Origin of the sequence: Chitinophaga filiformis, assembly GCF_900102545.1 — a bacterium.
Classification (GTDB): domain Bacteria; phylum Bacteroidota; class Bacteroidia; order Chitinophagales; family Chitinophagaceae; genus Chitinophaga; species Chitinophaga filiformis.
Map to the genome: position 1 here is coordinate 115,344 of NZ_FNBN01000006.1, position 115,343 is coordinate 230,686.

Genomic DNA, 115,343 nt, shown 5'->3' on the forward strand with positions numbered 1-115,343 from the left:
TACCCCTTCCGGCAGATCAATCTGTCTTGAAACGAGCAGCTGATGACGGAGTTTGCTCCAGAATATATCAGGTTGCTTTACATGCTCTGTGAGCTCCACATTTACTACCACCACGCCATCTTTTGTAGTAGAATATGTTTTCGATTTATCGACCTCTTCATACTGAAAGAGATACTGTTCGAGCTTCCTGGTAACCTGGTCCTCCACCTGCACAGAATTTGCCCCCGGGAAGTATGCAATGACCAGTCCCTGCCGTATAGTGATCTTTGGATCCTCCCTGCGCGGCATATAGAACAGGGAGTTGACACCTATCGCAAAAAGCAATAACAATACAGACAAGGTTACATGCTTATACTTCAGTGATGATTTTATAATGTTCATTTCCAGTAATTATTTGGTAATAGTAATCAGGGAACCATCAGACAATCTTTTCTGGCCGCCGGTAACTACGAGCTCTTTCTCAGAAAGCCCTGATACAATTTCGATCTTGTTGTCTACCATATTGCCCAGGCTTACCCTGCGCCGGAATGCTTTATTCTGTGCTTTGTCTACCACAAAAACGAAACTCTGATTGGCCTGGTCCTGCTGAATACTTTCGGCGGGCAACAGGATCACCTGTTTATTACTATTGGTAGCGATGCGGGCTTCTGCAATCATCCCCGGACGAATGACCAATCCCGGGTTCTCTATCCCGATTTTTATCGTAAAAGCCCTGGAGGTAGCATCAGCAGTAGAACCAACCTCTATCACTTTACCGGTAAAGGTTCTGCCAAGAGATGAAATACTGATGTTTGCTGTCTGATCTATCCTGATCTCATGCAGCTCTCCTTCCGGAACATAGGCCAGTACTTTTACTTTACTGATATCAGATACGATGAACAATGGTGAACCCACACTTACGATCTCACCTACTTCTGCCTGCCTTTTCAGCAATACGCCGCTGATAGTGGAATACAAGCGGGTATCAGACAGGTTTTTCTGCTGTAGTTGTTGCTGCAGCTTTGCCTGTTGCAGGTTGAAACCTATTTTGGAAAAGTCGCTTTCACTGAGGCTTCCCCGTTCATGCAATATTTTCAGGCGGTCAAATTCATCGCTTGCCGTACTTACCTGGACGTCTGCCTGCCTTTTAGCGATGGAATAATTGGTGGGATCAAGGCTGGCAATCAATTGCCCTTTGGAGATATTGTCTCCTTCATTGTTGGAGATATAGTTGATCTTACCGCCTACCATAAAGCCTAACTTTACGGTAGTATTGCCGTCTATATTTCCACTTACTGAAACTTCACCGGAGATGGTGGTGGGGTGAACTTCTTCCGCTTTAACAGCTAAAGGCTGAGAAGCATTTTCGGATGTCTGTGTTTCTTTATGCCTGCAACTTGAGAAAATCAAGATGGCAATCAGTGTAAAATAAAATAGAGATCGTCTCATCTTTTTATATTTTTTATTCTGTGAAATATTGTTCCTGTATCGTTACATTTTCTATACCCAGAAAGAGCAGCACGTCTTTGATGCTTTTAGTAAATGACTCATTACCGGATATAGTGAAATTCATCTGCCGCATTGTATTTGCATTCAATACTGCTTCAATTTCGCTTTGCTGGATGATCCATTGTCCGGTTGACCTTTTTGAATAATAGCATACCAATAATCTGGTGGGAAAATGCCTTTGCAGTATCTCCAATTCTTTCTGAAACTCATAGGGGCTGTCGGCAGAGCAATAAAGCAGCGACACATGTGTGTGGCCTGATTTGGCGAGCCTGTCTTTTAATGTGGGATAGATAGAGGCAATGCCCAAATCATCTGCAAAAAATACATAATGAATACCCATTCCTCATATAGCTTTTGTATTGATAAAGAATTACAATGCAAAGCAATGAAAGAACCGGGGGACGATTTTTAATCTATATTAAAAAATGAACACTCTAAATCGAATTTTGTTTCGTGAGGGGTGGGTAGACTAATATTTAGCTCTTATAACGCTCAGGGTTTGCTGGGTAATGCCCAGGTAAGAGGCGATATGTCCAAGTGGGGCTCTTGACAGTATATTTGAATAATTGTCCATCATAAACTTATACCGTTGTTCTGCTGTCTGGAACTGCAAGGAATATAATTTGTCGGAGAACAGCTTCAGGTATTCAATGGCTACCGAAATGCCCAGGCTCTTAAACTCCCCGATCTCATTGAGCAATGCATTGAAATCCCGGAACAGGATAGTCCTTAGTGTTGCATTCTCCAGTACTTCTCTTCCATAAGGGTCTGGCCGGTTAAAATAGACACTCTCCAAAGACAAGGTAAACCTGTTCTCATCAAAGAAAAAATGCGTAATGTCTTTTCCATCTTTATTATAAAAGGTCCGGAGCAGGCCTTTTTCTACAAAGAAAACCTTTTGGGAGTTATTGTCCGGCTGCATTAAAATGGTTCCTTTAGGATAGGTTTCTCTTTTAAAGGCGGCATCAATTATAGCGCTTTCCTCTTCGCTAAGTTTGACTTTGGTGTTGATGTACCGGAGCAGTTCCATACCTTACGCTGTTGCAATAAAGGTAATGGAAAAAAGGGTTCATCTCAATACATCTCACCAATCCGCTTCTTCATCTTGCCAAATCCCCCGCCACCTATTAAACTTAATCTGGTGGACAGGTTAAATCCACTATAAGCACTGACACTACCAATAGAAGGCGAATAATTACTTGAAAGCTGGTAAGCAGCTATCAACTCAACACCTACTACTCCTCCAATCCTTTGAAACATCCCGATCCCTAATTTAGAAGTAAAGGGCACCTGCCTATATTGCGAAGTACGTAGCTCCTGCCGGCCGGCCTGAATCTTTACGAGATTGGTAAAGGTCAGTCCTGCAGCAGCCACCGCAAAAAAAGAGGGCCGGTTAACCGATCCCCGGTTCTCTGGCTTCATAACCGTTCTGTTCAGTACACCGCCAAAAATGTCCCTCTTCAGATATACAAAAACAGGAATATTTATACCTCCACCGCCATCAATATAGGTCCCTCCTGCCCGGGGTTCAATTTTCATAGGAAGCATCTGCCACCCGGCTTCTACACCAACCCGTGATATATCAGTAAGGTAGTATTCGAATGACAGCATATAAAAAGAATGCTTTTCTCTCATATTCACACGGGTATTATAATCCTTCTCCGTTGAAGTAGCTCCCGGCATATACAATCCTCCAAATGAAAAACCAACAGACCATCTATGCCTGTAGATTAGCTTTAAAGAGTCCATGCTAAACTTCAACGCCTTTACATATCGTTCGTATTTGACGACCTCCCATTCCTTATCGGTATCGTCCCTGTTCTGAGCACATAATCTGACCGTAAACAAAGTTATTATGCAACAAAAAGCGCCAGTGGCAGGCAGCTTAATTGCAGGAAGGCGATAGGATTTGCCAATCTTCATGAGAGAACATTTTCTGCTTGATACGCCAAATGTGCGGTATATGCAGAAAACAAAATATGTGAGCTTCGTTGAAATGGACAAAATGCGACCTCAAAGGGAAAAAAACGTAAAACACAGGACAAATAACCAGTTAAGCGGAGGCTACTTCGCTAAATGTTTACTTTATAATAAATTAACTTTACGGTAAGATGGATAAAAATCTATACATAAGGTTCATAAGAACTGCCCTTATTTCGTCGCCAATAATTGCCTTATATGGTATAACCCCCTTTTACGTCTTTAATAAAGAGCTGTCCTTATTTATTCTGATAGCCGGCCTCATGATGCTGGCTAACGTACTTATTTTCTGGGTAACTAATATCCTTATTATCCGATATTTAAAAGCAGAAAAAAAATGGAAGGGGTATTTGCTCAGCTTTGCTTTTGTTATCACATTTCATCTTCTTCTTATCACCCTCAGGGAAATGACTCCGAAGCCGGCTTTCGTTATTGAAGGCGAATTAACCTTTAGAAGCGATATCTTACTTATATATCCATTTGTGTCATTACTTGCTGTTAATACTATCATCTTAATAATATGCAGTTCTATCCTTGCAACTCAAAAAAACAAAACTGCCGAAATTGAAATACAAAAGCTTAAAGTAAGTAATCTCGAAGCACAGAAGCAGGTATTATTGCAACAGCTGCAACCTCATTTCCTCTTTAATACACTCAGTGTACTAAAGTCGTTGATAAAAGACAATCCCGACGAAGCTGAAAATTATTCAATCAATCTGTCTGAGTTTCTACGCTACTCCATACAGGTACACAAGAACGACCTGGTATCTGTTGAGGAAGAGTTAAAATTCACCAACGACTACATCGATCTGCAAAAGGTACGTTTTGAAGGCTCTGTAATATTCGAAGTAAATATTCCACATGATGTATATAAGATGACGATACCTGCATATGCGCTGCAGACGCTTGTGGAGAACGCCATTAAGCATAACTCATTTACAGAAAAAAGACCACTGCACATAAAAATTGATTATACGGGCGACAATGCTATTCTGGTAAGTAACAACAAGATGCTTGCAAAGGCAGTAGAAACCACCGGCACAGGTTTAAAAAACCTGAATCAGCGTTATAAAATCATTGCGAACAAGGAGATAGAAATTACTGACACTGAAGATAAGTTTAGCGCAAAAGTATATCTGCTAAATAGTAGTCAAATATGAAAATTGTAATTATCGAAGATGAGAAAGTTACTGCAAAAGATCTGAAAAGGACCCTTCTGGCAGTAGAACCTGACGTAGAAATTGCCGCCTTACTACATTCAGTAGAAGAGGCTATTGAATACTTCAAAGAGCATGAAGATACAGACCTTATTTTCTCGGATATTCAATTGGGCGACGGACTAAGCTTTGAAATATTCAAGAAAATGGAACACCAGGTGCCGATCATCTTCTGCACGGCGTACAACCATTATTTTTCCGAGGCCTTTGAAGCAACTGGCATTGAATACATACTGAAACCCTTTAACAAAGCAGCGATTGAGAAAGCACTTGCAAAATATGCTACGCTGGAGAAAAGGTTTACAAGAAATACTGAAACTTTCCAGGAACAGCTAAGTGTCCTGGAAACCAGGATCACACCTAAAAAAAGCGCTGTTATCATCCGCCAGCGGGACAAGATTATTCCACTGGAATCCGCTGCCATAGCGCTCTTCTTTAGCGAAAACGGGTATACCTATGCTTACACCTTCAGCCAAGAAAAATTCATTGTAAATGAGAACCTGGAGGTCCTGGAAAATTACTTTACCCCTTCTTTCTTCCGGGCCAACCGGCAATATCTTGTTAACCGGAAAGCGATAATAGACGCCACTCATTATTTCAATCGCAAAATTATTGTGAACCTGAATGTGCCATACAAAGAACAGATACTGGTAGGAAAACTAAAAAACACCCAGTTTGTAGAATGGCTTTCGCAGTATTAGGCCTGTCCGCTTTTCTGCCCTTTATTCCCTTTCAACCCCCATTTTGTCCATCCTGTATTACATTCAATTGCGGTACACACGAGATATATAAACCTTTGTGTCATAATTAAAGAATATGGCACAGTCAATAATTCGCACAAGCATTTTTTCTGCCTGCTTTTTTGCTGGTACACCGGCTTTTTGCCAGATAAAAGTAAATATTACAGGCAACTGGAAGATCGAGGCCAAAGACAAACCGGCTGAGATAGAAATATATCCGGCTAAAGACGATGCGTACTACGGTAAAATAATAAATGACAACAATGTCCCGTCAAAGAACGGAACAATTGTTTTGAAAGCGCTTAAATACGACAAAGCTGATCAGGCATTTAAAGGCACCATGCGTCCGCCTGATGCAGACGTTGATCTGAATGTAACTGTCTCTCCCGTAGACAAAGATCGTCTGAAGATGACAGCTAGAAAACTGCTCGTAAGCAAAACCATCTATCTAACAAGAATAAAATAATAAAACGCCAACCCTGAAGACTATTCAAAACACCAATCAGTTTCTTATATCATCATGAGCACAGCCCCATCAGTAATGCAAATGCTGCCAGGTTCCGCCCTGCTTCCTTAACGCCTGTTGCCATTATGAAAGGTTTCTTTTACCGGCATTTTGAATACTACTTCAAATATTCATTCAAATTATCAGGGATTTATGAAACATGTCTTTTATACCGTCATTCTTTTACTAACGGTAAAATCTGTGAATGCACAACGGGAGTATTCCTTAAAGGAAGCTATTGACACGGCGCTTGCTAACAGCCTTCAGTTAAAAGCCGACAATTACGATCTGGAAAAAACGAAGGCTGCTGTAAAACAGACACGCAGCAGCCTGTTACCTTCGCTAAGCCTCAGCGGCTCATATCAGTACCAGGCCAATGTACCTGTACAGATGATACCAGCAGATGTTTTCGGCGGCACACCAGGCACCTATCAGGCATCAAAATTCAGTGTACCTCAAACCAAGTCTGCTACCTTGCAGATGAACCAGCCACTCTTTAATGCGTCCTTATTGATTGCATTAAAAGCAGCCAAGGTAGCGGTCAACCTGAACATGCTGCAGATACAAAGCTCAAAAGAAGACCTGGTGTACAATATTTCTGCTACCTATTATAACATACAGACTATTATCAGGCAGCAGGAATTACTCAAGGATAACTTCACCAACACATCGTCGTTGCTGGAAGTAACCACAGAGCAACTTAACGCAGGTCTGGCTACACAAACCGATGTGGACAGGTTAACTGTTTCCAGAGACAATACAGAAGCCGATCTGCAGAATGCAGTGACCAACCTGGAAAAGCAGTATAACCTCCTGAAGTTACTGATGAACGTTCCTTTGGACAGACAACTTAGTGTGGTGAAAGAAGATTATAACCAGGTATTTGTCAGCCTCGATATGCCCGCTTTCGATCCCACCAAAAAAACAAATTATCTGCAGATCCAGGAAAATAAACGGGTAGCTGATCTGGAACGGCGTAACATCAGAGCCGGCTATCTGCCCACGCTGTCACAAACGATGAGCAATGGCTATTCCGGGTATTATTCTAACGCCAACCCTTTCAAGAACCTTAACAACAAATGGTATTATTCCTCCTCTATAGGCCTGTCGTTAAGTATCCCCATTTTCGATGGATTCAGTAAAAAGTATCAGATCAAACAAAAACAAATACAGATCAAAAAATACGATGTGCAGGCGGAGCAAACGCTTCAGCAAAACAACAAAGATGCAGCCAATGCTTATGCTGATCTGAAAAGCAATTACATCACATTACAGACGCAGCGACGCAACCTGGTACTGGCACAAAAAGTACTCGATGATGTAAATACACAATACAAAAGTGGCATCTCGAAATTGACCGACGCCATCAATTCACAAACAGAACTGCAGTCTGCCCAGAACAATTTCATCAATGCACTGATCAATCTAAGGAAAGCAGAGCTGGATCTCAAAAAAGCTCAGGGTACCTTATTGCAATAAACAACCTTATTTAAACTAATTAAAGCAAACAAATGAAAAAGATCATTCAATATTCGATAACTGCTGCAGTACTATGCTCATTAGTAGGATTTATTGCAGTAAAACTCAACAGCAACAAAAAAGAAGTGGAAGAGAAGGTATATCATAAAGATCCTAACATCAAAGCAACGGTACAGGCAGATACTATACAGTACACACCGTTTACAGAAACAGCAGCTTTCCTTGGGTCTTTTGCACCAGACCGCGAAGTAGTGATTGCTTCTGAATCGACCGGAAAAGTGGTCAAAATAAATGTGCGGGAAGGCAGCCAGGTAAGTGCCGGCAGCCTCATTGCACAGCTGGACACCGACCTACTGCAGGCACAGTTACAATCTGCCCTTGCAAACTATGACAATGCAGCACTTACACTCAGGCGTTATGAACAGGCCATCAACGGCGTCACAAAATTGCAGATTGACAATGCCCGCACACAGATGCTGACAGACAAAGCACAGATAGATCAGTTGAGAAAACAGATCAACATGTGCAGTATCAAAGCGCCTTTCAGCGGCATCATTACCAGTAAGAACTTTGAACTGGGCGCAGTAGTCAGTGCAGGTGCACAAATGGCACAGCTGACGGATATCAGCAGATTAAAACTGGAGATCAGTGTGCCGGAAAGGAACATCATGCAGTTTAGAAAGGAACAAGCCATAACCGTGCTAACAGATGTATACCCCGATGAAAAGTTTCAGGGACATGTGGACATGATAGCAGCGAAAGCCGATGCTTCACATAACTACACCGTGAAAATACTGGTCACCAACAATGCAGCTACCGCCCTGAAAGCAGGCATGTATGGCCGTATTTCCTTTAATGATGTAAAAACGAAGGAGGCTATCAGCATCCCACGTTCAGCTTTGGTAGGTTCTTCCAGCCGTCCACAGGTGTTTGTGGTTGTAAACGGCATTGCAAAGCTCCGCGACATACAAACAGGAGGAAGCAATGAAACCATCATTCAGGTTACAAGCGGACTGCAGCCAGGTGAAATCGTAGCAACCGGCGGATTGATCAACCTCACTGAAGGCAGCAAGGTAAACATCGCAAAATAAGCACACAATTAAAACACAGGCCATGTCACTAACAGAAATAGCTATTAAAAGACCTTCCCTCATCATTGTAATCTTTGCAGTGTTGATAGGCGGCGGTTTGTTTTGCTACACCAGACTTAATTACGAGCTGATGCCCGACATGTCGCAGCCGACGCTCGTTATTACTACTTCTTATCCCGGCGCCACACCGAGTAACGTGGAACAAACGGTTACAAAGAAGATAGAAGATGTACTCAGTAGTATCGACCGGCTGAAAAGCATTACTTCACAATCTACAGAAGGCAATTCCATCATCCAGGCGGAGTTCTCTATGGGCACTGACATAGACGACAAACAACAGGAAGTGCAGCGGAAGATCAACAACATAATGTCTTCACTGCCGGATGATGTAAAAACGCCAGGTATCTCGAAGGTTTCTCCCAGCGATCAACCTGTGATGCAGCTGACCACCACTTCTTCTCTGGACAATGCATTGTTCTATGACCTGATAAAAAACGAGATCAAGCCGCAATTGCAACAGATACCCGGAGTAGGAGAAATAACACTGATAGGTGGACAGGAAAGAGAAATACAGGTGAACATCAACAAAGATAAGCTGGACTATTACGGTTTATCCATTACACAGGTTACCAGTGCTGTGAACAAGGCGAACACAGAATTCCCTACAGGCAAGGTCAAAACCAGGCAGGATCAGATGACGGTAAGGGTGACAGGCAAGTTCACCTCTGTAGAACAACTGAACGATGTAACGGTTGCACAACCAGCTGCCGGCAGTGTAATTAAGCTCCGGGATATTGCCGCAGTCAGCGACATCGTAAAGGATGCTGCCGCGGTAAACAGGTACAACGGGATGAATGGAATAGGTATCCTGATCAAAAAACAAAACGGCGCCAACGCAGTCGAGATCAGTAAACAGGTGAAACAGCGTATTGCCCTCCTGGAGAAGAAATATGCTGCCGATCATGTAAAGATGATCATCGCTGATGATACGGCGGATTTCACGATGGAATCAGCCAATGCAGTAACACATGACCTGATGATCGCAGTAGTGCTCGTGGCTGTCATTATGCTGCTCTTTTTACATAGTCTGCGTGATTCCATTATTGTATTGATCTCCATTCCTGCTTCACTGATCTCCACTTTCATCGTGATGTACCTGCTGGGTTATTCATTGAACCTGATGACGCTGTTGGCACTATCCCTGGTGATCGGTATCCTGGTAGACGACTCCATTGTGATACTGGAAAACATTCACCGCCATCTGCACATGGGCAAACCCAAACGTCAGGCAGCGCTGGATGGACGAAATGAGATCGGTTTCTCCGCCATGGCAATCACGATGGTAGACGTAGTTGTATTTGGCCCTATTGCGCTCGTAAATACAAGCATTTCGGCCATCCTGCGTCAATATTCACTGACCATCGTTACGGCTACGCTGATGAGTCTCTTCGTATGTTATACATTAACTCCCTGGCTGGCTTCCCGCTTTGGTAAAATAACAGAGCTTGATAACAATAAGTGGATGCACAAACCACTTATCCTGTTTGAAAACTTCCTGGAATGGTTAACCAACTGGTATACAGGCGCACTACAATGGGTACTGCGTCACAAGCTGATCATGACTGCCATTGTACTCAGCTTATTTGCATGTACCGCCGTAGTAATGAATATGGGCATACTGGGAAGTGAGCTGGTAGCTAGTGGCGACCAGGGCAAGTTCCGCTTAAAGCTGGAATACGACAAAAACACTACAGTCATACAGAATAACCTGCGGACCAAGGCTATTGAAGACTTCCTCTTACAACAGCCAGAGGTGAAAATAGTATTTGCCAATGTGGCTGGTCCAAGCACTTCAGGGCTGGAGTCGGCTACCGCAGTAGGCAGTGAATACAAATCGGAGCTTACGATCAAGTTAGTGGACAAAGAGCATCGTGCTGTTTCTACGGAAGATTATATGATCCGCAAAAGCCGTGAACTGGAACAGCGTTTCCCGGGAGTGAAGATCCGCTCAAATGTGATTGGCATGGTGAGTATGGGAGAGCCTATCCAGATTGTACTGAATGCAGAGAACAGCACACTGCTGATGCAGGCCGCCAATGACCTCAAACGCCGTATTGAAGCCATGCCTGGGGCCAATGATGTTTCCCTGAGCGTGGAAGAAGGTAATCCACAGGCCGAAGTAAATATTGACAGGGAAAAAATGGAGCAACTGGGGCTCGACATCAACATCGTAGGATCGACTCTTCAAAATGCCTATGCGGGTAACACAGATGCCAAATATCGCGCAGGATTGAATGAATATGACATTAATATCAAGCTGGATGATTTCGACAGGCAGAATGTGGAGGATGTTGAAAATCTTACGTTCTTAAATACCGCAGGAGAACAGATAAAACTGTCACAGTTTGCGACTGTAGTGCAGGGCAGCGGACCAAGCATACTCGAACGAAAAGACAGGCGCACATCTGTGACAGTGAAGGGTAACGTGTTGGGTATTACTTCAGGGATCCTATCCGATAATATCAACAAGTCGTTGGTCGAACATCCGCTGCCTGCCGGCGTTGATATAAAATGGAGCGGTGATACTGAACGTCAGGCAGATTCAATGGGTGCTTTAGGCTTAGCCATGGCAGCCGCGCTCGTGCTGATGTACCTGGTAATGGTGGCGCTGTATGATAACTTTATCTATCCATTTGTTGTGTTGTTCTCCATCCCCGTCTCTTTCATCGGCGCCTTCCTGGCGTTAAACCTGGCAAAATCCTCAATGAGCATGTTCACCATGTTAGGCCTCATCATGCTGTTTGGTCTGGTAGCTAAAAACGCCATCCTGATCGTCGACTTTGCCAATCACAGAAAGGAAGATGGCGCCAGTACATGGGATGCCCTGATAGCTGCCGGCAGAACAAGGCTTCGTCCTATACTCATGACCACCATTGCAATGGTAGCCGGTATGATACCTATCTCAATAGCTAAAGGCGCCGGTTCTGAATGGAAGAACGGATTAGGCTGGGTACTCATAGGAGGCCTTTCATCCAGCCTTGTATTGACGGTATTTGTTGTGCCGATGGTTTATTACGTAGTGGACAAAGTAAAGGAACGATTTGCTAAGCGGAGAACGGTTGAAAATGAACGAAACGGAGTGCTTCAGTTGAAACACCCCAACCCCGTATCATAATCATAGCATGGATTATTGATTGGTGCAAACATGGCGGCTGTATCTACAGTCGCCTTTTTTTTGTTTATAACAAACGTCATCAACAAAACATAATAGGACTCCGTCAGGAGTCCTTGTGTTTGTAGCCCCGGGTGGCAACCCGGGGGTGGTTGTAACGCGGCGTGCAACCCGGACGTGGGGTGGTTATACCGGTTGCCCCAGCACAATTCCCCCAAAAATGCAAAAACCCTCAGCAATAGCTGAGGGCTTCTGTTGTCCCACCAGGATTCGAACCTAGACAAACTGAACCAAAATCAGTTGTACTACCATTATACTATGGGACAATCCCTGTTATTTGGGATGGCGAAATTAGTATTTTTTCTCATTTCCCAAAAAAAAGTTTTCAAATTTATTCTCACCCAGCCACTTTCACGACCTTATCCACAATGGCAGCAGGCGGAATCCACTCCATACAGGCATGATCTCCCCTGAAACAGGGCTTATTACCGAATATTGAACACGGACGGCAGGAAAGACTCTCCAGCTGCACCGTATTGGCCTCGCTCTGCCCAAATCCCATAAATCCGGCAAAAGGATGCGTAGCGCCCCAGATGGATACTACCGGTACCCGGAACAGGGACGCCAGGTGCATATTAGCCGAGTCCATACTGATCATCACATCCAGGTTGCTGATAATCGCCAGTTCTGCCGGCAGTTTGAATCGCCCTGCCACCACAACAGCTTCCGGGTATTTTATGGCCAGCGCTGTCAGTTGGGCTATTTCAGCCGCCCCTCCCCCCATCAGCAGCACTTTGATACCCGGACGTTTTACCAGCGTAGCCAGTACCTCTTCCATTTTTCCCAGCGGATAGGTTTTTTCCTTATATGTCGCAAATGGTGCCAGCCCTACCCATTTATCCCCATTTTTAGGCCCTGTAATGGCCATCAGCTCCGATGTGAGTGGCTGACGGGGAAATACCGGCTTTGTAGCGTTAATGGACAGCGAGAGCCCTAATTGGCGGAATACGGTGGCATATCGCTCTATGGTGCTGGTCAGCGGCAGGAGCACCTTCTCCTCCGGTCTGGCCAGGGCCTTCTTTTCAGCCCTTCCCTTGTCGATAACCGCCACCGGACAACCGGACAACCGGAAAAAGGTACGCACTATCTGAGAACGTAAAACGTGGTGCAGGTCGGCCACCGCATCGATCTTCCAGGATTTTCTGATAGCCTTGTAAAGCTTATATAATCCTTTAAACCCTTTATGCTCCCCTTTCAGGTCTGCCGGAAAGAATATCAGCCGGGGAATGCCTTCACATAGCGCTCCCCAGTTCTTATTGGAGACAAAAACGATCTGTATATCCGGATTTTGCTCCAGCACCTGCTGCATCACGGGAATGGTCATAGCCACGTCTCCCATGGCAGAAAACCGGATAGATAGTATCGTTCTCAATTGTTCTGGCATATATTATTTTCCCTTGTAAAGAACAGGGTTTAAGGCGGGATCATTGTACATTTTCATCTGCTTGTACACTTTCATGTACTTCTTACCGGCGGCAATATCGGCCAGTAACTGGGTGATAGCGCTTCCCAGATCCCTGCGCTGCTCCAGCAGGATGTCCAGCTTACGCTGGCAGGCTTCCCTGTGCGCTGGCGTAGCGTCCGGCCGGGTAGCTTCCTCCCGCATGTGATAGATCTTCAATGCCAGTATAGACAGCCGGTCTATCGCCCAGGCAGGGCTTTCAGTATTGATGGTAGCATCGGCCGACGGCTTCACATCGTTATATTTATCAAGAAAATAGCTGTCAATATACTCTACCACATCCGTACGCTCCTGGTTAGAACGGTCTATCCAACGCTTGATTTCCAATGCTTTCACCGGGTCTATCAGTGGATCACGGATAATATCCTCCAGGTGCCACTGCACCGTATCTATCCAGTTTTTCAGATAAAGCAGGTGCTCAATAGCTGTTTTTTCATACGGGTTCAGGATAGGCTGATGTACACTGTTATGCACATGATAATCGGCAATACTCTGATCAAATATTTGGTTGTACAGTTCTGTAGACATGGGACAAAAGTATATATTTTGGTGAAATAGTCCATAGACGGCTCTTCCCTTCCCTGCCGGGCACATGCTGAACACCACTCAAATGCACGACTGTAGAGTCTTAACATTCAAGTAACATGTAAGGGTTACATTTATTTTCCATTATAGCAACCACATATCAAACTATATGTCTGATAACCCATCCAGAACACTCTTTGGTCAATTATTTGAATCCAACAGGGAAAAGGTCTACCGGTTAGCATTCAAACTTACTTCCGATCCACAACGGGCGGAAGAGATCACCCAGCAGTGCTTTATCAAGCTCTGGGAAAACATGCATAAAGTCCAGGAAGGACAGGATGTCTTTCCGCTATTGTTCGTATTTACCAAACACATTGTCATAGATGAAACCCGTAAACTGTACCGCGAAAGAAAAACACTGAATCACATTTCCCAGCACCAACCTGTCAGTAATGAGAACGCAGAAGAAAATGCATTGCTGAGAAAAGAATTTAACCAACACGTGCACAAAGTGATAGAACAAATGCCGGAGCAACGGAGAAATGTCTATATCCTGAGCCGTGACAAAGGACAAAGTAATAAGGAAATTGCCGACCAGCTTTCACTTTCACCTACTACAGTAAGAAATCATCTGACCCTTGCCCTGCAATCACTAAAGCGGGAGCTAATGGTACGTTACGACATGGAGACCAAATAGTACAACATTTAAAACCCTTCTATGGATGTAAGGATTTTCCCACGTAAGATCGTATGCCTGTCGGGCATTGTGATGATCATGCTGTCCTGCCGGAAAGAGGATAAGCTTGTTCCCGATCCGCCTCCTACCGGCCCTGTTACCCAATGGGAAACAAATAAGTGGATACTGGATAGTATGCGTTATTATTATCTCTGGAATACGACACTACCGGTAAAAGCAGATACGCAATTGACCGCAATTCCCTACTTCAACACACTGAAGCAGGCTACCGACAGTTTCTCCCAGATCATTGACCTGAATGACATACCCGGAACGAGCAAAAAAGATTTCCTGCATACATTCGGTTTTGATTTTGCGGTAGTCTCTATTAACGGAATAGAAAAGCCACTGGGTTTGCTGAAATTTGTAATACCCGGTAGCGCCATCTGGCAGGACGGACTTAGAAGAGGTGATTATTTTACAAAGATCAATAACACACCTCTGACTCCACAAAATGCCCAACAGTTAAGTGAGGACATTTTAAATGATCATAAAGGCAGTCTTACCAAAGCCGATATTGCCGGCAATGTAGTTACCGAAACCGGGGAAGTGCCCTTACAAGGTGCAACGCTTCAGGAAAACCCCTTGTACATCTATCAGACATTTGAGAACCAGGGCCATCCTACCGGTTATATTTTCTATAACTATTTTGATGACTTTTATAATACCAATTTACTTAATGCCTTTATTAAACTGAAGCAGGACAACATCAAAGACCTGATCATTGATCTTCGTTACAATCCCGGCGGAAGCGTAGCTGCGGCTGCGGCCATGATTGCACTTATTGCGCCTGCCACCAATGAAAACAGTATTCTGGCCAGGTATACCGGTAATAAGCAAATGGGATCACTATCAGTCACTTTCAAACAGGCGCTTGCTGTTCCGGAAAGCAGAGTGGTAGTACCCTTCAGCCAACTGGCTGCCGGCAGATCATCGATCAGCCGTGTATTTATTCTTACCACGCATCAGACAGCCTCTGCTTCGGAACTTGTTATCAACAACCTGAAACCATACCTACAGGTTATTACTATCGGAGAAAGAACATATGGAAAGGATAAAGGAGCAGTTGTTATAACCGACATGCGCACACCTCGCCGTTTATCATGGGCATTGGCGCCTATCACCTACCTGTTATCAAATGCAAAAGGTGAAGGAAATTATACCACTGGTATTGCGCCTGATTATACCGTCTATGAATTGAATACACAACCCCTGCTACCCATGGGCGATCCCGCAGATCCCTTTATTGCAAAAGCCCTGTCTGTTATCAGAGGCGACGGAAGGACCAGCGCCTATCCTGAAAGGATCACTACTTCTCTTTATGATACCCGTACGAGAGCCAGCAGGGAAAGCCGATTAATACTACCACGTTGAAGGGGAAAGTTAGGGGTTAACAAACGCCGGGTAATCAATCTTTTCTTTAGAAACATTCCATAGTGTATAGGCACATTGGAGTTAACTACAGCTAATAATCGTTGTTATATTCGTATTACATATTTCCGTAGCCATACAAGGTGTAACCTTCAGCTTACCGTTAATGTTGTATTACAAACATCCGGTCATGACATATCAGTATGCAAGAATGGTAGTAGAATAATGAAAATAACTACCTCCTCCCAGATCATAGACCACCAGGTCATTAATAAAGTGAGTAGCTACAAAATCATTGTAAGCCATTAATCCCCCGGTTCCCATAGTTGGATCAAAAGCAGATCCTAACAGTATTTCTCCGGTAAGCGGATCTCTGAGATCAAAGTAAAACATCGCAGTGCTCAGCCCATAGCTATAATCCACCTTCTTAAAGTCAAACAACTTTCCTTTTTTGATGTGCGCAAATTTTCCAAGCGTATCAATTCCACCATCAGGACGTGTTCTGTACATTGTGAGATCAAGTGAATCGGGCAGCAGTGGATCTACATAATAAAAAGACCAGAGTTTTTCAGTAGGCAGGATATCTTCCTGGCCTCCTATATAGAGTGAAGGACTTGCGCCTTCTTCACTGCTGAGCTTAAGAATAGTTAGTATAACACTTTTCTCAGGAAGCGATAACAGCGTATCTATTACCGTTTTTCCTGTATTGGCATCTTTTACCAGGAAACGCTGCTCGCTTTTATGTTCAATAAGCTGTGTCTGGCGTTCACCACTTAACAATGTGTCGCCGATCATTTTACCATCAATACTAGCCGTATAACGGGCCGAAGCACCTTCTAATGATATGTTTGTAACAGTCACCTTTACTACCTCAGGAGCAGTCACCCTTTCACCGTCCTTACTGCAGGAAATAGCCTGAAACAAAAAACCAGCAACCACGATTGCTGTCATTACCTTCGAAAATGCATTTTTTTTGTACTTCATAGTTTTATTATCGTTTTTTTTAAAACCAGGCAGGTGATAAAAATTATCCCCTGCCTGGCCGTTCATTCATCAAAAGATTTTTTAGAAACCTGCAGCCCAACCTGTTAACCAGTTACCACCGGAAACAGGGAACGCACCTCTGTAAGCCACGCTTGTGTCGAAGAAGCTACCACTGAAACCAGTGAAGTTAGCACCACTTGCAGCAGGAGATGCTGGCAGCGGAGCGAAGTTAGCATTAGACGCAAGGAATGGAGATGTCAACAGGATATTCGCGTTTGAATTGCTGGCATTAACCCAGATAGAGTTAAAGCCTGTCAGTGTACCACCAACTACAGCAGGAGCTGCGAATGCATGCACCAGGTTGTGGTGGAACAAAGCTGAATCAGCAATAGTTCCGGCTGATTCCAGTGCTACACCTGTGGTATAACCCAGAACAACAGAGTTGATGATTGTGTAGCTTGTGTTCCTTCTTAAACGAACACCATTCAGTGTACCAGTGAAAGCTGAAGAAGAACCGCCAACCAGGGTCATGTTAGACACTTTAGCCTGAGTTCTTGGAGTCAGCGCAGAACCAGAAGCATCGTTATCTGATTCGATACCGTTTGCATCAGCATAAGTGAAACCGCTTCTACGAACACCCAAAATGAACTGTAAAGTACCGTTGTAACCGAAATCGAAATCGAAAATGTCGTCATTGGTATTTAAAGAGGCCAGGTATTTAGCGTTCACAACACCACCGAAGAATTCGAAAGAATCATCAGCGCCATAAGAGGCTTCCAGGTGGTGAACAACAGTACCTCTACCAACTCCACCAAAAGTGAAGCTGTTTAATTCGTTGTTTGCAGCAATGGCAGCACCGGCATATTCTGAACGAACATAGGTTAATGCACCGGAAGACTCACCATTGAATGTTGTATCAGCGCTTCCGTAAGTAGCGTCGATGCCAACAGGTAAAGTCGGAGTAGAGATACCTTCGATGGTTGGAGAGAAGGTAGCAGTATTCTGGTTGGTTTTAGCGTTACCCAGAATTACGATACCACCCCAGTCACCTACAGCAGGAGTTGCTTCAGCAGAAGTGAAAACAACCGGGCTGTTGGCAGTACCATTAGCGAAGATCTTACCACCACGGGTTACAACCAATGCAGATGCTTCTGCAGCTGTTGCTTTCTTGATACCTTTTACCTGTACACCAGCGGCGATAGTGATAGTACCTCCGTTAGCAACATAAGTTTTGCCATTCAGGAAGTAAGTACCGCTGCTCAGAATGTAGTTAGTATCAGCACCGATCACCAGTGGCAGCGTAGCGCCAGAAGCGAGGTTGATGTTAACAACAGCCTGAACATTTTTTGGTGCCTGAGGACCTTCTGCTTCTTTTTTACAAGCACCGAAGGCGATTACGGACAATGCAGCCGCAACAGTCATGAACTTTTTCATGGTTTTGATCTTTAGGGTTTTAAGAGTTTTTTGAAATTTATAAAGATGATATGAACGCTTAGAAATTATAGGTTACGTTTACACTCAGATTCCTTCCTTTGAACCATTTGTGATAAACATAATCCAGTTGTTTGTTGTACGAAAGACCTTTAGGATCGTTATTGACATTATCTTTCAGCAGATTCGCCTCATTCAGATCGACAAATGTACCGCCACCACTGGAGTGAGGACTTGTTGCCGAAATGTTCTGATATATGATGTAGTCCTGTTGTAACAAATCGCTGATGTTGAATCTTACCTGCAGTTTATTCTTCAGCAAGTTGGCACTCAACTGGAGATCTAACACATCTCTTGGTTTCTCATACTGATCCTGGTAAGGGAATACACCACCACTCACAATACGTCTGCCATATTTGTTATAGCTGATGTTGGCACCGATGATCTTTCCAAAATAACCAATACCACCATTGATCACATAAGGCGATAAGCCCTGTAAAGCACGTTTACGTGTGTCAGGTGTATTGCCTGATGGAGCGCCACCCACAGCGTCGGATGCTGCCTTTATCAATGATGCTACATCGTAGTTTACTTTCGCATCCATCCAGGAACCGTTTGCACTAACATAGATGTTTTTCAGCCAGGTTGATGCCGGAGAAATAAAACCTAATGATTTACGCAGGTCCACCTCTATGCCATTATTGGTTGAACTTTTCAGGTTGAAATAGAAGTAGATCAATTCCGGAGATCCAAGCGCTGACACCAACTCTACCGGACTATCAAACTTCTTGTGAAAAGCAGATACTGAGATAATTTCTCCTGGCCCGGGATAGTACTCATAGCGCAGGTCGATGTTGGAGATCTTCGCATCCTTCAGTGATGTTGCTCCACGATAGATACTTCTCTCTCTGAATTCATAGTAAATGAATGGCGCCCTTTCCCTGAAATCCGCTCTTGCCAGTGTTTGTGAATATGCAAACCTGATATTCATTGCAGGCGTCAGACTATACACCAGGTTGAAAGACGGCAGCCAGTCAGTACGTTTATATTTAACAACAGTATCAACAGGAAGTCCGGTAACCTGGCTGAAGGAAGTACCTGTAATATCCATTGCATTATTCTCCATACGCACACCACCAATAAACCGGAACTTCCTCAGGAAATTAATGTCAACCATACCATAAGCCGCATGTAATTTCTGATCGCCTGTATAGTTCTCGGCATTTTCCCCTGCACCGGTACTTGTCAGTTTATATGTGAGGTATTTGGGTTTCAGTAACGACTGCAACTGATAATCAGCTAAACCGAATATTGCGTTACTGATCGAGTCAGGGTTACCTGTCGGGTCATAGAACATACGCAGGGAAGTCGATTTAAAATCCGCCTGACGGAAATTACCTGCATATCCGAACTTGATCAATTCATTCGCACCCTTCATCTTGAAAGGGATTGAAAAGTTCACCGCAGCATTCTGTCTTCTTTCTTCCAGTCTTGAGTTAAAGATGTTCAATCCCTGCGTCATGTAACCGTTGTTATCAGTCAATACATACTGATAATATCCTTTAGGTCCATCCACGTGATATCCTTTTACAGCACGTGTATCAGGCTGATCTCTGTTAACAGTGATATAGTCGCCGGACCAGTCGATCTTCAGGTGTTTACCCAGCACATGCTCACCTTCCAGCCTGTTCTGCAGTAATTCATTAATGATCGTAATTGAGTTGTAATATTGAACCGCATTACGATCAGTACCACCCACTATCAGGAAGTTGAATTCGTTACCGTTGTATACATCAGTCTCATTCTGGAATCTTCTGTTATAAAGATTCTTGAATACGATCTTATGTCCTTTTGTCTGAAAACCAATATTCGCAACTGCTCCCAACGCTGTATTGAACTGATAGGCGCGGGAACTGCTATCATAATGATAGTTAGTTGGCTGGAAACGTTCTTCATTCATGATCTGCTCCTCGTGGCGATAAGTGGCCGCCAGCGTGATTCCCAGTGTGGACGTCTCTTTTATTTTTATTCTTCTTCCCAGTGTCAGCTGATAATTCTGCACAGGTGAATAGTTATACTTATGCAGTCCCCATGTATTAGGAATACGTGCATTCATTTCACTCATTTTGCCATAGTTACCGGCAGCGGCATATTTGCGGTATTCATCAGGATTCCAGTCCTTATTCCACCATTTGCGGGTGCCATCATCAAATCCCAGGTAATCTTTATCACCGCGTTTTGTGGCATAAAAATCCTTTCCGGAACTATTGGTATTTAATCCACTACCTAATGTTATAGAAGTGAAGTTCTCTACAGGTATATCTCTTGTATTTACCTGTACCAGACCTCCTGCAAATTCAGCAGACATATCTGGTGTGGAAGTCTTATTCACGATGATATTGTCTATCAGACCACTCGGTACTACGTCGAAAGAGAAGTTACGGCGGTTAGGTTCTGTGCTTGGCAGGTTAGCACCATTCAGCATCACGTTATTATAACGTTCACTAAGGCCGCGTACTGTTACGAATTTATCATCCTGCACAGTCAATCCACTTACGCGTTTTAATACCTGAGCAGCGTTGTTATCGGGAGTTACCTTTATCTGCTCGGCACTGATACCGTCGGATAATGCTGCATTATTCTTCTGTATTGCATACAATCCTTCTACTGAAGCTTTCTGATAGCTGGCGGTAACCACCACTTCTTTTAAGGCAGAAGAAGAAGGCGCCATTACTACGTTCAAAGGAGTCACTTTCTTCTCACTCACTGTGATGTCAGTGATCCTTTTTGTTGTATATGATATAAAACTAAATTCCAGTGTATATTTTCCAGGCTCCAATGTCAGCTGATAAGTACCGTCAACTGAAGTGAGCGCACCTTTTCCGGTACTGGTTTTTACCGTTACGCCGGGTAATGGTTCATTCTTGTTATCCACTACCTTTCCGCTGATAAAGCCATTCTTCACCTGCGCTGGTTTCTCCTGCATCCCCTGCCTGATCACTATTTTATTTTCGCTGTACATAATGTCCAGCGGAGCTCTTTCATCTAACCATTTTAATACATCCGACAGCTTGTTATTTTCTATCTCTATAGCTTTCACCTGGCATTTGGCAAGGTACTCCGGGTCATATACGAAAGTATATCTGGTCTGTTGTTGCAATGATCTGATGATTTCAGCGACAGATGTAGTGCCTACTTTCAACGTTACCCTCTCATTCAATTCATTATACAATTGTCCCGCCAGTACAGTTGATTGCCCGCATATAAGAATAAATAGATTAAAAAAGATTGATACAGGCATAAAGATCCCCTTACAAAATCTGTTGATCGATTTTTGCATTTTGTTTTGTCCGATTTTATTAAAAAATGCCTTTGTGCTAAGCTATATGGTTGCCGCTTTTATTTTCTCCTGATAATATAGTGGTTAGTATCTGCGCCGTACTCGTATGAAAAACGATGTACGTAGCTAAGTGTTTCAAGTATAGATTTTATTGATTGTGTACTGTTGAATACACCTGATATCTCTTTTTTAATAAGTTTTGTGTCTTTTATGGTAATCTTACAATTGTATCTGTTCTCCAGCATAGCGAAAGCATCTTCCAATGTCGTTTTGTCAAAGACGAGCTTGTAGTTCTTCCATCCTAATACTGCATTATTATTGAATGCATGAGGCTTTCCGGGTTCTATGCCTTCGATGTATTCTATCATTTCACCTGGCTTCAGAATATGTCTGAACGGACTGCCTTTCAACATGTGACTTACCGCTACTTTACCTGTTACAAGACTTATCTGAATAGCGCCATTTGCCCTGTTATCTGTCGAAATATTGAATGAGGTGCCCAATACTGTGGTTACCAGCGAAGCTGTATGTACCCGGAAAGGAGCCACTTGCTTACTCACATCGAAATATGCCTCGCCTTGCAGCCATATGTCGCGGTTGGTACCATTGTACTGCCTGTTATACACAATAGATGAATTTGTATTCAGCCATATTTTTGATCCGTCAGCCATATGCACCAGGCGTATAGTATTGGTATTATTAACAATCGTATCAGTCAGTAAAGCCACCTGCACGCTTTTGTGCCGGCGCTGAGATGTCCAAAGCCAGGCCAGCACACTTAATAGCAGCAATAACACAGCAGCAGTACTAAATACAGGAAGCATACGCCTTACAGACTTCACCTCCTTTTGAGGTGCTGATATAACCGGTACATCCGACGTATCTTCAAGTGCCTGCAGGAAATATTCATCAGCCTCGGGCGTTGAATCTCCTTCGAGATAAGCAGCAACCATTTCTGCTTCTTCATCCGTACAAAGACCTTTAAAATATTTTTCCAGTAACTGTGCGCTTATTTTCATTTTCTTGAAATGCAGGACTTCAATATTGTTTTCTGGTGACCTAATACAATAAGAGTACGATTGTGAAAGAAAGATGTCCTAATCAAAAAATGGAGTTCATAATTCCTTAACATAAAGGACTAAGGATAGGCTTTACTATGTATCTCCTAACTACACCTGGCAGGCCCGGCCCCTTGCCGGGAACATTTACAGCGTTCGGTGGCCCGGGTATTCACCAGCCGGCGTCTTTCTCTTCAGACAAACAACAAGCGTACGGTAGATACCATACGCTTGTTGTTAAGATTGTCATGTGAATGTTCGAGAATGCAAATCGTGTAGGCTTTTAATGGTCATTATGGGATTCAGAGATTTTTTCAAATCATCTTCACTCCCACCCAATGAGAAATAATTGCCTTTATAAATATTTTTATTGAATAATTTTTTTGATGTTGTTTGTTGTTGGCATATAGTCTTCTAATGTTAACTCATTTTCCAGTACGTGCTACCTATCTTCAAACAATGTTGTTAAATATTTATTCATACATGCATCATTTAATGAATGTTTGAACATCTATTCGCCTTCTACTCCTGTATTCTTGCGGGCTTCCACTTTAGTGAAATATGATAGGTCCCTCCCCTTCTAATCATTGCTCCGTTGGAAAAGCAATGCTCTTTGTTGACAAAGGGTTTTCTATTCATACGTGTCGTTGCGTCAAGGGTTACACACAAATCAATCCTCTATTCCGGAAGTCTTCATGCAAATTACATCAATTCACTGAAAGTTCCACAGCAGTGGGATAAATTTTCAACCATTTTACATACAACTTTTGTGTCAAACCCGCATTATTATTTGTCCATATTAGCTTTCCCGCACTTTTTAAGCTGTTTTTTGTGTCTTCATGGCCAGGTAATACAGCGGGAAACCAATAACGATGATCAATAATCCGAATAAAGCATAGCCACTCTCAAAACGAAGTAACAATAACGCCAGTACGGATGCTACCACAATATATAACATTGGTAATACAGGATAGCCAAATGCTTTATAGGGACGTGGAATATCCGGACGCTTGTTGCGTAACACAAAGATACCAGCAATTGTGATAACATAAAATATTAATACGCCAAAAATTACCATTGCCAGCAAATCATTGTATTTACCAGTCAGACATAACAATGACGCCCACACGCATTGTATCCATAACCCGTTGGCAGGTACGTTATCTTTATTCAGCTCAGCTGCTTTCTTAAAGAATAGTCCGTCCTCAGCCATTGTATAATAAATACGGGCGCCAGACAGGATCAATCCATTGTTGCATCCAAAGGTAGATACCATGATCATTACTGCAATTACCAGGGAGCCACTTGACCCAAAGATCTGTTCTGCAGCAACAACAGCTACACGGTCTTTCGCTGCAAAAGCAATATCGTGCATTGGCAGCACTGCCAGATACATCAGGTTGGCGCTTACATAGACAATGGTCACCAGCAGTGTACCCAGGAATAGGGCACGTCCGATATTCCTCTGCGGATTTTTAATCTCTGCAGCAATGAAGGTAATATTGTTCCAGGCATCGCTGCTGAACAATGATCCTTTCATAGAAATAGCAATAGCACCACATAAAGCAAGTCCGGATAACAGTGTGGTAGTTACCTGTCCGTCCACCTGTGTCAGACTTACTGCTTCCCAGGCATTCGCCCAGTTGGCATTCCATACTTCCTGTTTAGCTCCCAGCAGGAACCCGAATATGATCAGGCCAAACAAAGACAGCAGTTTTGCCAGGGTAAATACTGTCTGGATGATTTTACCGCTTTTAATACCGCGTGTATTGATCCAGGTAAGCAATATAATGGAGATGATCGCTACGATCTGCGCTGCTGATACCTTTACAATCCCTGCGTCTAACAGTATATGCTCTTCACTGAAGGCCGGGATAAGATAAGAGGAGAACTTGGCAAACGCCACTGCTACGGCCGCTATAGTACCTGTCTGGATCACACTGAACTGTGTCCAGCCGAACAGAAAGGCTACTAACGGATTGTAGGCTTCACGCAGGTAAACATACTGTCCCCCTGCCTTTGGATACATACCGGATAACTCTCCATAACTCACCGCCGCGATAATGGTAACAATACCGCCCAATACCCACATCAATGTTAACCAGCCCGCAGAACCCACATTACGGGCTATTTCTGCGGATACAAGGAATACGCCGGATCCTATCATCGAACCAGCTACGATCATGGTTGCGTCCAGTAAACTTAAACTTGGACGGAAAGCTGTGTTGTGGTTTTCCATATGTTCTTGTGTCTATATGATTAAAAAAATCCCGTCTCAGTAATGTTTACGAGACGGGATTCCAATTTATAATTATTTTTCAAACGTTGCTGCTATAGCAACTATTATTTTTTCTCCTCAGTGGATGCGTTGGCTTCGTTCAGCCCCTTAATTACCTCATTTGTAATGTCATACTTCTCATCCTTGTACAAAACATTACTAGCACCTGTACGGTAAGAAAGGATATAGGCATAACGTTTATCGCTGTTATACTTTGTCAGGAAATCGTTCAGCCTTTTCTGCAGCTCTTCATTGAACTTGTTTTCCTGCTCTGCATACTGGGAACGCATGGCCTGCGCCTTGCCTTCCAGCTGCTGCTGCTTGTTATATAAAGCACGCTGGGTTGCCTCACCTTCTGACTGTGTCATTCCGTTAGCTCTGCGTTGAAAATCAGCCGCTTCATTCTGTAATGCACGTACATTGGCCTGCAGTTCATTGTCGATTGCCTGCTGTTTCTTCTCTAATTCAGCCTTTTTCTCCTTGAAATATTCATAGTGAGCTTCAACGGTATCGATATCCACATATGCTATAATAAAGCTGTTATTAGATGCCGCACTGCCGTCCTTGGCAGCCGCTGCCGGACTATTGTTCCCCTGTTTGTTATTCTGCTGGCAGGCAATAAATGTTCCGGCTGTCAGTACCGCTAATAATCCGCTTTTCACAAGTTGTTTAGTAGTGCGCATGTTGTTAGGTGGATTTTTTAATCTCCTTAAATACATTTTTAAAATTGAACGGCTAAAATAAGGTTTTTAGATGATTATACTTAGTCCCTCACTTTCTTAACAACACTTTCACATATAGATTTTTCCCCTGCATAGGAGACAGTTTCTAATGTACAAAGGTTGTCAGTTTGAAGGAATCAACATTCCTGACATTTCCATATCCGATAATGGTATACTGCTTCTGGTCCTGTATTTCATAGGTATGGCTGTTATTTCCCATTAGACTCAGGGAAGAGTCTGCATAACGGAGGTCCACGTTACGGTTGCCCACAGGCACCTGTACAAAATCAGTAGCCGCCTGATAACCCAGCTGGCGGAATACCCGCACATTGTCCACATACATGTCCAGGGTCAGCCTCAAAGCTGGCGTCGTATAGGTATCACTCAGATTAATGTACCTCACTTTACCGAAATTGGCCTGAGATGGCGCCAGGTGATCTTCAACAAGCAGTAACTGCAGCGCCCTGGAGTTATTCTGCGAGAGGAATACCGAATAATAATGACCATTCCTCATGCTGATCTCGCCACTACCTATCGGGGTGTTATGGTTCCCTGCCGGATAGATCCGCAGGGCGTAACGTTTCGCCTGAAATGAGTGATAGCCGGTGCTCTCACCGTATCCTACCGCACTCCCTATAGTGGTGGTATCTATCAACACATCATACTCTTTGCCTGGTACCGCCGTAAAGAAATTGATGTTCGAACTTGTTTCTGGTATAGAGCTGTCACTATCCTTATTACAGGCTATCACGCCCACTACTGTTAATATCAATACTAAAAAAAGCCATTGCTTCATAACTATCATCCGGTAGTTTAATTGGCGGAAAGTTACAGGTAAAAAAAATGTCCCGGCACTACGCACGGGACATTTTTTTTATACATGAATGAATCTGTTCTATTCTTCTTCGTCAAACTGGAACACTTCTTTGGAAGACGCCAGGATATCATATTCTTCTTTGGATCCTACGATCATGTTTTCGAACTCACGCAGACCAGTACCTGCAGGTATCAGGTGACCGGTGATTACGTTCTCTTTCAGGCCTAGCATGTCATCTGTTTTACCGTTGATGGCTGCAGAAGACAGTACCTTGGTTGTTTCCTGGAAGGACGCTGCAGAGATCCAGCTGTGAGTACCCAGGGACGCTTTGGTAATCCCCTGTAACAGTGGGCTGGAAGTAGCTGGTTTCGCATCGCGGAATTCCACCAGTTTCTTGTCAGCACGGCGCAGCAGGGAGTTTTCTTCCCTTACCTGACGCAGTGTAACGATCTGACCAGCTTTCAGCGCGGTTGATTCACCTGCTTCGGTAACCACCTTCTTATCGAAGATGTTGTCGTTTTCTTCAAAGAATTCAAATTTATCGGTAGTGTCACCTTCCAGGAAGCGGGTATCGCCCGGATCCTCGATGTTCACCTTACGCATCATCTGACGTACGATCACCTCAATGTGCTTGTCGTTGATCTTCACACCCTGTAAACGGTATACTTCCTGTATCTCATTTACCAGGTATTCCTGAACAGCAAACGGTCCTTTGATAGACAGGATGTCCGCAGGAGTGATGGAACCATCAGACAGCGCAGTACCTGCTTTCACGAAGTCACCGTCCTGTACCAGGATGTGACGTGTCAATGGCACCAGGTATTTCTTGATATGACCTTCACGGCTTTCGATGATGATCTCACGGTTACCACGTTTGATGTTACCGAAAGCTACCACACCATCAATTTCAGATACGATGGCAGGATTGCTTGGGTTACGTGCTTCAAACAGTTCAGTTACACGTGGCAGACCACCCGTGATATCGCGCAGTTTACCGAGTATACGAGGGATCTTCACTATAACCTGACCAGCTCTTACTGCCTCTCCTTCTTCAATTACGATATGAGAGCCAACTGGTAAGTTGTAGGATTTCACCTCTTTATTACCATCTACGTAGATAGATGGGATCTTGTTCTTGTCTTTTGTTTCAATTACCACTTTCTCACGGTGACCAGTCTGTTCGTCAGCCTCTTCACGGAAGGTAATACCTTCGATGATGCTATCGAAACGGATGTTACCCGCGATTTCAGATACGATAACGGCGTTGTATGGATCCCATGTACAGATCATGTCACCTTTCGCAACTTTCTGTCCGTCTTTCACCAGCAGGGTAGAACCGTACGGAATGTTGTTGGTGATCAGCAACCTGTCATTCTTCACATCCATGATACGTAATTCACCTGTACGGCCAATTACCACCTGTACTTTCTCGCCTTCGTTGTTTTCGTAAGTAGTGGTACGCAGACCATCGAACTGGATAGTACCGTCGAATTTCGCCTGTAAGCCGGTATCAACAGAAGTAGAACCAGCCACACCACCCACGTGGAAGGTACGCAGTGTCAGCTGTGTACCAGGCTCACCGATGGACTGTGCTGCGATGATACCTACTGCATCACCACGCTGTGTTACATAACCTGTAGCCAGGTTCTTACCGTAACATTTCACGCACACTCCTCTGCGGCTTTCGCAGGTCAGTACGGAACGGATTTCTACTGTATCGATAGAGCTGTTCTCAATACGATGAGCGATATCTTCAGTGATCAGGCTACCTGCTTCAACGATCAGTTCCTCTGTATGAGGATCGAACACATCGTGCAGGGAAGTACGGCCAAGGATACGGTCGTACAGTGGCTCAACCACCTCTTCGTTATCTTTCAGTGCAGAGGTTGCAATACCACGCAGTGTACCACAGTCTTCCTCATTGATTACCACATCCTGTGCTACGTCCACCAGACGACGGGTCAGGTAACCCGCATCCGCCGTTTTCAGTGCCGTATCCGCAAGACCCTTACGGGCACCGTGCGTAGAGATGAAGTATTCCAATACGTTCAGACCATCCTTAAAGTTGGACAGGATCGGGTTCTCGATGATCTCTGAACCGGTAGATCCACTCTTACGCGGTTTAGCCATCAGACCCCTTAAACCAGCCAGCTGTTTGATCTGCTGTTTGGAACCACGCGCACCGGAATCAAGCATCATGTACACAGAGTTGAAGCCCTGTTTGTCATTTGCCAGCTCACGGATCAGCGTTTCAGTTACTTTGGTATCCACACGTGACCAGATATCAATGATCTGGTTATAACGTTCGTTATTCGTGATCAGACCCATGTTATAGTTATCCCATACTTCATCCACTTCGCTGGAAGCACCATCAATCATGTGCTGTTTCACCTCAGGGATGATCAGGTCATTGATGTTGAAGGACAATCCACCACGGAATGCGGTACGGAAACCAAGTTGCTTGATATCATCCAGGAACTTCGCAGTTTTAGGAATATCAGTATACTTGATAATGTCACCGATGATCTCACGCAGTGACTTCTTAGTCAGCAGTGCATTCACATAACCAGCTTCTTTTGGAACGTGCTGGTTAAAGATCACACGGCCTACAGTTGTTTCGATCAGCTTAGTTTCCAGTTCACCCTTCTCATTACGTACAGTCGCTCTTACGCGGATGTTCGCATGCAGGTTCACTCTCTGCTCGTTGTAAGCGATGATCACCTCTTCTGCAGAATAGAAAGCCTTACCTTCTCCTTCTACTTTTTCAGTAGGAGTAGATTTCTTGCCTTTGGTGATGTAGTACAGACCCAATACCATGTCCTGTGAAGGCAGGGTGATAGGCGTACCGTTCTGCGGGTTGAGGATGTTGTGTGATGACAGCATCAGTAACTGTGCTTCCAGTATCGCAGCATTGCTGAGCGGTACGTGCACGGCCATCTGGTCACCATCAAAGTCGGCGTTGAACGCAGAACACACCAGTGGGTGGAGCTGGATCGCTTTACCTTCCACCAGTTTAGGCTGGAACGCCTGTATAGACAAACGGTGCAGGGTCGGAGCACGGTTTAACATTACAGGATGTCCTTTCAGTACATTCTCCAGGATATCCCAAACCACTGCTTCTTTTCTGTCAACCAGCTTCTTCGCTGATTTTACCGTTTTAACGATACCTCTTTCTATCAGTTTACGGATGATGAACGGTTTGAACAGCTCAGCCGCCATATCCTTAGGTAAACCACACTCGTGCAGTTTCAGTTCAGGACCTACCACGATAACGGAACGACCAGAGTAGTCAACACGTTTACCCAACAGGTTCTGACGGAAACGACCTTGTTTACCTTTCAGTACGTCAGACAGGGATTTCAGTGCACGTCCGCCTTCTGCCTTCACCGCATTTGATTTACGGGAGTTATCGAAGAGGGAGTCAACTGCTTCCTGCAGCATACGTTTTTCGTTACGTAAGATCACCTCTGGCGCCTTGATCTCGATCAGACGTTTCAGACGGTTATTACGGATGATCACCCTGCGGTACAGGTCGTTCAGGTCGGAAGACGCGAAACGGCCACCATCCAATGGAACTAACGGACGCAGTTCTGGTGGTACTACAGGGATATATTGCATTACCATCCACTCAGGACGGTTTTCAACACGACCATTTGCTTCACGGAAAGCTTCCACCACGCTCAGACGTTTCAGCGCTTCTGCCTTACGTTGCTGGCTGGTTTCAGTTGCCGCCTGGTTACGCAGCTGGTAAGAAAGGCTATCCAGATCAATTCTGGCCAGCATCATTTCTACCGCTTCAGCACCCATCTTGGCGATGAACTTGTTTGGATCCTCGTCAGGCAACAGCTGGTTGTCTTTCGGCAGGGTATCCAGTATGTCGAGATATTCTTCTTCTGTCAGCAGGTCGCCGTAGTTCAGGCCTTTCTCCTGTTTAGCACCAGCCTGTATGATCACATACCTTTCGTAGTAAACGATGGTCTCGAGTTTCTTGGAACTCATTCCCAGCAGGTAACCGATCTTATTAGGTAATGATTTAAAGTACCAGATGTGTACAACAGGCACAACCAGGCGGATGTGACCCATTCTTTCACGACGTACCTTTTTCTCGGTTACTTCCACACCGCAACGGTCACACACGATACCCTTGTAACGGATACGTTTGTATTTTCCGCAATAGCACTCATAGTCCTTTACGGGGCCGAAGATCCTTTCACAGAACAAACCATCACGCTCCGGCTTGTAAGTACGGTAGTTGATGGTTTCCGGCTTCAGCACTTCCCCATAAGAGCGCTCCAGGATTGAATCCGGAGAAGCCAGACTAATGGTAATGCTGCTAAAGTTTGATTTAGGACGATTTTCTTTCTTGATGGCCATATATGTTGTTTAAAGAAAATTCACATGTTATTCAGTCCGCGGGCATAGACAGCGTCCATGGAGACCGTGTCTGATTATCTAAAGCCTAAGGCCCATAGTCCAAAGCGGCTGCTAAGGACTATGGACCATCAACTTATGGACTAATATTAATCAAATTTCAAATCCAGACCCAGACCGCGGAGCTCATGTATCAATACATTGAATGATTCCGGTACGCCTGCTTTTGGTATGTTATCGCCTTTAACGATAGACTCATATGCTTTGGCACGGCCTACGATGTCATCAGACTTAATGGTTAACAGCTCCTGCAGGATATTGGATGCACCATATGCTTCCAGTGCCCACACCTCCATCTCACCAAAACGCTGACCACCGAACTGCGCCTTACCACCCAACGGCTGTTGTGTAATGAGACTGTACGGTCCGATAGAACGGGCGTGCATCTTATCATCAACCATGTGGCTCAGTTTGAGCATGTAGATAACACCCACGGTAGCTTTCTGGTGGAAACGCTCACCGGTTTCGCCATCATACAGGTAAGTATGGCCGAAGCTTGGCAGACCTGCTTCGTTGATATAGCTGGCTATTTCTTCTGTAGTAGCACCATCAAAGATTGGCGTTGCAAACCTCACGCCCAGTTTCAGACCAGCCCAACCCAGTACTGTTTCGTAGATCTGTCCAAGGTTCATACGGGAAGGTACGCCCAATGGGTTCAGTACGATATCTACCGGTGTTCCGTCTTCCAGGAATGGCATGTCTTCATCACGCACGATCTTCGCAACAATACCCTTGTTACCGTGACGGCCCGCCATCTTATCACCCACTTTCAGCTTACGTTTGCTGGCCAGGTAAACCTTCGCCAGTTTCAGTACGCCTGCTGGCAACTCATCACCAATAGAGATGTTGAACTTCTCACGTTTGTAACGTCCCAGTTCTTCATTGTACTTGATGTTATAGTTGTGCAGCAATGTGTTGATCTGATCGTTGGTTACCTCGTCGGTAGTCCAGCCGAGCGGATTCACATTCTGGAAGTCGATGTTAGCCAGGTTCTTCGCAGAGAACTTAGATCCTTTGGAGATCAATACTTCACCGTAAGTGTTGGTGATACCCTGAGAAGTTTTATCCTTCAGCAGTGTCAGCAACTTACTCATCAGCACTTCCAGCAGGTCTTCTTCGTTCTTCTGGTGTACTTTTTCCAGTTTCTCCAGGGCCGCTTTTTCACGGGTCTTGGAGTTCTTATCTTTCTTGGCGCGGCTGAACAGTTTCTTGTCGATTACCACACCTTCTGTGCTTGGAGGCGCCTTCAGGGAAGCATCTTTCGCATCAGAAGCCTTGTCACCGAAGATCGCACGCAGCAGTTTTTCTTCCGGAGAAGGATCAGATTCACCACGTGGGGTGATCTTACCGATCAGGATATCTCCCTCTTTAATGTGCGCACCAACACGGATGATACCGTTCTGGTCCAGATCTTTGGTAGCTTCTTCACTTACGTTTGGAATGTCTGGCGTCAGTTCTTCCTCACCCAGTTTCGTATCACGTACTTCCAGCTCATACTCATCGATGTGGATGGAAGTGAAGAGGTCTTCACGGCCCACACGCTCAGAGATTACGATCGCATCCTCAAAGTTGTAACCTTTCCATGGCATGAACGCCACTTTCATGTTACGGCCCAGCGCCAGTTCACCACCACGAGTAGCGTAACCTTCTGTCAGGAAGTCGCCAAACTCGAGCTGCTGACCTTTCTTAACTGCAGGACGCAGGTTAATACAGGTGCTCTGGTTGGTTTTAACGAACTTGGTCAGCTGATATATTTTCAGGTCATCTTCAAATGACACCAGTTTCTGCATCTCATCACGCTCGTAACGAACATGAATTTCATTTGCATCCACGAATTCAACCACACCACGGCCTTCAGCGGTGATCTGCAGACGGGAGTCGCGCGCTGCTTTACCTTCCAGACCAGTACCTACGATAGGCACCTGCGGGTTGATCAGCGGCACTGCCTGACGTTGCATGTTTGATCCCATCAAAGCACGGTTGGCGTCATCGTGTTCCAGGAACGGAATCAGGGAAGCACTCAGACCCACGATCTGGTTCGGAGCAACGTCCATGTATTCAACTTCACCCTTGTCGAGGATCGGGAAGTCACCGGTTTCACGGGATTTCACCTTATCGTTGAGGAAGTTACCACCTTCATCCAGTGGCGCGTTCGCCTGCGCGATCTTCACGGAATCTTCTTCTTCAGCGCTCAGGAACTGTACTTTATCCATGTCAACTTTACCATCGTTCACCTTACGGTAAGGCGTTTCGATAAAGCCCATGTCATTCACTTTCGCGTGTACGCACAGTGTGGAGATCAGACCGATGTTCGGACCTTCCGGCGTTTCGATAGTACACAGACGGCCATAGTGGCTGTAGTGTACGTCACGCACCTCGAAACCTGCTCTCTCACGGCTAAGACCACCGGGTCCGAGTGCGGAGATACGACGTTTGTGCGTGATCTCTGACAGCGGGTTAGTCTGATCCAGGAACTGGCTCAGCTGGCTGGTACCGAAGAAGGAGTTGATTACGGAAGACAGTGTCCTTGCATTGATCAGGTCCACCGGAGTGAATACCTCATTGTCACGAACGTTCATTCTTTCACGGATGGTACGGGCCATACGGGCCAGACCAACACCAAACTGCGCATATAACTGTTCGCCCACGGTACGCACCCTACGGTTGCTCAGGTGATCGATATCATCGATCTCCGCTTTACTGTTGGTAAGCTGTACCAGGTATTTGATGATCGCAATGATGTCTTCTTTGGTCAGCACTTTCATGTTCAGTGGTGTAGGCAGACCCAGTTTCCTGTTGATCTTGTAACGGCCTACATCTCCGAGGTCATAACGCTTGTCAGAGAAGAACAATTTATCAATGATACCCCTTGCTGTTTCATCATCCGGCGCATCTGCACCACGCAACTGGCGGTAGATGTGCTGAACGGCTTCCAGCTCGGAGTTAGATGTATCTTTATTTAAAGTATTGTAAATGATGGAGAAGTCGCCGCTCACCTCTTCTTTCTGCACGAACACGCTTTTCACGCCCATATCCACGATCGTCTCGATATTCGCTTCGTCCAGGATACTGTCACGCTCAAGCACGATCTCATTACGCTCGATGCTCACTACCTCACCGGTATCTTCATCTACGAAATCTTCAACCCAGCTTCTGAGTACGCGTGCACCCAGTTTCTTACCGGCATATTTTTCCAGGCTCTTCTTGTCTGCTTTTACTTCGTCAGCCATTCCAAAGAGCTGCAGAATGTCCTTATCTGTTTCGTAGCCGATCGCACGCAGAAGGGTAGTTACAGGGAACTTCTTCTTACGGTCGATGTAAGCGTACATCACATTGTTAATGTCAGTTGCAAACTCCATCCACGCCCCTTTGAACGGAATCACCCTTGCAGAGTAGATCTTAGTACCGTTTGGATGTATGGACTGTCCGAAGAATACACCAGGAGAACGGTGGAGCTGAGATACTACCACGCGCTCTGCGCCATTGATCACGAATGTACCTCTAGGGGTCATGTAGGGTATATTCCCGAGGAATACGTCCTGCACAATCGTCTGGAAGTCAACGTGCTCCTCATCGTTACAGCTCAGGCGTAATTTCGCCTTCAGCGGTACTGAATAGGTAAGCCCACGTTCAATACATTCCTCTATAGTATATCGCGGAGGGTCTACAAAGTAGTCCAGAAACTCCAGATTAAAGATATTTCGGGTATCTGTAATCGGGAAGTTCTCCTTAAATACTTTAAAAAGGCCTTCATTGTTACGTTTGTCTGGTGTGGTTTCTAACTGGAAGAAATCCTTGAAAGATTGGATTTGGATAGCCAACAGATCCGGTGTCTCAGTAACTTGTTTGATCTTTCCAAAATTTACTCTTTCGCTTGTTTGGGCTTTTTTTAGAGACATATTCGAAGTTAGCAGTTATATTAACTTATATAATATTGTGAAGTAAATCACAACATGGATCGGGGAAATTAAGACATCTTTGTCAAATACCCTCAAAAATTTCTGTCTTCTCTGCTGTGTCAAATCCACCGACCTGGTGATTCCCCCTTTTTGACGCTCCGAAAAGACACTTTCCCAAAGGGAAGAAGGCCAAAAGTGCCGGAAGCACTTTTGACCTTTATAAAGAGGTATCCTTTAAGCAAAGACTACTGAATTTCAACTTCAGCACCAGCTTCTGTCAGCTTAGCTTTCAGATCTTCTGCTTCAGCTTTGGAAACGCCTTCTTTCAGTGGTTTAGGCGCACCATCTACCAGTTCCTTAGCTTCTTTCAGACCAAGGCCGGTCAGATCTTTAACGATCTTAACTACGTTCAGTTTGCTAGCACCTGCATTTTTCAGGATAACGTTGAAGGCAGTTTTTTCTTCAGCAGCAGCTGCGCCACCACCATCACCAGCAGAAACTACTACTGCAGCAGCAGCTGGTTCGATACCGTATTCAGATTTCAGGAAATCTGCCAGTTCTTGTACTTCCTTAACAGTTAAACCTACTAATTGTTCGGCTAATGCTTTAACGTCTGCCATTGTATAATGTTTTTAAGAATTTTAAGTATTGTAATAATTTATATTGTGACTTGGAAGCCAGTGTTGTTTTGCGCGCCTGTTAAGGCATTCAGCCAATTACTCAGCTGCAGGTGCTTCTGCGCCGGCACCTTCTTTCTTAGCTTTCTCAAGCAAACCAGCGAGAACGCGTTTTGCAGGAGATTGCAACAGACCGATAACATCTCCAATGAGCTCGTTCTTGGTCTTGATCTTCACCAGGTTAGCCAGTTGAGCATCGCCAGTGTAAATTTCATCACCTACGAAAGCTGCTTTCAGCTCAGGCTTTTCTGATTTCTTGTTTTCCTTACGGAAAGAAGAAATGATCAGAGCTGGCTCTTTAGGGCTGTCAGAGAACATCAGGGCAGTAACGCCGTTCAGAGCGTCATATACACCTGCATATTTCTGGCTATCCAGAGATTCCAGTGCCTTGCGGATCAGGGTGTTTTTAGCCACCTTCATTTCCACGTTCTTGTCGAAACAAACCTTTCTCAGGTTGTTCACCTGTGCAACGGTCAGAGACTCGGTGTTGGTGATGTAGAAGTTGTTATATTGAGAGAACTTACTTTTCAGCAGTTCAATCGCTTCGTTTTTTTGATCTTTGTTCATAGCTTTTTGTCAATTTGTTGATTTGCCGGAAGGCCAATCATTAGTTTTGAACAGATTTTGTGTCAACTGTGATGCTCGGGCTCATTGTGCTCGCCATAGACAGTCCTTTCAGGTAAGTACCTTTCGCAGTAGCTGGTTTCAGCTTGATGATAGCGTTGATCAACTCCTGAGAATTCTGTTCGATCTTGTCAGAAGCAAATGATACACGGCCAATCGAAGCGTGAATGATACCTGCTTTATCCACTTTGAAAGTGATCTTACCGCCTTTCACCTCGTTAACAGCAGCTGCTACATCATTGGTAACAGTACCTGTCTTAGGGTTCGGCATCAGGTTACGTGGACCCAGGATCTTACCCAGTTTACCGATCTTAGGCATCACAGCCGGAGTAGCTACGATAACATCAACATCGGTCCAACCACCTTCGATCTTCTGGATATACTCGTCCAGACCAACATGATCAGCACCAGCCTCTTTCGCTGCAGCTTCCTTGTCAGGAGTGCAAAGAACCAGTACACGTTTTGTTTTACCAGTACCGTGGGGAAGCGTTACGGAACCACGGATAGCCTGGTCTGCTTTCTTGGGATCTACGCCCAGACGGATATGTAAATCGACAGAACTGTCGAATTTGGTGCAGTTAATATCTTTTACAAGTGTGGAAGCTTCTTTCAGGCTATAAACCTTGTTTTTGTCCACCTTTGTATCGGCTGCTTTTCTTTTCTTAGTTGCCATTGCAAAATGTTTTAAAAAGTTAACCTGCTTTCAACAGGGTGACACAATTAATTCCAGGGAGCGTTACCATCTACTGTTATACCCATAGAACGGGCAGTACCAGCTACCATCTTCATGGCGCTTTCCTTGGTGAAACAGTTCAGGTCAGCCATTTTGTCCTGAGCAATTGCCTCAATCTGTGCCCAGGTAACCTTACCAACTTTGTTACGGTTAGGCTCTTTGGAACCACTCTGCAATTTGGCAGCTTCCAGCAGCTGTACAGCAGCAGGAGGCGTCTTAATTACGAAATCAAATGACTTGTCAGTGTAAACAGTCAGTAATACAGGCAATACCTTACCCATTTTATCCTGGGTACGGGCATTGAACTGCTTACAGAACTCCATGATGTTCACACCTTTGGAACCCAGTGCGGGACCGATCGGAGGAGCAGGGTTGGCCTGGCCGCCCTTCACCTGCAATTTCACGTACGTAGCGATCTCTTTTGCCATGTTATAAAGTTTAATTTGGTGAAAACGTCCCATCTTCGACGAGACTCCCAAAACTAAAAGGAGAAAATTTACTTACTAAAAAAGAGAAATTTACCTTTTAAAGGGGATGCAAAGGTATATAATAATGTATTAAATCTCAAAAAGAATTTGCTTTCGGGCATTCTTTTTGCTATTATAATCAGTTTGGGTCGAAAATTTTACAATTCTATTGCAAAAGTATTTTATCTTAACCCAGCAGTAAAAACTTTTACGGGTTAAATATGTCTTAACGGTCTGCAACAAATCTAATTTAATTTAATGGAATTCCCATCCACGTCGCTTTATTAAAACAAAGATTTTCTCAACATCTTTCCCGTCTTAATATACTTATCCACAAACGCCTGCTCCTCCCCTAAACGCTTCTCCATCGTACTCAACGACTCCTCTAATTCACTGATGTTTCCCCGGATCACCACCTCATTCCTGTTCAATCCAGCCAGCCCCTTCCGACTCTCTGCCAGCTTCCGCCCTATCGCATCTACCATCTCCCTGATCTCCTTATCCGGCTTCGACGGCTTAAACTGGTTATTCTTAAAGTGTACATACTCATTGAACATATTTACAGCCCGGTTATACTGATTACTGCTCCGGTTAAAATCATCTATTGCCCTGTTCGCCGCCACTATCTGCCTGTTCTCAGCAATATATTTTACCAGGCTTTTATAATATCCGAGCTCATGACTGATTAATTGGTTAGTTACTCCATACCCTTCTATCCTGTTAATAACCAACTGATACTTCCGAAGGTCATCATTCATTGTTTCGTAGGCTATCAGCGAATCCTTATAATTAAATACCGCCCGTTCTGCTGCTGCTTTCAAATCATTGCCGCTGAACTCGTCATGCCGGTAAGGATGCTCCAGTAATTGCCATAAAGGATCAAAGGGCATATGCGTTGCCACAAAAGCGGAGGGTGCCACCAGGAAATAGCTATCCACCGGCTTTCTGATAAATTTGTTATTGTTCACCACACCAGCACCCCAGGTCGGATCTGTCATATACCACGTGTTATCTATCTGTACAGCTACCCAGGCATGACTGGCATTATCGATCCTTCCATATGTCTTCGTATACCCACTTATCAGGTGCACCGGAATGCGCGCCTCTTTACAAACCAGGTAGTAGAGATTCGCATAGCCCTGGCAAACACCGATCCTCGTCTTTAAAGTCTTCTGCGCCGCATCCAGGGTATCTTTATAATAGTTGGGGCTGTACATATTGGCTACATCATACCCGATGCTCCATACCAGCCAGCTATACAACTGCCGGACAAACTCTTTCCGGGATGTGGTATGTGCAGATAGATAATGGCTCAGCGTAACAGGGGTAGCCAGGTCTGCCTCCGGTATAACCAGGGCTGCCGGTACCGGGCGCTCGGTACTAATTCTTTCCTTCGGCTGGGCAAATAGTGACGCAGAAAATAATGTAACGACAGTTAACAATATAAAAACAACCCTCATGTGTATAGCGAAAATGTCCCCAAAATTAAGGAATATCAGCTAATCGATCACCCGATTTAACCCAACCTTATCGCCTTTCAAACGTTATGATTAAAACTAAACTCCACCAATTATGCGACGTCTATTGTTATTTTCAGCCTCAGTCCTCATCTCATTTTTATCGCTCAACACTACTTCCCGGGCTCAGACCCAATCTGATGAAGAAAAAGCCTGGATGGAATACATGACCCCGGGTGCTATTCACCAGATGATTGCCAAATCCGATGGCGAATGGAGCTTTGATATGACGATGTGGATGAAACCAGATGCGCCCCCGACTACTTCAACGGGCACTACCGTCAATAAGATGATCCTGGGAGGCCGCTACCAGGAATCTATTCACAAAAGCACTTTCATGGGAATGCCTTTCGAAGGTCATGGCCTGCTCGCCTATGACAATGCCAAGAAAATATTCCAGAGCTCCTGGGTAGACAATATGGGCACCGGTATTATGAATACAGAAGGTACCTGGGACGATGCCACAAAGTCCATTACGTTTACCGGCAAATCAGTGGATCCCATGACTGGAAAAGACATGGATATTAAAGAGATCTTTAAGATTGTCGACGACAATCATCATGTGATGGAAATGTACATGGTGAATGACGGCAAAGAATTCAAAACAATGGAACTTAAATTCACCAGAAAGAATTAAGCATAAAAAAACCGTCCTGCTTAAAGCGGGACGGTTTAATATGATTACTGAAATAGTTAGCTGATTTTTTCTACCTGCATGAAGTTCAGTTCTACCGGGGTAGCGCGACCGAAGATCTTCACAGTTACTTTCAGTTTCTTCTTGTCTTCTATCACCTCTTCGATGATACCATTGAAGTCGTTGAAAGGTCCATCTATGATCTTAATAGTTTCACCAACAATGAAAGGCTCGCTCATGGTCAGTCCGTTGTCAGACATTTCATCCACCTTACCTAACATCTTGTTCACTTCAGCCTTACGCAGAGCGATGGGCTTATCTTTACCCAGGAAGTGAATAACGCCTGATACGTTGCGGATAGACTGGATCACCTCGTCGGTCATTTTTCCGTCTATTGCTTCGATCATTACGTAACCTGGATAGAAGTTCTTTTCGCGCATCACCTTTTTACCTGCCTGCACTTTATACACTTTCTCTACAGGTAAAAATATCTGGGTGATCACGTTACCCCAATCGGAGCGGCGTACTTCGATATCCAGGTATTCTTTTACCTTTTTTTCTTTGCCACTCACTACGCGCAGAACATACCATTTGGTGTCCTGGGTGGGAATGTTTGTTTCTTCTGCAGGGTTATTATTGGATGCATCTATCATTATCCTATAATTTTATAGTACTGTGTTAACATGAGATGTGAAAGGGCGTCCATACCCCAAACAATCGCAGTGATAACAACAGTAGCGATTAATACCACCATTGTGGAAGACTGCAGCTCCTGCCAAGTAGGCCAGGATACTTTATGCACCAGCTCATGATAAGACTCCCGGAAGTATGCTCTAACCTTATTCATTGGTTTAAAAATTAACCGTTTGAAAACATGAAAGGTGAAAAGCCTTCACTTTTCACCATTGTTAGCACGGGCACAAGGATTCGAACCCTGATCAAAGGTTTTGGAGACCTCTATTCTACCATTGAACTATGCCCGTGTGTAAGAAAAGACCATTAGCTGCCAGCTCCAGGCTATCCAGCGAAACAAATTTACATAAATTAAATCTATTCGCTGGCCGCAATTTGCTAATTGCTAATGGCCTTTAAATTATATCAGAAAGTGATTACTTCAGGATCTCAGTAACCTGACCAGCACCTACGGTACGTCCACCTTCGCGGATAGCGAATTTCAGACCTTTTTCCATAGCGATTGGAGCGATCAGTTTTACAGTCAGAGAAACGTTATCACCAGGCATAACCATTTCAACACCTGCTGGTAATTCAACTTCACCAGTTACGTCAGTTGTACGGAAGTAGAACTGAGGACGGTATTTGTTGAAGAACGGAGTGTGACGGCCACCTTCTTCTTTGCTCAGTACGTATACTTCACATTTGAATTCAGTGTGCGGAGTGATAGAACCTGGTTTAGTGATAACCATACCACGACGGATCTGAGACTTTTCAATACCGCGGAGGAGCAGACCAGCGTTGTCACCAGCTTCACCTTCATCCAGTAATTTTTTGAACATCTCAACACCAGTACATGTAGAAGTCAGTGGTTTTTCGATCAGACCAACGATTTCAACTGGCTCACCAACTTTAATCTTACCACGCTCGATACGACCTGTAGCAACAGTACCACGACCAGTGATAGAGAATACGTCTTCTACAGACATCAGGAACGGCAGATCAACCGGACGAGGAGGCAGTGGGATGTATTCATCTACTGCATTCATCAGTTCTTCAACCTTAGCCACCCATTTTTCTTCACCAGCCAGTGCGCCGGTTGCGGAACCCATGATGATTGGTGTGTTATCACCATCATAGTTATATTTGCTCAGCAGTTCGCGTACTTCCAGTTCAACCAGTTCCAGCAGTTCAGCATCATCAACCAGGTCAACCTTGTTCATGAATACTACGATACGAGGAACGCCTACCTGACGAGCCAGGAGGATGTGTTCTTTAGTTTGTGGCATCGGACCATCTGTAGCGGCAACCACCAGGATAGCACCGTCCATCTGCGCAGCACCAGTGATCATGTTCTTCACATAGTCAGCGTGACCAGGACAGTCAACGTGCGCATAGTGGCGGTTAGCTGTCTGATACTCAACGTGTGCTGTATTGATGGTAATACCTCTTTCTTTTTCTTCAGGAGCCGCATCGATCTCATCATAACCTTTCTTCTCTGCCAGACCCTTGTTTGCCAGAATCGTAGTAATGGCAGCAGTTAAGGTAGTTTTACCGTGGTCAACGTGGCCGATGGTACCAATGTTTACGTGGGGTTTATCCCGCTTAAAGGTTTCTTTTGCCATTGTATTTTTTTTAGATGGTTTGTAAAGATTGTATTGATAGTTGTTTTTAAAAAACGGTTTTACAAACTTGTGCCGCTGATGAGAATTGAACTCACGACCTTTCCCGGCTTTTTCACCAGGAACGCTCTGCCACTGAGCTACAACGAAATCCGGATCCCGGATGTTTGGAAATCCGTTGAGCTGTTGATGAGAATTGAACTCACGACCTCTTCCTTACCAAGGAAGTGCTCTACCCCTGAGCTACAACAGCATTGAAAATCTTTTTAAAGAACTTTCATCCCATGTAATACCAAGACAAAATTTCGAACCGGTATTACGATGAGCGGGAGACGAGGTTCGAACCCGCGACCTACAGCTTGGAAGGCTGTCGCTCTACCAACTGAGCTACTCCCGCATTTAATAATAATAAGCTAAAGAACTGTGTGTCTCTTTTTTCATAGAAGATTTCCTTTGGGGAAACTGTCATCTGATAGACACTGAAGAACTACTTCCACTACCCTTTCTCCTCTTCGATTTATGCCTTCCTTCCGGAAGAACCTGCACTTAACAGACAAGTTCCGCCTTTGCTAAGGGGCAAAGGCGGAACATTTGCGCTGAGTGGGCAGGACAGGATTCGAACCTGTGAAGACGTAGTCAGCGGATTTACAGTCCGCCCCATTTGGCCGCTCTGGAACCTGCCCATTTTAATCCTTAAACTCCTTTCCAAAAATCTCGTCCGTCCGGGACCACTTTTTTGCTTCGGAATTTTTCCGGAGCCAGCAGAGGGATTCGAACCCCCGACCCACTGATTACAAATCAGTAGCTCTGGCCAACTGAGCTATGCTGGCTTATCTTATTCAAGAATCTTATAAAAGGTATCCGTTATAAGAGGGTGCAAAAATAGTTGAATTTAATTAATCTCAAAATCTTTTTTTCAGCACCCGGATACAAATTTTAAGACTTGTATTAATTGGCTAAAACACCCTACAGTAAAGAACTTTACTACCTTCGCCGATCCCTTTTTTCGATCGGGATGGCAAAGGTAGTAAACAGATATTTAATTCCAAAATATTTTTATGTTTTTACTGAAATTTCTTCTCTTTGGTTTTCTTGATCTGGTTAACAACCGAGTCAAAGGCGAGATCAAATGACTCCTCGAAGGATTTGGATTCGTGCTTTACAAATAAGTCTTGGCGGGGTATATGGACTTTTATTTCAGCTATTTTATCCTTAATCTGATGGGCTATTCCATCTAACTTTAAAAAAACCTCTACGCTAATAATCCTGTCATAAAAAGTATTGAGTTTTTGAATTTTTTTACTCACATGATCAATCAATTTTGAGTCAGCATCGAAATGTACTGTTTGAATTTGAACGTTCATAGCACTAATTTTTAGTTTTAAACAATCTTGTACATGCTCGTAACATTACGTCCATAGGCGCTTTCATTTTTTAATGGTCATCGACTTAATGAAAGAAGTGTATACAAAGAACTCATTACTAATTTACTCACTTTTCGACTCTTTTACATAACCATTTAGTAATATTTTGTTAAAGTAGGAACGGCCCTTTTCTACTCACCTTTTGGATGCGCTTTCCGGTACGCTTCCCTCAGTTTTTCAATGCTATTATGCGTATAAACCTGTGTTGACGCCAGGCTGGAATGCCCCAGCAGCTCCTTGACTGCATTCAGATCAGCACCATTATTCGTCAAATGAGTAGCGAATGTATGTCGCAGTACGTGCGGACTCCTCCTGCTCAATGTCGTAATCTGGTGATCGGTCAGATACCCTCTCACCACATTGTAGACATATCTCGGATACAATTTTTTCCCGCTCCGCGGATTTACCAGTAACACCTCTTTGTCAAACTCCGCCAGTTCCTTCCTGCGCATCGCACGGTACTCCCCTATTGCATCCCTCAATAAAGTACTGATTGGAATAATCCGCTCCTTATTGCCCTTTCCCAGCACCTTGATAGTCAGATTGGCGGTATCCACATGCCGCTCCTGCAGATTGATCAACTCCGACAACCGGATACCTGTATGGTACAACAACTCAAATATCATCCGGTGTGTCTTCCCCTCCAGGTCATCCCCAAAAATCGGCATATCCTCCTGCCCCCTGCGCATGCTCCTGTTATCTTCCACTGCCTGCATACCCTTTTCATCAATAAAGCCAGGCAAGCGCTTCCCGATCTTCGGGGCAGTCACTTTCGTCATCGGAGAACTTGTAATTTCCCCGTGACGCAAGGCATATTTGAAAAATGATTTTAGTGTGGAGATCTTGCGGTTAACACTCTTGGCAATCATGCCCTCCTCCATCAGCCAGGCCAGCCAGGTACGGACATGAGAATGCGATATGCCCGGAAGAGACACATCGCCATATTGGGATCTTAAAAAGATAAAAAACTGGGTAAGGTCCTGCTGATATGCAGTAGCAGTATGCGCAGAATAGCGCTTCTCAAGCCGGATATATGCCAGAAAACGATTAGCTACCGGGTGTAAGACTTCACTCAAAACAAAAAATTTGATGATTGTAAAGTTATAATAAACCTTACAATCATCACATATTTTGCGTGGGGAATTACCCCCGATAGAATCAATCGTCTAATTTACCACTGGCTAACTGCTGTTTGTAAACAGCTTTCAGCACTTCAGTACGACGCTTAACAGAAGGTTTTGTGAAAGACTGACGTGACCTGAGTTGCAGCAGGATACGGGCTTTCTCAAATTTCTTTTTGTATTTTTTGAGCGCCTTGTCAATGTTTTCGCAATCTTTGGAATCGATGATCAACATAATATAATACTCCTTTTTTTCAGGAAGGCAAAGATATAACTTCCATTTTAATTATCAAAATATTGTCGGCTCCTTCTGTACACCGCCATCTCCTCTTTATTACTTAATTTAGCCCTATGTTTACAGGAATCATAGAATCATTAGGAGAAGTAATAGCTACCAGGCAGGAAGGCACCAATATGGTCATCACCATCCGCTCTTCCCTCGCACCAGCACTGAAAATTGACCAGAGCGTATCCCACAACGGCGTTTGTCTGACCGTTACCCGCGTAGATAGCAATACCTACGACATCGTCGCCGTTGCCGAAACCCTGCTGAAAAGCAATATCGGCCAACTTGCACCCGGACAAAAAGTAAACCTGGAAAGAGCCATGGTCTTCAATGGCCGGATTGACGGTCACCTGGTTCAGGGGCATGTCGACAGCACCGGCGAATGTATTTCCTGTACCCCCCAGGACGGTAGCTGGGAATACCGCTTCCGCTATCCGGAACAATTTGCTGCCCTGGTCGTGGAAAAAGGCTCTATCTGCCTCAACGGTATCAGCCTGACCATTTATAATGTGACCAATACGGAATTCAGCATCGCTGTGATTCCATATACATATGAACACACAAATATCTCAGCCGTTCAACCCGGACACACAATTAACCTGGAATTTGATATCCTTGGAAAATACGTGGCCAGGCAGCTTGCTGCGAAATCATAGCTAAACGTCCACTTATGCAATTAACCTCAGCCCTTGCCATCCGTTATCCGGTCATCATGGCCCCCATGTTCCTTGTCAGCAATGAAAAAATGGTTAAAGCCGCCATGGACAATGGAATTGCCGGTACATTCCCTTCTCTCAACTATAGAAAGGAGGGAGAACTCAGGCAGGTGCTGGAGCAATTGAACCAACACCGGGCATTACTGCCGCCCGGTCAGGGTACCTATGGCGTCAACCTCATCGTCCAGAAGACCAATCCCCTTTATTCCAAACACCTGAAAGAATGTGTAACGGCGGAAGTACCTTTTTATATTACCTCCCTGGGTAGTCCGAAGGAGGTGATTGCAGCCGCCCACAGTTATGGCGCTAAGGTACTCTGCGACGTCACCAACCTGCAGCACGCCGAAAAAGCGGCGCAGGCAGGCTGCGATGGTTTTATTGCCGTATGCGCTGGCGCTGGCGGTCATGCCGGCCCCTATCCCATGCATATACTCGTTCCTGCCCTTCACAAAGCCTTCCCCGAAAAACTGCTGGTAGCCGCCGGCGGTATCGCCACAGGTCAGCAACTGGCCAGTGCCCTGGTACTGGGTGCTCAGGGCGCTTCCATCGGTACCCGTTTCATTGCCAGTGAAGAAGCCGGCGTCAGCAATGAATATAAGAACGCCATCCTGGACTATGGCATGGAAGATATCGTATTGACAGAACGCCTATCAGGTACTCCCTGCAACGTCATCAATACTCCTGCGGCAAAAAAGATCGGTTACAAACAGAACTGGCTGGAAAAACAACTGAATAAAAATGCCGGTACCCGCAAATATTTCAAAATGCTGGTACAACTACGCGGCATGAAAAAACTGGAAGCAGCTGTAAAGCCGGGCAATTACCAGCAACTATGGTCTGCCGGTCAAAGCGTCGAAATGGTGGAAGATATCAGCCCTATCCATGATATTGTGAACAAACTGGTACAGGAACTGGAAGAGACACTGGAGAAGACCAGCCAGCTGCTCGTCAGATAGGAAGAATACATCTCCGGACCTCCCACGTCCCTCCGGAATGATCCGGCACTAACCGGTTCTGACAATAAAGGTCTCTTTGTAATTCTGCAATAGCAATACATATACAAAATCGGCTGTCCCCTTAAAACGGACAGCCGATTTTTCATTTCTTCATATCCTGATTTTCACTGTACCTTCTCAGGCAGCAACATCATCATGATCTGTTCCGGTGATCACATCATACCATTCTGTGATCTCTTTCTCGAAAGCGGCCGTCTTTTCCCTGAATTTGGCCAGGGTATCGTTACCTAATGGCAGGTGTACAGGAGGTTTTTCCGCATGTCCCAGTTTCACAAAGGCTTGTGCCAGCTTAACCGGATCGCCGGGTTGTTTTTTATTGGCATTCGCAGCAAAGGAACGCATTGCCCCCACAGTGGCTTCATAATCGCTGATCTCATTGCTGGTTTTTATCAGTGAGGCATGGTCGAGGAATTCTGTCCGGAAGAAACCAGGAGCTACCACAGTGGCGTAGATACCCAGCGGAGCCAGCTCCTGTGCCATGGCTTCAGTAATACCTTCTACGGCAAATTTGGTAGAACCATAAATACCCCAGCCTACATAACCGAATAAACCACCTACAGAAGAAATATTGATCACATGACCAGATCCCTGTGCCCTCATATAAGGCAATACCGCACGGGTTACATTCAACAATCCAAATACATTTACTTCGTAGTTATTCTTTACTTCCTGCGCTGTAGCTTCTTCCACTCCGCTTAACAATCCATAACCGGCATTATTTACCAGGACGTCAATTCTTCCAAAAGTGTCAATAGCCTGTTTGGCGGCAACCTGTGCCTGTTCTTCATTAGTGATGTCCAGGGTTACAACAGCAAGATTTTCATGATTTCCCAGCTGGACGGCCAGGTCCTGTGGTTTGCTACGTACAGTAGCTATCAGTTTATCGCCTGCGGCAAGAACTGCCTTTGATATTTCTAATCCGAAGCCCCGGGATGCGCCGGTGATGAACCATACTTTCTGTGTGTTTACGCTTTTCATTTTGTTCGTGTTTTGTGATACAAAGATGAAAAGAAGCCAGCAGGCGGACTTTAGCAAAAGCAATGAACCTTTTATGAAAATCAAAGATGGTATGTCTTCCTGAATTCAGCGGGGGTAATACCAGTATTTTTCTTGAAGAATGAATTGAAATTGGGTTGTTCTGCATAACCTATACTGTATCCAATCTCCTGTAATGACCAGTCAGTTTGCAGCAATAATACCTTTGTTTCGTCCAGCAGGCGGTTTTTGATATGAGTGCTCACATTCTGGCCGGTATGCTTCTTCAGCAAGGCATTGAGGTAATTGGGATGCACGGCCAGATCTGCCGCAAATTCCTTGGCTGTCCTGATCCGGATCGGCGTTTCTTTATTGATGCCGGCAGTTTCCGCTTCCAGTAATCTGAAAAATTCATGCACATGGCGGAATTCATCCGTTATATTGTCCGGCGGAGGGAAATTGGCAACCTTGGCACTTTCCACCATCAACAGTTGCAGATAAGCCTGCAGGGAATCATCACTCCATTTGCTGCCCAGCAACTCCTCCTCCTTCATTTTCGCAAACAACTGCTCCAGCGGCTGAGCATTCTGCTCCGTCAGCCGGATCACGCTCTTAGCCTTGTCCGTGAACAGGGCAAATTTGTCCATACTTGCCTTTAAAGTGGGATGCTCATTGACAAAGGATCTTCTGAAGAGACAATAGTAGCCTCCCGACTCATCGGATAAATTTTTCCAGGAAATGATATCATTAGGATGGATAAACAGAATAGTCGGCTCTTCCAGGTAATAGGTATTTAGTCCCATTGTAAACACCCCTGCTCCTTTCGTGGTCAGCAGTATCTTATAGAAATCTCTCCGGTTGGGCGACAGGTAATTCCGGCATTCATGTACTTCCCTGTTAAACACCCTGATGGTCCAGTCCTCAAAATATTCACGGAATACGGGGACGAGGTCAGGAATATCTCTTAATGTATCTATGGTACGGCTGTCAAGCGTCTGAGATGGCATAACTGAGTGATATAGACTACTAATTTACTGCATTTGTCACAAATACCCCCCTAGATTGGCAGCTTCAGCAACCTGTCACCCGGTGGCTATTCCTTACCTTAGTACTCACCAATACTATTAAAAATGGAAGTACAACCACTTAGCAGCAAAACTTTTGGATTTATGGTATTGTATGACATGCATACCACTTTTTTCCCCAATGTCATCGTAGGCATTTCTGAAAAAGACGCCAATGAACGTCTGGGCACAAAAGCCAATCACATGGCATGGCTGACAGGCAGCCTGGTACAGGAACGATTCGAATTAGCTAAATTGTTTGGTATAGATAAACAGCAACAGGCGCATGAACTTTTTAAAGATCACAAAGGCATCCAGGAGGGTGTAACCTATCCTGCCCTGAGTGCTTTTGAAAAGGACTGGAAGATCATTTCTCCGCTTTTAAGGGAAGCGCTCCTTAATGCAGATGATGAGAAGTTTGATGAGCCTTTTGAAATGCCGGGTATGAAAATGAGCATTTTTGATCTGGTATCTTTTCAGACTTACCGCGAGGCGAATTGTATTGGGCAATTAGCGCTGTGGCGGAGGTTACTGGGCTATGAAGCGATGAAGTATATGTAGGCTCCTGCCCTTACACGCAGCATATAAGTCCCGGAAATAGTTTGTTTCCGGGACTTGCTTTTGCATATATCTAAGACACCTCTGGTTCGGACAAAAGAAAGCCATCTTCGGAGATATCACTTATGTCATACTGAAATCCTTCCGATAGTCTTTCCTTACGCGGAAGAAAAAATCCTTTGATGCAATTCGGATTGCGAATCGATGACAGCACCAATTACAGCGGGGCTGGTAATCTTTCCTCGTTGATATTTTTCTGTTGCCCAATCCAAAGCACGTTGATAATTATTCTCCCAGAAATACATTCCATTCCCTAGCCAATCATATCGCTTCCTGCTGATTTTAATTTTATTTGGGTTATTCAGCAATGCATTACGAACTACTTCATCACAACCGTGGAAGCCTACAATTAAATTCGGTCTGATATGATACATTTACTGTACTTATTATTTTCTACTGCTTGCGCATGTACAACTAAACCAGCAATTATACAGCTACTTTGTCAATTGCTTTCTGCAAAGCAGTTTCCTTGTATCCAGGCATATCACATCCTTCCGCCCAGAATATGCTGATGTCTGTCATACCAACAAAACCAAGCGCTGCTTTCATATATGGCACCGCAAAATCGTATGTCTGTCCAATCCCTTCGGAATAGATGCCTCCTGAAGATACTGCGAGGTATACTTTCTTATTTTTCACCAGGCCTTCTGCCTGACCTGTTGCAAAGGAGAACGTCTTTCCCGCGCGCATCACATGGTCCATCCATGCTTTCAATGTAGACGGAACATGGAAGTTGTATATAGGCACTCCTATCACAATAATGTCCGCATCCATTACTTCATTGATGGTAGCATCTGAAACTTTTTCTACTGCCGCCACTACATCCGTCGCTACTTCTCCCATTCCACGATATACCTTCAGATGGCCCTCATGAAAATGTTCATATCGTTGCTGTGACAGATCCTTTACTTTCACCGTACTACCCGGATAATTTGCTGTCAGCTTTTCAATAACTGCATCTGCCAGCTGTGTGCTTTTTGATTGAGCTCCGTTTACGCTTGATATAATCTTCAATATCTTTTTCATGCTATTTTGATTTATTTAATTTGTGATAAGTAAAGTAGGACACTGTCAGTACTGCGAGGAAAACAAATGGTACAACCGGAAGAGGTATCGGGTCTCCAGAAAAACCATGTGCAATACCGGCAGATATAAATGTAAAAGTGAAACCAGCATACGTCCACTCCTTCAACCTGCTGCCAACCGGCGCCAGTAACAACACGACACCTATAAATTTGGCAATAGCCAGTTCAATCCTGAAATAAGCAGGAAAACCCAGATGTTGAAATGCCTGATCTATTTTTACATCCGTGAAATAAGCATATCCTGAATACGTCATCATTAGTGCTATAATCGCTGTGCTAATCCAATAAACAATCCTTAATGTTTTCATTTGATACTTTTTGACAGGGCAAAACTATTTACAATTGCTAATAAATAGTTAGTAGTAAACTAAAGGTTAGTACTAACCTGCAGGATAGTTACGGCCCTCTCCCTGAGACATTTGAGGCTTCTTTTTATAATGCTTCTGGGTAGTATTTCAGGGCTATGATTGCCGAATAGCTTACCTTTGCAGTACTACATTCGCTCTTCTATAGGCATTTTTCCAAACAACGGGTTTTATTTTTCCCCAGTCCCTGTCCCCCTCTCAAATCACTTAAAGTCTCTTTTTTACTCCGATCAAGTCCAAGTCAAGTCCGACTGATGTCCGACTTATCTCCTATTAAAACCCTATTCTATAAGGTCATTTCAGGCTCATTTCAGGCTCATTTGAGAGTCCCTAAGGGATATTAAGATGTATTTATTCAGTATTTATAATGAGCCTGAAGAATAAGAACATCTCCGAACAAAGAACCTAATTATCAGCCGATTATTTCGTATATTCAGTAAAATCTATTGTACGTTTATGGCCCAAAATTTCAATATTATCACTCAGGGACTCTCCGGTCATGTCGGAGACCTGATTTTCTACGAACGGAACGGTAAGCCGTTCTGCCGAAGGATGCCGCAGTATGGCCCGGACAGCATGTCTGCAGCCAGTAAACAAAGCAGCCGGGAATTCGCAAAGGCCAGTAAGGCCGCAAAATCGATCCGTTCAGCCCTGAATGGAGTATGGCAGCCAGCAAAGGAAGAAACGACGATTTACAGGCTAAATACGGCCGTTTATGCGGCTTTAAGAGAAGATACCCTGCACGTGCGGGGAAAGCGCGTATTTAAACCCGCAGCCCTGCACCAGCACCTGAAAGATTTCCGGTATAACAATAAGGCTGTTATGACCATCGGAGGTATAGATACCATCCGCCAGGAAGATGGCAACATCCTGGTGAAGCTGCCTGCCAACTGGCAAAACTGGTTGAACCCTCCCAAAGACACGGGGTATATACAGCTTCACGCCGCCGCACTGGATATGGATCTGGAGAATAATACCTGCATGGGTAGCGCCACAGCAGCCAATTGTGTACCCCTGGGAGAAAAACAGCATTCCCTGCTCCTGCCGGCTATCCCTGTCAAAGCCACTGCCACCATCGTTGTACTGCAGCTGCGCTTTCTTCATTCTGATGCGGATATACAGGTTAACAAGTCCGCCAAAAGCGAACAGGCATTCATTACCGCAGTGCTGGAACCAGCTTTGCCAGTGGCAGAAAAACAGGTACTGCCTTCCAAAGCTCCCAGGATCATGCAAAAGAAACGGTCCGCAGCAGCAATACTGGAAACTGCCCCCCAGCCAAAGCCAGATCCGTTTCCACCATTACCCATTGACGCCCATAGCATAGCGTCTCCGCTATCTGTTAAGAAAGATAAAAAACCGCCTACGCTTGTAAATGTGGAATGATTTTTTCAGCTTTCAGGTAAAAAACACATTGAGAGCTTTTTTAATCATCGCGCAGCTATTGCTTTTCTTCAACGCCCAGGCACAGCAAAACAATATAACCGGCGTTACCGCCAGTTATGACCCGGCTTCCATAGCCGAATTGTACGATCATATCCCTATTGGTCTGGAATTCAAATATGCGAACGGACAGGTAAGAAAAACGGAAGGATATTTACAGGGAGTTTATCGCTGGAGGAATATCAAAATAACCAGCTCTGCCGGTAGCGTGCAGAATGGTTATCTGCAGCTGGACAGACAACGACTGGCAAAACTGCATTACCAGGTTGAACTCACTATCACATTGCCTGAATCAGCACAACCGCTGACCACCACACTGACCCTCCCTCACCTGGAAAGCATTCGCTTTAACCATTATGCCGACAGCCTGAAAAGAGGTATCCGGTTTTACCTGAATGTAGAAGGATCCTTCAGCAGCGGAAAGATCTATCCGCTGGATACAGCCGCTGTAAAATTTACGGCCAGTGCAGGGAAACTATTGGGGCAGGACCTGTTGCTGAACACGGGTGATGCAACACGCACTATTACTGTTACAGCTACCAACAAAAACGATCCGTCAATGTCTATATCAAGCACAATACCTGTGAAGCAGCTCCAGGATAAATAACATGGGCTACCGGAGCTGACTCCCATGGCTAAATAAGCGCCCTGGCTTTCAGCTCCAGGTATTTGTTAATCACATTCAGTGTGAGTTGTTCAGGCGGAGTAAGTAAGGACAGAATGCCATATTTCGTGAGCTCCCGCACCATCAGTTTCTTTTCATAAGCAAACTTCTGTGCAATCACCTGACGATAGATGCCCTCTACCGTATGCACATGATCTTTTGTTACTTTTTTGAGCTCTGTATTTTCAAAGAAGACTACCAGCAACAAGTGGTACTTCGCCAGCCGGCGCAGATAAGGCAGCTGCCGCTGCAGCGCTGTCATAGACTCAAAATTGGTGAAGAGTATCAGTAAAGAACGCTGGGAAAAAACACTACGTAAAGTAACACTCAGCCTTTCATAATCACTCTCCTGCCACTGCGTTTCCTGCGCATACAGTTTCTCCAGTATCAGGTTCATTTGCGTTTTCTTACTGGAAGAAGGCAACACATCTACCTGTTGCGCAGCAAGTGTAACCAGTCCTGTTTTATCTCCCTTCTGCAAGGCAATATTGCTGAAGATCAGCGAGGCGTTGATGGCATAATCCAATAAGGATAATCCTTCGAATGGCATCTTCATCGCCCTGCCTTTATCGATCACACAATATACCTGCTGCGATCTCTCTTCAACATAGTTATTGACCATAGGCGTACCTCTGCGTGCAGTAGCCTTCCAGTTCAACATCCGCACATCATCTCCGCGCACATATTCCTTGATATGATCAAACTCCATGCTATGACCCGTTACACGCTGTTTATGCACACCCATTTCCTGTAAACGGCCGTTGAAAGAAAAGAACTCATAATTACGTAACTGCTGAAAAGAAGGATATACCTTTACTATTTCTTCATTCAAGGGTGCAATATGACGCTGCGACAGTCCCAATAAACTACGTACGAAGGCATTGGTTTTACCGAAATGATACTCTCCCCTCTCCACAGGGCGTAAAGTGTAATGTACTTCCTGTTCCTCTCCTCCTTTCAGTTTTACTTTCTTCCTGAAATCACGTATCTGGAACTGCATTGGCAATTCTTCTAATAATATAACTGTAATGGGGAAACGATAATTATTCACCAGCTTTATCCTGATATCGTTATTATCACCATTACTGAAACGGTTCGCCATGATACGTGTTACTTCCAACGGCTTCTCTCCTGCCACATACAGGAAGAATATATCCAGTACGAGCAGAAAAGCGAGTAATGCAAAGATCAGTTCCGATATAATATACAGCGGAGGAAGGAAGTAAGACACGACGAATAACATCGCCGTACTTCCCAGCAATGCATAGAAACGTGTTGTAAAAAATAAAGACTGATAGAATGCTTTCAACATACAATAGTTTTTACCTCGGCACTTCCACCGACTTCACGATCTGTGAGATCACTTCGTCTGCAGTAATACCTTCCATCTCACGTTCAGGTGTCAACATAATACGATGACGCAGTACATGCGGCAACATGTTGACAATATCATCAGGCGTAACAAAATCACGGTTATGCATAGCGGCAACAGCTTTCGCACAATTCATCACCGCCAGTGATGCACGTGGTGATGCACCCAGGTACAATGAAGCATTGTTACGTGTTTCATGGATCAGAGCGGCAATGTAGTGCAGCAGTTTATCTTCAATATGTACCTTGCGTACCAACAGCTGGTAGTCCATGATCTGTATGGCTGTCACCACACGTTCTACCAGCTTCGTCAGATCTGACAAGCCGTTATAATGATGCATGGCCTGCAACATAGAAATTTCTTCCGCCAGTGCAGGATACTTCACTTCTATCTTGAAGAGAAAACGGTCCAGCTGTGCTTCCGGCAGTCGATAAGTACCTTCCTGTTCTATCGGGTTCTGTGTGGCCACTACCATGAACGGAGCAGGTAAGGGATGCGTGATGCCATCGTTGGTAATCTGTCTCTCTTCCATCACTTCAAACAGGGCCGCCTGCGTTTTTGCAGGGGCACGGTTGATCTCATCTATCAGCACCAGGTTACTGAATACAGGACCACGCTTATATTCAAACTCTCTTTTCTCAGGATTGAATATGGAAGTACCTATCACATCCGCAGGCATGATATCGGGTGTGAACTGCAGCCTGGAGAAGTCTGCATCTATGCAGCGTGCCAGCAGTTTAGCGGTCAGCGTTTTGGCCACTCCCGGCACACCTTCTATCAGTACGTGTCCTTGTGTAAGCAGCCCTGCTATTAACAGATCAATCATCTCATGCTGACCAATAATTACCTTGCCTATCTGCTCCCGGATGGCCACTACCGCTTCATGAAGAGCGGTAAAATCAGTACGGGGCTGAAATGTAGTTTCCTCCATTATTTCGTATTTAAATAGAACGCTTGTATATTTTTATAAAATCGCTGTAAATACTCATCTGTAATAACATACTCAGATTGCACCTGCTGAATACTATGCAGGATATCTTTCACCTGTTCCAGCGGCATCACTGCCTTGCGCGACAATGCTTCTGCAAATGCGTTATCCAGGTTATTAGTATTCAGATAATAGCGCGTGCGTACAAACTCCTGCCACTGCAGAATGATCTTCTGCGCAAGGTTGCGGTTATCATGCTGCTGATAATACAACTGCCCGAGTGCATCCACAAATTCCAGCGAGTTATTCACCAACAGAGGCTTTTCAGGAATAATACGCTGCCTGCGTTTGCTTTCAAACAACATATAGATCAATAGTAATGCCACAGCCAGCCATAAAGCCCAGCGCATTGCCGGATAACGCATCAGCACCTGCCATTCGCTGAAATCAGACGACTGACGATAGGTCTGATATTTATAAAACTCATCCCAATACACATGATCCATGTAGAGATTGGTATATGCCAGTTGCCTTTCCAGCGATACGATATTACGGCGGTGCAGCAGGAAATAATTGGTCAGTGTAGATGGCTGTAACAAGAGGAATACAGCGCCTTCTCCTACTGCTACTCTCACAAAATCAGGACGCTTGAATGCATCAGTACCCAATATAGTAGTACGGCTGGTATCCATTTTTGTAACGAAGCTGCCGCCCCTGATACCCTTACGGGAAAAGGCGGTGTCGGGCGCGAGGTTCCTGTTCACATAACGCTGGTCAGCATTAGTAAAAGACTGGAAAATACCTTCATCATCTACAGCGATATTCAGATATTCCAGTAGCATACTATCCGGCTGATTGGATGCGATGAATAACTGATTACCTGCTGATGCAAATCTGATCATATTCTTTGCATCTTCTGCTGAAGTATATAGTCTGTCTGCTACGATGATATACAGGTTATAGTCTGTAGAGGCCAGCGTTTCATCCCTACTGTACGTGCGGGAAAACGGCTTGGTAACTACCTGTGGTTTGATATCATAGTAAAACAGATGAGACAGGGCATTAAACATCACATAACATCCACCGGGGCTTTTATCCTTGTGGGAAAAGCTTTGCCGTGCGAGTTCTCTCTCGTCAACTTCTTTACTGTCTGGTTTATCCGTACGTGACGAGAAGACCAGCAGGATCAGAAATACCAGGATAATGGCGCCGATTATTGCTATTAATTTTGATTTCACCGGGTATAGCCTAATTCGTTCATAAATTGACGGAACTGTCTGTGTATAACGTTGAACTGTTCATCATTCACAGGCATCTCTCCGTACCAGATATATTCATAATCCAGTGTCAGCGTCGCAAATGTTTTATACCACGGTGTAGACACCAGGCTGCGCAGATAAGCTGCATTGGTTTTCTCCCTGCTATAGGTAACGATCCCTTTATCCATCAGTACCCGCAGTGTTTGCAGGTATAGCAGTCTTACCGCTACTCTGAACCTGCCGGAAGAGATAGCTTGTTCTATCTGCTGATGATATGTTTCTGTATCCAGTTCTTCCTCTGTCAGTTTTACCGTCTTATCTGCATCCGGTTTTGTTCTTTTAAACAGGTAACCATTCTGCTTCAGGTAGAGATATAACAATACGCCTACACCTCCTAATATGAAACATATGATCGTGAATGGGGAAAGCCCTACCAGGCGAAGGATCGCTGCAAAGATCTCGTTAAGCCAGGACATGTCTTTTTGCGGCTTTGGTTCTTTTTTCTGGTATTGCAATTCCTTGTCAGCCAGCAGTGCTTTCATGATGGTATCAGGCACTGCTCGTATCACCAGTGGATAGTCTGCATAAGATTCCATCGTGTCAGCCATTGCCGGCATTGCCTCATCCCACAGGTGATGGTCTATCAGCATTTTTTGTGCCTGCTGACTGATATCTTCCCTGGCGTTTGAATCTGCCGCTTCTTCTGCAGCCTCCCTTTTTGCAGCAGTAGCCATCATATCTTCAGCTACCATGGAATCCCATTTCTCCGGAGGCACCGACGTCTGCGCCTTGACGAACAAAGGCAGGCACAATAATACCAGGATATAATGTACACGCTTTTTCCTCATTTCACAGGCTTTATAATAGTTGCTTTAGGTCCGAGCTTATATCCTTTACGATGCAGATAGATCGGGTAAACAATAAAGTAACCAAGAATAAATAACAGTGACAGCAGCAATATGCTGACACTGGTCCATACAGGCATAGCAGTATGCCGGGTTACGAAACCTTCCAGGAAGGCCGCCACTATAAATATCGGTATCAGTGTCACTACTATTTTTACGCCATCGCGGGCTGTATTTTTCAGCGCATCCAATCTTTTACGTGTACCCGGAAATATCAGTCCGCTAACCATCACAAGCCCGGCGCAACCGGCTATTACAATAGCAGAGATCTCCAGGGTGCCATGTATCCAGATCACCAGTACAGATTTAAGGCCTAATCCTTTTGCGAAGAAATAATACTGGAAAGCGCCCAGCATGACAGCATTCTTCATCATCAGCCAGAGCGTACCAATGCCCAGCGTAAGGCCGCTTACAAAAGTGAGCATCGCTACAGTAATATTGTTCTGCGCTATTTTCAGGAACATTACCAGCTCGTTTTCCTGTTTATAAACGCCAAAAGGATCGCCGTTATTGATATTCTGTTCTGTTCTACCCACATATTCATCTCCCAGTACACCCCGTACAAAAGTTTCATCGTGGGCGGCAGAAAAAGCACTGATCACACAAAACAGGAGGAAGAATAGAAAGGTGAAAAGGAACAAACGATGGTATTTGCGGAACAACAGCGGTAGCTCATAAATGAAGAAATTGCGGACCCGGCCATCCCGCTCTTTCCGGTTACCATAAATAGTATGATAAATACCAGCAGCCAGGCCGTTAATATAACTGGTCACCTTACTGAAACTATAGAAGGTTTTGGCATATGCCAGATCATCCAGCAGGCTGGTAAAACGTTCCGCCATCTCGTCCGGATCTTCGGCAGGTTCTTCCTGGTATCTTTTCCAGCGCTGCAGATTCTTTTTTATGAAGGTTGATTCACGCATGGGCTAGTCTGTTAGTCCGTCATCCATAGTTGATAAGCTATAAAGGATAAGCCATCAAATGTTCATTTAAAGGATTTCGCTCAGAATATACAAAAAAATGACCCCGGCAGCTAATATTAATTAAATAAATGTAGCTAGATTAGTCAGCAACAGCGCCGTTCGGACCACTGCTCTACCGCTTATGGTCTAAGATTATAGACTACTGGCAAACATATACATTAATTAGTAAATTTATACATGGCCTCTATAAAAATACCCACTTCTTTCAATATAGATCTCGAATTTGAGACAGCTAACCTTTTCCAGCGTTTCCTGGGTTGGTTGCTGGATGCGATCATCAGGCTGGTATATTGTATTGTGTTGGGTTACACGGTGTATAACATGCAGCTGAGCGAGACGGCCAGTTACGTGGTATATTTCTTCCTGGGTGTATTGCCCATGCTGTTCTATTTCCTTGTGCTTGAGATCATTATGAACGGACAAACGCCGGGTAAGCTGATACTCAACATCAAGGTGAGGAATATGCAGGGAGGCAAGCCCAGTATCAGCCAGCATCTGATCAGATGGCTGTTCCGCATGATCGAAACGCCCTACATTTTCTGGAATGGTATTATTCCCATCATTGCCATGTTAAGGTCGCCGTACGACCAGCGGCTGGGAGATATTGTGGCCGGAACGATCGTTGTAAGCACAAAGACAAAGGCGAGCCTGAATGAGACGATCTTCAGGGATATGTCGGCAGTGGATTATCAACCGCATTTCCCGCAGATCCTCAAGTTATCTGACAGAGATATGAATAAGATCAAAACGCTGATGGACCAGGCTATCAAGTCCAATAATCCGGAGCTGGCTGCGCGTGTTGCTTATCGTGTAAAAGATGTGCTTGAGATTAAAACGGATATGCAGCCGGCGGAATTCCTGGAAACGGTGTTGAATGACTATAACTACTACACTACGCGATAGCTGCCGGTCGCCAAATAAATGACAACCGGCAGGATAACTAATTATGGCAAAAAAGTGATTATACGGCAGGATTTCCGATACTACCTATCTGGCTATCCAGTGAAGCTCCGGTAGGACGGCCGGCAGGACCTATATAACGGATGTCTTTGCTGAACGCCAGGATCGGATAAAAAATAATCCCCAGAAGCAATAACCCCACGGTGAACCCGACATCTTTCCCAAAGCTTTTGCTAAGATCATGGGTGAGCATAATAGGCAGGACGATCCATCCGTAGATCGGGATCAGGAACATAAAAATGTACCACCAGGGTTTCCCTACAATTTCCAGCATCACAATTAAACTATAGATAGGAATAATGCTTGCCCAGCCTGGTTTACCAGCCTTTTCGAATACTTTCCAGCCACAGACAATCATCAACACACAAACAGCCACATAAAACACCATAAGAACAACGAATGCGCCACCCATAGCAGCAGCGCCTGAAGAATCGTAGGAAACGTCTTGCATAATTAAAGGTTTAGGTGAAAGGATATATGTATAGAAATTGAACATAATGCCTGTCGGATCGTGGTGTAAAAAAGATCTTTATTTCATGGAGTATGGAGCCGCTGCGGGGTTCAACCGGTCACTGATACAAGACATATAACATCGGATGTGACGAAATTGATCACTGAGGAACGCAGTTTTTGTTCACTTTTTTAAATAATTCTCATAATTCTTCTTTTAAGATTTGTTATTTATTTCAATTAGTGTACATTTGCAGCCGGCAAGTCTTATACGACCAGCTCCTGCTGAACTCCCCCAGGACAGGAATGTAGCAAGGGTAGGCGGTTGTAGCGGTGCGATGTAAGTAACTTGCCGTTTTTTTTTATTTTATATTCCAGGTCATCGGTCAATAGATTCAGTCGAATTACTATTCACTCTCGTTCTTCAATAAAGGATGACCTGACCTACCAATGCGTTCCAACTGTTTATTTCGCGATTGTCCGGTTTCTGTGTTCATTCTAAATGAATCAGTGAGTACTGTTGATTATATTTTATTTGTTCCGTACTATTGTGACGGCAATTAATTATTAAAAAGGACTAAATCATTTCACAATGAAATTCTTCATAGATACTGCAAATCTGGCACAGATTAAAGAAGCAAACGACCTGGGCGTTCTTGACGGTGTTACCACCAACCCTTCCCTGATGGCTAAAGAAGGCATCAAAGGCGAAGCTAACATCCTCAAACATTATGAAACAATTTGCGAGCTGGTAGATGGTCCTATCAGTGCAGAAGTATTGTCTACCGAGTTCAACGCCATCGTTGAAGAAGGTAAGAAACTGGCTGCTATTCACCCAAACATCGTGGTGAAAGTGCCAATGATCAAAGACGGTATCAAGGCGCTGAAATGGTTCACCGACAACGGTATCAAAACTAACTGTACACTGGTATTCTCTGCAGGTCAGGCAATCCTGGCTGCTAAAGCAGGTGCTACCTTTGTATCTCCTTTCATTGGTCGTATTGATGACAGCAACTGGGATGGCGTTGAGCTGATCGCCCAGATAGCACAGATCTATAGCATCCAGGGCTTCAAAACTGAGATCCTGGCAGCTTCTATCCGTTCTCCTTTACACATCATCAAATGTGCTGAAGCCGGTGCAGACATCTGTACATGTCCGCTGGATTCAATCCTCGGTCTCCTGAAACACCCGCTGACTGACATCGGTCTGGCGAAGTTCCTGGAAGACGCTAAGAAAATGTAATCTTATTTTTAGATGGTATACTCCCCGGTGCAAGCCATGCATCGGGGATTTTTTTTGCGGGCGGGATTCCTTACCCCTGGTCTCCTGTTGGCGCGGAGCTTCAAGCAGGGGAAGATGGCATACATCAACTCCGGAGATATTACATGTCTATAGCTGTGATGACAGGCCAAAGCATAATATATAACTAAAAATCAACTATTTATATTCAGTTCTAATCCGTAACTTTTATATTTTTTCTGATTCTAGTAATTTTACAACAAATGAGTATTGATGATACCAGAAGCAAACTTAAAAATATCATTGACGGAGTTATCATTGAGGGGGCAACAGATAATTGCACAGCAACCCGAAATATCCTATGCTCAAGCTTTAGCACAAGTACAACGGTTAAAAGAGATTTCGAAAGTAAAGCAATCGCAAAAAAAGAGCAGGTCGAATTCTTAAAAAGATATGCATCTGAACATGGTCTCTTAATAAAGTAAGCCCCCAACGAATCCCAGTTTCTAGCCAGAGGAGGTGAATCAAAAGTGTATTTCGAAGTGGAAACTAAAAGTGTTATTAAATTAAACGATGGGATTTACTATGCTACCTGGTTGGAATTCTTTAACAGCATTGTAATTCATAATCTTCTTTTCCCCAACACCTGCTATAGTTTCCTCGGATTTATCGAAATAGGGTAATGTGAAGCATAAAACCCATTACAGGAAATTTGACAAGCACCTGCGCAGCAAGGCCGCCCGGCCTAATCAATGCATGCGAAGCTTTGAACCACATCTAACAAAGCCTATTGACTCAAATATTTTTGAATGACTTTTTATAAATAAACTTTCATTCTTTTCTGAAAGTATTGTAATTTTGATATGCCATTATACGTTCCGGCGTTTGAATACATAGGTGTCGAAAGACACACGTTCATTTATTTCTTTAATTGCTAAATGATTGTATTATGATTCAGCCGAATATTCCGGAAACAGGCATGCCCCGCGTAGTAATTGTAGGTGGCGGTTTTGGAGGTATCAACCTGGCAAAGAAACTCAAAAACGCCCCCGTACAGGTTGTAATGCTGGACAGGAACAATTACCATCTCTTCCAACCCCTCCTCTACCAGGTATCTACTGCCGGTCTTGAAACAGATAGTATCGCTTTTCCGCTTCGCGGGATCTTTAAAAACCAATCCAATTTCTTCTTCCGTATGGCCGAAGTAACCGGTGTACGGCCCACAGAAAACATACTGGAAACAGGTATCGGGGATTTACATTACGATTACCTGGTACTCGCCACAGGCAGCACCACCAACTTTTTTGGTAACAAGATCATTGAAGAACATGCCATAGGTATGAAGTCGCTCATTGAGGCTGTACAGATCCGTAATTATGTGATCAAACAGTTTGAGGAAAGCCTGCTGCTGGAAGATGAAGAACAGATCAGGTCAAAACTGAACTTCGTGATGGTAGGCGGCGGTCCTACAGGCGTAGAGCTGGCAGGCGCTTTCGCAGAACTGCGTAAGTATATCATGCCGAAAGATTATCCCGAACTGCCGGTATCGCTTATGAACATCTACCTCATTGAAGGCAGCGGCCGTATCCTGAACGGCATGAGTGAGCACTCTTCACAGAAATCACTGGAAAGCCTGGAAAAATTGGGTGTGAAAGTATTGTGCAATGCGGTAGTAAAAGAATACGATGGCAAAACACTTTTGCTCAGCAATGGCGAAACACTGCAAACACAGTCCTTGTTGTGGGCTGCAGGTGTAAAAGGTGTGCCGGTAAAAGGTATTCCACAGGAGTCAATATTACCGAACGGTCGTATACAGGTGAATGAATTCAACCTCGTGAATGGTACGCTCAACATCTATGCTATTGGCGATATTGCCCAGATGGTGAATGATCCTAAGTTCCCGAAAGGTTATCCGATGGTGGCGCAGGTGGCGATTCAACAAGGTGCTAACCTGGCAGAGAATATTGTGAAGATGATCAAATCTGCCGGACGTGGTTTGAAAGAGTTTAAATATAATGATCTTGGTAGTATGGCCACCATCGGGCGTAATCATGCGGTGGCTGAATTCGCAGGGATGAAGCTGAGCGGATTTATGGCCTGGATGGTGTGGATGGCAGTACACCTTATGAGCCTCCTTGGATTCAGGAACAAACTGGTGGTGTTCAGTAACTGGTTCTACCGTTACTTCACGTTTGACCGAGGTACACGTATTATCATTAAACGTGGTGCTGCAAATATTGTGAAACTCCGTCAGACTGTTGTCAGCTGATATTCTGCGGAAGATGCATAACGCGACATATCATCCGCAGTGATAAAAACAACACGCGTCTATAGTACATGATACCGTGAACGCACTACTATTTCATCATCCGTAGTAGTAAAACAACAACGCGTCCATAATACATGATACCGTGAACACACTACTATTTTATTATCTGTAGTGATAAAACGACAACGCGTCCACAGCTTCATATGCTATGGACGCGTTGTTATTTGATATTGTTATTATTTACGGCTCAACATGGAATTCAGTGTGGTGGTAGTGACCAGTTCATCTGCACGTCCGCCTAATGCACGATAATAAACAAGGATCGTGTAGTTATTTTCCGCTTCCCACCAGTTTCCCTCCGTCAATTCAGTACTGGGTTTGCTGCCTACAACAGTATTATCCACTAATGCATATACGTAGTTATAAAAACCCTGTTTCAGGAACAACGTTCCTTCATATGCTTTGGTGGCAGGATTAAATACCATCTTACTGTTATCGTCGCACTCGTAATTAGTCAGTTCTCCGAGAATGAACATGTCATAGCCTGCATATGGCTCTGGAACCGGGAAAGAGAAATGCACAGTAGCATAATCTCCTTCAAAGAAAGGATCATAATCATCCAGTGTAGCCAGGTAGTACAATCCGTTGATATCCTTGATATACTGGTACATCTTTCCTCCCCGTTCAAAATCGGGAAGAGCATAGATATCTGTATGATCTTTTGCATACTCTGTGTTCTTCACTCTTTCTGTCTGCAAGCGGAAACTTCGCAGATCAATCCAACGCCATTCCTTACCTGCCGGCATCACACAGTCTACCTCCCAGTTGTATTCCAGTACGCTACCTTTAATGAACAATGGGCGGGGGAATTTGATAGCATTATCCCAACGATAGTTCTGCAGAATAACCACTTTCATCTGGTCAAATGGATTCGTGATATTCAGTCCGGCAGTATTGACAGAGAAGTTTACCTTCTGGTGTGTCCGGAACACCTTCGGCGTAACAGGTTGCTGAATAAAACCAGTTACACTGGCTTTATTGGCTATCACCAACATGCGGCGGGTAAGCACCAGCTGGCTGGTATCGCTGTCCAGGTATACCTTCAGCAGGTAGTTGCCCGACCTTGTAGGATAACAGTTCTGGTTGGGCAGCTGTACCGAATAGTGGGTATATTTCTGTAAAGCGATGCTGGAAAAGCGGTAGTCCTGGATCCTGTTTTCCGAAAAGCCCCGCAGGTATTCCACCTGGTTGATCTGGGCTCTTGACCAGTCGGCATTACAGAGAACGAACGTATAAAAGTAGTTCTTCACATCATTATCCATGTCGTCAAAGCTTAGTTCCAGCTTTTCCTCGCCATTGAGGGTAATAATGGGGTAACTGAGCTGATCGCCGGCCTGGTTCAGCTTTACAGACCGGATATTACTGTAGTAAACGTGGTCAGGACTGATAGTATTCTCCTGCGCAGCTACCGGCGGAACGTAGGCCAGTAAACATATTACAGGTATACAGAAGAAGGTTTTTATCTTCATAATAGCATTTCAAGTAACCATTAAGGTACTATTTTTTCGATTTGTACCGGCAGCTCATTATAATATAAGCGGCCGGCTGTTTATGATTATATTCAATACATTTGTCTTATGAATTTGCCATTCTTCATTGCTAAGCGGATTGCCTTCAACCGGTCATCTTCCTTTTCCAAGTTCATTATCAATATTGCTATTGCAGCTACCGCGATCAGCGTAGCAGTAATGATACTGGCTGTGGCCCTGGTGAATGGTTTCCAGGAGGTTATCCAGCAGAAGATCTTCAGTTTCTGGGGACATATGCACATTACCCAGTATCAGCCTAATGCCGGTCCGCTGACCGAACAATTTCCCTTTGCTGCGGATAGCACCATGGTGGCAAAACTCAGACAGATAAAGGGTATCAATACTATAAACGCTTATGCGACCAAATCTGCTATAATAAAAGCAGAAAAAGATCTGGAAGGCGTCATTTTCAAGGGTGTAGACCGTCATTATAACTGGAATCATCTGCAGCAATTCCTGCAGGAAGGCTCGATTATCCACTATAACGACAGCAGTTATGCACCGGAAGTGCTCATCTCTGTCAGGCTTGCAAAAGAATTACAACTGAAACTGCATGATCCGCTGATTATTTACTTTATCCAGGGACCGGGACAACCGCCCAGGGCGCGTAAGCTGACCATCAGCGGCATCTATAAGACGGGTATTGAAGAATATGATAAGACATATGTGCTGGGCGATCTTGAACTGATCCGCAAGCTGAATAACTGGGAACCTGGCAGCATCGGGGGCTATGAGATCTTTACAGATGATTACCAGGAAATAAAAGAAGTAGGCACGGAAGCCTATAACGTCATTCCGGATCACCTGTTCATCCGTTCTATCGCTGATATCTATCCCAACATCTTCGCCTGGCTGCGTTTACAGAATAAAAATAAGGCCATTATCCTGGTGATTATGTCCATTGTGGCAGCCATCAACATGATCACGGCTATCCTTATTCTCATCCTGGAGCGGACAAACATGATCGGTATTTTGAAGGCACTGGGCATGCGTAATACCAGGATGCAGGAGATCTTCATCGTCCAGGCGGCTTATATCGTGATAGCAGGGATTGTGCTGGGGAATATTCTTGGGGTTGGTTTAGCCATTCTACAAAAGGCCACCGGTCTCTTTAAATTGCCGGAAGAATCCTATTACATGTCCGTAGCGGCTATTTCACTACGCTGGTGGCAGGTGCTGCTGATTGACTTTGGCACCTTGTACCTTTGCGTATTGGTATTGATACTGCCGTCCCTGATCATCAGGAAGATCACGCCTGTGAAGGCAATACAGTTTAAATAATCTCTTTTAAATTACGCTAAGCAGCTCCGGTTTCAGTATGGGATGGCGGTCAGATGTAATAGTTCCTGTTTTATCGTTATCCTGTACTACACCAGCAATCTTCCGCAGATGATACCTGCTGCGACACCGGCATTCAGGGATTCTGCCCCTCCCAGTCTTGGGATAGTGATCTTATAAGTACTTGCGGCGATCACGGCATCACTCAGTCCGCGGGACTCATTACCAATCAGGATAATACCTTCTTTCAGCCTGGAGAATTCGGTGATGTTTGTACCATGTAAGGTGGCGGCATAAGAGGGCACGCCAGCCTGCTGCAGCAAAGTGACAATATCACTTTCCAGTATGCTTACACGGGCGATGCTTCCCATTGTGGCCTGGATAGTTTTAGGATTATAGGCATCCACACAATCGGGCGAACAGATGATCTGACGGATGCCGAACCAGTCGGCTATACGAATGATGGTACCCATATTACCGGGGTCCTGGATGGTTTCCAGCGCTAAGGAGACCGTTCCTTTTAAGGATGCAGGCGCTATTGCAGCAGCGCCGGGAATGTCCAGCAGGGCCAATGCCTGATTGGGTGTAGTCAGTGCTGACAGCTGCTTCAGGACACTTTCTTCTACTTCAGTAACCCGTACTGCGGGTGTACGGTCCAGCAAAGACCGATGAGTACTGATCCAGGCGGCAGTTGCATACACGTCCTGCACGGGAATGCCTTCCTGCAGGAGCTCCGGAACGATCTTATCTCCTTCAGCAATGAACTGGCCGGATTTTTGACGGTATTTTTTATGCTGTAATGATTGAATATACTTAATTTGCGCCTTCGACAACATAGAGCCAAACCTACATGAATTCTTTTAATCGGCAAAGCCACGCGGACTGGCCTCTATGGAAATAAACAGAAAACAAAGCTTCTAACTATTAATAATTGTATTGACTCTGATGCAGCAGCGGCCACATAGTTCCCTTTTCATCTATCTGAACTATATAATCATCCTGATGACCACACTGGCGCTGGCTGCTTGTTCCAATACAAAATACCTGCAAAAGAATCAGCTGCTGTATGTGGATAGTGACGTGGATGTGAAAGGGGAAACATCTTCTGCTGAAAAACAGGATATCCGTGCCTCCCTGAGTTCCAAACAACTCATGCTGCAACAGTCCAATACCTTGTTTATGGGTACCCGTTTCAAGGTATGGCTCTACAACCAGAAGTACAATGAGAAGAAATCCAACTGGTTCTGGAACCTGATGCTGGCGCCCCGTAACCTGGAAGAACCCGTGATCTACGACTCCACCAAAACCAAGGAATCCATAAAACGCATGGTCAGCTACCTGAATAACCAGGGCTATTTCTATGCTACCGTAGATTATGAGGAATCCATCAAAAGACAGAAAGTAAATGTCACCTACAAGGTCAATACCGGTAAGAACTTTGTGATCAACAAGATCCGTTATGAGATACCAGACACCAACCTGTTGAAACTGGTCAAAGAACACGAAAATCTCGCCCTGATCAAGTCGGGTATGGCCTATAAACAGGAAGCCCTGGGCAGCGAGCGTGAAAGGCTGATGCGTGTGATACGTAATGCCGGCTATTATAAATTTGACCGTAATGCAATCGAATTTGAGATCGATACCCTGCATAAAATCCTGTTCCGCAACCTCATGAACCCTTTCGAAGGGATCGTTAACGTGTATAATGAGCGTAAGGGTCAGGAGATGCCGAAAATGGATATCACCGTTAAGATCTGGAATCCGGAGGACTCTTCCCTCCGCTATGAACAGTATACATTGGACAGTATTATTGTCTATCCTGATTATCCGGTGTATGGCAGTACTGCCGACTCACTGTTTAAGACTACTCAGCGTAAGGATCTCACTATCCGCTATCGTCAGGATATCCTGAAGCCGGCCGTGCTCTATAGATCTGTTATTCTGAAGAAGGATGAACGTTTTTCCCAGCAACGTACCAACGATGCCATCAGCCGTCTCTATGATCTGGGCGCCTGGCAGTTTGTAAACCTGCAGTACAGGGAACGCAAGGACACACCGAATACGCTAAGTACTTACATCTTCATGACGCCCAAACGCCGTCAGGAGATTGGAGCCAACTTTGAGGTCAGCACGAGCTCTGACTACCTGGTGGGTAGCGGTATCAGCCTGAACTACCGGCATCTGAACATAGGCCGTTCTGCTACCCAGCTGAACATCAGTCTCAATACCGGCGTTGAACTCATCCGTACCCAGGGCAACTGGATGCTGCAATCGCAGGAAATAGGCGGACAGGTCAGCCTGATCTTCCCCAGATTCATTACACCTTTCCATATTGCCCAGCGCAGCCGGTCTACTACAGTACGTACCAGGCTGACAGCGGGGGTTGATTACCTGACCCGTTCGGCGAAGTTTTACATCTCCAACGTAAACGCCTCTTTCGGATATGAATGGAATCAAAACCTCTATAAGCGCTGGATCGTCAAACCTATCTCCCTCAACTATGTGGGGGTGAATCTGAATGCCGGATTCCGCGACAGCATCGTGAACAAAAACCCTTATCTGAAAAGAAGCTTCGAACCTGCATTTATTGGTGGTGAGAACATCACTTACATCTATAGTAACAATGATATACTGCACCGCAACCACTATTCTTATTTCCGTGCGAATGTCGAAGAGTCTGGTGCCTGGTTGAATGGTATCAACAGTCTCTGGGGCAGTATTTCTGGTAAGGGTACTGATCTCGAGAGTCTGACTAATATGCCGATTGCCAATTTCCTTAAACTGGAGGCTGATTACCGGCATTACTGGACGCTGACAGATCATACGGTGCTTGCCACCCGTATTTATGGTGGTGTGGGTATTCCTTACGGCAAATCCGATGTAATGCCATATATCCGTCAGTTTACGGCTGGCGGTCCTAATAGTATCCGTGCCTGGCGTCTGCGTACACTTGGACCAGGTACATTTAAAGACAGTTCTATTACTGCCAGCAACTTCCCTGACCAGACTGGCGATATGAAACTCGAAGGGAATATAGAGTACCGTTTCGACCTGTTACGCCTGTTTAATGGTAGTATCAACCTCAAGGGGGCGACTTTCCTGGATATGGGGAATATCTGGATGCTGAAGAAGGATACGATTCGTCCGGGAGGTGAGTTCAGGTTGCAGAACCTTTACAGGGATCTGGCAATAGGTACAGGTGCTGGTTTAAGACTGGATTTTTCGTTCTTTTTGATAAGGCTGGATTGGGGTGTACCAGTGAAGGTGCCTTATTATACGGGAAATAAGAATGGATGGTATCTGAGCCAGTGGCAGCTGGGAGATGCGACATGGAGGAGGAATAATATCATCTGGAATGTGGCGATAGGGTATCCGTTCTGATTTGGCGGATGCGTTGCTCCCGGGTTGATTATTCAACCGGATTGCGTTGTTCAGATTTTATTGTTTCCGGATTGCATTATTCGGATTGCGTTATTCCCCGGGTTTGCAACCCGGGGCTACAAACAACGAGACTCCTAACGGAGTCTACGCGAATGATTAGTTTGTTTACGCTCTTATTTTTTTACGACGTTCTTCGCTTCTTCGATAAACTGCTCAATTTCCCACGCATCTGCCAGTTTAAACTCCCCTATTCTCGTACGGCAAAGACTGCTCATATAACCTCCTACTCCAAGGGCAGCACCGAAATCGTTGGCCAGCGAACGGATATAGGTACCTGTGCTGCAAACAACGCGGAAGTACACTACAGGCATTTCTATTTTGGTGATCTCAAATTCTTTGATGAAAACAGTGCGGGGTTCCACTTTTACTTCGACACCTTTGCGCGCCAGTTCATAAATGGGCTTACCATTCTGTTTGATGGCGGAATGTATCGGTGGAAGCTGTTGCTGTTCGCCAAGGAACTGGCGGGTAGTGTCATGGATCAGTTGATCAGTAATGCCATCCAGCGGTTTGAAATCTGTTGGTTCAGATTCCAGGTCGTATGTAGGAGTGACAGCACCTATGGTGAAAGTACCAGTGTATTCCTTTTCCTGCGCCTGGTACTCATTGATCTTTTTCGTCATTTTACCTGTACAGCAGATGAGCAGTCCTGTTGCCAGCGGATCCAGGGTACCGGCATGACCGGTTTTCGCCTTTGTAGTGTTCCTGATCTTTCTTACAATATCGAAAGAGGTCCATTTCAAAGGTTTATTGATAAGTATTACCTGTCCTTCTTCGTAAATGTTTTTTTCTGCTGTCTGATTCATCCCGCAAAGATAATGGAAACCCGGAATGCGCATTCACTCAGAGATAGATCTGTTACGCTACTTATTCATTGTTCCAGATCTCCCAGCTTGCTTCTGCCTGTAATATCAGCATCTCGTGACCATTCTTGATAGTCGCTCCTCTGTCGGCACCTTGTTGTAAAAAGGCTGTCACAGCAGGATTGTAGATGAGATCGTACAACAGATGCTTATCCGTCAGTTGTTCATATGGCAATGCAGGAGCTGCGCTGACATTAGGATACATCCCCAAAGGCGTTGCATTAACGATCAACGTATGAGATGCCATAGTAGCGGCATCCAGCTGTTCATAGGAGATTGAATCTGCAGAAGCCTGCCGGCTAACCAGCTTATAAGGAATGTTCAGGCCTTCCAGCACATACTGTACTGCCTTGGCAGCACCACCGGTGCCAAGCACCAATGCCTTGTTATGATGTGGTTGCAGCAAAGGTTCCAGAGATCTTCTGAAGCCGATGGCATCAGTATTGTGACCTTTCTTACGACCATCTTTGAAGTGGATGCAATTAACAGCTCCTATCTGTGCAGCAGCAGGACTCAGTTCATCCAGGTAAGACATGACGGCTTGCTTATAAGGAATGGTCACGTTCAGTCCCTGCAGGTCAGGATATTGCGCCAGCAATGCAGGTAATTCATTTATTTCCGGTATAGGGAAACTTTCATACATGCAATCCCTGATACCCTCACGGGCAAATTTCTCGGCAAAAAAACCTTTGGAGAATGAATGACTCAGCGGATATCCAATAAGACCGTACACCTTCATAAGAACGGATTATGCTTTATCCAGGAACAGGTGGAAAGTGTCACCTCTCAGGCCGATACGCATTGCTTCCAGGGAGATCACTTCATGTGGCGCCAGGTTACCCAGGTTCACATTACAGCCGATCAGTTCCAGGAAGTACAGCTGCTGCGCTTTCTGTGGCGCTTCCCAGATGATCTTCTCTGAAGGAACCTTGGTCAGGATCTCCTGTACCAGGCCTTCCCTTACTTCACCACTACCACGGTAAATACCCACATTACCACTTTCACGTGCTTCTGCGATCACATATGTGGCGCCCGCACCCAGTTCGGCATTCATGAGTTCAATCCATTTATAAGGGGGAATGATGTGTTCAGCATCTTTAGAACCTACTTCACTCAGCACAACGGCAATCTTTGACAGCTTCTCGATATAGCCGCATTTTTCAGCATGCGGGATGGTAATGGAACCATCAGATACTTCAATATGTTTGATGTTGTAATCTTTGATCACATTCACAAATTCATCAAACTGATTACGGATAAGAAATGCTTCAAATAAAGTTCCGCCGAAATACACAGGAATATTGGCAGATTGGTATAGTTCTATTTTCTGGCGCAGGTTAGGTGTTACAAACGAAGTTCCGAAACCAAGCTTCAGGATATCAACGTGAGGAGACGCTACTGATAAAAAATTCTTAGCTTCTTCCAAACTTAACCCTTTATCCATCACCATGGTTAAACCATGATTACGAGGTTTCTTTGTCCGATCGGGAATTTGTGTCAGATTAAAATTCATTTGAACATTTTTTTTCGTCTTGACGGTCTGTAAACTAATCAACTATACTTCACTGGTTTTCAGGAATAGGGATCGGCCCATCTTATATTAAACCGGCGCAAAATTAACATATTCCGGTTTAAAGAGTTTCAAATAAAGGATTTTATCAGAAAGAAATTTTCTTATCTCATAAGATACTAAATATCAGCAAATTAAAATAAAAAATGCGTAATATAAAGTGCGAAATTACAGCACATCATATTACGCATTTAAGGAACAATGGTTCCTGATAAGAGATTTATTACTTCCCTTTTTTGGTACGTTTATACCTGGTGATAAGTTCTACGATACCGGGATGTTGCAACAATGTCGGATCCAGTTCTATCAGTTTCTTCACATGTTTTGCATTGACCTGAAGTGCTGTTTCCAGTTGTAACATACCTTCTTTGGATTTACCGGTGGCGAACATAATAGCGGCCCGGTAGTATTGCAGGACAGGCTTATGTCCTACTTTCTGTGTAGCGGCTTCCAGCTGTACCAGGGCTTCTTCGAAGAAACCGGAGATATAGAGGCCGCGGATAAATTCCTGCCAGGGAGTGATACTGGAAGGACGGATGCGTACAGCTGCGAGGAGATGAATTAATCCTTCTTTGTTCTTGTCCAGTTCAATATAACACTGGCCCAGTGCTATCAGGTATTCGGCGCTGTTCTTATTGATCTTGATAGCACTGTTAATAGATTTGATAGCATTCTCCCAGTTGGCCTCTGTCATGTAAGCTATACCGATCTTATAGTAGAGCTTATCATCACTTGGGCTCAGATGGGAGGCCTTACGATAGTAGTAGCGGGCCTGGGTGTATTTACGCTGACGTTCGTAACAGTGGCCGATAGCTTCGTAAATAACATCTTCCGGCTTGGCAATCTCCAGGTGCTTCTTCAGCACATCAATTGCTTCGGCATATTTACGGAGCCTGATGTAGGCATCGCCCATATTGCGGTAGGCATAGTCAAATTTCTCATCAATTACGATAGCGTATTGATAAGCATCAACTGCCTTTTCATACAATTTGAGTCCCTGGTAAGCGGTGCCAAGATTAAACCAGGCCAGCTGATTGTAGGGATGCTCATTGATGATGTTGGTATGGAGGCGGATACTTTCTTCATTCCGCCCGGTAAATTCCGTCCAGAAGCAGATCTTATGTAAAGCCTCTTCGTTATTGGGATCGTGTTCGAGCGTGAGGCGCAAACAGTCAAAAACCTTTTCAAACTCTTCACAGTCGTCATATACATCGGCCAGTTCCAGCAATAATTCAGTCTTATCTTCTCCTTCAAATACGGCAATCTGTTCTTCCAACACGGCCGCAGCTTTTTCATGCTGGTTCATAGCGAGGTATACATCAGTCTGCAGGATGTAGAGGTTAATATCTGTACTATCCAGTATGGCTGCTTTTTCCAGCAGGTCCATTGCTTCCTGGTATTTCTTTGATTCTATGAGTAGATTGGCCTTTTTGAGTAAGAGGGTGGAAGAATAAGGGAACTGTTCAATAGCCATTTCAGCAGCCTGCATGGCATTAGGAAGTTCATCATGCTCATCATAGTAGTCTATGATCAGTTCGAAAGAATCCTCGTCGAGAAAGGAATGAGACTGGCCAGCTTTCAGGTTTTCAAACTGCTGCAACAAGTCTCTTAACTCCTCAAAATCGTCGTTTAAAAATGGAAAGTCTTGATTCATTAATGTAAATATAAGTATTTTTTGAATCGGGCGTCTATCGCCCGGGGTTCCCCGGATTCTTTAAATTATTTAACATTACTTTAAGTTTTTTTCGTATCTTCGTTAAGAATTTGTTATATAATATATAGAAAAGTTTGTACATTTGTGATACAATGAAACAGCTAACCAACATATTGCAGACCTTTTCATTGTCTTTTTTATTGGCTGGCATCCTGGTAATAGCGGGATTGACGGCTAAAGCCAACGATAATTTAACTTCCGATAATAAAGACAAGATAAAGAAGAACGAAACCAAACTTTCCCTGACAGGTTTGTCCGGGAAGGCAAACTTAAGCCTGGATGCGGGATTTCGTTTCAATGGCGCCATGAGCTCCAACTTTAAGTTGTCGGAAAATAATTCCTGGAACTTTAAGTCAGTAATGACAATCAAGAAAGGGAACGTAACATATGTATTGCCATATGCTACGCAAATACAACCACCTTCCAACATGAATTTTCATCAGCTGCACATAGTGCTGCCTCTGAGGAAGAATTGATTACATTGATTATTTGCATTCTGCATAAAAAGGTCCTGTTGTAGACGGGACCTTTTCATTTTTGGTGCGCGGGGAATGCCGGTCCCGGGGCGCCCATTGGATTATCCCCATCTCGGGGGGATCGCCATCCCCGGGGTTTGCAACCCCGGGCTACAAACACTGGGACTCCTACCGGAGTCTATTATGTTTTGTTGAATGAATTGTTGTGCACCGGCATTCCCCCAGGTACGCAATCCGTGATACAAACACACAATCACCTACCGGAGTCCTATTATGTTTTGTTGAATGAATTGTTGTGTACCGGCATTCCCGAGGAGTATGCGATCCGTGATACAAACACGCGATCCCCTGGAGGGAGCGCCAATTATGTATGATCGACTACGTTCTATCAATCAAAAATAAAGGGCTCCGTCAAAGACAGAACCCTTCAAAAGTTATGAGGCAGAACCTTATCAGCTACCCATTTTCTGCAATTCTTCACGACTGATCTCCTTATATCCTGACTTAGGCGTGTCAAAGAAAGATCCCGGCACTGCATAAAGGTCAACCTTAGTCGCCACTACATGCATTCTGGAGCCGTTTTTATTGATGATCTCAAACTGTAAAGGCATACCCTTCAGATTTACAAACCGGCGGTTATGCTGCTTATTTTCCGGCAAAAGCTCAGTGGTATAGTAAACCTCAAATGTCTGCCCATCAGGCATTTTACCAATCGCCTTTTTACAGTTATAGCCAGCAATCTGTTTGGTTTCAGTACCATCCTTAAACTGAACCTGGCTATATTCCTTCAGTTCCTTGTTGTATTCTTCCTTACCAGCACGGATCAGGTACTTATCCCCATGATTATCAATCAGGGTAACCACCGTTTCTTCACGGCTGTTAATGAGATAGCTGTAATGAACTGTTTTAAAATCTATATCCACCCTGCTCAGGTGCCCCTTCATGTATTGGGTGAGTGTACCTCCTTCAAAAGAGGGATCTGCCTGTGGTGGTGTTTCGATCTTGTAAACGATCTTCGCGTCTGATACCAGGCGCTGGGCAAACAGGCTACCGGTGATCAGGCAACAGCATAAAAGTGTTAAAATAGCTTTTTGCATGACAGTAATTATTTCATCCGCAATGTTTAAAAGTTAAGGCCGGATGTCACCTTGCATAATGTTTCCGCTGTATAGGGATCGACTATGCCTGACTTCATAGGTTATATTGAAAAAATCATACCGGATTACCAGACCATTTTTTCCTTATCCAGAAAGGCTTTTATACCACGCTGGCAATCAGTATGTTCCCTCGTTTCTGCGTTCAATCTGGCTGCCTGCTCCAACGCATTATCCAGGGGCTGGTCAAAAACGTCTGTGATCAGCTTTTTGGTAACTTTCAGGGAATTAGCGGAAGCACCGGTACAGAGATCCTCAGCTATTTTTGCTACATGTTCTGCAATGCGGTCAGCCGGTATTACATCATTCAGCAAGCCGTAACTGGCCGCTTTTTCGGCAGTGACCAGTCTTCCTGTCAATAACAGGTCGCGGGCACGCCCCTCCCCTATTTTTCTGACCAGAAATACAGCTACAAGGGCTGGTACAAAACCAATTTTCACTTCGGTATATCCCAGCTTTGCCTCGGGTACTGCATAACTCAGATCACACAGTGTGACAAGACCACAGCCGCCGGCAATAGCATGTCCTTCCACCTGGGCTATTACTATTTTATCGTGATAGTAGATCTGCTGCATGAGCTGCATCAGTTCTTTTGAATCGGCAAGATTTTCTTCTCTGGTATTTAACTGGAGTTGTTGGAGATATTCAAGGTCTGCTCCGGCACAAAAGGCTTCGCCAGCGCCTTTTAATATGATCACTTTCACACCGGGATCACTTTCCGCCTGCTTGAAAGCAGCGCGCAATTCTGCTACCATAGCGCCATTCAGCGCATTGCGTTTTTCAGGCCGGTGCAGCGTTATGCTGGCTACACGGCTTGTAACATTATATAGGATATGTTCGAAAGCCATTATTTATGGATTGGCGATTTCAGATCGCAGAATGAATATAACAAGAACTTGTTGAATTCTGAGATCTGAAATCGCCGGCTTTCTAAAATGATGTGTTTATCGTGTTATTTCTTCAATTACATGTCCGACGTTACCGCTCGGCATCTGAATACGTAACAATGCAGCGATAGTAGGAGAAATATCTGTCATACCTACGGTACGGTTGCTTTTACCTGGATTGATACCCCAGCCCATCCATACCAGCGGTATATGCGCATCGTAAGCATACCACAGACCGTGAGTAGTACCTGTTTTTCCACCGTCAATGAATCCCGGTTTAAGTACTATCTGGATATCACCACTGCGTTTCCTGTTAAAACCGTTGTTCATCATTGTACGCATAGGTTCTGCCAGAGTAGTTGTCATCAACTCCTGCAATGGAAAAGCATTGCTGATGGCAGGATCTTTCAGTAAGGCATTGATGATAAACTCACGTACATCTTTTGAAGACTTCCCTGCTTTTGCAATCGCTTCATTATTCAGGTATAACTGGTAGTTGCTGGCACCGGAGATTGCTTTATCCACACCCACCTGCTCTTTTACCAGTTTATTCAGATCACTTACTATTTTTCCTTCGCTCCAGACACCACCAGGTAATTTGTTTTCCTGCATAAAACCGGGAACGTGTGCAACGCCATGATCGGCAGTGATAAAGAACAGATATTGTCCTTTACCGACCGCTGCATCCAGGTACTGGAAGAAAGTAGCCAGGTCTTTGTCCAGGCGCAGGTAAGTATCTTCTATCTCAACAGAGTTAGGGCCAAACTGATGGCCTACATAGTCAGTGGATGACAGGCTGATAGCCAGCATGTCAGTCACATCTCCTTTACCCAGTTGGTAAGCTTCCAGTGCTTTCTTGGCAAATTCCAGCGTCATTGTATTACCAAAAGGCGTAGAAGAAATAGCCTTAAACGGCATACCGGTTTCACCACCCAGCGCATATGGGAACACAGGTGCATTACCTGGTTTGAAAGGACCTTCATATGGCTTATTGTCGGCAGTGCTCAACTCGTAAGTCTCAATCGGATATAAAGTCGACCATGGATGACTGAGATAACGTGCCGGCCATTTCATACTGTTAAAATCCACCGCCCATTCAGGCAGCTGATTCATATAGTAAGTGCTGGTCACCCAGTTGCCGGTGCTGCCATCATACCAATAGGCGGCGGTGGCGCTGTGACCTGCAGGGAGGATAGCTCCACGGTCTTTGATAGCGATACCTACCACTTTACTCCGGAAATTGGTGGCCAGGCGTAATTCATCGCCAATAGTGGTCACATCCATGTTACGGGGACTCATTTTACCGGCATTGGAAGAGCTTCCTACTGTATTCACGGTAGAATCTTCCGCGCAATACATATCCCTGTTCAGGTCCCTGTTGTACCAGTCATTGCCTACTATACCGTGTATGGCGGGCACGGATCCGGTGTATACACAGGTATGACCGCAGGCAGTAATAGTGGGAGTATAGTTAATTAACGTATTTTCGCAGGAGAAACCATCTTTCAGTAACCGCTTAAAACCACCATCTGTATAGCGGTTAGCATAACGATAGAGATAGTCCCAGCGCATCTGATCTACCACGATGCCGACCACCAGCCTGGGGCGGGTAATTTTTTTAGAGGCAGCGGGTTTGCTCCATGCAGTAGTGTAACCAGGTTTGGGAGAGGTAGCTTTCTGAGCGTCAGTAGATTGTGTAACCAAAAGGGCAGCCGTTATGAACACACACGACAAGAACTTACAATTCATGATTTTTAAATACATTATTTATTATTCACATTTTCAAAGGTAACCCAAGTTTACAAAAACTAATATTTTAATACCTTTGTGCGGGTTTTCAATGATCACTCTTAATTATTATTTAACATATGGATATTTTTGAGAAACTGCTTAAGCACATGGGCCCTATAGGCGAACACTCTGACAGAGCCCATGGCTACTTTGCTTTCCCCAAGTTGGAAGGTGAGATTGGTCCCCGTATGAAATTCAGGGGTAATGAGAAAATTGTCTGGAGCCTGAACAATTACCTGGGCCTTGCCAACCATCCTGAGGTACGCGCTACTGATGCGAAAGCAGCAGCGGAGTATGGTCTTGCCGCTCCAATGGGAGCCCGTATGATGAGTGGAAATACCAACTTTCACGAAAAGCTGGAAAAAGAATTATCCGACTTCATGGGTAAGGAAGATACAACCCTTCTGAACTATGGATACCAGGGCATTATGAGTGCGATCGATGCTATCTGCAGCCGTCGTGATGTGATTGTATATGATGCTGAGTGCCATGCAAGTATCATTGATGGTCTGCGCCTGCACCAGGGTCACCGTTATGTTTTCAAACACAACGACATTGAAGACTGCGAAAAACAGCTGAAACGTGCAGAAGAACTGATCAAGGCTAATGGCGGTACCGGCGGTATCCTGGTGATCACTGAAGGCGTGTTTGGTATGGCTGGCGATCAGGGTAAACTGAAAGAAATTGCTGCTCTGAAAGAGAAATATGAATTCCGTTTCATGGTAGATGATGCACACGGATTTGGTACCATGGGTAAAACCGGTGCTGGTACCGGTGAAGAACAGGGCGTTCAGGATAAGATCGACCTGCTGTTCAATACCTTCGCAAAATCAGGTGCTTCTATCGGCGCTTTCATGAGCGGTGATAAAGCTATCATCAACTACCTGCGTTATAATATGCGTTCTCAGATCTTCGCAAAGTCAATTCCATTACCGTTGGTAATCGGACATCTGAAACGCGTTGAACTGATGCGCAAAAACACAGATCTGAAGAACAAACTGTGGGAGAATGTGAACAAACTGCAGAAAGGACTTCGTGACCGTGGTTTCAATATCGGCAGAACCAATTCACCTGTAACGCCGATCTACCTGCAGGGAGATATTCCTGAAGCAACAGCTATGTGTCTGGACCTGCGTGAGAACTACAATATCTTCTGTTCTATCGTGGTATATCCTGTTATCCCTAAAGGACAGATCATCTACCGTCTGATCCCGACAGCAGCCCATACCGACGAAGATATTGAGCTGACACTGAAAGCATTCAGCGAAACAAAAGAGAAACTGGATAAGAAAGTATATGAAGTAGCTGAAATACCGATGGTATAACAGGCACACGTATCTTTAGCGTATAAGAAGAAGCCCGGATCATGTGGTCCGGGCTTTCTTTTTTACCTGAAACATGAATGAGAGACAGCAACAATATTGAATAAGAGGCGGTTAGCTAAAAGCTAGCAAAAAAATTACGGGAATGCCTATACTAACTGGCATAACTTTTGCGTTTGAATTGGAACTGAGACAAAAAAAACCCCTCGTTTATACGAGGGGCTTCACAACAAATCGTTCTTTCTCACTAGGTGTAAGTTTTCACTTAGCTTTCATTAGGACATGGCAGAACAATTGGTCTTCATAGAATTAGGAATCATAAGATTCCTGGGATAAATAAACTAGGTTTCATAGGTCTGGAGCCATTCGGTTCCAGGGATAATAATTGTTCTGATTTCTGGCTTTCATAGGACCGGAATTCTTTTAATTCCGGGGATAAATAATTGGCATTGGCTTTCATAGAACAGGAATCAATTTGATTCCATGGGATAAATATTATTGGACTTGGCCCTTGTTATCAGGCCCGGTGTATTCGCATTTCTCTTCATCAAAAGTAGTTTAAGCCGGGTGATATAAATTCACACGAAGATGGGATTTTGTTAATGAGTTGTTAAAAGGAATTAACAATACAATAAACAGTCCTAACTATTCAAACCCTTTACTGGCGGGGATTACCCAATTTGTGGATTCTTATAAGTGTATGACGAACAACTATAAAATGACAAGAGGTGCAACATAACACCCATGTGGGATATACGTTGCACCTCTTACTTTTTTAAGTATCGCTATTTACTGTAAATGAGACTCTATAGCTACGTCATAAGGTTGTTTCCAGCTTGCAACTGTACCCCAATCCTCATCATCAACCACTATATTTTCGCCTTTCACTACGCCGATCTTTTCAACCTTCACAGAATGTTCGGTTGCATCGATCACACTATGTAAAATAGCGTCAAATTTCTCCTTATTTTCAGGACTGATGGTTACTACCGCACGGCTCTGGCTCTCACCAAACAGGAAGGCATCCTTACGGAAATTATGATTAGTGTGGATTTCGAAGCCTAATCCGGAAGCCATTGCGCTTTCCAGCAGGGAGATAAAGAGACCACCTTCACTTACGTCGTGCGCTGACTGTATGATACCTGCTTTATTCAGCTTAGCGATAGTGTGATGGAGACGCTGCTCTTCTTCCAGGTGGAAGTGAGGCGCCGGGCTATGCTCAATGCCGATCAGTTTGTGCAGGTATTCGGAGCTGCTGATATCGTTACGGCTGCGGCCCAACATGTAAACCAGGTCGCCTTCTTTCTTAAAGTTGAGGGTGATACGCTCAGACATATCATCCAGTATACCCAGCATGCCAATAGTCGGGGTAGGATATACCGGACCGTCAGGTGACTGGTTATAGAAACTCACGTTACCACCGGTAACGGGTGTATTGAATTTACGGCAGGCTTCACCCATTCCCTTGATCGCATGTACGAACTGATAGTATACTTCAGGATCATAAGGATTACCGAAGTTCAGACAGTTGGTAATAGCAACAGGCTCGCCACCGCTACATACTATATTACGTGCTGCTTCTGCTACAGCGATCTGGCCACCTACATGCGGATCTGCATATACGTAACGGCTGTTACAGTCTGTGGTCACCGCAAGGGCCTTTTTAGTACCTTTTACAGTAACAATAGATGCATCGCTTGGCGCATTGGTGCTGGCATTGGCAGTACCTACCATGCTGTCGTACTGGTTATAGATCCAGCGTTTAGAGGCGATGTTAGGCAGTTTTACCAGTCTTTCTGCAGCAAAACGCGGATGCAGGGTATCGGGTATTTTGTGAATATCGAAAGCTTTGATCTTCTCGAAGTAAGTTGGTTCTGTATAAGCGCGGTGATATTGAGGAGCGCCTCCACCCAGCACCAGGCTTTCAGCAGGAACATCAGCTTCCAGGTGACCGTTCAGATAGAACTTCAGTTGTTTATCAGTGGTTACTTCACCGATTTGTACGCAGTGCAGGTCCCATTTCTCAAATATTCTCAGCACTTCTGCTTCCTTGCCTTTGTGCACTACGATCAGCATTCTTTCCTGGCTTTCGCTGAGCAGCATTTCCCAGGCTTTCATATTGTCCTGACGGGTAGGTACTTTATCCAGGTAGATAATCATACCGTGTTCACCTTTTGCACTCATTTCTGCGGTAGAGCAGGTGATACCGGCAGCCCCCATATCCTGCATACCTACCAGGGCGCCTGTCGGAATGATTTCCAGACATGCTTCCAGCAGTTTCTTTTCCTGAAAAGGATCTCCTACCTGAACGGAAGGCAGATCTTCCACGCTGTCTTCAGTAAGGTTGGCGCTTGCGAAAGAGGCTCCACCGATACCATCTTTACCGGTAGCGGAACCTACTATGAAAACAGGGTTACCGGCGCCATAGGAAGTAGCAGACACTGTCTGGCCCACTTTCACGACACCGACACTCATTGCGTTCACCAATGGGTTAGTACCGTAACAATCTTCGAAGTATGCTTCACCACCCACGGTAGGCACACCGAAACAGTTACCGTAATGACCGATACCATGAACGATACCCTTAATAAGATGTTGTGTTTTTTTATCGTTGATATTCCCAAAACGCAGAGAGTTCAGCGCTGCGATAGGACGCGCACCCATAGTGAAAATATCACGGTGGATCCCTCCTACCCCTGTAGCCGCACCCTGGAAGGGTTCAATAGCAGAAGGGTGGTTGTGTGATTCTATCTTGAACACACAGGCGTAACCATCGCCGATGTCAACCAGACCGGCATTTTCTTCACCAGCCTTTACCAGCAGGCGCTCACCTTCGCGGGGCAGTGATTTCAACCAGACAATTGAGTTCTTGTAACTGCAATGCTCACTCCACATTACAGAGTACATACTTAATTCTGTGAAATTAGGCGTGCGGCCCAGGATGCCCTTTATGCGCTCAAATTCGTCTGCTGTAAGACCAAGCTGCTCGGCAGTTTCAACAGAAGTTTGGGAAAACTTATCTGTAGTTTCTACGTTAGTTTGCATGTAACTGGATGTATAAGTACGATAGATAAAAAAAGAAGATGCAAACCTACAGGTTTTTCCTGCAATTGACAAAGGATATTGGCAATTACAGGTCGTTGCAGGTAAAACAATTTACGGCTACTTGTGCACTCATATTATAATTATTATCCTTTCTATAACCGGGCCAGTGTAATATCTAAGCAGTTTTAACGAATTATATTTTTTTAAATATATCAGTTTAAACAGGATTGACTGTTCATTTTTTATTGAAAAATTAAAAAATTTAAGCTTTTTATCTACTAAATGTAATTTTTTAGTTAAAACCAACTTAATTCTTGCTTATGTTACCACAACACTGTTCTTTTGTGTAAAATTATTTACAGCATGCAATCGTTACGCTTCACCGCACTGGAAAACCTTTCTGGTGTTGATTTAAAAATCAAGCCCGAACAACTTAACGGTACCAAGATCACCGAAGTGTTCGGCAGCAATGTATTCGCAGGAAAAGTAGTACGCGAGAATCTGAGTGATGAGGCTTATAAGAGCTTAATGAACTCCATCAAATCTGGCACTAAGATCGACCGTAAAATGTCCGAGCAGATCGCTTCTGGTCTGAAACAATGGGCAATGAAAAAAGGCGTTACCCACTATACCCACTGGTTCCAGCCTTTAACCGGCACTACAGCTGAAAAACATGATTCTTTCTTTACACTGAAAGGCGATGGCTCTGCCCTCGAAACCTTTGACGGCGATGCGCTGGTACAGCAGGAGCCTGATGCTTCCAGCTTCCCTAACGGTGGTCTGCGCGCTACTTTCGAAGCTCGTGGTTATACTGCATGGGACCCATCTTCTCCTCCTTTTATCCTGGAGCAGGGTCACGGTAAAACACTTTGCATTCCTACTATATTTGTTGCTTACACCGGTGAATCACTGGACTACAAAGCTCCGCTGCTGAAAGCTCTTTCTGCAATGGATAAAGCTGCAGTAGACGTATGTAACTATTTCGATAAAAATGTAACCAAAGTTACAGCTACTCTGGGATGGGAACAGGAATACTTCCTGGTAGACGAAAGTCTGGCTAACGCCCGTCCTGACCTGGTAATGTGTGGTCGTACCGTAGTTGGTCACGCTCCATCCAAAGGTCAGCAGCTGGAAGACCACTACTTCGGTTCAATCCCTGAGCGTGCATACGCTTTCATGCGCGATTTCGAAGAAGAGTCTTACAAACTGGGTATTCCTTTAAGAACCCGTCACAACGAGGTGGCTCCTTCTCAGTTCGAGTGCGCTCCTATCTTTGAAGAAGTAAACATCGCAGTTGACCACAACTCCCTGCTGATGGACGTAATGACCAAAGTGGCAAAACGTCATAAGCTGAGAGTATTACTGCATGAGAAACCATTTGCAGGTATCAATGGTTCAGGTAAACACAACAACTGGAGCATGGCTACAGATACCGGTGTGAACCTGCTGGCTCCGGGTAAAACTCCGAAGACCAACCTGATGTTCCTGACTTTCTTCGTTAACACGATCAAAGCTGTTCACGACTACGCAGACCTGCTGAGAGCTTCTATCGCATCTCCAAGCAATGACTTCCGTCTGGGTGCCAACGAAGCGCCTCCGGCTATCATCTCTGTTTTCTCTGGTAAATACCTGTATGATGTACTGCAGGAAGTTAAGAACCGTGTGAACAACAAGTTCGATGAGCAGGACGAAGCCATTCTGAAACTGGATCTGCACCGTCATATTCCTGAGCTGCTGCTGGATAATACCGACCGTAACCGTACCTCACCTTTTGCCTTCACCGGTAATAAATTTGAGTTCCGTGCCGTTGGTTCTTCTGCAAACTGCGCTTCCGCTATGACTGTATTGAATACTATCGTAGCTAAAACACTGGCTACCTTCAAGGTAGAAGTTGACGCCCTGATCGAAAAAGGCGAGAAAAAAGAGATTGCGATTATGCAAACTCTTCGGAAATATATTGTAGATTCGGAAAAAGTTTTGTTTGAAGGTGACGGTTATAGTGAAGAATGGGAAAAAGAGGCTGAAAAGAGAGGTCTTGCTAACGTAAAAACCACTCCTAAGGCGCTGGATGCATACGTTACCGAAAAAGCAACTAAACTGTTCACTGAGGTAGGTATTTACAACGAGAAAGAATTACATGCCCGTCATGAAATCCTGCTCGAAGACTACGTGAAGAAAGTTCAGATCGAAGCCCGTGTAATCGGAGATCTGGCTACAAACACGATCCTTCCTTCAGCCATTAACTATCTGAACAGTCTGATTACCAACATTAATGGTCTGAAAGGCATAGGTCTTGGTGATGGCGCCGTTAAAGCGCAGACCCAGATCGCTGCAAAAATAGCTGAACATATTAACGTCATCAGTGAGAATGTACAGGCTATGATTGAAGCGCGTAAAGTAGCTAATAAAGTTACTGACAGCCGCCAGAAAGCTATAGATTATTGTGATAAAATTAAGCCGTACTTTGATGTTATCCGTTACCATGCGGATAAGCTGGAGTTCCTTGTAGATGACAAACAATGGGCACTGCCTAAGTACAGAGAGCTGCTTTTCTTGCGATAAAACCGTAAGATTGTTTTGGTGTATGATTAGCCCCGGGTATTTACCCGGGGCTTTGTGCTTTTATAAGTATTGCTTATATTCAATGTACTCTTAACCCAATACCCCTCCTATTCTGTATTAAGCAGTCTGCGATCTCTCTTTTTTTAAAGACACGATTTATTTACCCCTAAAATGCCACTTCATGCACTTAAATCTCAATCCTATTCATGCGTTAACAGCTGCTGCTGTTACCCTCCTGCTTTCAGCCTGCGGCAAACACGACATTAAGCCCGATTGCGGGGCCCCGTTATGCCAGATACAAAAACTGGAAGGCTATGATGATGTTCTTCAACAAACACACACGAATACAATTGAATATAACGCGGCGGGAAACCCAATACTGCGCCTACGCTCAAACGTAGCAACCGGTAATGAAAATGAAAGTTACCGGTATGATACTAAAAACAGGCTCACAGACCAGATTACCCATTATAACACAAGCGAAATATACGGCGATCTGTTCTGGGAGTGGCACAGGTTTAAATATGATAGCCAGAACCGGATTTATATGGATAGTGTCTACAACATAGGACTCATCGGAAACAATCCTCTTCCTCATCCTGTAGGTGTCGGATTCATAACTATCACCCATTTCGAATATGACTATAAAGGCCGTATCATTAAAGAAACTGCGAATTTTGATGACGGCCGGCCCTGGTACGTTAAAGTTTATATTTATGACTCACAGCAGAACCTCGTGAAAAAAGTCACTGTTAATCCTTCTTCAGGGAACGCCGATACAACTTACATCGGGTCTCATGACAACAAGGTAAACTATCTCCGTACTAATAAAGTATGGCAATTCCTCAACAGGGACTATAGCGAAAATAATCCCATGGCAGCCGTCACTTACAATAAATACGGTCTTCCGCTGAAATTCAGACCCGATAGCAAAACAGGCAGACATACTTACTTTTTGGATGTAGTATTTTCTGACCTGGACATTACTTATAAATGCAAATAGAGGCTTGACGGACTGCTTAAAACAGAAAAGCCGGCCTGTCTGAGACAGGCCGGCTTTCTTTATATCGCACTGATAGATTAAACCAGTTTGAATGTTTCTGTGAATTTGGTCGTAAAGTTCCCCTTACGGAAGTTCTCATCGCGCATCAGCTGCTGATGGAAAGGAATCGTAGTTTTCACACCTTCGATTACAAACTCGCTCAGTGCACGTTCCATGGTATTGATCGCTTCTTCACGTGTCTGCGCAATGGTGATCAGTTTAGCCACCATAGAGTCATAATACGGAGGAATAACGTAACCAGCATAGATGTGGGAATCCACACGTACACCGTGACCACCCGGAATGTGCAGAGTAGTGATCTTACCTGGAGACGGACGGAAATCATTGTAAGGATCTTCCGCGTTGATACGGCATTCGATTACGTGCATTTCCGGAGTATAGTTCTTACCGGAAATAGGAATACCGGCAGCGATCTTGATCTGTTCCTTGATCAGGTCAAAATTGATCACCTCTTCAGTAACACCATGTTCTACCTGGATACGGGTGTTCATTTCCATGAAGTAGAAGTTACGGTGTTTGTCTACCAGGAACTCAATGGTACCTACGCTTTCGTAATTGATAGCGGAAGCAGCTTTGATAGCGGCTTCACCCATCTTCTCACGGAGCTCAGGAGTCATGAACGGAGAAGGAGATTCTTCCACCAGTTTCTGGTGACGACGCTGAATAGAGCAATCACGCTCACTCAGGTGGCACACTTTACCATATTGGTCACCAGCTACCTGGATTTCAATGTGACGGGGCTCTTCCACGAATTTCTCCATGTAGATACCATCATTATTGAAAGCAGCGCGGGCCTCATTTTTAGCCATGTTGTAGGCATTCTCCAGTTCCTCGTCTTTCCACACTACACGCATCCCTTTACCACCACCACCAGCGGTAGCTTTCAGGATAATCGGAAGGCCCATTTGTTTCGCCAGTTTCTTAGCTTCATCAAGGCTCTGCAGAAGACCGTCAGAACCTGGAATAACCGGTACACCGGCAGCGATCATGGTTTCTTTTGCGGTCATCTTATCACCCATTTTACGGATCATTTCCGGAGTGGGCCCGATGAATTTAATACCGTGTTCGCCGCAGATCTCTGCAAAACGTGCATTCTCTGCCAGGAAGCCATAACCAGGGTGAATAGCGTCAGCATTAGTGATCTCTGCTGCAGCCATCAGGTGAGGTATATTTAAATAGGATTCGCTGCTCTGTGGTTTACCTATACATACGGCTTCATCTGCGAACTTCACATGCAGGCTGTCTTTATCTGCAGTAGAATAAACAGCTACCGTTTTGATGCCCATTTCTTTACAGGTGCGAATAATACGCAAGGCTATCTCTCCACGGTTGGCAATCAATATTTTCTTAAACATGTTTTTTCAATAGGTTAAAGAAAAGAGTAATAAACCTAAAAGGTTGGAAAACTATGAGGCAGGCAAGCATCCTTTCCTACTCATAATATTCCAACCTTTTAAATAAAGAATTATGGTTCTACCAAAAACAAAGGCTGATCGTATTCCACTGGGGAAGCGTCGTCTACCAACACTTTTACGATTTTACCGCTTACTTCACTTTCGATCTCATTGAAGAGTTTCATCGCTTCAATGATACAAACTACTTTACCAGGAGCTACCTCATCGCCTACATTCACAAAAGAAGGCTTGTCAGGACCAGGGCTGCGGTAGAAGGTACCGATCATCGGAGATTTGATGGTTACCAGGTTGTCTGCTTTAGCTTCAGCTGGTTTAGCTTCCGCCGTAGGTGCTGCCTGTGGAGCCTGAGCTACTGGAGCCGCCTGAGGTGCTGGTTGATACACAGGAGCTACTGCTGGAACAGTATACACCGGTGGTTCGTTATCTTTTTGCTTTATTGTAATCTTAAACTTGTCCTGCTCTATGCTCAGTTCACTGATGTTGGACTTATTGACCATCTTGACCAGCTCCTGAATCTGTTTAAAATCCATGTAGACAGTTTTTGGTTTAGAAATGCTTGTAAGTAGATAATATATGGACTAAAACTAATCTTTTACTCTTTCGATGTACTCACCGGTTTTGGCGTTTACCCTGATCACATCACCCTCATTCACAAACAGGGGAACGTTCACAGTGGCACCGGTTTCAACGGTGGCAGGTTTCAATGTACGGGTTGCGGTATCGCCTTTCAGACCTGGTTCGGAGTAAGTAACTTTCATCACGATCTTGTCAGGCAACTCAACGCTCATAGGTTGTTCTGTCTCTGTATTGATGGAAACAGCTACTTCCTGGCCTTCTTTCAGGAACTGAGGAGCATCGATCATTGACTCAGGTAGTGCGATCTGCTCAAAGGTCTCATTATCCATGAAATTGTATCCACTGTCATCCTGATATAAAAACTGGTAGGTTTTCTTTTCAACACGCACAGGGTATATAGTGTCGCCGGAGTTCCAGGTATGTTCAATAGACCTGCTATTGTCAACACCTTTCAGTTTAGCCCATACTTTAGCAGCAGCACGGGCCGTTTTGTTCTGACCAAACTCTACAACAGAATATAAGCTGTTCTCCAGCTTAATAATCAATCCTGTTCTGATATCTGCAGTGGTAGCCATAAAAGGATACTTAATTTTAGTTTAAAAATACATTAGGACTGCAAAAGTAATTCATTCTGGCAAAATCCCTCATGGAACTGATTGCTTCCTAATTTGTTTTAGTGTTATATAGAGACCCTATTCTTATCTATTATTTTTTTTAGGAATGCAAACATAGTGTAAGGAAGGGTAATCTAGTAATTTTTTTATAAAAAAATGGCAAGTATGTCTATACTTACCTTCCAACGCCCCGGAATAGTCCTTTTTTAAGTAAAAAAACCGTTCAAAATAAAGGTTTGAATACTCTTTGCTGAGATTTATAGACTATTACAAAATTCGATACCTTTAATACCGTACAAAAATCAAGCGTTCAAAATTCAGACTTATGAGACGTTATCTGCTCCTTTTATGTTGTTGCTGCCTGCCATTTATTTTACAAGCTCAAACCAGGACAGTGTCTGTGCCGAAGGATCAGCCTCCTTATCTTCAGTATCCGATAGTGCCATCATTCCCCCTTACTTTGCCTGACGGGCATATTATTACCAAAAATGACCTGAAAAAGAACGTCAAGACAATTGTCTTTGTTTTTAGCGTAGATTGCGATCACTGTAAACACCTGACGGAAGAGGTGCTGAAAAACATCAATAAATTTAAAAAGACACAGATCCTTATGGTCACACCTTTTCAACCGGAACAGATGAAGGTGTACTATAATAATTATAACATCAAAAACTACCCCAATATTATAATGGCCAGTGAGCCGACTCGCCAGATCATGTATTTCTATAACCTTCATTATTTCCCCGGGCTGTTCATTTATGACAAAAAGCAGCAGTTCGTGAAAGGCTTTGAGGGCACTGTGAAACTGGAACAGCTGCAGGAATATCTGAATTAGCAATGCGGGCCTGTTTCAGTGGCTAATGGTTACATTTGTTTATCCTCGTATTCTTCACCTTAAAATTTTATACAAACGATGAAAGTTACTGTCGTAGGAGCTGGTAATGTAGGTGCAACCTGTGCTAATGTACTGGCCCACAGAGATTTTTTGCAGGAGATTGTGCTATTGGATATTAAAGAAGGCACTGCAGAAGGAAAGGCGTTGGATAGCTGGCAGCAGGCCCCGATTGATTATTATAGCACCAGAATAACGGGTGTCACGAATGACTATCTCAAAACCGCTGATAGTGATGTAGTTGTCATCACTTCAGGATTACCCCGCAAACCTGGCATGAGCAGGGATGACCTTATCTCAACCAATGCCAATATCGTAAAATCGGTTACTGAAAACATCGTTAAGCATTCGCCTGACGCTATTATTATAGTAGTAAGTAATCCGCTGGACGTTATGACTTATTGCGCTTATCTGACTGCTCAGAAGGATAGCAGTAAGGTATTCGGCATGGCGGGCATCCTTGATACCGCCCGTTACCGCGCATTCCTTGCTGAGGAAATCGGTTGTTCCCCAAAAGACATCCAGGCCATCCTGATGGGCGGGCATGGAGATACCATGGTGCCGTTACCGCGTTATACAACCGTATCAGGCATTCCTGTTACAGAACTCATTGCTCCGGATAAACTGGAAGCTATTATACAACGCACCAAAGTAGGAGGCGGCGAAATCGTGAACCTGCTGGGTACCTCCGCCTGGTATGCACCAGGAGCTGCTGCTGCTCAAATGGTGGAAGCAATCCTGAAGGATGAAAAAAGGATATTCCCATGCTGCGCATGGCTGACCGGTGAATATGGATTGAAAGACATATACCTGGGCGTTCCTGTCATCCTGGGTAAAAATGGTATCGAAAAGATCCTGGAATTGCAACTTGATGATAGTGAGAAGGCTTTACTCACTACTTCTGCCTCCCACGTTAAAGAAGTTATGGACGTATTGGACAATATGAAAGTAATTGCATAATATATTGATCCTAATATAAAAGGCTGACTAATAGCCAAAAATGATCCGGCTATCAGTCAGCCTTTATTATGTCATTCAAGGAATGTTATCTCCCCTTCCCTCCCCTCTCCTCTTACTATTCCCAGGAATAAATCCTTTCCGTCTCTGAAAAGATTTGTTACATTCGTTTCAACGGTTATTATACAAAACGTGATGTTTTGTTTGCTAAATGGATGATTGATATTCGTATTTTTAACCCGACTACATTCTCACTTATGTCAAACATAGAAAAACTGATCTCGCAGAAAACATTTACCAGCGAGTATAATAAAGGGTTAATAGGTCTCATTTTCGTAGGCAACTGGATAGTGTCACGTCACCAACAATTCTTCAAGAAGTTTGACATCACGATGCAGCAGTATAACATATTGAGAATATTGCGTGGCCAACATCCTAAAGCTGCTAATATCAATACTTTGAAAGAGAGAATGCTGGATAAAATGAGCGATGTTTCGCGACTGGTTGAGCGTTTACGCAAAGCCGGATTAGTGGAGCGAAAGAGCAGTGAAGTCGATCGCAGAGCCGTGGATGTGCAGATCACAGAGAAAGGGCTGGCCCTACTTAAAGTAATGGATGTAGATCTTCCGGATCTTGAAGATTCCCTGAAATTATCATTGACGGAAGAGGAAGCATCACAGCTAAATATGCTCCTTGATAAGATATTGACACGCTATTAGGCTGAAAAAGCTTCCGGCCAACTGAGTGCAAGTACTCAATCAGCGGAAAGTTTTTTTACGTCTTCTGCTTCTGTATTTGTATACTTTAGATCTTCTACGTAATTAAGGTCTTTTCCAAAAGTTTCTTCTACCGTATAGGACGCTATTAACGCAGTCACGATACAAACCGCTGCTACAATAGCGCCACTCTGGAGATAAGTGAAATAGTGTTGTGCGAAAGCAAATAACATGGTGATCAGTGGTAGCATACCGCGTGCAAAGTTGGGCACTGTAATGGCAACTGTAGCCCTGAGGTTGGTACCAAAACTTTCTGCCGCAATGGTAACGAAGATAGCCCAGAAGCCTACACTAAAACCAAGTATAAAACAGACAGTGTGGAAAAGCCACTTTTCCGCACCATGAAGATTAAGGTAGAAAAAGACACAGACTGCAGTTAACCCAAGGAAGATCATCATCACTTTCCGCCGGCTTTTCAGCATCTGGCTGAGCACACCGCTGCAAAAATCGCCTAACACCAATCCTGCATAACAAAATGCCACTGCATCCCCTGGATTAATTGGAGACTTTACCCCCATTTCAACAGCAAATTTATTGGAGAATGCCACCAGTATTCCTACTACAAACCAGGTAGGGGCACCCAACAATACACATTTCAGATACCGGAAAAAGCGCTCCCTGTTATTAAACAAGGCCAGGAACTCTCCCCTCCCCACAGTGTTTTTTTCAGCGGTTTGGTTGAACATATGTGACTCCATTACACTGATACGGAGTAACAGCAATAGCAGTCCTAATCCACCTCCGATAAAATAGCAGTAACGCCAGTCAGGAACCATCTTGGCAATAAGATTTGCAGCAATGGCACCCGAAACGCCTACGGTGGCTACTATCATAGTGCCGTAGCCTCTCTTTTCCTTCGGTAATATTTCAGCTACCAGTGTAATACCGGCACCTAGTTCTCCAGCAAGCCCCAGCCCTGCGACAAAGCGCCAGAATAAATAGCCGTTCGTGCTGGTCACAAAACCATTTGCAATATTAGCGATTGAGTAAAGTAATATAGAACCAAACAAGACCCTGAGACGGCCTTTCTTATCTCCGATAATGCCCCAGAAGATACCTCCCACGAGTAATCCGATCATCTGTACATTTATCAGCCACATACCCACACCTGAATCAATCTCAGTCTGAGGTACTCCCAGGTCTCTCAGACTGGGCACTCTCAGGATCGTAAATAACAACAGATCGTAGATATCAACGAAATATCCCAGTGAAGCTACTATCACTGCGACATTAAAAATGGATGTTGAACGATTACCGGAATTCATAACAGGAACCTGTTTTATTCATTCACATCAGTATGGGTAGGATGCGGATGTTTTGTTTTTCCAAAAACTAGTTTAATAATAACAGGTAATGTAGTAATAATTATTAATATAATTACAATAAGCTCCAGATGTTCTTTCAGTGAAGGGAAGAATTTATCCAGGTAATGACCTGCCAGCATCATTGAGAATACCCAGCAGAAGGAGCTGATAATATTAAAGAACATAAATTTCTTCCTGTCCATTTGCACAATACCGGCCACAATAGGAGCAAAAGTCCGGATGATGGGCAGGAAACGGGCCAGAAAGATAGCTCCGCCGCCATGTTTCTCATAGAATTCCTTCGCCTGGTAAAGGTGTTTCTGCTTAAAGAAGAAAGTGTCTTTTCTCTTAAAAAGTAATGGTCCCGATTTACGACCAAACCAGAATCCGACAAAATTACCCAATACTCCAGCGATGGCAATCATCACCATAATGACGAAGAAGGGAACATTGAAAAAGCTTGCACTCAATAAACCACCATATATACCAGCTACGAAAAGCAGGGAATCGCCAGGTAGAAAAAAACCAACAAAAAGCCCTGTTTCAGCAAAAATGATCAATAATAACAAATACAAACCACCATGATCAATGATCCATTCCGGGTTAATAAGATGCTTAAATAACTCTATAAACTGGTCCATATATATTTTAATAATCTCAAAATCAGATACTAATATAAGCGCTTACACTGCCTCCAGCCAGCATTGAACATTTTGCTCAATACCATACCCAACAGACTATGGGCAAAATAAGCATAAAACTGTTATTGATTTGTTATACTTCCTTTAACTGGGAGGCTGGTATTTCTTCCAGGGAATTTTCCCATTTGGATACCACTGCGGTTGCCATTGCATTACCAATCACGTTCGTAGCAGAGCGGCCCATATCCAGTAAATGGTCCACCCCCAGCAACAATAATAACCCGGCATCAGGGATATGGAACATAGAAAGTGTACCGGCGATCACTACAAGGGAAGCTCTGGGCACCCCGGCTATACCTTTGCTGGTGATCATTAATACAAGTAACATAGAGATCTGCTGTTCGATACCGAGATGCATATTGTAAGCCTGGGCAATGAACAGGCTGGCAAAGGTCATATACATCATTGAGCCATCCAGGTTAAAGGAATAACCTAAAGGCAGTACGAAACTTACAATACGGTTATCGCAACCGAATTTCTCCAACTCTTCCATTGTACGGGGATAGGCAGCTTCACTGCTGGCGGTACTGAATGCCAGCAATAATGGATCTTTTATCAATCCAAGTAATGTAAACACCCGTTTTCCGAGTATCAGAAATCCAATCAAAGCCAATACTATCCACAAAGTGGTGAGACCCAGATAAAATTGTCCGATGAATTTGCCATAGGTCAGCAAAATACCCAGCCCTTTCTGAGCGATGATTGCCGCCATAGCAGCGAATACAGCAAGGGGAGCAAAATTCATTACATAGCCTGTCACTTTCAACATGATATGGGCCACGCTATCCATGAATTTTACGACGATAGTTCCAAACTCACCTACCGCTGCAGTAGCTACACCGAAGAAAAGTGAAAATACAACGATCTGCAAGATCTCATTATGTGCCATTGCGTTGACTACACTGTCCGGAAACACATGCTGGAAGAAGCCTTTTAGTGTCATGCTGGCGGCAGCTACTCCACTGCTGGCATGAGAATCGGGCAAAGGCAGGTTCAGGGAATGACCTGGCTGCAGGATATTAACCAATAGCAATCCCAGGAAAAGGGAAACGAAAGTAGCGGAGATAAACCATAACATGGTCTTACCACCAATACGACCCACCGCTTTTATGTCGCCCAGTTTTGCCACTCCTACCACTAGTGTAGAAAATACAAGGGGAGCGATGATCATCTTTACCAGCCGCAGAAATATATCGGTCAGAATGGAAATGTTGTCAGCAAATTTCTGGATAGAGGCTTCTCCGGTAGTACTTTTCCCAGCAGAGAGGCCTATAATATGTCCGGCGGTCTTGCCCGCGGAACCGTTATCAGCGGTGACCAGCTGTCCGGCATTTCCGCCACCATAGGTATAGACATCGGTGTAACAAACGTTCACTATATATCCTGTCAGTATTCCCAATACCATGGCTATGAAAATAAATAGTGTAAGCCGGTTGGATCTCTTCATGCAAAGCCTTTTAATTACAATTAATATTTGTGCTAAACGCTAAAATTCCTCAAAAATAAGGTTAGTACTGTAAAGTTGTGACTTCGTTTATAAAATAAAAGCTCCGGGTTTGCTTTTTGATATTTATATTTGGCGATCTGTAACAAAACGAAACAACAACTAAACCACTTAAACGTCAACCACAATATCTCATTAGTATGGGCAAACTTTTTGTAAAAAAGCCTCTCTCCCTGTTATTAGCTGAAGCATCCGAATCTGAAAAAGGCCTTAAGCGTACATTAGGGGCAGGATCTCTTATAGCTTTGGGAATAGGCGCTATCATTGGTGCGGGGCTTTTTGTCAGAACAGCTGCTGCTGCCGGACAACACGCCGGTCCTGCTGTTACGATCTCTTTCATTATTGCTGCTATTGGTTGTGCTTTAGCTGGTCTTTGCTACGCTGAGTTTGCCTCAATGATCCCTATCGCCGGTAGTGCTTATACCTACTCTTACGCAACAATGGGTGAATTCATCGCATGGATTATCGGATGGGATCTCGTGCTGGAATATGCACTTGGCGCCGCTACAGTAGCCATCGGTTGGTCCCAATACCTGAACAAACTCATTGAAAAGGTCTTCGGGGCAGCATATGTCATACCGTATCAGTGGTCCCACAGCCCGTTTGAGACATCTGATGCAGGCGTGCACGGTATCATGAACTTACCTGCAGTCTTCATATTGTTGCTGCTCACTTTATTACTGATCCGTGGTATCGAAGGCTCTGCTATTGTTAACAACATCATCGTTATTACGAAAGTATCCATCGTGATCCTGCTGATCCTCCTGGGCTGGCAGTTTATCAATCCTGCTAACCATACACCGTTCACGATTCCTGCTGATGCTGGTTCTGTAACGATGCACAATGGTAAAGTGATCAACTACAGCGACTTCTGGTATCATGGTATACCTGGGGTGTTACGAGGTGCCGGAGTGGTATTTTTCGCGTTTATCGGTTTTGATGCGGTATCAACAGCTGCACAGGAAACAAAAAATCCGAAGAAAAATATGCCGGTAGGAATCCTTGTGTCACTGGCTATCTGTACCCTGCTGTACATTCTATTCTCTTATGTACTGACAGGTATTGCTCCATACAAAGACTTCCTGAGACAAGGTGGTGAGGCTTCTGTAGCTTATGCAATTGATACTTACATGCACGGATATGGCTGGTTGTCAACGTTCGTAACTGTTGCTATCCTCGCGGGTTTCTCCTCTGTGATCCTCGTGATGTTGTTAGGTCAGACAAGGGTGTTCTACTCCATGTCAAACGATGGTCTCGTTCCAAAAGTATTCTCTAACCTTCATCCGAAATTCCGCACTCCATACAGATCACAGGCGCTGTTCTTTGTATTTGTATCTATCTTCGCGGCCTTCATTCCGGATAGCGTGGTAGGTGATATGACCAGTATTGGTACCTTGTTCGCCTTCGTATTGGTTTGTCTGGGTGTGATTGTAATGAGAAAGACCAATCCGGATTTACAGCGTGCTTTCAAAACACCTTGGGTACCGTTTGTTCCAATCCTGGGTTCTATATTCTGCCTGACAATGATTGTAAGCCTGGGTATTGAAAACTGGGCACGACTGATTGTTTGGCTGCTGATTGGCTTTGGTATTTACTTTGGCTATAGTGTTAAGAACAGTAAAGCCAGAAAATTGTAATCAGGTTATTTCACTATAAAGATCTCAAGGCCGGAATTCATGCTGCGTTGGTAGTCTGAATTTCCGGCCTTGCTGAGTTAAAGCGGCCGGAGTAAGTCATTTTTACTATAAAAGTGACTATTTTTGCGTCTCGATTTTCTAAATAATTAATTATACCCAATATGGGAAGAATATTTGAAGTAAGAAAGGCCACCATGTTTGCCAGATGGGACAGGATGGCCAAACAATTTACCAGGATAGGAAAGGAAATAGCGATCGCTGTGAAACAGGGAGGTCCTGATCCGGATAATAACCCCGCTCTTCGCAGATGTTTTGCCAACGCCAAAGGTGTGAACATGCCTAAAGACCGTGTAGAAGCGGCCATTAAGCGGGCAATGGGTAAGGATAAGACTGATTATGAAGAAGTTGTATATGAAGGATATGCTCCACACGGAGTTGCAGTAATGGTGGAAACAGCAACAGACAATCCTACCCGTACAGTAGCTAATGTGCGCATGCACTTCAACAAAGAGGGTGGTAGTTTGGGCAATAGCGGTTCCGTAGGCTTCCTGTTTAACCGCACAGGTGTTTTCAAGATCAAGAATGAAGGACAGAACCTGGAGGAGTTGGAACTGGAACTGATCGATGCCGGCCTGGAAGAGATTGGAGAAGACAGCGAAGGTAATATTATACTGCATACGCCATTTACCGAGTTCGGTAACATGTCAAAAGCACTGGAAGAGAGAAATATTGTTCCTATCAGTGCGGAGTTGCAGCGTATTCCTGCAACCACCGTTGAGTTGAACGAAGAGCAGGCGAAGGAAGTGTTGACACTGATCGACCGCCTGGAGCAGGATGACGACGTACAGCAGGTATTCCATAATCTGCGTTAATACCAATTAATAGATAAAAGAAATGGCCTTGTCTCCGACAAGGCCATTTCTTTTATCTATTAATTGGTATATCAAAGTACACGGCTTACTTCGCTTTCTATCACAAGACGTAAACCTTTGCCATGAATAGTTTCAAGTTTAATTGTATTATCAAGTTTGAAGTGCTTGCGTATACGTGTGAGATAAACATCCATACTACGACCGGTAAAGAAATCATCATTCCCCCAAACGCTGAGTAAAATGCCTTCTCTTTTCAACCTCTTGTTAGGGTTGTCGCAAAGGAACTTCAGCAATTCAGCTTCTTTTGGCGGCAGGTTAATAGTCTGACAGGTTGGAGGATGATAGATCTTGAATTCACTATAGTTGAAGATCAGGGATCCAAGTTTAAAAACAATTTGTTTATCATTTTGCAAGAGACGGCTCCTTTTCATAAAAACGTCCATGCGGCAGAGCAATTCTTCCATATTGAATGGCTTTACCAGATAGTCATCACCGCCACATTCAAAGCCATTAAGCTTATCCTGCTCCATATATCGCGAAGTAGTAAAAATGATAGGAATATTATCATTTCTGTCCCTGATCTCTCTTGCCAGTGTGAACCCATCCATACCCGGCATTACGACGTCGAGCAGACAGATATCAAATGGTCTTTCCTGGAAGGTATTCCAGCCCTCCTCCCCATCTGAACAATGCACAACCAGGTATCCCGCCTTCTCCAGGTGGCTCTTGATAACTTTGGCAAAAAAATGATCATCTTCTACTAACAGAACTCCTGCTTTCATAAACGGATTTGGGTTGATGGTTAATTAGAAGTCATTCCTGACAAGCCCTAACAAAATGACGAATTATTAACTATTAACGTGGACTAAATGTTTATCCAATTTAGTTTTATTCTTTTAAATTTTGGCTGCACAACACCTATTATCTTCATTCATTTCGTTCATTCCTGACCAAACGAAAAATAAGCATGTCTAATATATTAATTATCATCTACAATAGAAAATAACATTTGGTTAATGTTATTCTCCGCGGCTAAAAACGATCATGTATTAAATAATTATTCAATTATAATTTAATTGATTTATCATGAAAGTATTTCATAATATTTGTATACTGCATTAACATCTTCTTAAACCTACAACCTACACTGAAATGAAAAAACGCAAGGCCGGGAAGCCTTGCGTTTCACTTTTTATTATAATCAGTAAACTATTCTTCTACCATTTCCATTACTATCCTGATCACATCTTCCACATTAGGCTTGGAGAAATAATCACCATCTGAACCATATGCCGGGCGATGCGCCTGTGCACTTAAGGTTCTCGGTGCTACATCCAGCCATTTATATCCGCCCTGCAACTCCATTACCTGCTGGAACATAAAGGCGGTACCGCCACCGGGCACATCTTCGTCAACGAACAGTATCCGGTTAGTTTTCTTTAATGACTCCACTATCTTATGACTTGTGTCAAAAGGTAATAGTGTCTGAATATCAATTAGCTCACAGGAAACACCCAGTTTTTCCAATGTATGCATGGCTTCTTCAATCACACGCAGCGTAGATCCGTAAGAAACAATCGTTATATCAGTACCCTCGTGTATTGTTTCCGGCACACCCAGAGGTACAGTGAAGCTGCCCAGGTTCTGCGGTAATCTCTCTTTAAGCCTGTAACCGTTGAGAGATTCAATCATCAGTGCAGGCTCATTTGCTGACAGTAAGGTATTATACATACCTGCGGCCTGTACCATATTACGCGGTACGCAAACATTCATGCCCCTTAAAGATCCGAGGATCATACTCATTGGAGAACCAGAATGCCAGATACCTTCCAGGCGATGACCTCTCGTACGCACAATGATCGGGCAATACTGGATACCTTTTGTCCGGTACTGCAGGCAGGCCACATCGTCACTGAGTGGTTGCAGACCATATATCAGATAATCGAGGTATTGTATTTCGGCGATCGGACGAAGTCCCCTGAGCGCCATACCGATACCCTGCCCCATAATAGTCAACTCGCGTATACCTGTATCAAAGATCCGCTGCGCGCCATGCTTCTGCTGCAAGCCGGCAAATCCCTGGTTTACGTCTCCTATTTTACCCACATCTTCACCAAATGCGAATACCTTAGGATTATTTTCTATCAGCTGGTCAAAGTATTTATTTAATACTTCATATCCATTTACAGTGGCTGAATCTTCACTATATACTGCAGGCACTATTGGCACATTCGATACAGCGTTTACTCCTTCTGCATACAGCAGAGAGTTATAATTTTCCCTCTCCTGGCTGAGCAGGCCTTCATAAAACCTTTTCAGCGCATCCAATGCAGGCGCTTTTACTTTCTTATGATAAACCAATATAGTAGAGGCGGTTCTGAGCACATCCCGTCTCAGTGGTTCGCGGTTTACCTGCAACTCATGCAGCAGATTATTTACCATTGCAGCATCTACCTCTGGCAAAGCAGCTACTGCCTGACCAAGTGTTATCAACTGCTGTATCTGTTGACGGATAGGCGTGATATATTTCTCCCATGCATTTTTACGTGCATCCTGTGCTACTGTTTTGGCCTCAGCTTCTATAGATAGCAGCGTGGCTTCGTCTGCCAGTGCATTTTCCAGGATCCACTGCCGCATCTGGTAATTACAGTCGAATTCCTTCTCCCATGCCAGGCGTTCTTTATTCTTATATCGCTCATGAGATCCACTGGTAGAATGCCCCTGTGGCTGGGTCATTTCCTCAACATGGAACAATGCTGGTATATGCGTCTCCCGTATCTTTCTGATGCCGGTTTCAAACACTTCACACATCATGGCATAATCCCATCCCTTCACATTATATATATCAAAACCGTTTGAGTCTTCCGTTTTACGGAAACCTTCAAGGGCGGCACTGATGGAGTTTTTAGTGGTCTGATATTCCTTCGGAACTGAGATACCATAACCATCATCCCATACGAATACTGCTAAGGGCACCTGTAATACTCCGGCAGCATTCATTGTTTCCCAAAAATGACCTTCAGACGTAGAAGCGTCTCCTATAGTAGCAAAACAAACCTCATTACCGTTATTAGATAGCTTTGTGAATTCCTTTAACACTTCCACATCCCGGAAAAGCTTGGATGCGAAAGCCAGTCCCAGTGCACGCGGCATCTGCGCAGCAGTGGGAGACATATCGGTAGCGGTATTCTTAATTTGCGTAAGATCCAGCCAGTTACCATCCTTCCCTAGGTTTGGCGTCGCGAAGTGGGAATTCATCTGGCGTCCACCTGAAAATGGCTCATTGGCCAGATCAGGATCGGCATACATCTGCGAAAAGAATTGTTCTGGTGTGGCAATACCACTGGCAAAAGCAAAGGTCTGATCCCGGTAGTAACCTGAGCGAAAGTCTCCAGGCTTGAAATACTTGGCCATGGCGATCTGAGCCACCTCTTTTCCATCTCCGAAAATACCAAACTTGGCCTTGCCTGTAAGCACTTCCTTACGGGCCAGCAGACTAACTTCCCTGCTTTCGCAAGCCAGGCGGTAATCATCCAGTACTTCCTTCCGAAATTCATCGAATGACAACCGGCTTTCCGTATTCATAGTCAGTTCATTGTTTTCTATCATGCCTCTTGGTTAAAGTACAAAAGTAAGGTTAATTATAGTTAATTATACAGTTGCAAAACGTTTGAAAATGTAACGCATAAAATAATTTGATTTTTTTTAATAAGATTTTAATAAATTCTTTGGTGACACATCGTTTTTGGCTGTAAATTTGTTACTAAGTTAAACGATGATCTATTTTTTAACCAATCGTTTTAAAACCACATTATACATGAAAAAATTTATCTTATCCCTATTTGCGAGCATGCTGTTAACCACTGCTCTCTGGGCGCAAACACAGACCGGTAATCCTGTTGATGCAAAAGTGAAATTCAAACAGGAAACTATTGATTTTGGTAAAACTAAACTGAACAAACCAGTATCAGTTGATTTCGAATTTACCAATACTACAAAAGAACCTGTTTTGATTGAAACAGCACGTGCGAGCTGTGGTTGTACAACCCCTAGCTGGACTAAAGAACCAATCCTGCCAGGCAAGAAAGGCAAAGTTACCGCCAATTATTCCGCCAACAGCGTAGGTCAGCAGAACAAAACTGTTTGGGTAAGGTTAAAAGGTGTTGATCAGGACAAAGAACTGCATCTGACTGGTACTGTTGAGAACTAATTACTACAGATACTAACCGTCATAAAAAAGCCTTACAGTTCTAGCTGTAAGGCTTTTTTGTTGCCGACCTGCTGATTCCACACTGAAATTAACTGAGCCCGTAGATCCCCTAATATCTACTACCTTTGTATACTCAAAATCAAGACAATATATGCCTACCATTAGTAAGAGAGGGGAACAAATGCCACCTTCTCCTATCAGGAAATTGGTTCCTTATGCAGAAGCAGCTAAGAAGAGAGGAACCAGGGTCTATCACCTCAATATCGGGCAACCGGATATTGAAACACCAAAACCGGTATTGGATGCAGTCCGTCACTCCGACTTCACCATACTTGAATACAGTCATAGCGCAGGAAATGAAAGTTATCGCCGTAAACTGGTTACTTATTATGAGCGTTTTGGTATCAGACTGAATCACCAACAGATCATTGTAACTACCGGCGGCTCAGAAGCCATCCTCTTCGCTTTTATGGCCTGCCTCGATGCAGGAGATGAGGTGCTTGTGCCTGAGCCTTTCTACGCCAACTACAACGGTTTCGCTGTTGAAGCAGGAATACATGTGCGTACTATCACATCCAATATAGAAAGCGGATTTGCATTGCCGGCCATGGAAGCTTTTGAAAAGGCGATCACTCCACGGACCAAAGCGATCATGATCTGTAATCCTAACAATCCGACTGGCTATCTGTACAGTAAAGAAGAACTTTCTGTACTAAAAGAGCTGTGTCTGAAACATAATCTCTATCTGTTCTCCGACGAAGCTTACAGAGAGTTTTGCTATACCGGCGAACATTTCTCCGCAATGAACCTGGAAGGCCTGGAAGAGCATGTTATCTTAATGGATACTATTTCCAAGCGTTACAGTGCCTGTGGGGGGAGAATTGGCGCGCTTGTTACCAAAAATCAGACGGTGCTCGATGCCGTGATGAAATTTGCCCAGGCCAGACTTAGCCCACCTTCATTTGCCCAGATAGCCGGTGAAGCTGCTGTAGACCTTCCCCTGGATTATTTTGATGAAATAAAGGCTGAATACCTGAGCCGTCGCGATGTGTTGGTTAAAATGTTGAACGATATACCAGGCGTATTCTGTCCAAACCCTGGAGGGGCATTCTATGCAATGGCCAGATTACCTATCGACAATGCTGACAAATTTTGCCAATGGCTGCTGGAATCATTCTCGTATGAACAACAAACTGTAATGCTTGCTCCGGCCACCGGCTTCTATGCCACCAAGGGACTGGGTACAAATGAAGTGCGACTGGCCTATGTACTGAACACGGAAGACATCCGGAAGGCGATGATCTGTCTTTCGAAAGCACTGGAAATGTATCCGGGACGTGTCTCTGTTACGGAAGGAGTACTTGAAAAAGGACATTAAGACAAACGCAATAGTCATATTATTAATAATTCAATATAATATGGTTATTGCATTTTTTCTGGTTTTTGCTTCTAAAAGGCCCTTTTTTTACATTATAAAAAATAATATGTACACTTTTTATTATCAAAATTTGATTTTTTATAGGGGAAAATGTTTTTTACATCAGATTTCTTCGTATATTTGAATCGCGAAAGGCAGCTAGATTGGTAGTGAGATAACAGTGAAGACAGATAGCAGGAACCAGTTTAGCATAAATTTAACCTTAATAATTTCAAGAAGCGTTTTATAATCCTGAACTTTGAGTTATTAACAGTTAGAAAAGAATTATCAACTTTTTGTAAAAAAGTTTAAGATATACTAAAACGTTTTAGCTAAATACCTTATTTTTGTATCAGTTTTTCATAACGTGGAATTTATAAAGGCAAACGGCTCTGATCACAGAGCCGTATTTTTTTGCCCTATACCCAAATAATATATTGATAACCAATATCTTGAATAACCTTCCATTCTATTTGCCTCTGCTTTAACCTTTAAAATTGCATATAAAAAAAGAGGCGACCTGTAATAGGACCGCCTCTTTTAAATTTATCTCAGGAAGATTTACATGTTCTCTTTGATCATATTAAAGAAGTCATCGAACAGATAACGACTATCATATGGGCCCGGAGTTGATTCCGGATGGTACTGTACAGAAAATGCTGGCTTATTCTTAATACGGATACCTTCTATTGAAGAATCATTCAGGTTCACGTGAGTTACTTCTACCGTCTGGCTGGCAGCTATTGCCTTCGGATCCACAGCAAAACCGTGGTTTTGGGTAGTGATTTCACAACGTCCTGTTGCCAGGTTCTTAACTGGATGGTTCAGACCGCGGTGCCCATGATGCATTTTATAGGTAGGAATATCATTGGCTAGTGCCAGCAGCTGATGTCCAAGGCAAATGCCAAACATAGGCTTGTTGGCATTCAGGATCTTTTTAACTGTATCAACCGCATATTTCAAAGGAGCCGGATCACCAGGACCATTTGAAATGAAATAGGCATTTGGTTTGAACTTTTCACACTCTTCAAAAGGAGTATCTGTAGGGAATACCTGCAGATAGGCACCTTTCTCGGATAAGCATTTCAACATATTCCTTTTCACCCCATTGTCCAGTACCGCGATACGGATATCTGCGGCCGGATCCCCCACATTGTATGTTTCTTTGGTAGATACTTCAGCACACAGCGCCAGTCCCTCCATAGAAGGCACTTTCTTCAATTCGGCCTTCAGCTGTTCAACATCCAGGATCTCGGAAGAAATAATACAGTTCATCGCTCCTTTGCTACGGATGTGTGCAACCAGGGCCCTGGTATCTACATCATAAATGGCCACCAGATTATTCTCAACCAGGAACTTCTCCAGTGATCCGTCAGCCATCTGACGGGAATAATTATATGCGATGTTCTTACATATCAATCCACTGATCTTCACACTGTCACTCTCCACATCGTCTTTCTTCACACCATAGTTACCTACGTAACAGTTATTCATGATCAGTACCTGCCCTTTATATGAAGGATCCGTAAATACTTCCTGGTATCCTGTCATTCCAGTGTTAAAACATAATTCACCGGCGGCGGTGCCAATTTTACCAAAAGCTTTTCCCTGATATACCGTACCGTCGTCTAACAACAGTATGGCTGGCTGGATCGATCTAGTCTGAGGCATGCTTATTTTTTCGTTTTAAAAAATCGTGCAAAGTTATTGAATAAAAGATTAACTATCGAGATTTCTACCGATTAATTGTTAATCTTTACCCTCAATTATTTGACATGAATCGATTTTATAATACGATGTGCAGCAGTTGCAGCAGTAGTGTCATCCTCCCGGTAACGGATCCCTATTTCCCAGCGGTGTGGACCTTTTACAAGTAATAAGTTGCAGAAAGCAAGCCTGATGCCGCTTTTATAGTTATAGCTACCTTCTTGTAATAAAGCAGACATCCCACTTTGTGTGATGGTATCTGTCTTATATTGAAGGTCGGAAATCTCCTCGTTCTTTTTCATCTCTGTCGCGGTAGCAGCCCCTGCAATCTCCAAATCGTTGGACACATTTGGCCGGAAGCTATACAATTTTACTTCCACCTGCATCCCCTCTTCCACCCTGTTCCTGTAACACTTGGCATATTCGACGAATTGAGCCACTTCCGGAGCCAATGGCTTGTCGTTCACCCCAAGATGCATTGGTGTACTTATTTCAATCATTTGCCGCCCAATTTTGGCTGTTTCCCACGAAGAATACAACCACGACTTGTTTATCTTCGGATAGATCAGGTTGAATACGACACGTTTGCCGATATATCCACCAGCTACTGCCGCCAGGCCTATTATCAGTATTATAGTTATGATAGCTCCGCGCCGGCCAGCCCATTTCAGATACTTCTGTTGCAGTTCACCAAGAGAATTCGTCCTGGCTTTTTTGGGTTTTACTCCTTTTTCCCGCTGGAAGTCTTCGAAGCTGCCTTCAGGGCTTTTCAACTTCCATTCAGCATAGTTGGTAGGCAGTTTTTTGCCACATTCAGCGCAAAAGGTGAGAAACTCTGATTTGAGCTCATTGTAATGCCCACAGCTTTTACATTTCAGGTAAATCATAAGATATAGAGAGATTTTTATAAACCGGATCTTCCCGTATAATTTCTAAATACAAGCACGATATTACAAAAAAATATAATTAAACTATACTATGCTTCCGCATCAGGCTGGAGATCAGGTAAAAAAAAAATCCCGGAGTAATCTCCGGGATTCTTATGAATTGAAACAAACTGATATTATTCAGCTGCTTTTTCTTCAGTTGCTGCAGTGCCTTCTTCAGTAGCTTTTTTCTTGCTACCACCAGCACGACGAGTTTTCTTGGCAGGAGCTGCTTCTTTCTCAACTTTACCACCATAGATCTCATTAAAGTCAACCAGTTCGATCAGCGCAGTTTCGGCGTTGTCACCAACACGTTTACCTAACTTGATGATACGGGTATAACCACCAGGACGGTTAGCAATCTTTTCGCTGATAGCACCGAACAATTCCTTGATAGACTCTTTATCCTGCAGATAGCTGAACACAATCCTACGGTTGTGGGTAGAATCGCTCTTTGCTCTTGTCAGCAAAGGCTCAATGTATACACGCAGTGACTTGGCTTTAGCCAGAGTTGTAGTGATACGTTTGTGCTTGATCAACTCCATTGCAAGGTTAGCCATCAGGCTCTTGCGGTGTGCGGCAGTTCTGCCGAGGTGGTTTAATTTTACTCCGTGACGCATGACGTTTTGTTTTTGATTCCCCTGTACCGTGTCAGGAATTACAGGGTACTTATTTAGATATTAATTCTACTATTCTTCGTCTAATTTCAGTTTGGACAGATCCATACCGAAATGTAAACCTCTTTCGTTTAGTACCTGCTCAATTTCACTGAGGGATTTTTGACCGAAGTTCCTGAACTTCATCAGCTCTTCCTGTTCGTACTGAACCAGTTCGCTCAGAGAGTTGATCTTAGCAGCTTTCAGACAGTTGAAGGCACGAACGCTCAGATCCAGGTCCTCCAGCGGCGTTTTTAGTATTTTACGCAGCTGCAGTGTCTGTTCATCTACAACATCTTCTTTCTCGGTGTCTTTTGTATCGAAGCTGATGTTCTCATCAGTGATGATCATCAGGTGCTGGATCAGAATGCGGGAAGCCTGTTTTACAGCTTCTTCCGGGTGGATGGTGCCATCAGTGATCACTTCCATGATCAGTTTCTCATAGTCAGTCTTTTGTTCCACACGGGTGTTCTCGATGCTATATTTTACATTCTTGATAGGCGTAAAGATAGAGTCGATAGCGATGTAACCGAAAACGGCATCTTTAGGTTTGTTCTCTTCAGCTGGCACATAACCACGACCTTTACCGATAGTCAGTTCGATATCCAGCTTTGCAGATGGATCGAGCGTACAGATAAGCAATTCAGGATTCATGATCTGGAAAGCACTGGTAGCTTTCTCAATCATGTCAGCACGGAACTCAGTTTTTCCTTTAATAGAAATCTGAATCTTTTCGTTGCTGACTTCGTTCTCAACGATACGTTTGAAACGCACCTGTTTCAGGTTCAGGATAATTTCAGTTACGTCTTCAGTGATTCCTTTTAAAGTTGCAAACTCGTGATCTGCACCTTCTATCTTTATTCCCACAATGGCATAACCCTCCAGAGACGATAGCAGCACGCGACGCAGCGCGTTACCCACAGTCACCCCATAACCCGGTTCTAACGGCCGGAATTCGAATTGAGCTTCAAAGTCAGTAGACTTCTGCAAAACGATCTTATCAGGCTTTTGGAAATTCAGAATTGCCATTGATATGTTAAGTTTAATTGTTTATGTAAAACTGCCTTTAGCCATTAACATGTAGCCCCTAGTAACCTGCGTAAGAGTATTACGCTGGCAACTAATGACCCATGCTTAACGGCTAAAGACATATTATTATTTAGAGTACAATTCTACGATCAGCTGCTCCTTAATGTTCTCAGGAACGCTCTCTCTCTCAGGATATGCAATGAAAGTACCTTTCAGTTCCTTCTCATTCCAATCCAGCCAGCTGAATTTAGGATTTTTACCGCGAATATTGCTGGTAATTGCAGAGTTAGTTGCTGCAGATGGTTTCAGTCCGATGATATCACCTGGTTTCAGCTGATAAGAAGGGATGTTCATTACCTCACCGTTAACAGTGATGTGCTTGTGAGAAACCAGCTGACGGGCAGCAGGACGGGAAGGAGCAATACCCAGACGGAATACTGCATTATCCAGACGAGCTTCCAGTAATTTGATCAATACTTCACCGGTAACACCTTTACGGCGGTTAGCTTCAACGAACAGATTAGCGAACTGACGCTCCAGTACACCATAAGTGTATTTCGCTTTCTGTTTTTCACGCAGCTGCAGTGCGTATTCACCCAGCTGTTTACGCTTACGGGTTACACCATGCTGACCCGGAGGGTTGCTGTTCTTACCTAAATACTTACCGTTTCCTAAAATCGGTTCTCCAAAAATTCTGGAGATCTTGGTCTTTGGTCCTGTATACCTTGCCATGTTCTTTGTTAGATTTTTTAGTTCCGGTATATGATCTTTAAAAAATCTTAAACCTGATCATATACCCATTAATAATTAAAATTCTTAAACGGCAATTCGAAAGCAGCAAGCGGAAGATAATTCCAACTTTCCACCTTCGAAATACCGTACAATTATATCGATCCTATACCCTTCTCTTTTTAGGAGGACGGCAACCGTTGTGAGGTAAAGGAGTTACGTCTTTGATCATACTAACCTCGATACCGGAGTTTGCGATAGCACGGATAGCACTTTCACGACCAGCACCAGGACCTTTTACAAAAACATCTGCTCTTTTCAGACCAGCTTCCATTGCCGTTTTTGCAGCATCAGAAGCAGCCAGCTGAGCCGCATAAGGAGTGTTCTTTTTAGAACCCTTGAAGCCCATTTTACCTGCAGTAGACCAGGAAATAACCTGACCCTGTTTGTTGGTAATGCTGATGATGATATTGTTGAAACTAGCAGAGATGTGTACATCACCGTAGTTATCTACTTTAACTACCCTCTTTTTGTTAGCAGCAGTTTTTGTATTTGTTGCTTTTGCCATAATTATATAAAATTCCAGGTTCCAGGTTCCAGATTCCTCTTGCCATATATACGACTACTGGAAACCGGAACTTGTTATTTGTATTATCAAGTTTATTTCTTAGGCGCTTTCTTTTTACCTGCAACCGTTTTACGCTTACCTTTACGGGTACGGCTATTGGTACGGGTACGCTGGCCTCTTAACGGTAAGCCCTTCCTGTGACGAAGACCACGATAACAAGCGATGTCCAACAGACGCTTGATATTCATTTGTACTTCAGAACGCAGCTGACCTTCTACCTTAAACTCACTGTTAATGATGTTACGGATAGCAGCCTGCTCATCATCGTTCCAGTCCTTTACCTTCTTGTTCAGGTCTATACCAGACTTTTCAAGAATATATTGAGCAGTAGAACGACCAATACCAAAAATGTAGGTCAGGCCAATTTCTCCACGTTTATTTTTAGGAAGATCGATACCGGCTATACGTGCCATATTTGTATTTTAATTTACTAGTTATGTATTAAATGATTATCCCTGACGTTGTTTAAAACGGGGATTCTTTTTGTTGATCACCAACAATTTACCCTTCCTGCGCACAATCTTGCAATCTGCACTTCTTTTTTTTATGGAAGCTCTTACCCTCATAAGTTATAAGTTATAAGTCTGTATTATTATTTATATCTAAATATTATTCTGCCTCTGCTTAAATCGTATGGACTCATCTCGACCCCTACTTTGTCACCAGGCAGGATGCGGATATAGTGCATTCTCATCTTCCCAGAAATGGTAGCTAAAATCTCGTGCCCGTTCTCTAACTTAACTCGGAACATAGCGTTAGACAAGGCTTCTAGTATTATTCCATCCTGTTTAATGAGTGCCTGTTTTGCCATAAAAATTTTTAGGACTGCAAAGATAGCGAAATCTTAAGAAAAAGAAAAATTAATAAAATAAACGTGAATAATTAATTGTGGATAATCTCCTGAATTCACTCTTATCCATTAATTATCAATAGTTTGAACTCAATGCTGGATTATTTCTTTCCGCCTCTTCTATCCCCTTAAAAGAAGAAAGTATATCAGGTTTCCCCTTCATAACAGCCACATTATGCTCAAAATGAACGGATGGCTTCTCATCACGGGTAATCACTGTCCAGCCATCTTCCATATATTCAACTTCCTTTACCCCCAGGTTGATCATCGGTTCTATAGCGATCACCAGCCCCTCCTTCATAATCGGACCGCTCCCGCGCTTACCGTAATTAGGCACTTGCGGATCTTCATGGAGATTACGGCCCAGACCATGCCCTACCAGTTCACGTACCACGCCATAACCACGCTGCTTTTCGGTATGCTCCTGGATGGCATGCGCAATATCTCCTATACGGTTGCCAGCTATGGCCTTTTCAATACCTTTATAGAGCGCTTCCTTAGTAGCCTTCATCAGTGCCAGCACCTCTGGCTTTACGTTGCCAATAGCAAATGTATAGGCACTATCGCCATGATACCCGTTCAACAGCACCCCCACATCTACACTCACGATATCACCGTCCTGCAGTACATAGGCATTCGGAATGCCATGTACCACTTCTGCATTTACAGAAATACAGCAGCTCTTTGGAAATCCCCTGTAATTCTTGAAAGACGGTACAGCTCCATTTGCTACGATGAATTTCTCTACAATTTCGTCAATCTCAAGGGTAGACATCCCCGGTTTCAGATTTTTGGCAACTTCTTCCAATGTAGCGCTCACCAATAATGCGCTTTTGCGCATCAGCTCAATTTCTTCCTTAGTTTTATAATGCACCATACCAAAAAACGGGTTAGGTAAGTTCAGCTTTGAATTTACTTAAAAGATGAAGCCACGCAAGCATAAGCCCAGCAGATCAAACTCTGTTGGTCTTATGCTTCTGTGGCTTTTATACCAGGTAGCCTGGATTAATCAGACGTTAGCCGGAGCTGTTCTTCCTTTAATCCGACCTGTGCTCATGAGACCATCGTAATGGCGCATCAGCAGCTGGCTTTCTATTTGCTGGAGCGTATCCAGGATAACGCCCACCATGATCAATAAGGATGTACCTCCAAAGAAGGTAGCAAAGTTACTGTTGATATTCACCGCAGCTGCTACACCAGGCAGGATACCTACCAACGCCAGGAAGAATGCACCTGGCAATGTGATACGATCCATTACAGCGCCGATATAATCAGCAGTAGCTTTACCAGGTTTAACACCCGGAACGAAACCATTATTACGTTTCATCTCATCCGCCATAGAGGTCGGATTGAATATCAATGCAGTATAAAAGTAAGTGAACACTATTACCAGTACAGCATAGATCAGGTTGTACCAGCCATTAGTGTGATCACTGAATATACGGATGAATCCAGAACCGCTGTCCGTAGCAAAACCGATCGCTGTAGCCGGGATGAACATGATCGCCTGAGCAAAGATGATAGGCATTACACCTGCAGCATTTACCTTCAGCGGGATGAACTGGCGTACACCACCAAACTGTTTGTTACCAACTATACGTTTTGCGTAGTTTACAGGGATCTTACGGGTACCTTGTACCAGCAGGATCAGACCGATAGTGATCAGTACGAACACTGCCAGCTCGATCAGGAACAGCATCGGACCACCGTTGCTCTGGGCATTTCTGGAGGAGAACTCCTGGATAATAGCCTGTGGCAGACGGGCAAGGATGCCGACCATGATTATAATAGATGTACCGTTACCGATACCTTTATCTGTAATTTTTTCACCCAGCCACATTACAAACAGGGTACCTGCTGTAAGTACGATGGTAGTGGTCAGCCAGAAGAAGGCAGAACCATATTCAGGAATAATAGAACCTGCAGATTGCTGTTTCAGGAAGGCAACGTATGCGCTCGCCTGGAAACCGGTTACTACTACTGTCAGTACACGGGTATACTGGTTAATCTTTTTCCTACCGCTTTCGCCCTCTTTCTGGAGTTTCTGAAAATAAGGCACGGCAATTGTAAGCAGTTGTATGGCTATGGATGCAGAGATATAGGGCATTATGCCAAGAGCAAAAATCGAGGCCCTGGAGAATGAACCTCCAGCAAACATATTGAACAGTCCAAGGATACCTTTCTCTGACTTGTTGGCAAACTCTCCCATACCCAAACTGTTGGCATCAATACCGGGTAACGCGATATAGGATCCTACACGATAGATGAGGACAAGAAGCAATGTGGTGAGAATGCGGTTACGCAAATCCTCGATGCTCCAGATATTCTTAATCGTTTCGATAAATTTCTTCACAGGAAGATGAATGTTTAATATTCAAAATTTCATCCCGCCGCAGGCGAGACCAAATTCCGAACCTGCATTAGCTGCTATCCAGTAACTCTGGCCGGGATTTGTGTTGTTTTCTCTGGTTTGATAAAATGTGAAAAGACGCACTACTCCGTAGGCGTCTCCTCAGTCGTGAAATCTTATACCAGCTCTACCGTTCCACCCGCTGCTTCTATCAGCTGCTTGGCTTTTTCGCTGATCGCATTCACTTTTGCGGTTACTTTAGCCTTCAGTTCTCCCTGACCCAGGATCTTCACTTTCGCGGTCCTGTTAATCAGCCCATTCATGTACAGGTTTTCCAGAGAGAAGTCCTGCAGACCATATTTTTCAACCAGGTGATCGATCTGACCGATGTTAAATACCTGGTATTCAGTTGGATTTAAGCTCTTGAAACCACGTTTAGGCATACGACGCTGAATTGGCATCTGACCACCTTCATGACCTCTTTTGCTCTGATAACCAGCACGTGACTGACCACCTTTATTACCTTTTGTAGAGGTACCACCTTTACCGGATGCTTCACCACGACCAAGGCGCTTCTCTTTATGTACGGAACCCTTTGCAGGTTGTAACGTATGCAGATTCATTTTCTAATTTTTTTTACTTACGCGGAAATTAACCGCTCGCTTTAAATGTAAAATGTTTATTCGTAAATCTCCGAATATAAATGTAGGATTATTTCCCGGGTAATAAAATTTATTACGCCTGTTCTCCTTCAACTTTTACCAGGTGATTTACTTTACGCACCATACCCAGGATCTGGGGGGTAGCTTCCACTTCTACAGTGGCGTGCATTTTTTTCAGTCCCAGTGCCCTCAGGGTGAGCTTCTGGCGTTCAGGACGGTCTATACCACTTTTTACTTGAGTGATCTTGATCTTTGCCATTGTTATTTGAATTGCCACTTTACAATTGCCAGGACAGAATACCGTCCTGCTAACTGGATAGTGTTATTATCCGTTAAATACTTTCTTCAGCGATACGCTTCTGGTTTTTGCTACCTGGATTGGCTCACGCAGGAGACCTAATGCCTTGAATGTAGCTTTTACCACGTTATGAGGGTTAGCAGAACCCAGAGATTTAGCCAGAACGTCGGTGATACCTGCGCTTTCCAGTACGGCACGCATAGAACCTCCGGCGATCACACCAGTACCATGAGCAGCTGGCTTGATCAGCACTTTAGCAGCACCTTCTTTAGCTAACTGGTCGTGAGGAATAGTACCGTGCATTACCGGAACCTTGATCAGGTTCTTCTTGGCATCGTCGATACCTTTGGTGATAGCTTCCTGCACTTCCTTAGCCTTACCCAGACCGTGTCCTACTACACCGTGCTCGTTACCTACTACTACCAGGGCAGAAAAACTGAAAGTACGTCCGCCTTTGGTGGTTTTAGTAACACGGTTGATAGCCACAACCTTCTCTTTCAGCTCCAGGTCACCGGCCTTTACTCTATTAAATGTATTCTTTGCCATTTTTTTATTTGCGAATTACGATTTAATCAATTTCGATATTAGAATTGGAGACCAGCTTCTCTGGCACCATCAGCTACGCTCTTTACGCGACCATGATACAGATAACCACCGCGGTCAAAAATACAGGTTTCAATACCTAATGATTTTGCTTTGGTAGCCAGTGCAGCACCTACGAGTTTAGATTTCTCGCTCTTGGTACCTTTCTGTGCCTTGATATCTTTATCGCGGGAAGAAGCTGCAGCCAGAGTAACACCATTGGTATCATCTATCAATTGCACGTAAATATCGCTATTGCTGCGAAATACAGATAATCTCGGCTTCTGTGCAACACCCACCACCTTTTTACGGATGCGGTAGCGGATCTTCTGTCTCCTATTAACTTTTGTACTCATTTCTCTTTCATTTTTATTCATTCCGATACTGCCGGAATGGTGTTGAATTAGCTAATTGACGACAACCGCCAATTAGCTAATTAAAAATTATTTACCTGCAGACTTACCTGCTTTCTTACGAACCACTTCATCACTGTAGCGAACACCTTTACCTTTGTAAGGCTCTGGTTTACGCAGGCTACGGATTTTAGCAGCTACCTGACCTAACAGCTGGTTGTCAATACCTTCCAGCATGATCTTAGGGTTAGCACCTTTTTCAGTCAGGGTAGATACTTTCAGTTCTTTAGGGATCTCAACGATGATGTTGTGAGAGTAACCTAAAGACAGGTCCAGTAACTGACCGCTGTGAGCAGCTTTGTAACCCACACCCACCAGTTCAAGTTGTTTCTTGAAACCGTCAGTAACACCGGTCACCATGTTGGCGATCAGCGCGCGGTACAAACCATGCAGTGCACGGTGACGGATCTGGTCGGTAGGACGTACTACTGTCAGCACACCATCCTTCACTTCTATCTTGATATCCCTGTCGATGTTCCTTTTCAGTTCACCTTTAGGGCCTTTTACAGTCAGCTCATTAGCAGCGGAAACAGTTGCTGTTACACCGCTGGCCAATTTGATAGGACTTTTACCTATACGAGACATAATTGCAGTTTTTACTGTTATGTTTGAATTCAGGATCTTCCGTGTTCAGCGCCGTATAGAAAGCTTAATTGTCAGAAGGTCCATTTAGTTTCGCCCTGTTGCTGATAACTGCCGGATACACCAACAGCGCCACCAACGGGGCATATATATTAATAAACGTAGCAAACGATCTCTCCGCCTACATTCTGTGCTTTGGCTTCTTTATCGGTCATTACGCCTTTGGAAGTAGAGATAATGGCAACACCTAAACCATTCTTGATACGTTTGAAATCAGCTGGTTTAGAATATTGACGTAAACCGGGACGGCTGATACGCTGCAGATCAGTGATAGCAGGAGTCTTGGTCTGTGGGTCATACTTCAGAGCGATCTTGATAAGGCCCTGTTTAGTATCTTCTTCAAATTTGTACTTCAGGATGTAACCTTTGTCGTACAGTATCTCGGTGATACGTTTCTTCAGTTTAGAGGCAGGAATTTCCACAATCCTGTGGTTGGCCATTTGCGCGTTCCGGATTCTGGTCAGGAAGTCTGCTATTGGATCAGTAACCATTGTTCTTAAAATTTAAAAACTATTTTACAATGCGATATCCAATCAGTAATAGATAGGAAAATCAAATAACTAATGCCGGTTTATCCGTAAGCACTGCTCTGCAGTGCATTCGGATCTGGTGTTGGCTTACCAGCTAGCTTTTCTTACGCCAGGGATTTTGCCAGCCAGGGCCAGGTCACGGAACATGTTACGACACATACCGAAATGACGCATATAACCTTTTGGACGGCCTGAAAGCTGACACCTGTTGTGCAGGCGAACAGGAGATGCATTTCTTGGAAGTTGATCCAGTGCAGCGTAGTTACCTTCTGCTTTCAGGGCAGCACGCTTTTCTGCAAACTTCTCAACCAGCGCAGCTCTCTTTCTCTCACGGGCTTTTACGGATTCTCTTGCCATGTTAAGTTTATGATTCCAGTTATAAATTCCAAATTCCAAACCCTGTCCGGGATTGGAATTTGATATCAGATATTATTGATTATCCTTTTTGATATTCTTGAACGGCATACCCAGTTCTTTCAGCAGTTCATAAGCTTCTTCGTTGGTAGTAGCCGTAGTAACGAAAGTGATATCCATACCGGAGATCTTTGTTACTTTATCGATATCGATCTCAGGGAAAATGATCTGCTCAGTGATACCCAGGGTATAGTTACCGCGGCCATCGAAAGCTTTCTCATTTACACCTTTAAAGTCACGTACACGAGGCAGGGAAACTGCGATCAGACGATCCAGGAAGTCGTACATATTGTTACCACGCAGTGTTACGCGGGCGCCAATCGGCATGTTCTTCCTTAATTTAAAGTTAGAGATATCTTTTTTGGACATAGTAGCGATCGCTTTCTGACCAGAGATACGGGTCATCTCGTCTACAGCAATAT

Annotated in this window: 105 protein-coding genes, 7 tRNA genes, 1 other RNA gene and 1 pseudogene (2 of these 114 cut by a window edge); 32 read left to right on the forward strand and 82 right to left on the reverse strand. The window is 44.2% G+C overall.

From position 1 onward, the window contains the following. From BLR32_RS22670 to BLR32_RS22690, 5 genes are all read right to left on the reverse strand, one after another. On the reverse strand, positions 1–381 hold the 5' end (the start) of the coding sequence (locus BLR32_RS22670) for an efflux RND transporter permease subunit (protein ID WP_089835153.1). Its footprint begins 2,733 nt before the window's first position; only the first 381 of its 3,114 coding nucleotides appear in the window; the start codon lies at positions 379–381; its stop codon lies beyond the left edge, outside the window. 9 nt (positions 382–390) lie between these two features. Continuing rightward, complete coding sequence (locus tag BLR32_RS22675; RefSeq protein ID WP_089835154.1) at positions 391–1,428, reverse strand: efflux RND transporter periplasmic adaptor subunit; 1,038 nt, start codon at positions 1,426–1,428, stop codon at positions 391–393. A gap of 13 nt (positions 1,429–1,441) precedes the next feature. Then, positions 1,442–1,828, reverse strand: coding sequence for a ferredoxin reductase domain-containing protein (locus BLR32_RS22680; RefSeq protein WP_089835155.1), 387 nt, complete (start codon positions 1,826–1,828; stop codon positions 1,442–1,444). Positions 1,829–1,957: 129 nt separating this feature from the next. Continuing rightward, positions 1,958–2,518: a Crp/Fnr family transcriptional regulator gene (locus tag BLR32_RS22685; protein WP_089835156.1), complete on the reverse strand. Its 561-nt coding sequence runs from the start codon at positions 2,516–2,518 to the stop codon at positions 1,958–1,960. A 44-nt stretch (positions 2,519–2,562) separates the two neighbouring features. Further along, positions 2,563–3,411 carry a hypothetical protein gene (locus tag BLR32_RS22690; protein WP_143011550.1) on the reverse strand — a complete coding sequence of 283 codons (849 nt, stop codon included), beginning with the start codon at positions 3,409–3,411 and terminating at the stop codon, positions 2,563–2,565. Positions 3,412–3,599: 188 nt separating this feature from the next. On the opposite strand from BLR32_RS22690, the gene BLR32_RS22700 reads away from it, so the two are divergent. From BLR32_RS22700 to BLR32_RS22725, 6 genes are all read left to right on the forward strand, one after another. Then, a complete protein-coding gene (locus BLR32_RS22700) occupies positions 3,600–4,628 on the forward strand; it encodes a sensor histidine kinase (protein ID WP_089835159.1) in 1,029 nt (342 codons plus the stop codon). Continuing rightward, positions 4,625–5,386, forward strand: a complete 762-nt coding sequence (locus BLR32_RS22705) for a LytR/AlgR family response regulator transcription factor (protein ID WP_089835160.1) — start codon at positions 4,625–4,627, stop codon at positions 5,384–5,386. Before BLR32_RS22700 ends, BLR32_RS22705 begins: the two co-directional genes overlap by 4 nt. 115 nt (positions 5,387–5,501) lie before the next feature. Continuing rightward, positions 5,502–5,891 carry a DUF2147 domain-containing protein gene (locus tag BLR32_RS22710; RefSeq protein WP_089835161.1) on the forward strand — a complete coding sequence of 130 codons (390 nt, stop codon included), beginning with the start codon at positions 5,502–5,504 and terminating at the stop codon, positions 5,889–5,891. 192 nt (positions 5,892–6,083) lie between these two features. Further along, a complete protein-coding gene (locus BLR32_RS22715; RefSeq protein ID WP_089835162.1) occupies positions 6,084–7,409 on the forward strand; it encodes a TolC family protein in 1,326 nt (441 codons plus the stop codon). A 32-nt stretch (positions 7,410–7,441) separates the two neighbouring features. Then, positions 7,442–8,500 carry an efflux RND transporter periplasmic adaptor subunit gene (locus tag BLR32_RS22720; RefSeq protein ID WP_089835163.1) on the forward strand — a complete coding sequence of 353 codons (1,059 nt, stop codon included), beginning with the start codon at positions 7,442–7,444 and terminating at the stop codon, positions 8,498–8,500. 22 nt (positions 8,501–8,522) lie between these two features. After that, positions 8,523–11,675 carry an efflux RND transporter permease subunit gene (locus tag BLR32_RS22725; RefSeq protein ID WP_089835164.1) on the forward strand — a complete coding sequence of 1,051 codons (3,153 nt, stop codon included), beginning with the start codon at positions 8,523–8,525 and terminating at the stop codon, positions 11,673–11,675. A gap of 252 nt (positions 11,676–11,927) precedes the next feature. On the opposite strand, the gene BLR32_RS22730 is transcribed toward BLR32_RS22725, so the two are convergent. From BLR32_RS22730 to BLR32_RS22740, 3 genes are all read right to left on the reverse strand, one after another. Continuing rightward, positions 11,928–11,998: transfer RNA gene (locus BLR32_RS22730), tRNA-Gln, on the reverse strand. Between the two features lie 71 nt (positions 11,999–12,069). Beyond that, a complete protein-coding gene (locus BLR32_RS22735) occupies positions 12,070–13,116 on the reverse strand; it encodes a glycosyltransferase family 9 protein (RefSeq protein WP_089835165.1) in 1,047 nt (348 codons plus the stop codon). A gap of 3 nt (positions 13,117–13,119) precedes the next feature. Further along, on the reverse strand, positions 13,120–13,722 hold the full coding sequence (locus BLR32_RS22740; RefSeq protein WP_089835166.1) for a DUF4254 domain-containing protein: 603 nt from the start codon (positions 13,720–13,722) through the stop codon (positions 13,120–13,122). A gap of 166 nt (positions 13,723–13,888) precedes the next feature. On the opposite strand from BLR32_RS22740, the gene BLR32_RS22745 reads away from it, so the two are divergent. After that, positions 13,889–14,419: an RNA polymerase sigma-70 factor gene (locus BLR32_RS22745; RefSeq protein ID WP_089835167.1), complete on the forward strand. Its 531-nt coding sequence runs from the start codon at positions 13,889–13,891 to the stop codon at positions 14,417–14,419. A gap of 21 nt (positions 14,420–14,440) precedes the next feature. Beyond that, positions 14,441–15,832 carry a S41 family peptidase gene (locus BLR32_RS22750; RefSeq protein ID WP_089835168.1) on the forward strand — a complete coding sequence of 464 codons (1,392 nt, stop codon included), beginning with the start codon at positions 14,441–14,443 and terminating at the stop codon, positions 15,830–15,832. A 195-nt stretch (positions 15,833–16,027) separates the two neighbouring features. Here the strand turns inward: BLR32_RS22750 and BLR32_RS22755 are convergent, their stop codons facing one another. The 14 genes from BLR32_RS22755 to BLR32_RS22820 all read right to left on the reverse strand — a co-directional run bounded on the left by BLR32_RS22755 (position 16,028) and on the right by BLR32_RS22820 (position 38,750). Then, a complete protein-coding gene (locus BLR32_RS22755) occupies positions 16,028–16,813 on the reverse strand; it encodes a hypothetical protein (protein WP_143011551.1) in 786 nt (261 codons plus the stop codon). A gap of 81 nt (positions 16,814–16,894) precedes the next feature. Beyond that, on the reverse strand, positions 16,895–18,247 hold the full coding sequence (locus tag BLR32_RS22760) for a hypothetical protein (RefSeq protein ID WP_089835170.1): 1,353 nt from the start codon (positions 18,245–18,247) through the stop codon (positions 16,895–16,897). A gap of 58 nt (positions 18,248–18,305) precedes the next feature. Continuing rightward, complete coding sequence (locus BLR32_RS22765; protein ID WP_176842399.1) at positions 18,306–21,545, reverse strand: TonB-dependent receptor; 3,240 nt, start codon at positions 21,543–21,545, stop codon at positions 18,306–18,308. 98 nt (positions 21,546–21,643) lie between these two features. Further along, positions 21,644–22,603, reverse strand: coding sequence for a FecR family protein (locus BLR32_RS22770; protein WP_089835172.1), 960 nt, complete (start codon positions 22,601–22,603; stop codon positions 21,644–21,646). Positions 22,604–23,459: 856 nt separating this feature from the next. Further along, complete coding sequence (locus BLR32_RS22775; protein ID WP_089835173.1) at positions 23,460–24,881, reverse strand: APC family permease; 1,422 nt, start codon at positions 24,879–24,881, stop codon at positions 23,460–23,462. A 104-nt stretch (positions 24,882–24,985) separates the two neighbouring features. Beyond that, positions 24,986–25,603, reverse strand: a complete 618-nt coding sequence (locus tag BLR32_RS22780; protein ID WP_176842400.1) for an OmpH/Skp family outer membrane protein — start codon at positions 25,601–25,603, stop codon at positions 24,986–24,988. Positions 25,604–25,748: 145 nt separating this feature from the next. After that, positions 25,749–26,438, reverse strand: a complete 690-nt coding sequence (locus BLR32_RS22785; RefSeq protein WP_176842401.1) for a DUF4397 domain-containing protein — start codon at positions 26,436–26,438, stop codon at positions 25,749–25,751. 99 nt (positions 26,439–26,537) lie between these two features. Beyond that, on the reverse strand, positions 26,538–30,833 hold the full coding sequence (rpoC, locus tag BLR32_RS22790) for a DNA-directed RNA polymerase subunit beta' (protein ID WP_089835176.1): 4,296 nt from the start codon (positions 30,831–30,833) through the stop codon (positions 26,538–26,540). 146 nt (positions 30,834–30,979) lie between these two features. After that, a complete protein-coding gene (gene rpoB / locus BLR32_RS22795; RefSeq protein ID WP_089835177.1) occupies positions 30,980–34,789 on the reverse strand; it encodes a DNA-directed RNA polymerase subunit beta in 3,810 nt (1,269 codons plus the stop codon). A 245-nt stretch (positions 34,790–35,034) separates the two neighbouring features. Beyond that, positions 35,035–35,409 carry a 50S ribosomal protein L7/L12 gene (rplL, locus tag BLR32_RS22800; RefSeq protein ID WP_089835178.1) on the reverse strand — a complete coding sequence of 125 codons (375 nt, stop codon included), beginning with the start codon at positions 35,407–35,409 and terminating at the stop codon, positions 35,035–35,037. Between the two features lie 96 nt (positions 35,410–35,505). Continuing rightward, entirely contained in the window at positions 35,506–36,033 is a 528-nt protein-coding gene (gene rplJ / locus BLR32_RS22805; protein WP_089835179.1) for a 50S ribosomal protein L10, read from the reverse strand. Between the two features lie 40 nt (positions 36,034–36,073). Beyond that, the gene (gene rplA, locus BLR32_RS22810; RefSeq protein ID WP_089835180.1) at positions 36,074–36,763 is read right to left on the reverse strand and encodes a 50S ribosomal protein L1; all 690 of its coding nucleotides are present in this window, start codon (positions 36,761–36,763) and stop codon (positions 36,074–36,076) included. Positions 36,764–36,810: 47 nt separating this feature from the next. Further along, a complete protein-coding gene (gene rplK, locus BLR32_RS22815; protein ID WP_089835181.1) occupies positions 36,811–37,251 on the reverse strand; it encodes a 50S ribosomal protein L11 in 441 nt (146 codons plus the stop codon). Positions 37,252–37,574: 323 nt separating this feature from the next. Then, positions 37,575–38,750: a transglutaminase domain-containing protein gene (locus tag BLR32_RS22820; protein ID WP_089835182.1), complete on the reverse strand. Its 1,176-nt coding sequence runs from the start codon at positions 38,748–38,750 to the stop codon at positions 37,575–37,577. 112 nt (positions 38,751–38,862) lie between these two features. Between BLR32_RS22820 and BLR32_RS22825 the strand changes: the two genes are divergently transcribed. Next, entirely contained in the window at positions 38,863–39,444 is a 582-nt protein-coding gene (locus BLR32_RS22825) for a DUF1579 domain-containing protein (protein ID WP_089835183.1), read from the forward strand. 56 nt (positions 39,445–39,500) lie between these two features. Here BLR32_RS22825 and nusG read toward each other — a convergent pair whose 3' ends face one another. The 12 genes from nusG to rpsU form a co-directional block, all read right to left on the reverse strand. Next, entirely contained in the window at positions 39,501–40,094 is a 594-nt protein-coding gene (nusG, locus tag BLR32_RS22830) for a transcription termination/antitermination protein NusG (protein WP_089835184.1), read from the reverse strand. Next, positions 40,094–40,288 carry a preprotein translocase subunit SecE gene (gene secE / locus BLR32_RS22835; protein ID WP_089835185.1) on the reverse strand — a complete coding sequence of 65 codons (195 nt, stop codon included), beginning with the start codon at positions 40,286–40,288 and terminating at the stop codon, positions 40,094–40,096. The genes nusG and secE overlap by 1 nt, the downstream gene beginning before the upstream one ends. Before the next feature lie 65 nt (positions 40,289–40,353). Further along, positions 40,354–40,424 (reverse strand) — tRNA-Trp (locus BLR32_RS22840). A gap of 126 nt (positions 40,425–40,550) precedes the next feature. Then, positions 40,551–41,738 carry an elongation factor Tu gene (gene tuf / locus BLR32_RS22845; RefSeq protein WP_089835186.1) on the reverse strand — a complete coding sequence of 396 codons (1,188 nt, stop codon included), beginning with the start codon at positions 41,736–41,738 and terminating at the stop codon, positions 40,551–40,553. 70 nt (positions 41,739–41,808) lie between these two features. After that, positions 41,809–41,883, reverse strand: a tRNA-OTHER gene (locus BLR32_RS22850). 33 nt (positions 41,884–41,916) lie between these two features. Beyond that, a tRNA-Thr gene (locus tag BLR32_RS22855) sits at positions 41,917–41,988 on the reverse strand. Positions 41,989–42,059: 71 nt separating this feature from the next. Then, positions 42,060–42,132 (reverse strand) — tRNA-Gly (locus BLR32_RS22860). Between the two features lie 204 nt (positions 42,133–42,336). Next, positions 42,337–42,418 (reverse strand) — tRNA-Tyr (locus tag BLR32_RS22865). A 73-nt stretch (positions 42,419–42,491) separates the two neighbouring features. Beyond that, positions 42,492–42,565, reverse strand: a tRNA-Thr gene (locus tag BLR32_RS22870). A 234-nt stretch (positions 42,566–42,799) separates the two neighbouring features. Then, the gene (gene hpf / locus BLR32_RS22875; protein ID WP_089835187.1) at positions 42,800–43,099 is read right to left on the reverse strand and encodes a ribosome hibernation-promoting factor, HPF/YfiA family; all 300 of its coding nucleotides are present in this window, start codon (positions 43,097–43,099) and stop codon (positions 42,800–42,802) included. A 191-nt stretch (positions 43,100–43,290) separates the two neighbouring features. After that, on the reverse strand, positions 43,291–44,235 hold the full coding sequence (locus BLR32_RS22880; RefSeq protein WP_089835188.1) for a tyrosine-type recombinase/integrase: 945 nt from the start codon (positions 44,233–44,235) through the stop codon (positions 43,291–43,293). 82 nt (positions 44,236–44,317) lie between these two features. Beyond that, the gene (gene rpsU, locus BLR32_RS22885) at positions 44,318–44,515 is read right to left on the reverse strand and encodes a 30S ribosomal protein S21 (protein WP_089835189.1); all 198 of its coding nucleotides are present in this window, start codon (positions 44,513–44,515) and stop codon (positions 44,318–44,320) included. Between the two features lie 116 nt (positions 44,516–44,631). Between rpsU and BLR32_RS22890 the strand changes: the two genes are divergently transcribed. Both BLR32_RS22890 and BLR32_RS22895 read left to right on the forward strand, forming a co-directional pair. Beyond that, positions 44,632–45,222 carry a riboflavin synthase gene (locus BLR32_RS22890; RefSeq protein WP_089835190.1) on the forward strand — a complete coding sequence of 197 codons (591 nt, stop codon included), beginning with the start codon at positions 44,632–44,634 and terminating at the stop codon, positions 45,220–45,222. A 14-nt stretch (positions 45,223–45,236) separates the two neighbouring features. Further along, positions 45,237–46,238, forward strand: coding sequence for an NAD(P)H-dependent flavin oxidoreductase (locus BLR32_RS22895; RefSeq protein WP_089835191.1), 1,002 nt, complete (start codon positions 45,237–45,239; stop codon positions 46,236–46,238). 177 nt (positions 46,239–46,415) lie between these two features. On the opposite strand, the gene BLR32_RS22900 is transcribed toward BLR32_RS22895, so the two are convergent. Further along, entirely contained in the window at positions 46,416–47,276 is an 861-nt protein-coding gene (locus tag BLR32_RS22900) for an oxidoreductase (protein WP_089835192.1), read from the reverse strand. Positions 47,277–47,356: 80 nt separating this feature from the next. Next, positions 47,357–48,280 (reverse strand): AraC family transcriptional regulator, encoded by a 924-nt coding sequence (locus BLR32_RS22905; RefSeq protein ID WP_089835193.1) that lies wholly within the window; start codon positions 48,278–48,280, stop codon positions 47,357–47,359. A gap of 123 nt (positions 48,281–48,403) precedes the next feature. Here BLR32_RS22905 and BLR32_RS22910 point away from each other — a divergent pair, with 123 nt between their 5' ends. Then, a complete protein-coding gene (locus BLR32_RS22910; protein WP_089835194.1) occupies positions 48,404–48,898 on the forward strand; it encodes a hypothetical protein in 495 nt (164 codons plus the stop codon). A gap of 155 nt (positions 48,899–49,053) precedes the next feature. On the opposite strand, the gene BLR32_RS33825 is transcribed toward BLR32_RS22910, so the two are convergent. The 3 genes from BLR32_RS33825 to BLR32_RS22920 are packed head-to-tail and all read right to left on the reverse strand — an operon-like array spanning position 49,054 to position 50,348. Beyond that, a complete protein-coding gene (locus BLR32_RS33825) occupies positions 49,054–49,329 on the reverse strand; it encodes a hypothetical protein (RefSeq protein ID WP_143011552.1) in 276 nt (91 codons plus the stop codon). 52 nt (positions 49,330–49,381) lie between these two features. After that, positions 49,382–49,981: an FMN-dependent NADH-azoreductase gene (locus tag BLR32_RS22915; protein WP_089835195.1), complete on the reverse strand. Its 600-nt coding sequence runs from the start codon at positions 49,979–49,981 to the stop codon at positions 49,382–49,384. Between the two features lies 1 nt (position 49,982). Then, complete coding sequence (locus tag BLR32_RS22920; RefSeq protein WP_089835196.1) at positions 49,983–50,348, reverse strand: DoxX family protein; 366 nt, start codon at positions 50,346–50,348, stop codon at positions 49,983–49,985. 513 nt (positions 50,349–50,861) lie between these two features. On the opposite strand from BLR32_RS22920, the gene BLR32_RS22925 reads away from it, so the two are divergent. Together BLR32_RS22925 and BLR32_RS22930 are read left to right on the forward strand one after the other, a co-directional pair. Continuing rightward, complete coding sequence (locus BLR32_RS22925; protein ID WP_089835197.1) at positions 50,862–51,788, forward strand: hypothetical protein; 927 nt, start codon at positions 50,862–50,864, stop codon at positions 51,786–51,788. A gap of 28 nt (positions 51,789–51,816) precedes the next feature. Then, on the forward strand, positions 51,817–52,452 hold the full coding sequence (locus tag BLR32_RS22930; RefSeq protein ID WP_143011553.1) for a hypothetical protein: 636 nt from the start codon (positions 51,817–51,819) through the stop codon (positions 52,450–52,452). 28 nt (positions 52,453–52,480) lie between these two features. Here the strand turns inward: BLR32_RS22930 and BLR32_RS22935 are convergent, their stop codons facing one another. The 5 genes from BLR32_RS22935 to BLR32_RS22955 are packed head-to-tail and all read right to left on the reverse strand — an operon-like array spanning position 52,481 to position 57,896. Next, on the reverse strand, positions 52,481–53,821 hold the full coding sequence (locus BLR32_RS22935; protein ID WP_089835199.1) for a DUF58 domain-containing protein: 1,341 nt from the start codon (positions 53,819–53,821) through the stop codon (positions 52,481–52,483). A 10-nt stretch (positions 53,822–53,831) separates the two neighbouring features. Further along, positions 53,832–54,812 carry an AAA family ATPase gene (locus BLR32_RS22940; protein ID WP_089835200.1) on the reverse strand — a complete coding sequence of 327 codons (981 nt, stop codon included), beginning with the start codon at positions 54,810–54,812 and terminating at the stop codon, positions 53,832–53,834. After that, positions 54,812–56,047, reverse strand: coding sequence for a DUF4350 domain-containing protein (locus BLR32_RS22945; RefSeq protein ID WP_089835201.1), 1,236 nt, complete (start codon positions 56,045–56,047; stop codon positions 54,812–54,814). Before BLR32_RS22945 ends, BLR32_RS22940 begins: the two co-directional genes overlap by 1 nt. Further along, a complete protein-coding gene (locus BLR32_RS22950; RefSeq protein ID WP_089835202.1) occupies positions 56,044–56,916 on the reverse strand; it encodes a DUF4129 domain-containing protein in 873 nt (290 codons plus the stop codon). The genes BLR32_RS22945 and BLR32_RS22950 overlap by 4 nt, the downstream gene beginning before the upstream one ends. After that, positions 56,913–57,896 (reverse strand): stage II sporulation protein M, encoded by a 984-nt coding sequence (locus BLR32_RS22955; RefSeq protein ID WP_089835203.1) that lies wholly within the window; start codon positions 57,894–57,896, stop codon positions 56,913–56,915. Before BLR32_RS22955 ends, BLR32_RS22950 begins: the two co-directional genes overlap by 4 nt. 237 nt (positions 57,897–58,133) lie before the next feature. Here BLR32_RS22955 and BLR32_RS22960 point away from each other — a divergent pair, with 237 nt between their 5' ends. Continuing rightward, positions 58,134–58,859 (forward strand): RDD family protein, encoded by a 726-nt coding sequence (locus BLR32_RS22960; protein ID WP_089835204.1) that lies wholly within the window; start codon positions 58,134–58,136, stop codon positions 58,857–58,859. A gap of 58 nt (positions 58,860–58,917) precedes the next feature. Here the strand turns inward: BLR32_RS22960 and BLR32_RS22965 are convergent, their stop codons facing one another. Continuing rightward, complete coding sequence (locus tag BLR32_RS22965; RefSeq protein ID WP_089835438.1) at positions 58,918–59,367, reverse strand: DUF5684 domain-containing protein; 450 nt, start codon at positions 59,365–59,367, stop codon at positions 58,918–58,920. Between the two features lie 257 nt (positions 59,368–59,624). Between BLR32_RS22965 and ffs the strand changes: the two genes are divergently transcribed. The 4 genes and pseudogenes from ffs to BLR32_RS22985 all read left to right on the forward strand — a co-directional run bounded on the left by ffs (position 59,625) and on the right by BLR32_RS22985 (position 62,875). Next, positions 59,625–59,724, forward strand: an RNA gene (ffs, locus tag BLR32_RS22970) — signal recognition particle sRNA small type. A 234-nt stretch (positions 59,725–59,958) separates the two neighbouring features. Then, positions 59,959–60,609, forward strand: coding sequence for a fructose-6-phosphate aldolase (gene fsa, locus BLR32_RS22975; protein WP_089835205.1), 651 nt, complete (start codon positions 59,959–59,961; stop codon positions 60,607–60,609). 500 nt (positions 60,610–61,109) lie between these two features. Next, a pseudogene (locus BLR32_RS34650) lies at positions 61,110–61,289 on the forward strand (putative polyvalent protein kinase domain-containing protein); the annotation flags it as partial. 266 nt (positions 61,290–61,555) lie between these two features. Further along, entirely contained in the window at positions 61,556–62,875 is a 1,320-nt protein-coding gene (locus tag BLR32_RS22985) for an NAD(P)/FAD-dependent oxidoreductase (RefSeq protein WP_089835207.1), read from the forward strand. A gap of 236 nt (positions 62,876–63,111) precedes the next feature. Here the strand turns inward: BLR32_RS22985 and BLR32_RS22990 are convergent, their stop codons facing one another. Next, a complete protein-coding gene (locus BLR32_RS22990) occupies positions 63,112–64,404 on the reverse strand; it encodes a type IX secretion system plug protein (protein WP_089835208.1) in 1,293 nt (430 codons plus the stop codon). 108 nt (positions 64,405–64,512) lie between these two features. Here BLR32_RS22990 and BLR32_RS22995 point away from each other — a divergent pair, with 108 nt between their 5' ends. Next, entirely contained in the window at positions 64,513–65,745 is a 1,233-nt protein-coding gene (locus tag BLR32_RS22995) for an ABC transporter permease (protein ID WP_089835209.1), read from the forward strand. An 86-nt stretch (positions 65,746–65,831) separates the two neighbouring features. Here BLR32_RS22995 and BLR32_RS23000 read toward each other — a convergent pair whose 3' ends face one another. Further along, entirely contained in the window at positions 65,832–66,578 is a 747-nt protein-coding gene (locus tag BLR32_RS23000) for a TrmH family RNA methyltransferase (RefSeq protein ID WP_089835210.1), read from the reverse strand. Positions 66,579–66,687: 109 nt separating this feature from the next. Here BLR32_RS23000 and tamL point away from each other — a divergent pair, with 109 nt between their 5' ends. Next, positions 66,688–69,123, forward strand: coding sequence for a translocation and assembly module lipoprotein TamL (gene tamL, locus BLR32_RS23005; RefSeq protein ID WP_089835211.1), 2,436 nt, complete (start codon positions 66,688–66,690; stop codon positions 69,121–69,123). 173 nt (positions 69,124–69,296) lie between these two features. On the opposite strand, the gene truB is transcribed toward tamL, so the two are convergent. The 4 genes from truB to BLR32_RS23025 all read right to left on the reverse strand — a co-directional run bounded on the left by truB (position 69,297) and on the right by BLR32_RS23025 (position 73,270). Then, positions 69,297–69,989: a tRNA pseudouridine(55) synthase TruB gene (gene truB / locus BLR32_RS23010; protein ID WP_089835212.1), complete on the reverse strand. Its 693-nt coding sequence runs from the start codon at positions 69,987–69,989 to the stop codon at positions 69,297–69,299. Positions 69,990–70,050: 61 nt separating this feature from the next. After that, on the reverse strand, positions 70,051–70,785 hold the full coding sequence (locus BLR32_RS23015; RefSeq protein WP_089835213.1) for a shikimate dehydrogenase family protein: 735 nt from the start codon (positions 70,783–70,785) through the stop codon (positions 70,051–70,053). 9 nt (positions 70,786–70,794) lie between these two features. Beyond that, on the reverse strand, positions 70,795–71,559 hold the full coding sequence (locus BLR32_RS23020; protein ID WP_089835214.1) for a phosphosulfolactate synthase: 765 nt from the start codon (positions 71,557–71,559) through the stop codon (positions 70,795–70,797). A gap of 280 nt (positions 71,560–71,839) precedes the next feature. Then, a complete protein-coding gene (locus tag BLR32_RS23025) occupies positions 71,840–73,270 on the reverse strand; it encodes a tetratricopeptide repeat protein (protein WP_089835215.1) in 1,431 nt (476 codons plus the stop codon). Positions 73,271–73,422: 152 nt separating this feature from the next. Between BLR32_RS23025 and BLR32_RS23030 the strand changes: the two genes are divergently transcribed. Beyond that, positions 73,423–73,806: a hypothetical protein gene (locus BLR32_RS23030; RefSeq protein ID WP_089835216.1), complete on the forward strand. Its 384-nt coding sequence runs from the start codon at positions 73,423–73,425 to the stop codon at positions 73,804–73,806. Between the two features lie 452 nt (positions 73,807–74,258). Here the strand turns inward: BLR32_RS23030 and BLR32_RS23035 are convergent, their stop codons facing one another. From BLR32_RS23035 to pafA, 3 genes are all read right to left on the reverse strand, one after another. Further along, complete coding sequence (locus tag BLR32_RS23035; RefSeq protein ID WP_089835217.1) at positions 74,259–74,903, reverse strand: hypothetical protein; 645 nt, start codon at positions 74,901–74,903, stop codon at positions 74,259–74,261. Positions 74,904–75,028: 125 nt separating this feature from the next. Next, entirely contained in the window at positions 75,029–75,808 is a 780-nt protein-coding gene (locus tag BLR32_RS23040) for an enoyl-CoA hydratase/isomerase family protein (RefSeq protein ID WP_089835218.1), read from the reverse strand. Positions 75,809–75,904: 96 nt separating this feature from the next. Next, a complete protein-coding gene (gene pafA, locus BLR32_RS23045) occupies positions 75,905–77,551 on the reverse strand; it encodes an alkaline phosphatase PafA (protein WP_245705504.1) in 1,647 nt (548 codons plus the stop codon). Positions 77,552–77,715: 164 nt separating this feature from the next. Here pafA and BLR32_RS23050 point away from each other — a divergent pair, with 164 nt between their 5' ends. Beyond that, on the forward strand, positions 77,716–78,963 hold the full coding sequence (locus BLR32_RS23050; protein WP_089835220.1) for an aminotransferase class I/II-fold pyridoxal phosphate-dependent enzyme: 1,248 nt from the start codon (positions 77,716–77,718) through the stop codon (positions 78,961–78,963). A 786-nt stretch (positions 78,964–79,749) separates the two neighbouring features. On the opposite strand, the gene purL is transcribed toward BLR32_RS23050, so the two are convergent. Next, the gene (purL, locus tag BLR32_RS23055) at positions 79,750–82,005 is read right to left on the reverse strand and encodes a phosphoribosylformylglycinamidine synthase subunit PurL (RefSeq protein ID WP_089835221.1); all 2,256 of its coding nucleotides are present in this window, start codon (positions 82,003–82,005) and stop codon (positions 79,750–79,752) included. 363 nt (positions 82,006–82,368) lie between these two features. Here purL and BLR32_RS23060 point away from each other — a divergent pair, with 363 nt between their 5' ends. Then, positions 82,369–84,567, forward strand: a complete 2,199-nt coding sequence (locus BLR32_RS23060) for a glutamine synthetase III family protein (protein ID WP_089835222.1) — start codon at positions 82,369–82,371, stop codon at positions 84,565–84,567. A gap of 181 nt (positions 84,568–84,748) precedes the next feature. Beyond that, positions 84,749–85,570, forward strand: a complete 822-nt coding sequence (locus BLR32_RS23065) for a hypothetical protein (RefSeq protein ID WP_089835223.1) — start codon at positions 84,749–84,751, stop codon at positions 85,568–85,570. Between the two features lie 77 nt (positions 85,571–85,647). Here the strand turns inward: BLR32_RS23065 and accC are convergent, their stop codons facing one another. The 3 genes from accC to efp all read right to left on the reverse strand — a co-directional run bounded on the left by accC (position 85,648) and on the right by efp (position 88,196). Beyond that, positions 85,648–86,985 (reverse strand): acetyl-CoA carboxylase biotin carboxylase subunit, encoded by a 1,338-nt coding sequence (gene accC, locus BLR32_RS23070; protein ID WP_089835224.1) that lies wholly within the window; start codon positions 86,983–86,985, stop codon positions 85,648–85,650. Between the two features lie 110 nt (positions 86,986–87,095). Next, the gene (gene accB / locus BLR32_RS23075) at positions 87,096–87,575 is read right to left on the reverse strand and encodes an acetyl-CoA carboxylase biotin carboxyl carrier protein (protein WP_089835225.1); all 480 of its coding nucleotides are present in this window, start codon (positions 87,573–87,575) and stop codon (positions 87,096–87,098) included. Between the two features lie 54 nt (positions 87,576–87,629). Continuing rightward, complete coding sequence (efp, locus tag BLR32_RS23080; RefSeq protein ID WP_089835226.1) at positions 87,630–88,196, reverse strand: elongation factor P; 567 nt, start codon at positions 88,194–88,196, stop codon at positions 87,630–87,632. 364 nt (positions 88,197–88,560) lie between these two features. Here efp and BLR32_RS23085 point away from each other — a divergent pair, with 364 nt between their 5' ends. From BLR32_RS23085 to BLR32_RS23095, 3 genes are all read left to right on the forward strand, one after another. Next, entirely contained in the window at positions 88,561–89,070 is a 510-nt protein-coding gene (locus BLR32_RS23085; protein ID WP_089835227.1) for a peroxiredoxin family protein, read from the forward strand. Positions 89,071–89,148: 78 nt separating this feature from the next. After that, positions 89,149–90,087, forward strand: coding sequence for a malate dehydrogenase (gene mdh, locus BLR32_RS23090; protein WP_089835228.1), 939 nt, complete (start codon positions 89,149–89,151; stop codon positions 90,085–90,087). Positions 90,088–90,341: 254 nt separating this feature from the next. Continuing rightward, positions 90,342–90,803 (forward strand): MarR family winged helix-turn-helix transcriptional regulator, encoded by a 462-nt coding sequence (locus BLR32_RS23095; protein WP_089835439.1) that lies wholly within the window; start codon positions 90,342–90,344, stop codon positions 90,801–90,803. A 35-nt stretch (positions 90,804–90,838) separates the two neighbouring features. On the opposite strand, the gene BLR32_RS23100 is transcribed toward BLR32_RS23095, so the two are convergent. The 3 genes from BLR32_RS23100 to BLR32_RS23110 form a co-directional block, all read right to left on the reverse strand. Continuing rightward, positions 90,839–92,125 (reverse strand): MFS transporter, encoded by a 1,287-nt coding sequence (locus tag BLR32_RS23100; protein WP_089835229.1) that lies wholly within the window; start codon positions 92,123–92,125, stop codon positions 90,839–90,841. Between the two features lie 14 nt (positions 92,126–92,139). Beyond that, a complete protein-coding gene (locus BLR32_RS23105) occupies positions 92,140–92,805 on the reverse strand; it encodes a DedA family protein (RefSeq protein ID WP_089835230.1) in 666 nt (221 codons plus the stop codon). A 133-nt stretch (positions 92,806–92,938) separates the two neighbouring features. Next, the gene (locus BLR32_RS23110; RefSeq protein ID WP_089835231.1) at positions 92,939–94,312 is read right to left on the reverse strand and encodes a dicarboxylate/amino acid:cation symporter; all 1,374 of its coding nucleotides are present in this window, start codon (positions 94,310–94,312) and stop codon (positions 92,939–92,941) included. A 197-nt stretch (positions 94,313–94,509) separates the two neighbouring features. Between BLR32_RS23110 and BLR32_RS23115 the strand changes: the two genes are divergently transcribed. Next, positions 94,510–96,006: an amino acid permease gene (locus tag BLR32_RS23115; protein WP_089835232.1), complete on the forward strand. Its 1,497-nt coding sequence runs from the start codon at positions 94,510–94,512 to the stop codon at positions 96,004–96,006. 161 nt (positions 96,007–96,167) lie between these two features. Further along, a complete protein-coding gene (locus BLR32_RS23120) occupies positions 96,168–96,878 on the forward strand; it encodes a YebC/PmpR family DNA-binding transcriptional regulator (RefSeq protein ID WP_089835233.1) in 711 nt (236 codons plus the stop codon). A 71-nt stretch (positions 96,879–96,949) separates the two neighbouring features. On the opposite strand, the gene BLR32_RS23125 is transcribed toward BLR32_RS23120, so the two are convergent. Next, positions 96,950–97,660 (reverse strand): response regulator transcription factor, encoded by a 711-nt coding sequence (locus BLR32_RS23125; RefSeq protein WP_089835234.1) that lies wholly within the window; start codon positions 97,658–97,660, stop codon positions 96,950–96,952. A 427-nt stretch (positions 97,661–98,087) separates the two neighbouring features. Then, a complete protein-coding gene (locus BLR32_RS23130; RefSeq protein ID WP_089835235.1) occupies positions 98,088–100,487 on the reverse strand; it encodes an alpha-ketoacid dehydrogenase subunit alpha/beta in 2,400 nt (799 codons plus the stop codon). Between the two features lie 208 nt (positions 100,488–100,695). Here BLR32_RS23130 and BLR32_RS23135 point away from each other — a divergent pair, with 208 nt between their 5' ends. Together BLR32_RS23135 and BLR32_RS23140 are read left to right on the forward strand one after the other, a co-directional pair. Further along, positions 100,696–101,088: a DUF1573 domain-containing protein gene (locus BLR32_RS23135; protein WP_089835440.1), complete on the forward strand. Its 393-nt coding sequence runs from the start codon at positions 100,696–100,698 to the stop codon at positions 101,086–101,088. Positions 101,089–101,239: 151 nt separating this feature from the next. After that, a complete protein-coding gene (locus BLR32_RS23140; protein ID WP_089835236.1) occupies positions 101,240–102,466 on the forward strand; it encodes a pyridoxal phosphate-dependent aminotransferase in 1,227 nt (408 codons plus the stop codon). A gap of 600 nt (positions 102,467–103,066) precedes the next feature. Here BLR32_RS23140 and carA read toward each other — a convergent pair. The 19 genes from carA to rplE form a co-directional block, all read right to left on the reverse strand. After that, positions 103,067–104,176 (reverse strand): glutamine-hydrolyzing carbamoyl-phosphate synthase small subunit, encoded by a 1,110-nt coding sequence (gene carA / locus BLR32_RS23145; RefSeq protein ID WP_089835237.1) that lies wholly within the window; start codon positions 104,174–104,176, stop codon positions 103,067–103,069. Between the two features lie 95 nt (positions 104,177–104,271). Continuing rightward, the gene (locus tag BLR32_RS23150) at positions 104,272–105,099 is read right to left on the reverse strand and encodes a hypothetical protein (protein WP_089835238.1); all 828 of its coding nucleotides are present in this window, start codon (positions 105,097–105,099) and stop codon (positions 104,272–104,274) included. 176 nt (positions 105,100–105,275) lie between these two features. After that, a complete protein-coding gene (rplQ, locus tag BLR32_RS23155; protein WP_089835239.1) occupies positions 105,276–105,758 on the reverse strand; it encodes a 50S ribosomal protein L17 in 483 nt (160 codons plus the stop codon). Positions 105,759–105,827: 69 nt separating this feature from the next. Beyond that, on the reverse strand, positions 105,828–106,823 hold the full coding sequence (locus BLR32_RS23160; RefSeq protein ID WP_089835240.1) for a DNA-directed RNA polymerase subunit alpha: 996 nt from the start codon (positions 106,821–106,823) through the stop codon (positions 105,828–105,830). 126 nt (positions 106,824–106,949) lie between these two features. Continuing rightward, the gene (gene rpsD / locus BLR32_RS23165; RefSeq protein ID WP_089835241.1) at positions 106,950–107,555 is read right to left on the reverse strand and encodes a 30S ribosomal protein S4; all 606 of its coding nucleotides are present in this window, start codon (positions 107,553–107,555) and stop codon (positions 106,950–106,952) included. A 163-nt stretch (positions 107,556–107,718) separates the two neighbouring features. After that, complete coding sequence (rpsK, locus tag BLR32_RS23170) at positions 107,719–108,120, reverse strand: 30S ribosomal protein S11 (protein ID WP_089835242.1); 402 nt, start codon at positions 108,118–108,120, stop codon at positions 107,719–107,721. Positions 108,121–108,212: 92 nt separating this feature from the next. Beyond that, positions 108,213–108,593, reverse strand: coding sequence for a 30S ribosomal protein S13 (rpsM, locus tag BLR32_RS23175; RefSeq protein WP_089835243.1), 381 nt, complete (start codon positions 108,591–108,593; stop codon positions 108,213–108,215). Between the two features lie 36 nt (positions 108,594–108,629). Then, on the reverse strand, positions 108,630–108,746 hold the full coding sequence (rpmJ, locus tag BLR32_RS23180; protein WP_012789310.1) for a 50S ribosomal protein L36: 117 nt from the start codon (positions 108,744–108,746) through the stop codon (positions 108,630–108,632). A 26-nt stretch (positions 108,747–108,772) separates the two neighbouring features. Then, positions 108,773–108,991, reverse strand: coding sequence for a translation initiation factor IF-1 (gene infA, locus BLR32_RS23185; RefSeq protein WP_012789309.1), 219 nt, complete (start codon positions 108,989–108,991; stop codon positions 108,773–108,775). Positions 108,992–109,106: 115 nt separating this feature from the next. Continuing rightward, on the reverse strand, positions 109,107–109,907 hold the full coding sequence (gene map / locus BLR32_RS23190) for a type I methionyl aminopeptidase (protein ID WP_089835244.1): 801 nt from the start codon (positions 109,905–109,907) through the stop codon (positions 109,107–109,109). A gap of 132 nt (positions 109,908–110,039) precedes the next feature. After that, complete coding sequence (gene secY, locus BLR32_RS23195; protein ID WP_089835245.1) at positions 110,040–111,383, reverse strand: preprotein translocase subunit SecY; 1,344 nt, start codon at positions 111,381–111,383, stop codon at positions 110,040–110,042. 173 nt (positions 111,384–111,556) lie between these two features. Further along, positions 111,557–112,003: a 50S ribosomal protein L15 gene (gene rplO / locus BLR32_RS23200; protein WP_089835246.1), complete on the reverse strand. Its 447-nt coding sequence runs from the start codon at positions 112,001–112,003 to the stop codon at positions 111,557–111,559. Between the two features lie 112 nt (positions 112,004–112,115). Continuing rightward, positions 112,116–112,301, reverse strand: coding sequence for a 50S ribosomal protein L30 (gene rpmD, locus BLR32_RS23205; RefSeq protein WP_089835247.1), 186 nt, complete (start codon positions 112,299–112,301; stop codon positions 112,116–112,118). Positions 112,302–112,367: 66 nt separating this feature from the next. Then, positions 112,368–112,886 carry a 30S ribosomal protein S5 gene (rpsE, locus tag BLR32_RS23210; protein WP_089835248.1) on the reverse strand — a complete coding sequence of 173 codons (519 nt, stop codon included), beginning with the start codon at positions 112,884–112,886 and terminating at the stop codon, positions 112,368–112,370. A gap of 38 nt (positions 112,887–112,924) precedes the next feature. Continuing rightward, on the reverse strand, positions 112,925–113,278 hold the full coding sequence (gene rplR / locus BLR32_RS23215; protein WP_089835441.1) for a 50S ribosomal protein L18: 354 nt from the start codon (positions 113,276–113,278) through the stop codon (positions 112,925–112,927). A gap of 87 nt (positions 113,279–113,365) precedes the next feature. Then, positions 113,366–113,920: a 50S ribosomal protein L6 gene (rplF, locus tag BLR32_RS23220; protein ID WP_089835249.1), complete on the reverse strand. Its 555-nt coding sequence runs from the start codon at positions 113,918–113,920 to the stop codon at positions 113,366–113,368. Between the two features lie 149 nt (positions 113,921–114,069). Beyond that, positions 114,070–114,468: a 30S ribosomal protein S8 gene (gene rpsH, locus BLR32_RS23225; protein WP_089835250.1), complete on the reverse strand. Its 399-nt coding sequence runs from the start codon at positions 114,466–114,468 to the stop codon at positions 114,070–114,072. 126 nt (positions 114,469–114,594) lie between these two features. Then, positions 114,595–114,864 (reverse strand): 30S ribosomal protein S14, encoded by a 270-nt coding sequence (gene rpsN, locus BLR32_RS23230; protein ID WP_089835251.1) that lies wholly within the window; start codon positions 114,862–114,864, stop codon positions 114,595–114,597. A gap of 72 nt (positions 114,865–114,936) precedes the next feature. After that, positions 114,937–115,343, reverse strand: partial view of a 50S ribosomal protein L5 gene (rplE, locus tag BLR32_RS23235; protein ID WP_089835252.1) — the 3' portion only. Its footprint extends 169 nt past the window's final position; only the last 407 of its 576 coding nucleotides appear in the window; its start codon lies off the right edge, out of view — the gene reads right to left on this strand; its stop codon occupies positions 114,937–114,939.

What these genes read in the sequence shown, in the direction of transcription:
- BLR32_RS22675 (WP_089835154.1), bottom strand. Translation starts at nt 1,428, where the DNA reads ATGAGACGATCTCTATTTTATTTTACACTGATTGCCATCTTGATTTTC.
- BLR32_RS22680 (WP_089835155.1), bottom strand. Translation starts at nt 1,828, where the DNA reads ATGGGTATTCATTATGTATTTTTTGCAGATGATTTGGGCATTGCCTCT.
- BLR32_RS22685 (WP_089835156.1), bottom strand. Translation starts at nt 2,518, where the DNA reads ATGGAACTGCTCCGGTACATCAACACCAAAGTCAAACTTAGCGAAGAG.
- BLR32_RS22690 (WP_143011550.1), bottom strand. Translation starts at nt 3,411, where the DNA reads ATGAAGATTGGCAAATCCTATCGCCTTCCTGCAATTAAGCTGCCTGCC.
- BLR32_RS22700 (WP_089835159.1), top strand. Translation starts at nt 3,600, where the DNA reads ATGGATAAAAATCTATACATAAGGTTCATAAGAACTGCCCTTATTTCG.
- BLR32_RS22705 (WP_089835160.1), top strand. Translation starts at nt 4,625, where the DNA reads ATGAAAATTGTAATTATCGAAGATGAGAAAGTTACTGCAAAAGATCTG.
- BLR32_RS22710 (WP_089835161.1), top strand. Translation starts at nt 5,502, where the DNA reads ATGGCACAGTCAATAATTCGCACAAGCATTTTTTCTGCCTGCTTTTTT.
- BLR32_RS22715 (WP_089835162.1), top strand. Translation starts at nt 6,084, where the DNA reads ATGAAACATGTCTTTTATACCGTCATTCTTTTACTAACGGTAAAATCT.
- BLR32_RS22720 (WP_089835163.1), top strand. Translation starts at nt 7,442, where the DNA reads ATGAAAAAGATCATTCAATATTCGATAACTGCTGCAGTACTATGCTCA.
- BLR32_RS22725 (WP_089835164.1), top strand. Translation starts at nt 8,523, where the DNA reads ATGTCACTAACAGAAATAGCTATTAAAAGACCTTCCCTCATCATTGTA.
- BLR32_RS22735 (WP_089835165.1), bottom strand. Translation starts at nt 13,116, where the DNA reads ATGCCAGAACAATTGAGAACGATACTATCTATCCGGTTTTCTGCCATG.
- BLR32_RS22740 (WP_089835166.1), bottom strand. Translation starts at nt 13,722, where the DNA reads ATGTCTACAGAACTGTACAACCAAATATTTGATCAGAGTATTGCCGAT.
- BLR32_RS22745 (WP_089835167.1), top strand. Translation starts at nt 13,889, where the DNA reads ATGTCTGATAACCCATCCAGAACACTCTTTGGTCAATTATTTGAATCC.
- BLR32_RS22750 (WP_089835168.1), top strand. Translation starts at nt 14,441, where the DNA reads ATGGATGTAAGGATTTTCCCACGTAAGATCGTATGCCTGTCGGGCATT.
- BLR32_RS22755 (WP_143011551.1), bottom strand. Translation starts at nt 16,813, where the DNA reads ATGAAGTACAAAAAAAATGCATTTTCGAAGGTAATGACAGCAATCGTG.
- BLR32_RS22760 (WP_089835170.1), bottom strand. Translation starts at nt 18,247, where the DNA reads ATGAAAAAGTTCATGACTGTTGCGGCTGCATTGTCCGTAATCGCCTTC.
- BLR32_RS22765 (WP_176842399.1), bottom strand. Translation starts at nt 21,545, where the DNA reads ATGCCTGTATCAATCTTTTTTAATCTATTTATTCTTATATGCGGGCAA.
- BLR32_RS22770 (WP_089835172.1), bottom strand. Translation starts at nt 22,603, where the DNA reads ATGAAAATAAGCGCACAGTTACTGGAAAAATATTTTAAAGGTCTTTGT.
- BLR32_RS22775 (WP_089835173.1), bottom strand. Translation starts at nt 24,881, where the DNA reads ATGGAAAACCACAACACAGCTTTCCGTCCAAGTTTAAGTTTACTGGAC.
- BLR32_RS22780 (WP_176842400.1), bottom strand. Translation starts at nt 25,603, where the DNA reads ATGCGCACTACTAAACAACTTGTGAAAAGCGGATTATTAGCGGTACTG.
- BLR32_RS22785 (WP_176842401.1), bottom strand. Translation starts at nt 26,438, where the DNA reads ATGAAGCAATGGCTTTTTTTAGTATTGATATTAACAGTAGTGGGCGTG.
- rpoC (WP_089835176.1), bottom strand. Translation starts at nt 30,833, where the DNA reads ATGGCCATCAAGAAAGAAAATCGTCCTAAATCAAACTTTAGCAGCATT.
- rpoB (WP_089835177.1), bottom strand. Translation starts at nt 34,789, where the DNA reads ATGTCTCTAAAAAAAGCCCAAACAAGCGAAAGAGTAAATTTTGGAAAG.
- rplL (WP_089835178.1), bottom strand. Translation starts at nt 35,409, where the DNA reads ATGGCAGACGTTAAAGCATTAGCCGAACAATTAGTAGGTTTAACTGTT.
- rplJ (WP_089835179.1), bottom strand. Translation starts at nt 36,033, where the DNA reads ATGAACAAAGATCAAAAAAACGAAGCGATTGAACTGCTGAAAAGTAAG.
- rplA (WP_089835180.1), bottom strand. Translation starts at nt 36,763, where the DNA reads ATGGCAACTAAGAAAAGAAAAGCAGCCGATACAAAGGTGGACAAAAAC.
- rplK (WP_089835181.1), bottom strand. Translation starts at nt 37,251, where the DNA reads ATGGCAAAAGAGATCGCTACGTACGTGAAATTGCAGGTGAAGGGCGGC.
- BLR32_RS22820 (WP_089835182.1), bottom strand. Translation starts at nt 38,750, where the DNA reads ATGAGGGTTGTTTTTATATTGTTAACTGTCGTTACATTATTTTCTGCG.
- BLR32_RS22825 (WP_089835183.1), top strand. Translation starts at nt 38,863, where the DNA reads ATGCGACGTCTATTGTTATTTTCAGCCTCAGTCCTCATCTCATTTTTA.
- nusG (WP_089835184.1), bottom strand. Translation starts at nt 40,094, where the DNA reads ATGATAGATGCATCCAATAATAACCCTGCAGAAGAAACAAACATTCCC.
- secE (WP_089835185.1), bottom strand. Translation starts at nt 40,288, where the DNA reads ATGAATAAGGTTAGAGCATACTTCCGGGAGTCTTATCATGAGCTGGTG.
- tuf (WP_089835186.1), bottom strand. Translation starts at nt 41,738, where the DNA reads ATGGCAAAAGAAACCTTTAAGCGGGATAAACCCCACGTAAACATTGGT.
- hpf (WP_089835187.1), bottom strand. Translation starts at nt 43,099, where the DNA reads ATGAACGTTCAAATTCAAACAGTACATTTCGATGCTGACTCAAAATTG.
- rpsU (WP_089835189.1), bottom strand. Translation starts at nt 44,515, where the DNA reads ATGTTGATCATCGATTCCAAAGATTGCGAAAACATTGACAAGGCGCTC.
- BLR32_RS22890 (WP_089835190.1), top strand. Translation starts at nt 44,632, where the DNA reads ATGTTTACAGGAATCATAGAATCATTAGGAGAAGTAATAGCTACCAGG.
- BLR32_RS22895 (WP_089835191.1), top strand. Translation starts at nt 45,237, where the DNA reads ATGCAATTAACCTCAGCCCTTGCCATCCGTTATCCGGTCATCATGGCC.
- BLR32_RS22900 (WP_089835192.1), bottom strand. Translation starts at nt 47,276, where the DNA reads ATGAAAAGCGTAAACACACAGAAAGTATGGTTCATCACCGGCGCATCC.
- BLR32_RS22905 (WP_089835193.1), bottom strand. Translation starts at nt 48,280, where the DNA reads ATGCCATCTCAGACGCTTGACAGCCGTACCATAGATACATTAAGAGAT.
- BLR32_RS22910 (WP_089835194.1), top strand. Translation starts at nt 48,404, where the DNA reads ATGGAAGTACAACCACTTAGCAGCAAAACTTTTGGATTTATGGTATTG.
- BLR32_RS33825 (WP_143011552.1), bottom strand. Translation starts at nt 49,329, where the DNA reads ATGTATCATATCAGACCGAATTTAATTGTAGGCTTCCACGGTTGTGAT.
- BLR32_RS22915 (WP_089835195.1), bottom strand. Translation starts at nt 49,981, where the DNA reads ATGAAAAAGATATTGAAGATTATATCAAGCGTAAACGGAGCTCAATCA.
- BLR32_RS22920 (WP_089835196.1), bottom strand. Translation starts at nt 50,348, where the DNA reads ATGAAAACATTAAGGATTGTTTATTGGATTAGCACAGCGATTATAGCA.
- BLR32_RS22925 (WP_089835197.1), top strand. Translation starts at nt 50,862, where the DNA reads ATGGCCCAAAATTTCAATATTATCACTCAGGGACTCTCCGGTCATGTC.
- BLR32_RS22935 (WP_089835199.1), bottom strand. Translation starts at nt 53,821, where the DNA reads ATGTTGAAAGCATTCTATCAGTCTTTATTTTTTACAACACGTTTCTAT.
- BLR32_RS22940 (WP_089835200.1), bottom strand. Translation starts at nt 54,812, where the DNA reads ATGGAGGAAACTACATTTCAGCCCCGTACTGATTTTACCGCTCTTCAT.
- BLR32_RS22950 (WP_089835202.1), bottom strand. Translation starts at nt 56,916, where the DNA reads ATGAGGAAAAAGCGTGTACATTATATCCTGGTATTATTGTGCCTGCCT.
- BLR32_RS22955 (WP_089835203.1), bottom strand. Translation starts at nt 57,896, where the DNA reads ATGCGTGAATCAACCTTCATAAAAAAGAATCTGCAGCGCTGGAAAAGA.
- BLR32_RS22960 (WP_089835204.1), top strand. Translation starts at nt 58,134, where the DNA reads ATGGCCTCTATAAAAATACCCACTTCTTTCAATATAGATCTCGAATTT.
- BLR32_RS22965 (WP_089835438.1), bottom strand. Translation starts at nt 59,367, where the DNA reads ATGCAAGACGTTTCCTACGATTCTTCAGGCGCTGCTGCTATGGGTGGC.
- fsa (WP_089835205.1), top strand. Translation starts at nt 59,959, where the DNA reads ATGAAATTCTTCATAGATACTGCAAATCTGGCACAGATTAAAGAAGCA.
- BLR32_RS22985 (WP_089835207.1), top strand. Translation starts at nt 61,556, where the DNA reads ATGATTCAGCCGAATATTCCGGAAACAGGCATGCCCCGCGTAGTAATT.
- BLR32_RS22990 (WP_089835208.1), bottom strand. Translation starts at nt 64,404, where the DNA reads ATGAAGATAAAAACCTTCTTCTGTATACCTGTAATATGTTTACTGGCC.
- BLR32_RS22995 (WP_089835209.1), top strand. Translation starts at nt 64,513, where the DNA reads ATGAATTTGCCATTCTTCATTGCTAAGCGGATTGCCTTCAACCGGTCA.
- BLR32_RS23000 (WP_089835210.1), bottom strand. Translation starts at nt 66,578, where the DNA reads ATGTTGTCGAAGGCGCAAATTAAGTATATTCAATCATTACAGCATAAA.
- tamL (WP_089835211.1), top strand. Translation starts at nt 66,688, where the DNA reads ATGCAGCAGCGGCCACATAGTTCCCTTTTCATCTATCTGAACTATATA.
- truB (WP_089835212.1), bottom strand. Translation starts at nt 69,989, where the DNA reads ATGAATCAGACAGCAGAAAAAAACATTTACGAAGAAGGACAGGTAATA.
- BLR32_RS23015 (WP_089835213.1), bottom strand. Translation starts at nt 70,785, where the DNA reads ATGAAGGTGTACGGTCTTATTGGATATCCGCTGAGTCATTCATTCTCC.
- BLR32_RS23020 (WP_089835214.1), bottom strand. Translation starts at nt 71,559, where the DNA reads ATGAATTTTAATCTGACACAAATTCCCGATCGGACAAAGAAACCTCGT.
- BLR32_RS23025 (WP_089835215.1), bottom strand. Translation starts at nt 73,270, where the DNA reads ATGAATCAAGACTTTCCATTTTTAAACGACGATTTTGAGGAGTTAAGA.
- BLR32_RS23030 (WP_089835216.1), top strand. Translation starts at nt 73,423, where the DNA reads ATGAAACAGCTAACCAACATATTGCAGACCTTTTCATTGTCTTTTTTA.
- BLR32_RS23035 (WP_089835217.1), bottom strand. Translation starts at nt 74,903, where the DNA reads ATGCAAAAAGCTATTTTAACACTTTTATGCTGTTGCCTGATCACCGGT.
- BLR32_RS23040 (WP_089835218.1), bottom strand. Translation starts at nt 75,808, where the DNA reads ATGGCTTTCGAACATATCCTATATAATGTTACAAGCCGTGTAGCCAGC.
- BLR32_RS23050 (WP_089835220.1), top strand. Translation starts at nt 77,716, where the DNA reads ATGGATATTTTTGAGAAACTGCTTAAGCACATGGGCCCTATAGGCGAA.
- purL (WP_089835221.1), bottom strand. Translation starts at nt 82,005, where the DNA reads ATGCAAACTAACGTAGAAACTACAGATAAGTTTTCCCAAACTTCTGTT.
- BLR32_RS23060 (WP_089835222.1), top strand. Translation starts at nt 82,369, where the DNA reads ATGCAATCGTTACGCTTCACCGCACTGGAAAACCTTTCTGGTGTTGAT.
- BLR32_RS23065 (WP_089835223.1), top strand. Translation starts at nt 84,749, where the DNA reads ATGCACTTAAATCTCAATCCTATTCATGCGTTAACAGCTGCTGCTGTT.
- accC (WP_089835224.1), bottom strand. Translation starts at nt 86,985, where the DNA reads ATGTTTAAGAAAATATTGATTGCCAACCGTGGAGAGATAGCCTTGCGT.
- accB (WP_089835225.1), bottom strand. Translation starts at nt 87,575, where the DNA reads ATGGATTTTAAACAGATTCAGGAGCTGGTCAAGATGGTCAATAAGTCC.
- efp (WP_089835226.1), bottom strand. Translation starts at nt 88,196, where the DNA reads ATGGCTACCACTGCAGATATCAGAACAGGATTGATTATTAAGCTGGAG.
- BLR32_RS23085 (WP_089835227.1), top strand. Translation starts at nt 88,561, where the DNA reads ATGAGACGTTATCTGCTCCTTTTATGTTGTTGCTGCCTGCCATTTATT.
- mdh (WP_089835228.1), top strand. Translation starts at nt 89,149, where the DNA reads ATGAAAGTTACTGTCGTAGGAGCTGGTAATGTAGGTGCAACCTGTGCT.
- BLR32_RS23095 (WP_089835439.1), top strand. Translation starts at nt 90,342, where the DNA reads ATGTCAAACATAGAAAAACTGATCTCGCAGAAAACATTTACCAGCGAG.
- BLR32_RS23100 (WP_089835229.1), bottom strand. Translation starts at nt 92,125, where the DNA reads ATGAATTCCGGTAATCGTTCAACATCCATTTTTAATGTCGCAGTGATA.
- BLR32_RS23105 (WP_089835230.1), bottom strand. Translation starts at nt 92,805, where the DNA reads ATGGACCAGTTTATAGAGTTATTTAAGCATCTTATTAACCCGGAATGG.
- BLR32_RS23110 (WP_089835231.1), bottom strand. Translation starts at nt 94,312, where the DNA reads ATGAAGAGATCCAACCGGCTTACACTATTTATTTTCATAGCCATGGTA.
- BLR32_RS23115 (WP_089835232.1), top strand. Translation starts at nt 94,510, where the DNA reads ATGGGCAAACTTTTTGTAAAAAAGCCTCTCTCCCTGTTATTAGCTGAA.
- BLR32_RS23120 (WP_089835233.1), top strand. Translation starts at nt 96,168, where the DNA reads ATGGGAAGAATATTTGAAGTAAGAAAGGCCACCATGTTTGCCAGATGG.
- BLR32_RS23125 (WP_089835234.1), bottom strand. Translation starts at nt 97,660, where the DNA reads ATGAAAGCAGGAGTTCTGTTAGTAGAAGATGATCATTTTTTTGCCAAA.
- BLR32_RS23130 (WP_089835235.1), bottom strand. Translation starts at nt 100,487, where the DNA reads ATGATAGAAAACAATGAACTGACTATGAATACGGAAAGCCGGTTGTCA.
- BLR32_RS23135 (WP_089835440.1), top strand. Translation starts at nt 100,696, where the DNA reads ATGAAAAAATTTATCTTATCCCTATTTGCGAGCATGCTGTTAACCACT.
- BLR32_RS23140 (WP_089835236.1), top strand. Translation starts at nt 101,240, where the DNA reads ATGCCTACCATTAGTAAGAGAGGGGAACAAATGCCACCTTCTCCTATC.
- carA (WP_089835237.1), bottom strand. Translation starts at nt 104,176, where the DNA reads ATGCCTCAGACTAGATCGATCCAGCCAGCCATACTGTTGTTAGACGAC.
- BLR32_RS23150 (WP_089835238.1), bottom strand. Translation starts at nt 105,099, where the DNA reads ATGATTTACCTGAAATGTAAAAGCTGTGGGCATTACAATGAGCTCAAA.
- rplQ (WP_089835239.1), bottom strand. Translation starts at nt 105,758, where the DNA reads ATGCGTCACGGAGTAAAATTAAACCACCTCGGCAGAACTGCCGCACAC.
- BLR32_RS23160 (WP_089835240.1), bottom strand. Translation starts at nt 106,823, where the DNA reads ATGGCAATTCTGAATTTCCAAAAGCCTGATAAGATCGTTTTGCAGAAG.
- rpsD (WP_089835241.1), bottom strand. Translation starts at nt 107,555, where the DNA reads ATGGCAAGGTATACAGGACCAAAGACCAAGATCTCCAGAATTTTTGGA.
- rpsK (WP_089835242.1), bottom strand. Translation starts at nt 108,120, where the DNA reads ATGGCAAAAGCAACAAATACAAAAACTGCTGCTAACAAAAAGAGGGTA.
- rpsM (WP_089835243.1), bottom strand. Translation starts at nt 108,593, where the DNA reads ATGGCACGTATAGCCGGTATCGATCTTCCTAAAAATAAACGTGGAGAA.
- rpmJ (WP_012789310.1), bottom strand. Translation starts at nt 108,746, where the DNA reads ATGAGGGTAAGAGCTTCCATAAAAAAAAGAAGTGCAGATTGCAAGATT.
- infA (WP_012789309.1), bottom strand. Translation starts at nt 108,991, where the DNA reads ATGGCAAAACAGGCACTCATTAAACAGGATGGAATAATACTAGAAGCC.
- map (WP_089835244.1), bottom strand. Translation starts at nt 109,907, where the DNA reads ATGGTGCATTATAAAACTAAGGAAGAAATTGAGCTGATGCGCAAAAGC.
- rplO (WP_089835246.1), bottom strand. Translation starts at nt 112,003, where the DNA reads ATGAATCTGCATACGTTACAACCTGCAAAGGGTTCCGTACATAAAGAG.
- rpmD (WP_089835247.1), bottom strand. Translation starts at nt 112,301, where the DNA reads ATGGCAAAGATCAAGATCACTCAAGTAAAAAGTGGTATAGACCGTCCT.
- rpsE (WP_089835248.1), bottom strand. Translation starts at nt 112,886, where the DNA reads ATGGCAAAGAATACATTTAATAGAGTAAAGGCCGGTGACCTGGAGCTG.
- rplR (WP_089835441.1), bottom strand. Translation starts at nt 113,278, where the DNA reads ATGAGTACAAAAGTTAATAGGAGACAGAAGATCCGCTACCGCATCCGT.
- rplF (WP_089835249.1), bottom strand. Translation starts at nt 113,920, where the DNA reads ATGTCTCGTATAGGTAAAAGTCCTATCAAATTGGCCAGCGGTGTAACA.
- rpsH (WP_089835250.1), bottom strand. Translation starts at nt 114,468, where the DNA reads ATGGTTACTGATCCAATAGCAGACTTCCTGACCAGAATCCGGAACGCG.
- rpsN (WP_089835251.1), bottom strand. Translation starts at nt 114,864, where the DNA reads ATGGCAAGAGAATCCGTAAAAGCCCGTGAGAGAAAGAGAGCTGCGCTG.